This window comes from Curtobacterium sp. AB451 (assembly GCF_050585845.1).
Classification (GTDB): domain Bacteria; phylum Actinomycetota; class Actinomycetes; order Actinomycetales; family Microbacteriaceae; genus Curtobacterium.
On sequence record NZ_JBOBQG010000002.1, the window covers coordinates 110,279 to 221,014 of the forward strand.

117 protein-coding genes, 3 tRNA genes and 1 pseudogene (2 of these 121 only partly in view) are annotated in these 110,736 nt (G+C 70.5%); 56 read left to right on the top strand and 65 right to left on the bottom strand.

Annotated elements, in window-relative coordinates:
- The 3 genes from ACQXVK_RS04250 to ACQXVK_RS04260 form a co-directional block, all read left to right on the top strand.
- On the top strand, positions 1-1,081 hold the 3' portion of the coding sequence (locus ACQXVK_RS04250; protein ID WP_430852831.1) for an NAD-dependent succinate-semialdehyde dehydrogenase. It extends 305 nt beyond the left edge of the window; only the last 1,081 of its 1,386 coding nucleotides appear in the window; its start codon lies beyond the left edge, outside the window; its stop codon occupies positions 1,079-1,081.
- Positions 1,082-1,184: 103 nt separating this feature from the next.
- On the top strand, positions 1,185-1,415 hold the full coding sequence (locus tag ACQXVK_RS04255; protein WP_430852832.1) for a type II toxin-antitoxin system VapB family antitoxin: 231 nt from the start codon (positions 1,185-1,187) through the stop codon (positions 1,413-1,415).
- The gene (locus ACQXVK_RS04260; protein ID WP_430852833.1) at positions 1,412-1,816 is read left to right on the top strand and encodes a PIN domain-containing protein; all 405 of its coding nucleotides are present in this window, start codon (positions 1,412-1,414) and stop codon (positions 1,814-1,816) included. The genes ACQXVK_RS04255 and ACQXVK_RS04260 overlap by 4 nt, the downstream gene beginning before the upstream one ends.
- A gap of 145 nt (positions 1,817-1,961) precedes the next feature.
- Here the strand turns inward: ACQXVK_RS04260 and glgX are convergent, their stop codons facing one another.
- Both glgX and ACQXVK_RS04270 read right to left on the bottom strand, forming a co-directional pair.
- Entirely contained in the window at positions 1,962-3,980 is a 2,019-nt protein-coding gene (gene glgX / locus ACQXVK_RS04265) for a glycogen debranching protein GlgX (protein ID WP_430852834.1), read from the bottom strand.
- Positions 3,981-4,128: 148 nt separating this feature from the next.
- Positions 4,129-4,863: an SDR family NAD(P)-dependent oxidoreductase gene (locus ACQXVK_RS04270; RefSeq protein ID WP_402266005.1), complete on the bottom strand. Its 735-nt coding sequence runs from the start codon at positions 4,861-4,863 to the stop codon at positions 4,129-4,131.
- Between the two features lie 77 nt (positions 4,864-4,940).
- On the opposite strand from ACQXVK_RS04270, the gene ACQXVK_RS04275 reads away from it, so the two are divergent.
- Both ACQXVK_RS04275 and ACQXVK_RS04280 read left to right on the top strand, forming a co-directional pair.
- Positions 4,941-5,519, top strand: a complete 579-nt coding sequence (locus ACQXVK_RS04275; RefSeq protein ID WP_430852835.1) for a TetR/AcrR family transcriptional regulator — start codon at positions 4,941-4,943, stop codon at positions 5,517-5,519.
- A 68-nt stretch (positions 5,520-5,587) separates the two neighbouring features.
- Positions 5,588-6,040, top strand: coding sequence for a hypothetical protein (locus ACQXVK_RS04280; RefSeq protein WP_430852836.1), 453 nt, complete (start codon positions 5,588-5,590; stop codon positions 6,038-6,040).
- Positions 6,041-6,062: 22 nt separating this feature from the next.
- On the opposite strand, the gene ACQXVK_RS04285 is transcribed toward ACQXVK_RS04280, so the two are convergent.
- The 5 genes from ACQXVK_RS04285 to gabT form a co-directional block, all read right to left on the bottom strand.
- Positions 6,063-6,215, bottom strand: a complete 153-nt coding sequence (locus ACQXVK_RS04285) for a hypothetical protein (protein ID WP_430852837.1) — start codon at positions 6,213-6,215, stop codon at positions 6,063-6,065.
- A 51-nt stretch (positions 6,216-6,266) separates the two neighbouring features.
- Complete coding sequence (locus ACQXVK_RS04290; RefSeq protein WP_430852838.1) at positions 6,267-6,761, bottom strand: GNAT family N-acetyltransferase; 495 nt, start codon at positions 6,759-6,761, stop codon at positions 6,267-6,269.
- Between the two features lie 151 nt (positions 6,762-6,912).
- A complete protein-coding gene (locus ACQXVK_RS04295) occupies positions 6,913-8,283 on the bottom strand; it encodes a flavin monoamine oxidase family protein (RefSeq protein ID WP_430852839.1) in 1,371 nt (456 codons plus the stop codon).
- Positions 8,280-9,824: an NAD-dependent succinate-semialdehyde dehydrogenase gene (locus tag ACQXVK_RS04300; RefSeq protein ID WP_430852840.1), complete on the bottom strand. Its 1,545-nt coding sequence runs from the start codon at positions 9,822-9,824 to the stop codon at positions 8,280-8,282. Before ACQXVK_RS04300 ends, ACQXVK_RS04295 begins: the two co-directional genes overlap by 4 nt.
- The gene (gene gabT, locus ACQXVK_RS04305; protein WP_430852841.1) at positions 9,821-11,185 is read right to left on the bottom strand and encodes a 4-aminobutyrate--2-oxoglutarate transaminase; all 1,365 of its coding nucleotides are present in this window, start codon (positions 11,183-11,185) and stop codon (positions 9,821-9,823) included. The genes ACQXVK_RS04300 and gabT overlap by 4 nt, the downstream gene beginning before the upstream one ends.
- A 92-nt stretch (positions 11,186-11,277) precedes the next feature.
- Between gabT and ACQXVK_RS04310 the strand changes: the two genes are divergently transcribed.
- Together ACQXVK_RS04310 and ACQXVK_RS04315 are read left to right on the top strand one after the other, a co-directional pair.
- On the top strand, positions 11,278-12,810 hold the full coding sequence (locus tag ACQXVK_RS04310; protein WP_416392944.1) for a PucR family transcriptional regulator: 1,533 nt from the start codon (positions 11,278-11,280) through the stop codon (positions 12,808-12,810).
- A 20-nt stretch (positions 12,811-12,830) separates the two neighbouring features.
- Complete coding sequence (locus tag ACQXVK_RS04315; RefSeq protein WP_430852842.1) at positions 12,831-13,472, top strand: TetR family transcriptional regulator; 642 nt, start codon at positions 12,831-12,833, stop codon at positions 13,470-13,472.
- On the opposite strand, the gene ACQXVK_RS04320 is transcribed toward ACQXVK_RS04315, so the two are convergent.
- Positions 13,438-14,106: an NUDIX domain-containing protein gene (locus ACQXVK_RS04320; protein ID WP_430852843.1), complete on the bottom strand. Its 669-nt coding sequence runs from the start codon at positions 14,104-14,106 to the stop codon at positions 13,438-13,440. The two genes, ACQXVK_RS04315 and ACQXVK_RS04320, sit on opposite strands and share 35 nt — an antisense overlap.
- A gap of 86 nt (positions 14,107-14,192) precedes the next feature.
- Between ACQXVK_RS04320 and ACQXVK_RS04325 the strand changes: the two genes are divergently transcribed.
- A complete protein-coding gene (locus ACQXVK_RS04325) occupies positions 14,193-14,633 on the top strand; it encodes a hypothetical protein (protein ID WP_430852844.1) in 441 nt (146 codons plus the stop codon).
- Between the two features lie 56 nt (positions 14,634-14,689).
- Here ACQXVK_RS04325 and ACQXVK_RS04330 read toward each other — a convergent pair.
- Positions 14,690-14,776: transfer RNA gene (locus ACQXVK_RS04330), tRNA-Leu, on the bottom strand.
- Positions 14,777-14,862: 86 nt separating this feature from the next.
- On the opposite strand from ACQXVK_RS04330, the gene ACQXVK_RS04335 reads away from it, so the two are divergent.
- From ACQXVK_RS04335 to pknB, 7 genes are all read left to right on the top strand, one after another.
- Positions 14,863-15,543 (top strand): FhaA domain-containing protein, encoded by a 681-nt coding sequence (locus tag ACQXVK_RS04335; protein WP_022907895.1) that lies wholly within the window; start codon positions 14,863-14,865, stop codon positions 15,541-15,543.
- On the top strand, positions 15,540-16,091 hold the full coding sequence (locus ACQXVK_RS04340) for an FHA domain-containing protein FhaB/FipA (protein WP_022907894.1): 552 nt from the start codon (positions 15,540-15,542) through the stop codon (positions 16,089-16,091). The genes ACQXVK_RS04335 and ACQXVK_RS04340 overlap by 4 nt, the downstream gene beginning before the upstream one ends.
- 6 nt (positions 16,092-16,097) lie before the next feature.
- Positions 16,098-17,450, top strand: coding sequence for a Stp1/IreP family PP2C-type Ser/Thr phosphatase (locus ACQXVK_RS04345; RefSeq protein WP_022907893.1), 1,353 nt, complete (start codon positions 16,098-16,100; stop codon positions 17,448-17,450).
- Positions 17,447-18,883 carry an FtsW/RodA/SpoVE family cell cycle protein gene (locus ACQXVK_RS04350; RefSeq protein ID WP_402266034.1) on the top strand — a complete coding sequence of 479 codons (1,437 nt, stop codon included), beginning with the start codon at positions 17,447-17,449 and terminating at the stop codon, positions 18,881-18,883. Before ACQXVK_RS04345 ends, ACQXVK_RS04350 begins: the two co-directional genes overlap by 4 nt.
- A complete protein-coding gene (locus ACQXVK_RS04355) occupies positions 18,880-20,337 on the top strand; it encodes a peptidoglycan D,D-transpeptidase FtsI family protein (RefSeq protein WP_022906671.1) in 1,458 nt (485 codons plus the stop codon). The genes ACQXVK_RS04350 and ACQXVK_RS04355 overlap by 4 nt, the downstream gene beginning before the upstream one ends.
- On the top strand, positions 20,334-22,085 hold the full coding sequence (locus ACQXVK_RS04360) for a protein kinase domain-containing protein (protein WP_430852845.1): 1,752 nt from the start codon (positions 20,334-20,336) through the stop codon (positions 22,083-22,085). Before ACQXVK_RS04355 ends, ACQXVK_RS04360 begins: the two co-directional genes overlap by 4 nt.
- Before the next feature lie 121 nt (positions 22,086-22,206).
- Complete coding sequence (pknB, locus tag ACQXVK_RS04365) at positions 22,207-24,003, top strand: Stk1 family PASTA domain-containing Ser/Thr kinase (protein ID WP_430852846.1); 1,797 nt, start codon at positions 22,207-22,209, stop codon at positions 24,001-24,003.
- A 178-nt stretch (positions 24,004-24,181) separates the two neighbouring features.
- Here pknB and ACQXVK_RS04370 read toward each other — a convergent pair whose 3' ends face one another.
- Positions 24,182-24,826 (bottom strand): anthranilate synthase component II, encoded by a 645-nt coding sequence (locus tag ACQXVK_RS04370; RefSeq protein WP_022907009.1) that lies wholly within the window; start codon positions 24,824-24,826, stop codon positions 24,182-24,184.
- Positions 24,827-24,907: 81 nt separating this feature from the next.
- Here ACQXVK_RS04370 and ACQXVK_RS04375 point away from each other — a divergent pair, with 81 nt between their 5' ends.
- Positions 24,908-25,162, top strand: coding sequence for a cell division protein CrgA (locus tag ACQXVK_RS04375; RefSeq protein WP_022907010.1), 255 nt, complete (start codon positions 24,908-24,910; stop codon positions 25,160-25,162).
- A 344-nt stretch (positions 25,163-25,506) separates the two neighbouring features.
- Here the strand turns inward: ACQXVK_RS04375 and ACQXVK_RS04380 are convergent, their stop codons facing one another.
- Together ACQXVK_RS04380 and ACQXVK_RS04385 are read right to left on the bottom strand one after the other, a co-directional pair.
- Positions 25,507-26,373, bottom strand: coding sequence for a rhomboid family intramembrane serine protease (locus tag ACQXVK_RS04380; protein ID WP_022907011.1), 867 nt, complete (start codon positions 26,371-26,373; stop codon positions 25,507-25,509).
- Between the two features lie 8 nt (positions 26,374-26,381).
- Positions 26,382-26,921 carry a peptidylprolyl isomerase gene (locus ACQXVK_RS04385; RefSeq protein ID WP_402266050.1) on the bottom strand — a complete coding sequence of 180 codons (540 nt, stop codon included), beginning with the start codon at positions 26,919-26,921 and terminating at the stop codon, positions 26,382-26,384.
- Positions 26,922-27,038: 117 nt separating this feature from the next.
- Here ACQXVK_RS04385 and ACQXVK_RS04390 point away from each other — a divergent pair, with 117 nt between their 5' ends.
- Positions 27,039-27,611, top strand: coding sequence for a hypothetical protein (locus ACQXVK_RS04390; protein WP_022907013.1), 573 nt, complete (start codon positions 27,039-27,041; stop codon positions 27,609-27,611).
- 597 nt (positions 27,612-28,208) lie between these two features.
- On the opposite strand, the gene ACQXVK_RS04395 is transcribed toward ACQXVK_RS04390, so the two are convergent.
- The 10 genes from ACQXVK_RS04395 to dnaA form a co-directional block, all read right to left on the bottom strand.
- A tRNA-Ala gene (locus tag ACQXVK_RS04395) sits at positions 28,209-28,281 on the bottom strand.
- Between the two features lie 32 nt (positions 28,282-28,313).
- Positions 28,314-28,390, bottom strand: a tRNA-Ile gene (locus tag ACQXVK_RS04400).
- Between the two features lie 76 nt (positions 28,391-28,466).
- Entirely contained in the window at positions 28,467-28,874 is a 408-nt protein-coding gene (locus tag ACQXVK_RS04405; protein ID WP_022907014.1) for a DUF3566 domain-containing protein, read from the bottom strand.
- Complete coding sequence (gene gyrA / locus ACQXVK_RS04410) at positions 28,867-31,515, bottom strand: DNA gyrase subunit A (protein WP_022907015.1); 2,649 nt, start codon at positions 31,513-31,515, stop codon at positions 28,867-28,869. The genes ACQXVK_RS04405 and gyrA overlap by 8 nt, the downstream gene beginning before the upstream one ends.
- 114 nt (positions 31,516-31,629) lie before the next feature.
- Entirely contained in the window at positions 31,630-33,633 is a 2,004-nt protein-coding gene (gyrB, locus tag ACQXVK_RS04415) for a DNA topoisomerase (ATP-hydrolyzing) subunit B (RefSeq protein ID WP_402266054.1), read from the bottom strand.
- Positions 33,634-33,765: 132 nt separating this feature from the next.
- A complete protein-coding gene (locus ACQXVK_RS04420) occupies positions 33,766-34,230 on the bottom strand; it encodes a DUF721 domain-containing protein (protein WP_307159710.1) in 465 nt (154 codons plus the stop codon).
- A 35-nt stretch (positions 34,231-34,265) separates the two neighbouring features.
- Positions 34,266-35,501, bottom strand: coding sequence for a DNA replication/repair protein RecF (gene recF, locus ACQXVK_RS04425; protein WP_402266057.1), 1,236 nt, complete (start codon positions 35,499-35,501; stop codon positions 34,266-34,268).
- Positions 35,502-35,534: 33 nt separating this feature from the next.
- On the bottom strand, positions 35,535-36,422 hold the full coding sequence (gnd, locus tag ACQXVK_RS04430) for a phosphogluconate dehydrogenase (NAD(+)-dependent, decarboxylating) (protein ID WP_022908034.1): 888 nt from the start codon (positions 36,420-36,422) through the stop codon (positions 35,535-35,537).
- Positions 36,423-36,493: 71 nt separating this feature from the next.
- Positions 36,494-37,639, bottom strand: a complete 1,146-nt coding sequence (dnaN, locus tag ACQXVK_RS04435) for a DNA polymerase III subunit beta (protein WP_022908035.1) — start codon at positions 37,637-37,639, stop codon at positions 36,494-36,496.
- Between the two features lie 482 nt (positions 37,640-38,121).
- A complete protein-coding gene (dnaA, locus tag ACQXVK_RS04440; protein ID WP_402266061.1) occupies positions 38,122-39,588 on the bottom strand; it encodes a chromosomal replication initiator protein DnaA in 1,467 nt (488 codons plus the stop codon).
- Positions 39,589-40,096: 508 nt separating this feature from the next.
- On the opposite strand from dnaA, the gene rpmH reads away from it, so the two are divergent.
- From rpmH to ACQXVK_RS04480, 8 genes are all read left to right on the top strand, one after another.
- A complete protein-coding gene (rpmH, locus tag ACQXVK_RS04445) occupies positions 40,097-40,234 on the top strand; it encodes a 50S ribosomal protein L34 (protein WP_019181680.1) in 138 nt (45 codons plus the stop codon).
- A 39-nt stretch (positions 40,235-40,273) separates the two neighbouring features.
- On the top strand, positions 40,274-40,636 hold the full coding sequence (gene rnpA, locus ACQXVK_RS04450) for a ribonuclease P protein component (RefSeq protein ID WP_402266063.1): 363 nt from the start codon (positions 40,274-40,276) through the stop codon (positions 40,634-40,636).
- The gene (gene yidD, locus ACQXVK_RS04455) at positions 40,633-41,013 is read left to right on the top strand and encodes a membrane protein insertion efficiency factor YidD (RefSeq protein ID WP_402266065.1); all 381 of its coding nucleotides are present in this window, start codon (positions 40,633-40,635) and stop codon (positions 41,011-41,013) included. The genes rnpA and yidD overlap by 4 nt, the downstream gene beginning before the upstream one ends.
- Before the next feature lie 8 nt (positions 41,014-41,021).
- Positions 41,022-41,996: a membrane protein insertase YidC gene (gene yidC / locus ACQXVK_RS04460; protein ID WP_430852847.1), complete on the top strand. Its 975-nt coding sequence runs from the start codon at positions 41,022-41,024 to the stop codon at positions 41,994-41,996.
- On the top strand, positions 41,997-42,506 hold the full coding sequence (locus tag ACQXVK_RS04465) for a protein jag (RefSeq protein WP_430852848.1): 510 nt from the start codon (positions 41,997-41,999) through the stop codon (positions 42,504-42,506).
- The gene (gene rsmG / locus ACQXVK_RS04470; protein ID WP_430852849.1) at positions 42,503-43,147 is read left to right on the top strand and encodes a 16S rRNA (guanine(527)-N(7))-methyltransferase RsmG; all 645 of its coding nucleotides are present in this window, start codon (positions 42,503-42,505) and stop codon (positions 43,145-43,147) included. Before ACQXVK_RS04465 ends, rsmG begins: the two co-directional genes overlap by 4 nt.
- Before the next feature lie 81 nt (positions 43,148-43,228).
- Positions 43,229-44,122 (top strand): ParA family protein, encoded by an 894-nt coding sequence (locus ACQXVK_RS04475; RefSeq protein WP_022907096.1) that lies wholly within the window; start codon positions 43,229-43,231, stop codon positions 44,120-44,122.
- Positions 44,122-45,102, top strand: a complete 981-nt coding sequence (locus ACQXVK_RS04480) for a ParB/RepB/Spo0J family partition protein (RefSeq protein ID WP_430852850.1) — start codon at positions 44,122-44,124, stop codon at positions 45,100-45,102. The genes ACQXVK_RS04475 and ACQXVK_RS04480 overlap by 1 nt, the downstream gene beginning before the upstream one ends.
- 825 nt (positions 45,103-45,927) lie before the next feature.
- On the opposite strand, the gene ACQXVK_RS04485 is transcribed toward ACQXVK_RS04480, so the two are convergent.
- From ACQXVK_RS04485 to ACQXVK_RS04510, 6 genes are all read right to left on the bottom strand, one after another.
- The gene (locus ACQXVK_RS04485) at positions 45,928-46,413 is read right to left on the bottom strand and encodes an ElyC/SanA/YdcF family protein (protein ID WP_430852851.1); all 486 of its coding nucleotides are present in this window, start codon (positions 46,411-46,413) and stop codon (positions 45,928-45,930) included.
- A gap of 160 nt (positions 46,414-46,573) precedes the next feature.
- Positions 46,574-47,536 (bottom strand): D-alanine--D-alanine ligase family protein, encoded by a 963-nt coding sequence (locus ACQXVK_RS04490; RefSeq protein WP_430852852.1) that lies wholly within the window; start codon positions 47,534-47,536, stop codon positions 46,574-46,576.
- Positions 47,537-47,582: 46 nt separating this feature from the next.
- A complete protein-coding gene (locus tag ACQXVK_RS04495; protein ID WP_430852853.1) occupies positions 47,583-48,887 on the bottom strand; it encodes a PLP-dependent aminotransferase family protein in 1,305 nt (434 codons plus the stop codon).
- Positions 48,888-49,058: 171 nt separating this feature from the next.
- Positions 49,059-49,385, bottom strand: coding sequence for a thioredoxin (gene trxA, locus ACQXVK_RS04500; RefSeq protein WP_017887828.1), 327 nt, complete (start codon positions 49,383-49,385; stop codon positions 49,059-49,061).
- A gap of 62 nt (positions 49,386-49,447) precedes the next feature.
- Positions 49,448-50,446 carry a thioredoxin-disulfide reductase gene (trxB, locus tag ACQXVK_RS04505; RefSeq protein WP_430852854.1) on the bottom strand — a complete coding sequence of 333 codons (999 nt, stop codon included), beginning with the start codon at positions 50,444-50,446 and terminating at the stop codon, positions 49,448-49,450.
- Between the two features lie 79 nt (positions 50,447-50,525).
- On the bottom strand, positions 50,526-54,527 hold the full coding sequence (locus tag ACQXVK_RS04510; RefSeq protein WP_430852855.1) for a DUF6049 family protein: 4,002 nt from the start codon (positions 54,525-54,527) through the stop codon (positions 50,526-50,528).
- 124 nt (positions 54,528-54,651) lie between these two features.
- Between ACQXVK_RS04510 and ACQXVK_RS04515 the strand changes: the two genes are divergently transcribed.
- From ACQXVK_RS04515 to ACQXVK_RS04545, 7 genes are all read left to right on the top strand, one after another.
- A complete protein-coding gene (locus tag ACQXVK_RS04515) occupies positions 54,652-56,088 on the top strand; it encodes a CCA tRNA nucleotidyltransferase (RefSeq protein ID WP_430852856.1) in 1,437 nt (478 codons plus the stop codon).
- A 161-nt stretch (positions 56,089-56,249) separates the two neighbouring features.
- Complete coding sequence (gene rpsF, locus ACQXVK_RS04520; RefSeq protein ID WP_022907088.1) at positions 56,250-56,621, top strand: 30S ribosomal protein S6; 372 nt, start codon at positions 56,250-56,252, stop codon at positions 56,619-56,621.
- A gap of 3 nt (positions 56,622-56,624) precedes the next feature.
- Positions 56,625-57,191: a single-stranded DNA-binding protein gene (locus ACQXVK_RS04525; protein WP_022907087.1), complete on the top strand. Its 567-nt coding sequence runs from the start codon at positions 56,625-56,627 to the stop codon at positions 57,189-57,191.
- 47 nt (positions 57,192-57,238) lie between these two features.
- On the top strand, positions 57,239-57,496 hold the full coding sequence (gene rpsR, locus ACQXVK_RS04530; protein WP_017887834.1) for a 30S ribosomal protein S18: 258 nt from the start codon (positions 57,239-57,241) through the stop codon (positions 57,494-57,496).
- Positions 57,497-57,510: 14 nt separating this feature from the next.
- The gene (rplI, locus tag ACQXVK_RS04535) at positions 57,511-57,963 is read left to right on the top strand and encodes a 50S ribosomal protein L9 (protein ID WP_144711708.1); all 453 of its coding nucleotides are present in this window, start codon (positions 57,511-57,513) and stop codon (positions 57,961-57,963) included.
- Between the two features lie 588 nt (positions 57,964-58,551).
- Positions 58,552-59,919: a replicative DNA helicase gene (gene dnaB / locus ACQXVK_RS04540; RefSeq protein ID WP_402266088.1), complete on the top strand. Its 1,368-nt coding sequence runs from the start codon at positions 58,552-58,554 to the stop codon at positions 59,917-59,919.
- A gap of 110 nt (positions 59,920-60,029) precedes the next feature.
- A complete protein-coding gene (locus tag ACQXVK_RS04545) occupies positions 60,030-60,287 on the top strand; it encodes a hypothetical protein (protein ID WP_430852857.1) in 258 nt (85 codons plus the stop codon).
- Between the two features lie 34 nt (positions 60,288-60,321).
- On the opposite strand, the gene ACQXVK_RS04550 is transcribed toward ACQXVK_RS04545, so the two are convergent.
- Positions 60,322-60,822, bottom strand: coding sequence for a DUF4396 domain-containing protein (locus ACQXVK_RS04550; RefSeq protein ID WP_430852858.1), 501 nt, complete (start codon positions 60,820-60,822; stop codon positions 60,322-60,324).
- A 205-nt stretch (positions 60,823-61,027) separates the two neighbouring features.
- On the opposite strand from ACQXVK_RS04550, the gene ACQXVK_RS04555 reads away from it, so the two are divergent.
- From ACQXVK_RS04555 to ACQXVK_RS04580, 6 genes are all read left to right on the top strand, one after another.
- Positions 61,028-61,483, top strand: a complete 456-nt coding sequence (locus ACQXVK_RS04555; protein WP_430852859.1) for a hypothetical protein — start codon at positions 61,028-61,030, stop codon at positions 61,481-61,483.
- Between the two features lie 108 nt (positions 61,484-61,591).
- Entirely contained in the window at positions 61,592-62,188 is a 597-nt protein-coding gene (locus ACQXVK_RS04560; RefSeq protein WP_430852860.1) for a DUF305 domain-containing protein, read from the top strand.
- 380 nt (positions 62,189-62,568) lie between these two features.
- On the top strand, positions 62,569-63,282 hold the full coding sequence (locus tag ACQXVK_RS04565; RefSeq protein ID WP_430852861.1) for a M23 family metallopeptidase: 714 nt from the start codon (positions 62,569-62,571) through the stop codon (positions 63,280-63,282).
- Positions 63,283-63,799: 517 nt separating this feature from the next.
- Positions 63,800-64,804, top strand: coding sequence for a hypothetical protein (locus tag ACQXVK_RS04570; protein ID WP_430852862.1), 1,005 nt, complete (start codon positions 63,800-63,802; stop codon positions 64,802-64,804).
- A 116-nt stretch (positions 64,805-64,920) separates the two neighbouring features.
- Entirely contained in the window at positions 64,921-65,802 is an 882-nt protein-coding gene (locus tag ACQXVK_RS04575) for a hypothetical protein (RefSeq protein WP_430852863.1), read from the top strand.
- Between the two features lie 86 nt (positions 65,803-65,888).
- Entirely contained in the window at positions 65,889-66,515 is a 627-nt protein-coding gene (locus tag ACQXVK_RS04580) for a DUF4145 domain-containing protein (protein WP_430852864.1), read from the top strand.
- Positions 66,516-66,774: 259 nt separating this feature from the next.
- Here ACQXVK_RS04580 and ACQXVK_RS04585 read toward each other — a convergent pair whose 3' ends face one another.
- The 6 genes from ACQXVK_RS04585 to ACQXVK_RS04610 all read right to left on the bottom strand — a co-directional run bounded on the left by ACQXVK_RS04585 (position 66,775) and on the right by ACQXVK_RS04610 (position 72,353).
- Complete coding sequence (locus tag ACQXVK_RS04585; RefSeq protein WP_430852865.1) at positions 66,775-67,296, bottom strand: GNAT family N-acetyltransferase; 522 nt, start codon at positions 67,294-67,296, stop codon at positions 66,775-66,777.
- Complete coding sequence (locus ACQXVK_RS04590; protein ID WP_430852866.1) at positions 67,293-67,688, bottom strand: low molecular weight phosphatase family protein; 396 nt, start codon at positions 67,686-67,688, stop codon at positions 67,293-67,295. The genes ACQXVK_RS04585 and ACQXVK_RS04590 overlap by 4 nt, the downstream gene beginning before the upstream one ends.
- Before the next feature lie 12 nt (positions 67,689-67,700).
- Positions 67,701-69,098 carry an FAD-dependent oxidoreductase gene (locus ACQXVK_RS04595; protein WP_430852867.1) on the bottom strand — a complete coding sequence of 466 codons (1,398 nt, stop codon included), beginning with the start codon at positions 69,096-69,098 and terminating at the stop codon, positions 67,701-67,703.
- Between the two features lie 20 nt (positions 69,099-69,118).
- Positions 69,119-69,535, bottom strand: a complete 417-nt coding sequence (locus tag ACQXVK_RS04600) for an arsenate reductase ArsC (RefSeq protein WP_430853112.1) — start codon at positions 69,533-69,535, stop codon at positions 69,119-69,121.
- Between the two features lie 23 nt (positions 69,536-69,558).
- A complete protein-coding gene (locus tag ACQXVK_RS04605) occupies positions 69,559-70,965 on the bottom strand; it encodes an arsenic transporter (RefSeq protein ID WP_430852868.1) in 1,407 nt (468 codons plus the stop codon).
- Positions 70,966-71,096: 131 nt separating this feature from the next.
- On the bottom strand, positions 71,097-72,353 hold the full coding sequence (locus ACQXVK_RS04610; RefSeq protein ID WP_430852869.1) for an FAD-dependent oxidoreductase: 1,257 nt from the start codon (positions 72,351-72,353) through the stop codon (positions 71,097-71,099).
- Positions 72,354-72,461: 108 nt separating this feature from the next.
- On the opposite strand from ACQXVK_RS04610, the gene ACQXVK_RS04615 reads away from it, so the two are divergent.
- Positions 72,462-72,818 carry an ArsR/SmtB family transcription factor gene (locus tag ACQXVK_RS04615; protein WP_058724395.1) on the top strand — a complete coding sequence of 119 codons (357 nt, stop codon included), beginning with the start codon at positions 72,462-72,464 and terminating at the stop codon, positions 72,816-72,818.
- Positions 72,819-72,913: 95 nt separating this feature from the next.
- Here the strand turns inward: ACQXVK_RS04615 and ACQXVK_RS04620 are convergent.
- From ACQXVK_RS04620 to ACQXVK_RS04635, 4 genes and pseudogenes are all read right to left on the bottom strand, one after another.
- A pseudogene (locus tag ACQXVK_RS04620) lies at positions 72,914-73,152 on the bottom strand (IS3 family transposase); the annotation flags it as partial.
- A gap of 194 nt (positions 73,153-73,346) precedes the next feature.
- The gene (locus ACQXVK_RS04625) at positions 73,347-73,916 is read right to left on the bottom strand and encodes a hypothetical protein (RefSeq protein ID WP_430852870.1); all 570 of its coding nucleotides are present in this window, start codon (positions 73,914-73,916) and stop codon (positions 73,347-73,349) included.
- Positions 73,913-74,563: a hypothetical protein gene (locus ACQXVK_RS04630; protein ID WP_430852871.1), complete on the bottom strand. Its 651-nt coding sequence runs from the start codon at positions 74,561-74,563 to the stop codon at positions 73,913-73,915. Before ACQXVK_RS04630 ends, ACQXVK_RS04625 begins: the two co-directional genes overlap by 4 nt.
- Before the next feature lie 128 nt (positions 74,564-74,691).
- Positions 74,692-75,183 (bottom strand): hypothetical protein, encoded by a 492-nt coding sequence (locus ACQXVK_RS04635; RefSeq protein WP_430852872.1) that lies wholly within the window; start codon positions 75,181-75,183, stop codon positions 74,692-74,694.
- A gap of 448 nt (positions 75,184-75,631) precedes the next feature.
- Here ACQXVK_RS04635 and ACQXVK_RS04640 point away from each other — a divergent pair, with 448 nt between their 5' ends.
- Complete coding sequence (locus ACQXVK_RS04640) at positions 75,632-76,351, top strand: hypothetical protein (protein ID WP_430852873.1); 720 nt, start codon at positions 75,632-75,634, stop codon at positions 76,349-76,351.
- 410 nt (positions 76,352-76,761) lie between these two features.
- Here ACQXVK_RS04640 and ACQXVK_RS04645 read toward each other — a convergent pair whose 3' ends face one another.
- The 3 genes from ACQXVK_RS04645 to ACQXVK_RS04655 all read right to left on the bottom strand — a co-directional run bounded on the left by ACQXVK_RS04645 (position 76,762) and on the right by ACQXVK_RS04655 (position 80,378).
- A complete protein-coding gene (locus ACQXVK_RS04645) occupies positions 76,762-77,721 on the bottom strand; it encodes an NAD-dependent epimerase/dehydratase family protein (protein WP_430852874.1) in 960 nt (319 codons plus the stop codon).
- An 8-nt stretch (positions 77,722-77,729) separates the two neighbouring features.
- A complete protein-coding gene (locus tag ACQXVK_RS04650; protein ID WP_430852875.1) occupies positions 77,730-78,707 on the bottom strand; it encodes an alpha/beta hydrolase in 978 nt (325 codons plus the stop codon).
- A 120-nt stretch (positions 78,708-78,827) separates the two neighbouring features.
- Entirely contained in the window at positions 78,828-80,378 is a 1,551-nt protein-coding gene (locus ACQXVK_RS04655; protein WP_430852876.1) for an MFS transporter, read from the bottom strand.
- A 194-nt stretch (positions 80,379-80,572) separates the two neighbouring features.
- Between ACQXVK_RS04655 and ACQXVK_RS04660 the strand changes: the two genes are divergently transcribed.
- On the top strand, positions 80,573-81,004 hold the full coding sequence (locus ACQXVK_RS04660) for a bleomycin resistance protein (protein ID WP_430852877.1): 432 nt from the start codon (positions 80,573-80,575) through the stop codon (positions 81,002-81,004).
- Positions 81,005-81,013: 9 nt separating this feature from the next.
- Here the strand turns inward: ACQXVK_RS04660 and ACQXVK_RS04665 are convergent, their stop codons facing one another.
- Complete coding sequence (locus tag ACQXVK_RS04665) at positions 81,014-81,463, bottom strand: MarR family winged helix-turn-helix transcriptional regulator (RefSeq protein ID WP_402266315.1); 450 nt, start codon at positions 81,461-81,463, stop codon at positions 81,014-81,016.
- 61 nt (positions 81,464-81,524) lie between these two features.
- Between ACQXVK_RS04665 and ACQXVK_RS04670 the strand changes: the two genes are divergently transcribed.
- Both ACQXVK_RS04670 and ACQXVK_RS04675 read left to right on the top strand, forming a co-directional pair.
- Positions 81,525-81,893: a VOC family protein gene (locus tag ACQXVK_RS04670; protein WP_430852878.1), complete on the top strand. Its 369-nt coding sequence runs from the start codon at positions 81,525-81,527 to the stop codon at positions 81,891-81,893.
- A 51-nt stretch (positions 81,894-81,944) separates the two neighbouring features.
- Positions 81,945-82,181, top strand: a complete 237-nt coding sequence (locus ACQXVK_RS04675) for a hypothetical protein (RefSeq protein ID WP_402266321.1) — start codon at positions 81,945-81,947, stop codon at positions 82,179-82,181.
- 11 nt (positions 82,182-82,192) lie between these two features.
- Here the strand turns inward: ACQXVK_RS04675 and ACQXVK_RS04680 are convergent, their stop codons facing one another.
- Together ACQXVK_RS04680 and ACQXVK_RS04685 are read right to left on the bottom strand one after the other, a co-directional pair.
- Positions 82,193-82,795 (bottom strand): copper resistance CopC family protein, encoded by a 603-nt coding sequence (locus tag ACQXVK_RS04680; RefSeq protein ID WP_402266324.1) that lies wholly within the window; start codon positions 82,793-82,795, stop codon positions 82,193-82,195.
- Positions 82,796-82,825: 30 nt separating this feature from the next.
- On the bottom strand, positions 82,826-83,347 hold the full coding sequence (locus tag ACQXVK_RS04685; protein ID WP_430852879.1) for a MarR family winged helix-turn-helix transcriptional regulator: 522 nt from the start codon (positions 83,345-83,347) through the stop codon (positions 82,826-82,828).
- A 59-nt stretch (positions 83,348-83,406) separates the two neighbouring features.
- On the opposite strand from ACQXVK_RS04685, the gene ACQXVK_RS04690 reads away from it, so the two are divergent.
- The 3 genes from ACQXVK_RS04690 (at position 83,407) to ACQXVK_RS04700 (ending at position 86,226) form a co-directional block, all read left to right on the top strand.
- Positions 83,407-84,624 (top strand): FAD-dependent monooxygenase, encoded by a 1,218-nt coding sequence (locus ACQXVK_RS04690; RefSeq protein WP_402266330.1) that lies wholly within the window; start codon positions 83,407-83,409, stop codon positions 84,622-84,624.
- A 94-nt stretch (positions 84,625-84,718) separates the two neighbouring features.
- Positions 84,719-85,282 carry an AAA family ATPase gene (locus ACQXVK_RS04695; protein ID WP_430852880.1) on the top strand — a complete coding sequence of 188 codons (564 nt, stop codon included), beginning with the start codon at positions 84,719-84,721 and terminating at the stop codon, positions 85,280-85,282.
- On the top strand, positions 85,279-86,226 hold the full coding sequence (locus tag ACQXVK_RS04700) for a helix-turn-helix domain-containing protein (RefSeq protein WP_430852881.1): 948 nt from the start codon (positions 85,279-85,281) through the stop codon (positions 86,224-86,226). Before ACQXVK_RS04695 ends, ACQXVK_RS04700 begins: the two co-directional genes overlap by 4 nt.
- Here ACQXVK_RS04700 and ACQXVK_RS04705 read toward each other — a convergent pair whose 3' ends face one another.
- Positions 86,227-86,616, bottom strand: coding sequence for a MerR family transcriptional regulator (locus ACQXVK_RS04705; RefSeq protein WP_031262038.1), 390 nt, complete (start codon positions 86,614-86,616; stop codon positions 86,227-86,229). It abuts the gene before it with no gap.
- 86 nt (positions 86,617-86,702) lie between these two features.
- On the opposite strand from ACQXVK_RS04705, the gene ACQXVK_RS04710 reads away from it, so the two are divergent.
- The 3 genes from ACQXVK_RS04710 to ACQXVK_RS04720 all read left to right on the top strand — a co-directional run bounded on the left by ACQXVK_RS04710 (position 86,703) and on the right by ACQXVK_RS04720 (position 88,710).
- On the top strand, positions 86,703-87,404 hold the full coding sequence (locus tag ACQXVK_RS04710; protein WP_402266339.1) for an SDR family oxidoreductase: 702 nt from the start codon (positions 86,703-86,705) through the stop codon (positions 87,402-87,404).
- Positions 87,405-87,619: 215 nt separating this feature from the next.
- Positions 87,620-88,150 carry a hypothetical protein gene (locus tag ACQXVK_RS04715; protein WP_430852882.1) on the top strand — a complete coding sequence of 177 codons (531 nt, stop codon included), beginning with the start codon at positions 87,620-87,622 and terminating at the stop codon, positions 88,148-88,150.
- Positions 88,147-88,710, top strand: a complete 564-nt coding sequence (locus ACQXVK_RS04720) for a DUF6611 family protein (RefSeq protein ID WP_022906781.1) — start codon at positions 88,147-88,149, stop codon at positions 88,708-88,710. The genes ACQXVK_RS04715 and ACQXVK_RS04720 overlap by 4 nt, the downstream gene beginning before the upstream one ends.
- Before the next feature lie 24 nt (positions 88,711-88,734).
- Here ACQXVK_RS04720 and ACQXVK_RS04725 read toward each other — a convergent pair whose 3' ends face one another.
- The gene (locus ACQXVK_RS04725) at positions 88,735-89,478 is read right to left on the bottom strand and encodes an SDR family NAD(P)-dependent oxidoreductase (protein ID WP_430852883.1); all 744 of its coding nucleotides are present in this window, start codon (positions 89,476-89,478) and stop codon (positions 88,735-88,737) included.
- A gap of 45 nt (positions 89,479-89,523) precedes the next feature.
- Positions 89,524-90,171 carry an SDR family oxidoreductase gene (locus ACQXVK_RS04730; protein ID WP_430852884.1) on the bottom strand — a complete coding sequence of 216 codons (648 nt, stop codon included), beginning with the start codon at positions 90,169-90,171 and terminating at the stop codon, positions 89,524-89,526.
- Between the two features lie 69 nt (positions 90,172-90,240).
- Between ACQXVK_RS04730 and ACQXVK_RS04735 the strand changes: the two genes are divergently transcribed.
- The 4 genes from ACQXVK_RS04735 (at position 90,241) to ACQXVK_RS04750 (ending at position 92,596) form a co-directional block, all read left to right on the top strand.
- Positions 90,241-90,729, top strand: a complete 489-nt coding sequence (locus ACQXVK_RS04735) for a DUF4126 family protein (protein WP_430852885.1) — start codon at positions 90,241-90,243, stop codon at positions 90,727-90,729.
- 119 nt (positions 90,730-90,848) lie between these two features.
- On the top strand, positions 90,849-91,820 hold the full coding sequence (locus ACQXVK_RS04740) for an NAD-dependent epimerase/dehydratase family protein (protein WP_430852886.1): 972 nt from the start codon (positions 90,849-90,851) through the stop codon (positions 91,818-91,820).
- 60 nt (positions 91,821-91,880) lie between these two features.
- Positions 91,881-92,264 carry a hypothetical protein gene (locus ACQXVK_RS04745; protein WP_022905212.1) on the top strand — a complete coding sequence of 128 codons (384 nt, stop codon included), beginning with the start codon at positions 91,881-91,883 and terminating at the stop codon, positions 92,262-92,264.
- The gene (locus ACQXVK_RS04750) at positions 92,261-92,596 is read left to right on the top strand and encodes a helix-turn-helix domain-containing protein (RefSeq protein ID WP_031261729.1); all 336 of its coding nucleotides are present in this window, start codon (positions 92,261-92,263) and stop codon (positions 92,594-92,596) included. Before ACQXVK_RS04745 ends, ACQXVK_RS04750 begins: the two co-directional genes overlap by 4 nt.
- Positions 92,597-92,598: 2 nt before the next feature.
- On the opposite strand, the gene ACQXVK_RS04755 is transcribed toward ACQXVK_RS04750, so the two are convergent.
- The 4 genes from ACQXVK_RS04755 to ACQXVK_RS04770 form a co-directional block, all read right to left on the bottom strand.
- Entirely contained in the window at positions 92,599-93,789 is a 1,191-nt protein-coding gene (locus ACQXVK_RS04755; protein ID WP_022906252.1) for an MFS transporter, read from the bottom strand.
- Positions 93,786-93,992, bottom strand: a complete 207-nt coding sequence (locus ACQXVK_RS04760) for a hypothetical protein (RefSeq protein WP_022906253.1) — start codon at positions 93,990-93,992, stop codon at positions 93,786-93,788. Before ACQXVK_RS04760 ends, ACQXVK_RS04755 begins: the two co-directional genes overlap by 4 nt.
- Positions 93,989-94,864 carry a helix-turn-helix domain-containing protein gene (locus tag ACQXVK_RS04765; protein WP_031261730.1) on the bottom strand — a complete coding sequence of 292 codons (876 nt, stop codon included), beginning with the start codon at positions 94,862-94,864 and terminating at the stop codon, positions 93,989-93,991. The genes ACQXVK_RS04760 and ACQXVK_RS04765 overlap by 4 nt, the downstream gene beginning before the upstream one ends.
- 63 nt (positions 94,865-94,927) lie before the next feature.
- The gene (locus ACQXVK_RS04770) at positions 94,928-96,088 is read right to left on the bottom strand and encodes a PQQ-dependent sugar dehydrogenase (RefSeq protein WP_430852887.1); all 1,161 of its coding nucleotides are present in this window, start codon (positions 96,086-96,088) and stop codon (positions 94,928-94,930) included.
- A gap of 170 nt (positions 96,089-96,258) precedes the next feature.
- Here ACQXVK_RS04770 and ACQXVK_RS04775 point away from each other — a divergent pair, with 170 nt between their 5' ends.
- A complete protein-coding gene (locus tag ACQXVK_RS04775; protein ID WP_402266371.1) occupies positions 96,259-96,924 on the top strand; it encodes an SDR family NAD(P)-dependent oxidoreductase in 666 nt (221 codons plus the stop codon).
- An 89-nt stretch (positions 96,925-97,013) separates the two neighbouring features.
- Here ACQXVK_RS04775 and ACQXVK_RS04780 read toward each other — a convergent pair whose 3' ends face one another.
- The 9 genes from ACQXVK_RS04780 to ACQXVK_RS04820 form a co-directional block, all read right to left on the bottom strand.
- Positions 97,014-97,808 carry an SGNH/GDSL hydrolase family protein gene (locus tag ACQXVK_RS04780; protein WP_430852888.1) on the bottom strand — a complete coding sequence of 265 codons (795 nt, stop codon included), beginning with the start codon at positions 97,806-97,808 and terminating at the stop codon, positions 97,014-97,016.
- 131 nt (positions 97,809-97,939) lie between these two features.
- Entirely contained in the window at positions 97,940-100,768 is a 2,829-nt protein-coding gene (locus ACQXVK_RS04785; RefSeq protein ID WP_430852889.1) for a hypothetical protein, read from the bottom strand.
- Entirely contained in the window at positions 100,765-101,496 is a 732-nt protein-coding gene (locus ACQXVK_RS04790) for an ABC transporter ATP-binding protein (RefSeq protein WP_402266380.1), read from the bottom strand. The genes ACQXVK_RS04785 and ACQXVK_RS04790 overlap by 4 nt, the downstream gene beginning before the upstream one ends.
- Positions 101,493-102,059: a PadR family transcriptional regulator gene (locus ACQXVK_RS04795; RefSeq protein ID WP_430852890.1), complete on the bottom strand. Its 567-nt coding sequence runs from the start codon at positions 102,057-102,059 to the stop codon at positions 101,493-101,495. The genes ACQXVK_RS04790 and ACQXVK_RS04795 overlap by 4 nt, the downstream gene beginning before the upstream one ends.
- A gap of 178 nt (positions 102,060-102,237) precedes the next feature.
- Positions 102,238-103,119, bottom strand: a complete 882-nt coding sequence (locus ACQXVK_RS04800) for an aldo/keto reductase (RefSeq protein ID WP_416393006.1) — start codon at positions 103,117-103,119, stop codon at positions 102,238-102,240.
- 109 nt (positions 103,120-103,228) lie between these two features.
- Positions 103,229-103,810 (bottom strand): YdeI/OmpD-associated family protein, encoded by a 582-nt coding sequence (locus ACQXVK_RS04805; RefSeq protein ID WP_031262217.1) that lies wholly within the window; start codon positions 103,808-103,810, stop codon positions 103,229-103,231.
- 38 nt (positions 103,811-103,848) lie between these two features.
- On the bottom strand, positions 103,849-105,387 hold the full coding sequence (locus ACQXVK_RS04810; protein ID WP_430852891.1) for an FAD-binding oxidoreductase: 1,539 nt from the start codon (positions 105,385-105,387) through the stop codon (positions 103,849-103,851).
- Positions 105,384-105,620: a hypothetical protein gene (locus ACQXVK_RS04815; protein WP_022907020.1), complete on the bottom strand. Its 237-nt coding sequence runs from the start codon at positions 105,618-105,620 to the stop codon at positions 105,384-105,386. The genes ACQXVK_RS04810 and ACQXVK_RS04815 overlap by 4 nt, the downstream gene beginning before the upstream one ends.
- Complete coding sequence (locus ACQXVK_RS04820; protein ID WP_430852892.1) at positions 105,617-106,204, bottom strand: acyl-CoA thioesterase; 588 nt, start codon at positions 106,202-106,204, stop codon at positions 105,617-105,619. Before ACQXVK_RS04820 ends, ACQXVK_RS04815 begins: the two co-directional genes overlap by 4 nt.
- Positions 106,205-106,334: 130 nt before the next feature.
- Between ACQXVK_RS04820 and ACQXVK_RS04825 the strand changes: the two genes are divergently transcribed.
- Positions 106,335-107,321, top strand: a complete 987-nt coding sequence (locus tag ACQXVK_RS04825) for an aldo/keto reductase (RefSeq protein WP_402266398.1) — start codon at positions 106,335-106,337, stop codon at positions 107,319-107,321.
- A 76-nt stretch (positions 107,322-107,397) separates the two neighbouring features.
- Here the strand turns inward: ACQXVK_RS04825 and ACQXVK_RS04830 are convergent, their stop codons facing one another.
- On the bottom strand, positions 107,398-107,880 hold the full coding sequence (locus tag ACQXVK_RS04830) for an FBP domain-containing protein (protein ID WP_022907023.1): 483 nt from the start codon (positions 107,878-107,880) through the stop codon (positions 107,398-107,400).
- Positions 107,881-108,061: 181 nt separating this feature from the next.
- Positions 108,062-108,865, bottom strand: coding sequence for a class I SAM-dependent methyltransferase (locus ACQXVK_RS04835; protein WP_430852893.1), 804 nt, complete (start codon positions 108,863-108,865; stop codon positions 108,062-108,064).
- A gap of 38 nt (positions 108,866-108,903) precedes the next feature.
- Here ACQXVK_RS04835 and ACQXVK_RS04840 point away from each other — a divergent pair, with 38 nt between their 5' ends.
- Positions 108,904-109,170: a hypothetical protein gene (locus ACQXVK_RS04840; protein WP_430852894.1), complete on the top strand. Its 267-nt coding sequence runs from the start codon at positions 108,904-108,906 to the stop codon at positions 109,168-109,170.
- Between the two features lie 206 nt (positions 109,171-109,376).
- On the opposite strand, the gene ACQXVK_RS04845 is transcribed toward ACQXVK_RS04840, so the two are convergent.
- Both ACQXVK_RS04845 and ACQXVK_RS04850 read right to left on the bottom strand, forming a co-directional pair.
- A complete protein-coding gene (locus ACQXVK_RS04845; RefSeq protein ID WP_402266408.1) occupies positions 109,377-110,282 on the bottom strand; it encodes a helix-turn-helix transcriptional regulator in 906 nt (301 codons plus the stop codon).
- Positions 110,283-110,360: 78 nt separating this feature from the next.
- Positions 110,361-110,736, bottom strand: the 3' portion of a protein-coding gene (locus tag ACQXVK_RS04850) for a hemolysin family protein (RefSeq protein WP_430852895.1). Its footprint extends 899 nt past the window's final position; only the last 376 of its 1,275 coding nucleotides appear in the window; the start codon falls outside the window, past its right edge; its stop codon occupies positions 110,361-110,363.

Sequence of the window (110,736 nt, forward strand, 5' to 3'; positions counted from 1 at the left end):
CCACGCCGAGGAGTTCCTCGCCGACCAGCCGATCGTGCTGGCGGACGGCAGCGAGGGCAGCGCGTTCATCCGGAAGTCCTCGATCGGTGTCCTGCTCGGCATCATGCCGTGGAACTTCCCCGCGTACCAGATCGCCCGGTTCGCCGGCCCGAACCTCGTCATCGGCAACACCGTGCTGCTGAAGCACGCCCCGCAGTGTCCCGAGTCCGCCCTGGCGATCGAGGCGATCTTCCACGACGCCGGCTTCCCCGTCGGCGCGTACACCAACGTCTTCGCGACGAACGACCAGGTCGCCGACGTCATCGCCGACCCGCGCGTGCAGGGCGTCTCGCTGACCGGATCCGCCCGCGCCGGAGCCGCGGTCGCCGAGATCGCCGGCCGCAACCTCACCAAGGTCGTGCTGGAGCTCGGTGGGTCGGACCCGTTCATCCTGCTCTCGACCGACGACCTCGACGCCGTGGTCGAGTCCGCCGTCGCCACCCGCCTCGAGGGCAACGGTCAGGTCTGCAACGCCGCGAAGCGCTTCCTGGTCGCCGACCACCTGTACGACGACTTCCTGGCGAAGTTCACCGCCGCGATGGCCGCGGTCGCCCCCACCGACCCGACCACGCCCGGCGCCGAGCTCGGTCCGCTGTCCTCGCCGGCAGCCGCCGACCGACTCGCCGCGCAGCTCGACAGCGCGCGCGAGCAGGGCGCGACGGTCGTGACCGGTGGTGAGCGACAGGGCAACGCCTTCACCCCCACCGTGCTCACCGGGGTCACGCCGGACAACGACGCCTACCGCGAGGAGTTCTTCGGCCCCGTCGCCGCCGTGTACCGGGTCGAGGACGAGGACGCCGCCATCACGATCGCGAACGACACCCCGTACGGCCTCGGCTCGTACCTGTTCACCACCGATGCGCAGCAGGCGCTGCGCGTGGCCGATCGCATCGAGGCGGGGATGGTCTACGTGAACATCGTCGGCGCGGACAGCCCGGAGCTCCCCTTCGGCGGGGTCAAGGCGAGCGGTTTCGGTCGCGAGCTCGGCCCGCTCGGGGCCGACGAGTTCGTCAACAAGAAGCTGATCCGCATCGGCGGCTGACGACGACCCGGGAGCGCCGGGGGCGGCAAACAGGTCCGCTGTGGCCGCTCTTATATAAGCGGGTGTATAGTCACATCTCCAGGGACGAAGAGCGGAGGACACGATGACCGTCACGACGATCGATCTCGACCAGGCAGTGCTCGACACCGCCAAGGAACTCACGGGTGCGCGCACGAACCGCGATGTCGTGAACCGCGCACTCCAGACGCTCATCGCTGTCCGACGACAGCCTGCCGCTGTCGAGCGGGTCATCGGCCGGACCTTCACAGAGGAGCAGACGGAAGCTCCCGTCGTGCACTACGCCGCGCCGGGAGTCCCCTCGGACGAGGCGTGAGCGCCTACATCGTCGACAACTCTGTGTGGTGGAAGGCCGCACGCAGACCGGCCATCGCGGCGCGACTCCGCGTGGTGTCGACGCAAGACCTCATCCTCACCTGCCCACCACAGGTGCTCGAGTACTGCTTCTCCGCGCGCGATGCCGACGAGCATGCAGCGTTCCGGCGCGACATGGAGGTGTTCTTCCCTGCTGAGGAACATCCGAGCGAGGTCGACGTGCTGGACCTCCAGGCTGCGCTGTGGAACGGAGGGTACGTCCGAGGTGCAGGAGCAGTGGATGTGCTGATCGCCGCCTACGCGATCGCGAACGAGGCCATCGTGCTGACTGCGGACCACGACTACGACCACATCGCGGAAGTGGTGCCCGATTTCCGGCACGAGTACCTGCCGGAGCAGTGAAACCGGCCTCGAGTCGACGATGGACGGGAGGCGCGGTGCCAGCCGGCACTCCTCCCTCGCAGGCTCGGTCGGCGCGCCCCGCGCAACGCTTCGCGTTGCCGCTGAGCGGGGCGCGCTCCCGTCCGTCAGATGGTCGCGCGAGCGATCAGACCAACGCCGTGAACGACGCGTCGCGGAGCAGCACCGTCGTGGCGTCGTCACCGACCGCCTGGTCCGGGTCGCTCGACAGCCCGAGGGACCAGCGCCCACCGCCCGGCTTCTCCGGCAGGGTGAACTCGACGGTGGTCTCCGACGCGTTCAGCAACACCGCCACCGTGTCCTCACCGTGCCGCAGCACGAGCATGACCGCGCGGTTGCCGCCGTCCGCCCAGTCGGCGTCCTCGAACCCCCGCGCGTCGGCGCGGAGGACGTCGACCGTCGAGTCGGAGTCACCCGGTGCCGTGCGGTACCACTCGGGACGGAGCGACGGGTGGTCGCGTCGGAACGCGATCGCCGCCGTCGAGAAGGCGAGCAGGTCCCGGTCGGCCGCCGCCCAGTCGAACCACGAGATCTCGTCGTCCTGGCAGTAGGCGTTGTTGTTGCCGCCCTGCGACCGGGCGATCTCGTCGCCACCGAGGATCATCGGCACGCCGGCCGAGAGCAGCAGCGTGCCGAGGAAGTTCCGACGCTGCCGGTCGCGGTAGTCGTTCACCACGCCGTCGTCGGTCGGTCCCTCGACGCCACCGTTGAACGACGTGTTGTCGCTCTCCCCGTCGTTGTTGTCCTCGCCGTTGGCCTCGTTGTGCTTCTCGGCGTACATCGTGAGGTCGGCGAGCGTGAAACCGTCGTGGGCGGTCACGAAGTCGACCGAGCACAGCGGGGATCGCCGGGAGCCCTCGTAGACGTCCGGGCTGCCGAGGACCCGCTGGACGGCGTCGCCCAGGGTGCCCGCGTCGCCGCGCCAGAACGCGCGCAGGTCGTCGCGGTACTTGCCGTTCCACTCCGACCAGTCGGCCGGGAAGCCACCGACCTGGTAGCCCGCGGTGTCCCACGGCTCGGCGATCATCTTCACCTCACGGAGCACCGGGTCCTGGTGGATGATGTCGAGGAACGCCGAGTGCTTCTCCGCCTCGCCGTCCTGGCGGGTCAGCGTCGTGGCGAGGTCGAAGCGGAAGCCGTCGACGTGCATCTCCTCGACCCAGTAGCGGAGCGAGTCGGTGATGAGCCCGAGCGCCGCCGGGTGCGACACGTTCAGGCTGTTGCCGGTGCCGGTCGTGTCGAAGTAGTTCGCCTCGTCACCCTCGACCAGCCGGTAGTACGACTCGTTGTCGATGCCCTTGAACGACAGCGTCGGGCCCATGTGGTTGCCCTCGGCGGTGTGGTTGTAGACGACGTCCATGATGACCTCGAGGCCCGCGGCGTGCAGGGCCTTGACCATCGCCTTGAACTCGGCGACCTGCTGCCCCGCGGTGCCCGAGGACGAGTACTCGTCGTGCGGCGCGAAGAACCCGATGCTGTTGTAGCCCCAGTAGTTCCGCAGGCCCTTGTCCTCGAGCGTGGAGTCCTGCACGAACTGGTGCGTCGGGAGGAGCTCGACCGCGGTGATGCCGAGGTCCGTCAGGTGCTGGATCGCCGCCGGGTGCGCGAGTCCGGCGTAGGTGCCGCGGATCTCCTCGGGCACGTCCGGGTGCTGCTTCGTGAAGCCCTTGACGTGGACCTCGTAGAAGACCGTGTCGGCCAGCGTCGTGCCGGGTCGCGTGTCGTCGCCCCAGTCGAAGTCGCGGTCGGCGACCACGGACTTCGGCATCGCGGGGGCCGAGTCGGTCTCGTCGATCCGCTCCGGGTCGTCCATGTCGTGACCGAAGAGCGCCTGGCCCCACTCGTAGGTGCCGTCGACGGCGGTGGCGTACGGGTCGAGCAGGAGCTTCGCCGGGTTGTGGCGGAGGCCCTTCGCCGGGTCCCAGGCACCGTGCACGCGGAAGCCGTAACGGGTGCCGACGGTGACGTCCGGGACGACGTCGTGGAAGGTGTAGCCCGTGCGGTGACGGAGTTCGGTGCGGTGCTCGGTGCCGTCCTCGTCGAACCGGCAGAACTCGACGCGCTCGGCGCTGCTGGAGAAGAGCGCGACGTTCGCGCCGCCGTCGACGAGCGTCACGCCGAGCGGCGTGCGGGAGGAAGTGGTCATGTCGTCCTTCTACAGAACGGCAACTGTGACCCCGGCGTCCCGACGTACCCCGACGGGCGGGCCGCGGGCGATCCGTGACGCGGCTGCGTGCAGGACGGGAGGCGCGGTACCAGCTGGAACCGCGCCTCCCGTCCGTCAGCGGGTCGCGTCAGACCGCGATCCGGCCACCGTCCACCGGCAGGACCGCGCCGTGCACGAAGGACGCTGCATCCGTCGCGAGGAACACGATCGCCTCGGCGATCTCGCCGGCGGTGCCCGGACGGCCGGCGGGACCGGCCGCGGCGAGCTGATCGAGGCTCTCCCCCATCGCCGCCGTGCCCTCGGTCCGGGTCGGGCCGGGGCTCACGGCGTTCACGCGGACACCGGCGGGGCCGAACTCGGCCGCCCACGACTTCGTCAGCAGGACGAGCGCGGCCTTCGTCGAGCCGTACAGGCCCATGCCCGCCGCACCGAACTCCGCGACCATCGTCGTGACGTTCACGATCGCGCCCGCGCCTCGCTCGGCCATCCCCGGCGCCAGGGCGGCGACCAGGAAGTAGGGCGCCTTCACGTTGATGTCGTACACCTCGTCGAAACCGTCCGAGGTGGTGTCAGCCGTGGCACCGAAGGGGAAGATGCCCGCGCTGTTGACGAGCACGTCGACCCGCCCGTCACCGATCGCGAGGGCCGCCTCGGCGAGCTCCTTCGCGCTGGTGGCGTCGCGCAGGTCCGCTCGGACGAAGTCGGCCGCGCCGCCGGCAGCCCGGATCCCCCGCACGACCTCGTCACCCCGCTCGGCGTTCCGGCCGGAGACGACGACGTGCATCCCCTGGGCGGCGAGGCGTTCGGCGGTGGCGCGGCCGATGCCGCTGGTGGATCCGGTGACGAGGGCGGTGGTGGTCATGGTCGATGTCCTAACTGAACAGATCGGTTTGGTTACGGTGCTGGTAACTGTACAGATCAGTGCAGTAAAGTCAAACCATGTCCGACACCACGACCGGCCGCACGCGCCGCCGCCCCGCGTACGAGCGTGCGGTCGCCACCGCCGACCGGCTCTTCTACGAGCAGGGGATCCACGCGGTCGGGGTCGACCAGGTCGCTGCCGAGGCGGACATCTCGAAGGCGAGCCTCTACACGCACTTCCGGACGAAGGACGACCTCGTGCTCGGCTACCTCCAGGGTCGGAGCCGGTCGTGGCAGGAGCACGTCGCGGTCGAGCTCCCCGAGCGTGGCAGCACGCCGCGCGACCACGTCCTGGCGGTGTTCGACCTGCTCGGGGAGTGGTTCGAAGCGCCGGGGTACCGCGGCTGCCCGTTCATCAACGTCGAGGCGGAGTACGGCGCCGGGCACCCGACGCACGACGTGACACTCGAGCACCGTGCGTGGGTCCGGACCCTCTTCACGTCGCTGCTCACCGATGCCGGCACGGCGGACCCCGACGGCACGGCACTGCAGCTCTGCCTGCTCTACGACGGCGCGATGGCGAGCGCGCAGGCCGACCCGTCCAGGCCCTGGGCGGCGGCCGCGCGTGCGGCGGCCGAGCGGCTCGTCGAAGTCTGAGGTCCGGCCGCCCGACCAGCGGAACCACTCCGTGGTGCGCAGCGCAACTCCAGCTCTAGGATCACCACGTGACCACCGGTTCCCCGACTTCCCGCCCCGTCCTCGTGACCGCTGCCGTCGTGCTCTGGCTCGTGCTGTTCGCGTGCGACCTGGTCGCACGGCTCGTGGACCTGCCCGGGACGGTGTCGTCCGGTGGCCCCTGGACCCTGGTGCCGTTCGTCGTCGGGCTGGCGCTCCTCGCCTGGTTCGTGTTCGGTGCACTCCGCGTCGGTCGTGGCTCCGGACGCGCGCGGTTCTGGATGGCCGTGCTCGGTGTGGTCGGAGCCATCGGCGCGCTCCTGCCGCCGTACGGACTCGCCACCGTGAACGGCGCACTGGGCGCCGTCGCCGCGCTCGTGCCGTACCTGCCCGCTGCTCGCGGGTACTTCCCGCCGCGACCACGCCGTGCACCGAAGGTCCCGCAGCCCCGGGTCGTCGGTTGGGATCCTGACACCGGCGAACCCATCCGCGCCGCCGACTGACGAGGGCGCGGACCAGACCGCGCTACTCGGGGTCTGCGGGCTCGCCGCCGGAGTCGTGGTCGCTGTCCTGCTCCGGGTCCGTCGTGGCATCGCCCGAGGGCGAGCCGTCCGCCAGGTCCTCGGTGTACTGCCGCTCGGCATCGGTGGGGTCGCTGGTTCCGCTGGTGTCCGTCATGTCCCGGACCGTACGCGCGCTGCGTCCGGTGTCCGTCCAGCGGCGGGGCGCTCAGCGGACGAGCCGCACCGTCGTGTCGATCGGGCCGAAGCTCGACGTCGCGCCGTCGGCGACGAAGCCGTTCCGTCGGTAGAAGGCGCGCGCCCGCGGGTTGTCCTCGGCGACCCACAGCGATGCCGGACGCGCACCGAGCACGGCGTCGAGGAGGCCCTGACCGGCTCCGCCCCCGTGGGCACGCTCGAGCACGTAGAGCATGGTGAGCTCCTCCGGCCGCACGGCGTCGGGTTCCGACGTCGGCTGGACCGCGGCGAAGCCGACGATCCCCGTGGCGTCCTCGGCGACGACGGCGTCGAACGCCCCCTGGGCGAGGTTCCCGCGCCACATCTCGAGTCGCCGTCCCAGGTCGAACCACGGGCTGCTGTCCGGATCGTCCACGAACCGGCTGTAGGTCTCGCGCCACGACGTGGTGTGCACGCGCGCGATCCCCTCGGCGTCGTCGGCGGTCGCCGGGCGGATCGCCACGGCCTCGTCGTGCTGGTCTCCCATGGGACGACCGTACCGAGCGGACCCACACCGATGACGGACGGGAGGAGGGCCCCACCCGCCGGTTCCGTCGTGACGCGCCAGCGGCACGACGGCCGTGACGGGAGGGACGATGCGGGCTGGCACCGCGCCTCCCGTCCGTCTCGCCGTGGGTCTACTGCACCGCCGGCTGCGGCAGGGCCGCGAGGATCTCGGCCGCCGCTTCGCGGCCCATCCGCACCGCCCCGTCCACGTGCTGGTACCCGTGTCCGGCGAGGTCGCTCGACGCGAAGCGGATCGGTCCGACCGCCGCGCGCTGGTCGGCGCCGTAGCGGACGAGTCCACCGAGGTCGAAGCTCGCCGCGTACGCGCCACGGGTCCACTCCTCGGTGCCCCAGTCGCTCTCGTAGTAGACGACCGGACGACGTGCCTCGTCGCCGTAGTAGTGCGCGAGGGAGTCGAGCACCCGGGCCTTGCGGTCCGCCGTCGACAGCGCGAAGACGTCGTCGGCGTGCTGGTCGGAGACGAACCCGACGAGCGTTCCCTGCTCCGAGCCGTGCATGGAGTTGTCGTACGCCTCGTGCACGAGCTCGTACGGGCTGAACGCGGTCCCGGACAGCCCGGCGCCCCGCCAGAACGGCCGGTCGTAGACGGCGTGCACCTTGATGACGAAGCCCATCGACAGGTGCTGGTGGAGCTGGTGCTGCCGTCGGGGCAGCGGCGGCTCGTAGGAGATGCGCGAGTACAGGGGCGGTGGGACGGCCACGAGCGCCTGGCGGGCACGGACCTCGATGCCGCCGTCGGCGAGCGCGACGACCCCCTCGTCGTCCCAGCGCAGCGTGCGGACCGGGGCGTTCAGGTGGACGTCGGCGCCGAGCCGCTCGGCGAGCCGCTCGGAGACCTGCTGCATCCCGCCGACGACGCGCTTGTCGAGGATGAAGTCGGCGTCGACGAGGTTCGAGAAGCTCCCCGCGGAGGCCGCCATGAGCAGCGCCTGCAGCGCCGAGAACGTGTGCGCGGGCTTCGTCAGCATGGCGCCGGCGATGAACAGCTCGACGTTCTCGGTCGCGACCCGGTCGTCGCTCAGCCGGCGGAGCCACTCGCGGAAGGAGACCTCGTCGAGCGCCGCGGCGTCCGGGGTCTCCCACGGACGGTCGGGATCGACCTTCGCGACGTACCCGTCGACGACGGCCACGAGCCGCTCGATCTCGACGGCGGTGGCCTCGGGCAGCGGGAAGATGTCGCCGGTGTACTCGGTGCGGGTGCCGTGCTCGTCGACGTAGACGCTGGAGCCCTCGCGGTAGCGGTCGTAGGTGTCGAGTCCGAGCTCGTCGAGGGTCTCGAGGAGCGCGGTCTGGTCCGGGGACACCCACTGGCCGCCGATCTCGAGGGTGACGCCCTCGATGTCGTTCGTCCACGTGCGGCCGCCGACGCGGTCGCGGGCCTCGAGCACCGCCACGGTCTTCCCCTCGGCGACGAGCCGGTTCGCGGCGATGAGGCCGGTGACCCCGGCGCCGATGACGACGACGTCCTTCTCGATGGTCATCGCTGCGCTCCCTTCGTGCGCCCGAACGGGTCGGGCGTCAGCGTGTACATGGTCTCGAGGTACTCGGCGATGCCCTCGCCGCCGCCCTCGCGGCCGAGGCCGGACTGCTTCACCCCGCCGAACGGCGCCGACGCGTTCGAGACGACGCCGGTGTTGAGCCCCAGCATGCCCGTCTCGAGCTGCTCCATGAGCCGCTGCCCGCGGGCCGGGTCCTCGGTGAAGGCGTAGCCGACGAGGCCGTACTCGGTGTCGTTCGCCGCGTCGATCGCCTCGTCCTCGGTCGAGAACGTGCGGATCGCGAGGACGGGTCCGAAGATCTCGTCGTGGAGCAGGTCGCTGCCGGGCTGCACGTCGGTGACGACGGTCGGCGCGTAGAACGTGCCGGGGCCGTCGACGGGGTGGCCACCGGTCCGGAGGCTGGCGCCGCGGTCGAGCGCGTCGGTGACGAGCCGGTGCGCCTTGTCGACGGCGCGCTCGTCGATGAGCGGTCCGATGGCGACGCCCTCCTCGGTGCCGCGACCGACGGCCATGGCCTCGACGCGTGCCGTGAGCCGCCGGGCGAACTCCTCGGCGATGTCCTCGTGCACGAGGAACCGGTTGGCCGCGGTGCACGCCTGCCCGGTGTTCCGGAACTTCGCGGCGAGCGCACCGTCGACGGCGAGGTCGAGGTCCGCGTCGGCGAACACGAGGAACGGGGCGTTGCCGCCGAGTTCCATGCTCGTCCGGAGCACGTTCTGCGCCGCCTGCGCGAGGAGGGTCCGGCCAACCGGCGTCGACCCGGTGAAGGACAGCTTCCGGAGTCTGGGGTCGGCGATGATCGGCTCGGAGAGCGCACCGGCGTGGGTGGTCGCCACGACGTTGACGACCCCGGCCGGCACACCGGCCTCGAGCAGCAGGTCGGCGAACAGCAGGGTGGTGAGCGGGGTGAGCTCGGCGGGCTTCACGACGACCGTGCACCCGGCGGCGAGCGCGGGGGCGACCTTGCGGGTGGCCATCGCGAGCGGGAAGTTCCAGGGGGTGATGAGGAACGCCGGACCGACCGGCTTGTGGCTGACGATCGCGCGGCCGGTGCCCTCGGGGTTCGTGCCGTAGGAGCCGCCGATGCGGACGGCCTCCTCGGAGAACCAGCGGAGGAACTCGCCGCCGTAGGTGACCTCGCCGTTCGCCTCGGCGAGGGGCTTGCCCATCTCCAGGGTCATGAGGAGAGCGAAGTCGGCACGACGTTCCTGGAGCAGGTCGAAGGCGCGGCGGAGGACCTCGGCACGCTGGCGCGGCGGGGTCGTCGCCCAGCCGCGCTTGGCCGCTTCGGCGGCGTCCAGGGCGGCGACACCGTCCTCGGGGGTTGCATCGGCGATCTCGAGGAGCGTCTCGCCGGTCGACGGGTCGACCACCGGGAACGTCGCACCGTCGGACGCCGCTCGCCAGGTGCCGTCGATCAGGAGGCCCGTGGGAACCGTCGCGAGGAGCTCGCGTTCGGCGTCGGTGCGGACGGCCGCGCTGCGGTCGGTGTGGGTGCTGTGGTCGGTCTGGGTGTCGGTCATGCTGCGGCGAGTCCTTCCAGGACGACGTCCAGGCCTTCGCCGAGGAGGGCGTCGTCGATCGCGAGCGGGGGGAGGAAGCGGAGGACGTTGCCGTACGTCCCCGCGGTGAGCACGATCACGCCGTGCTCGTACGCGTACTTGACCACACGGCCGGTGAGCGCGGCGTCGGGTTCGCCGGTGGCCGGGTCGACGAGCTCGATCGCGACCATGGCACCGCGGCCACGGACGTCGCCGATGCGGGGGTCGGTCGACTGTGCGGCGCGGAGCCGTCCGAGCAGCACGTCGCCGATCGCCGCCGCGCGCTCGACCAGCCCGTCGTGCTCGAAGGCGTGGATCGCGGCGAGCGCTGCGGCGCACGCGACCGGGTTGCCGCCGTAGGTGCCGCCGAGCCCGCCGACGTGGGCGGAGTCCATGATCTCCGCACGGCCGGTGACGGCGGACAGCGGCATCCCGCCGGCCATGCCCTTCGCGGTCGTCACGACGTCGGGGACGATGCCCTCGTGCTCGCTCGCGAACATCGCGCCGGTGCGGGCGAAGCCGGTCTGCACCTCGTCGGCGATGAACACGACGCCGTTCGCGGTGGTCCACTCCGACAGCGCGGCGAGGAAGCCGGGGGCCGGCACGACGAAGCCGCCCTCGCCCTGGATCGGCTCGACGAGCACCGCGGCGGTGTTCTCGGCGCCGACCTGCTTCTCGATCTGCGTGATCGCGCGCTTCGCGGCCTCGACGCCGGACAGCCCGCCGTCGCGGAACGGGTACGACATCGGGACGCGGTAGACCTCGGGGGCGAACGGACCGAAGCCGTTCTTGTAGGGCTGGTTCTTCGCGGTGAGCGCCATCGTCAGGTTCGTCCGGCCGTGGTAGGCGTGGTCGAACACCACGATCGCCTGCCTGCCGGTGTGCTTGCGAGCGATCTTCACCGCGTTCTCGACCGCCTCGGCGCCGGAGTTGAACAGGGCGGTCTTCTTGGCGTGGTCACCGGGGGTGAGCCGGTTGAGCGCCTCGGCGACCTCGACGTACCCGTCGTAGGCGGCGATGGTGAAGCACGTGTGGGTGAACGCCTGGACCTGCTCCTGCACGGCGGCGACGACGCCGGGGTGCGCGTTGCCGACGCTCGTCACGGCGATCCCGGAGCCGAGGTCCACGAGCGAGTTGCCGTCCGCGTCGACGACCACGCCGCCACCGGCCGCGACGACCGCGATCGGCACCGCGACCCCGACACCGGAGGCGACGGCGGCGGCCTTCCGTTCGAGGAGCGCTCGGGAGCGGGGACCCGGCACCTCGGTGACGAGCCGCCGTTCCTGCGGCAGCGAGGGGCCACCCGTGGCGGCGCTGGTCGAGGGTGCAGCGGTGGAGGACATGCGGCGATCGTAGGAGCCACCCGCCCACGGCGGGGCTATCCATCGTGTACACCGACGGCCACCTCGATCGCCGCGAGGGATAGGGTGCACCCATGCCCGCGACCCTGCGCTCCCTGCTGCACCGCGCCGACCTGCGGCTCCGGCTCCTCACGGCGACCGACGCGGCCCTCGACGCGCCACTGTCCTGGCTGCACAGCTCGGACCTCGAGGACCCGACGCCGTTCCTCGCGGACGGGCAGGGACTGCTCACCACGGGCACCCAGTTCGGCGTGGACACGGAGGTCACGGCTGAGGTCGCCGACGCCTACGTCGCCCGACTGGTGCGCCGGGGCGTGGTCGCGCTCGGGTTCGGCGACGAGGTCGTGCGCACCGGCACCCCGCCCCAGCTGGTCGACGCCTGCACCGAGCAGGGGCTCGCGCTCTTCGAGGTGCCGTACGCGACCTCGTTCATCGCCGTCGCGCAGGCGAACGCGGACGCCGTCGCCCGTGACGCCAACGCCCGGAACGCCTGGGCCCTCGCCGCGCAGCGCGCCATCTCGCTCGCCGCCATGCGTCCGGACGGCCTCGGGGCGACCATCGCCGAGCTGTCCCGGCAGCTCGACGGGTGGGTCGGACTGTTCGACCTCTCCGGGCGGCTCGACCGTGGACACCCGGCAGCGGGCGTCACGACCGAGGACCTCGAGGTGCTCCGGGCCGAATCGCTCCGGCTGCTCCGTGCCGGTGCGCGTGCGAGCCTGCCGGTGACGACCGAGCACCGCACCGGGTTCACGCTGCAGACGCTCGGCAGCGGCGGACACCTCAGCGGCGTCCTCGCGATCGCGAACGGCGGGACGCTCGACCGGGCCGGCCGCGAGGTCGTGACCGCGGTGATCGCGCTGGCCGGTCTCGCACTGCAGCAGAACCGCGAGCTCGCCCGTGCGCGAGGGCTCCTCCGCACCGGACTCCTGACGATGCTGTCGGTGGGCGACCCCGCCGTGGTGGACTCGACCTCGCGCGAGGTGTGGGGACCGTTGCCCCCGGAGCCCGTCCGGATCGCCGCCGTGGACGTCCCCGACCAGGACCTCGACACCGTGGTGGACCTGCTCGAGCTCTGGGTGCAGGACCGCCCCGGGCAGCTCTTCTTCGCGACGGACGACGAGCTCTTCCTGTGCGTCGGCGCCGAGGACACCGGGATCGTCGAGGAGCTCGTGGACCGCTTCGACCTGCACGCCGGGCTCTCGGACGGCGCCTCCTACCGGTACTTCGGCCGCGCCCGGACCGAGGCCGTGCAGGCGCTCGACCGACGCCGTCAGGGACGCCCGGGCACCACCGAGTTCGGCGACCTCGCCCGCGAGGGGGTGCTCGCCCACCTCGCCCACGTGGACGTCGACGCCGGTGCCGTGGCCCGCGCGTTCCTCGCACCGCTCGTCGACCACGACCGGACGGCCGGGACCGAGCTCACCCGCACCGTGCGGGCCTGGCTCGAGCAGAACTGCGAGTACGACCGCACCGCACAGGCCCTCGGCATCCACCGGCACACCGCACGCGCCCGGGTCGAGCACGCCGGACGGCTCCTCGACCGGGACCTGTCGGTGTTCGCGACCCGCGCCGACCTCTGGGCGGCGTTCGTCGTCGAGGGCGCGTGAGCCGCGCCTAGGCTGGCGACGTGCCGACCACACCGACCCGCCGGCGCCTGAGCCCGGCCGAGCGGGACGCCCAGATCGCCGAGGCAGCCGTCGCCGTCGCCCGTGCCGAGGGCCTCGCCGCCGTGACCCTGCGCGGGGTCGCCGCGGCCATCGGTGTGGCGCCGTCCCTCGTGGCGCACTACCGCCCGGCGATGGAGGACCTCGTCGGCGACACCTTCCGCACCGTCGCGAGCACCGAGGTGGCCGAGGTCGCCCGGATCGTGCACGAGGGAGCCGACCCGGTCGGACGACTGGCGACCCTGCTCGCGTGCATCGCCGACCCGGCCCGCGACGACGTCGCCGCGCTGTGGGCCGACGCGTGGAGCCTCGGCCGGACGAACGCGGCGCTCGCGACCGCCGCCCGCGAGGTCATGGACGACTGGCAGGCCCTCGCCACCGGCGTGGTCCGCGACGGCGTGCGCGCCGGGGTCATGCGCACGGACGACCCGGACGCGGTCGGACGCCTGCTGTTCGCGCTCGTGGACGCCACGAACGGGTACGCCCTCGTGGACTACCTCGACCGACCCGCGCGCGAGGGCCTCGTCCGTACGACCATCGCCCGCGCCGTCGGGCTCGACGACGCAGCCCTCAGCGCCGCAGCGCCACCCACTGCAGGAGCATGATCGTCTTCCCGTCGGCGATCCGACCGTCCGCGACCATCGCCAGCGCCTCGTCCAGCGGGACCTCGAGCACCTCGATGTCCTCGCCCTCGTCCTCCAGCCCACCGCCCGCGTCGACGAGGTCGGCGGGTGAGTAGGCGCCGACGTACCCGTGCACGCGCTCGGTCACGGACCCCGGACTCATGAACGCGTCGAAGGCCTTCGTGAGGACGCCGAGCCGGATCCCGAGTTCCTCCGTCGCCTCGCGTCGCACGGCCGTCTCCGGGTCGTCCTCGTCGAGGAGCCCCGCCGCCGCCTCGACGAGCATCCCGTCCGGGTGCCCGTTGACGTACGCGGGCCAGCGGAACTGGCGGGTGAGCAGCACGGTGTCGCGCTCGGGGTCGTGCGGCAGCACGGCGGCACCGTTGCCCCTGTCGTACGTCTCGCGCTGCTGCCGGTCCCAGCGACCGTCACGGCGCCGGACGTCGAGCGTGGTGCGGCGGAGCACGTGCCAGCCGTCGGACACGACCTCGACGTCGCGGACGACCACGTCCGGGTTGCGGTCGAGACCACGTCCGACGGCGTCGAGGCCGGTGCGGCCGCGGGCGTCCGGGACGGAGGTGCCGGGTCGGGGGTCGGTCGTGCGCGCGTCGTCCACGCCGCCACGCTAGCGTCCCGCCCCGGCGCCGAGGCCGCCGGTACGATCGTCACGCCGCACCAGGGAGCGGCGGGGACGGGGCGACCATGACGACGACGGACGACCTCAGGCGATCACGCCGGACCCCACCCCCGGTCGTCCGGACCGCCACGATCCTCTGGGCCGTCTGGCTGGTCGTCGGCGTCGTCTCCACCGTCGTCGTCTCGGTGTCCGGGTCGGGACTGACCGGGTTCGGCGGCGTCCTCGCGATCGTGCTGTCGTTCGTCGTCTGGGCCCTGGTGGCCGCCGCGACGTTCCTGGTCCTCCGCGGATCGGCCGTCGCCCGCATCGTCCTCGTCGCGATCGCCGCGCTCCGCGCGGTCCTGAGCATCAGCGACGGCGGCCTGTCCACCGCGCTGATCCTGCTCTCGGTCGTCGCCGCGGTGCTGCTGTTCCTGCCCAGCGCGCGCCCCTTCTTCCGGCGCGCCGACGGTGCCGAGCCGAGCCGCGCCTCCAGGCCGACGGATCCCGACCACCCGCGGGACTGACGCCGCCACGAACACGAGAAGGCCCCCGGATCACTCCGGGGGCCTTCTCCGTTGCCTGGTGCGCGAGGGGGGACTTGAACCCCCACGCCGTTTCCAGCACACGGACCTGAACCGTGCGCGTCTACCAATTCCGCCACTCGCGCCAGCCCGAGAACACTACCACGCACAGACGCTGCCAGACGCCAACCACTACCATGCAGAGGTCGACGACCGAGAACACTGGAGACCCATGGGCCTGTTGGACAGCTTCGAGCGAGGGCTGGAGCGCGCCGTGAACGGCGCGTTCGCGAAGACCTTCCGCTCCGGCGTGCAGCCCGTCGAGATCTCGAGCGCACTCCGCCGCGAGCTCGACACCAAGGCTGCCGTCGTCTCACGCGAACGCATCCTCGTGCCGAACGAGTTCACCGTGCGACTCGCGCCGCCGGACTACACGCGGATGAACGACATCGGTCGACCGCTCGTCGACGAGCTCTCGCAGATGGTGCAGCAGCACGCCGTCGCGCAGAACTACTCCTTCTCCGGTCCGGTCACGATCCGCCTGCAGCAGGACGGCACGCTCTCCACCGGGATCCTGCAGATCGACTCGACGACCGTGCAGCGCGACGTCGCGTGGGTCGCGGTGCTCGACATCGGTTCACAGCGGCACAAGCTGCAGCGCGGGCGCACCGTGATCGGCCGCGGGACGGACGCCGACATCACCGTCGCCGACACCGGGACGAGCCGGAAGCACGTCGAGGTCATCTGGGACGGCAAGCACGCCCAGGCCAACGACCTCGGATCGACGAACGGGTCGAAGCTGAACGGCGAGCGCTTCCAGCAGGCGATCGTGGAGCCGGATTCCACGATCGAGATCGGTCGTACCCGTATGGTGTTCCGGGTGATACCCGAGAACGACGGAGGTGCCAGGTGACCACAGGGCTGACCCTGCTCGTCCTGCGCTTCGCGTTCCTCGCGGTGCTCTGGCTGTTCGTGTTCGTGATCGTCTTCGCCCTGCGGAGCGATCTGTTCGGCCAGCGCGTGCGCACGATCCCCACCGATCCGAAGGCCGGTGCGTCCGGTCCGACGACCCCGGTCGTCCCCGCGGCAGCGGCTCCGGCCGCCGCGTCCGCAGGGGCCTTCACCGACCTCATCGGTCAGCCAGGAGGCGCGCAGCAGCCCGCCACGCCGGCTGCGACCCGCCTCGTGATCACCGAGGGATCGCGCGAGGGCATGGAGATGCCGCTCGGCGGCGGACCGATCACGATCGGCCGCTCGAGCGAGTCCAACGTCGTCATCCGGGACGACTACACGTCCACCAACCACGCCCGCCTCGACCTCCGGGCCGACGGCTGGGTGCTCACCGACCTCGAGTCCACGAACGGCACGTTCGTCAACGGTCAGAAGGTGACCGCTCCCGTGACCGTGGCCGAGCGGACGCCGATCACGATCGGGACGACGACGTTCGAGCTGCGGCGGTAACCCGGGATGACCGCTCGCACGCTGAGCGCCGCTGTGTCCCACGTCGGACGCATCCGCGCGAACAACCAGGACTCCGGCTACGCCGGGCAGCACCTGTTCGCGGTGGCCGACGGCATGGGCGGGCACGCCGGGGGCGACGTCGCCTCGGCGATCGCGATCCGGCGCATCAGGGAGGTCGACCGCGAGTTCCCGTCGGCGCACGACGCCGAGTTCGCGCTGCAGTCGGCGCTCATCGCCGCGAACCAGCTCATCACCGAGACGGTGTTCGAGCACCAGGAGCTCACGGGCATGGGCACGACGGTGTCCGCGATGATCCGCGTCGGCGAACAGGTCGCCATCGCGCACATCGGCGACTCGCGCATCTACCGGCACCGCGACGGCGAGCTGCAGCAGATCACCTCCGACCACACCTTCGTGCAGCGTCTCGTGGACAGCGGCCGGATCACCCCGGAGGAAGCCGCGGTCCACCCCCGTCGCTCCGTCCTCATGCGCGTGCTCGGCGACGTCGACGCCGCGCCGGAGGTCGACACCGCGATCATGGACATCCAGCCGGGCGACCGCTGGCTGCTCTGCTCCGACGGGCTGTCCTCGTACCTGGCGGAAGAGCGCATCCGGCACGCGCTCGCGTCGAACATGGACGCGAACCAGGTCACGCAGCGCCTCGTGAAGGAGACGCTCGACCACGGCGCGCCCGACAACGTCACCGTCGTCGTCATGGACGTCACGGACACCGAGCCCGAGGACGACGACGACGCGGCCACGACCGTGGGCTCCGCCGCGGCCCCGCTCACCTTCGAGGCGTCGACCGGACGCAAGCCGATCCGCCTCCCCACGATCCTGCTCCACCCGCTCAAGGTCACGACGGCCCCCGAGGACTCGCACTTCGAACCGGAGTCCGACCAGTTCTTCGCCGAACTCATCGCCGAGGACCGCCGTCGGCGCATCCGTCGCCGGGTCTCGTGGACGATCGCGCTCGTCGTGGCGGTCGCCGTCCTCGTCGGTGCCGTGTTCCTCGGCTGGCGGATCATCCAGGACCACTACTACGTCGGGACCGACCGCGGCTCGGTCGCGATCTACAAGGGCGTCCAGCAGTCGATCGGTCCGATCGCCCTGTCCGACGTGTACGAGGACACCGACATCTCGGTGTCCGGACTGCCGGACTACACCCGCGAGAACGTCCGCTCGACCATCAACGCGCAGTCGCTCGACGACGCGCGGGAGATCGTCGAGCGACTGCGCAAGGCCGCGGCGACCGGACAGGACCAGGCCGGCACCGGCGGTGACGGCAGTTCGCCGTCGCCGACGCCCTCGTCGTCCTCGACCGGGTCGCCGTCACCGTCTCCCGGGGCGAAGCGATGAGCAGCGCCACCGCCCAGTCCTTCACGCAGGCGATCACGATCAAGCTGCGGGAGCCCGCGCGCGCCCGCAACCTCGAGCTCGTGCTGCTCGTGATCGCGTGCGGCATCTGCGCCGGCGCCATGGTGCTCGTGCAGCTCGGCACGAAGGGCAGGCTCTTCGACACCTCGGTGCTGTGGACCGGCGCGGGCATCCTCGGCCTCGCGCTGGTCATGCACGTCGTGCTGCGGGTCGTCGCGAAGAACGCCGACCCGTTCATCCTGCCGGTCGCCCTCGTGCTGAACGGCATCGGGATCGCCGAGATCTACCGCATCGACGTGCACAACGGCCTGACCGGCTGGGGTGCGATCGGCGTGAAGCAGATCGTCTGGACCATGCTCGCCATGGTGCTGGCGATCATCACGGTCTCGGTCGTCCGGAACCACCGGTTCCTGCAGCGGTACCGGTACATCTTCATGTTCCTGACCATCGCGCTGCTCCTGCTGCCGATGCTGCCCGGGATCGGGCTCAACGTGAACGGCGCGCGGGTCTGGATCAAGGTCGGATCGTTCACCTTCCAGCCGGGTGAGCTCGCCAAGATCACGATGGCGCTGTTCTTCGCCGGCTACCTCGTGACCGCGCGGGACTCGCTGTCGATCGTCGGCCGGAAGTTCCTCGGCATGACGTTCCCGCGTGCCCGCGATCTCGGCCCGATCCTCGTGATGTGGGCCGCGGCGATGGGCGTCCTGGTGTTCCAGCGCGACCTCGGCACCGCGCTGCTCTACTTCGGCCTGTTCCTCGTGATGATCTACGTCGCGACGGCGCGACTGAGCTGGGTCGTCATCGGCCTCGCGCTGTTCGTCGGCGGTGCGCTCGTCGCCCAGTCCGTCCTGGTCTACGTGCACGGCCGGTTCGAGCAGTGGCTCGACCCGTTCAACCAGGAGATCTTCACCCGGCAGACGCAGGGCAGCTACCAGCTCGTCCAGGGCCTGTTCGGCTTCGCGAACGGCGGGATCACCGGCACCGGGCTCGGCCAGGGTCGGCCGTACATCACGCCGGTCGCCAACGCGGACTACATCATCGCGTCGCTCGGCGAGGAGCTCGGGCTCATCGGCGTCTTCGCCATCCTCGCCCTCTTCATCATCCTGGCGTCACGGGGCCTGCGGGTCGGGTTCATGGCGCAGGACGACTTCGGCAAGCTGCTCGGCGTGGGCTTCGGCTTCATCATCGCCCTGCAGGTGTTCGTCGTCGTCGGCGGCATCACCCGCGTGATCCCGGTCACCGGCCTGACGACGCCGTTCATGGCCGCGGGTGGTTCGTCCCTCGTCGCCAACTGGATCATCGCCGCGATGTTGCTGCGCCTGACCGATGCAATCCCCGCCGAACAGCGTGTGCAGCAGGGTGCGATCCCGGCTGCCCGTGGCCGCGGGGCGACCAGGAAGGAGCGCAGCCGGTGAACCGACAGCTCCGCGGTGTCTCGACCGTCATCGTGCTCATGTTCGTCGCACTCTTCGTGTCGACGACGTCCATCCAGTTCTTCTCGGCGGACTCGCTCCGCGCGGACTCCCGGAACTCGAGGACCATCCTCGCCAGCTACTCGACGAAGCGCGGCGCGATCCTCGTCAACGGCAGTCCGATCGCCGAGTCGACCCCGGTGGACGACCAGTACCAGTACCAGCGGAAGTACACGAACGGCGACCTCTACTCCGCCGTCACCGGGTACTTCACGATCGGGCAGGGGAACGCCGGCATCGAGAGCGCCGAGAACACCGTGCTCTCCGGCAACTCCGACGCCTCGTTCTTCCAGAACCTCAACGCGATCCTGACCGGGCAGGACGTCCAGGGCGACAACGTCAACCTGACGATCGACCCCGACGTCCAGCAGGCGGCGTACGACGCGCTCGGCGACAACACCGGCGCGGTCGTGGCGATCCAGCCGAAGACCGGCAAGATCCTCGCGATGGTGTCGAAGCAGAGCTACGACCCGAACACGCTGACGTCGCACGACACGCAGAACGTCATCGACCAGTACAAGGCGCTCGAGACGAACGCGGCGAAGCCCCTGCAGAACCGGGCGATCGGCGGCGACCTCTACACGCCCGGGTCCGTCTTCAAGCTCGTCGTGGCGTCGGCCGCGCTCGAGGGCGGGAAGTACACCCTCGACTCCGAGTTCCCGAACCCCTCGCGCCTGCAGCTGCCCGGTACGAGCACCTACATCAACAACGCCGAGGGCGGCTCGTGCGGCGGCGGCGACAAGGTCAAGCTGCGCACGGCGATCCAGTACTCGTGCAACATCCCGTTCGCGGAGCTCGGGCAGAAGCTCGGCTACGACGCGATCAAGAGCATGGCCGACAAGTACGGGTTCGGCGACGCGATCGAGGTCCCGATGCGCGCCACCGCCAGCCAGTACCCCGACGTCAGCGACGACACCGCGCAGCTGATGCTGAGCTCGTTCGGGCAGGCCAGCGTCCGGGTGTCGCCCCTGCAGATGGCGATGGTCTCCGCCGGGATCGCGAACGGCGGCAAGGTCATGCAGCCCTCGCTCGTCGACTCGATCACCACGAGCGACCTGAAGACCGTCGAGTCGTTCTCCCCGAAGCAGTACAGCGACCCGCTCTCGTCCTCCGAGGCGAGTGACCTCACCGAGGCCATGCAGAGCGTCGTCAGCTCCGGGACCGGCACCAATGCCAAGATCAACGGTGTCGACGTCGCAGGGAAGACGGGCACGGCCGAGAACGGCACGGGCGATCCGTACACACTCTGGTTCACGGGCTTCGCCCCGGCGAAGGACCCCGAGGTGGCCGTCGCGGTCGTCGTCGGGAACGGCGGCGGGCTCGGGCAGTCCGGAGTCGGCAACACGGTCGCGGCCCCGGTCGCGAAGAAAGTCATGGAGGCGGTGCTGAACAAATGAGACCCACCAGCGGACTCACCTTCGGTGGGCGGTACCAACTCTCGTCCCGCGTCGCCATCGGCGGCATGGGAGAGGTGTGGCAGGCCACCGACCTCGTCATCGGCCGGACCGTGGCACTCAAGATCCTCAAGGACGAGTACCTCGGCGACCCGGGCTTCCTCGAGCGCTTCCGCGCCGAGGCCCGCCACGCCGCGCTCGTCAACCACGAGGGCATCGCCAACGTCTTCGACTACGGCGAGGAGGACGGCAGCGCCTACCTCGTGATGGAGCTCGTCCCCGGCGAGGCGCTCTCGACCATGATCGAGCGGGAGCACACGCTGCCGGTCGACAAGGTCCTCGACATCGTCGCGCAGACCGCGAACGCCCTGCAGGCCGCACACGCCGTCGGGCTCGTGCACCGCGACATCAAGCCGGGCAACCTGCTCATCACGCCGGACGGCCGCGTCAAGATCACCGACTTCGGCATCGCCCGCATCGCCGACCAGGTGCCGCTCACCGCGACCGGTCAGGTCATGGGCACCGTGCAGTACCTCTCGCCGGAGCAGGCGAGCGGGCACCCGGCATCGCCGTCGACCGACATCTACTCGCTCGGCATCGTCGCGTACGAGTGCCTGGCCGGACGTCGACCGTTCACGGGCGAGTCGCAGGTCGCCATCGCGATGGCGCACATCAACGAGCAGCCGCCGGCGCTCCCGGGGGACATCCCGGAGCCGGTGTCGGCCCTCGTGATGTCCTGCATCGCGAAGAAGCCCGCCGACCGTCCCGCGACCGCGGCGAACCTGGCCCGTGCGGCACAGGCGCTCCGCCGTGGCGACGTCGCGGCCGCCACCGTCGCCGTCCCGGCCATCGCCGCCGGCGGCACCGTCGCGTTCAACCCGCCCCAGGCGCAGGGCAACGACGCGGCGACCGCCCTCATCGGCACGCAGGGCGGTGCCGTCACCGGTGGTCCACGCACCCCGGGCTCGCCGGTCGACGGCGAGGACGAGGAGCCGAAGAAGAAGCGCGCGTGGATCTGGTGGCTCGCGGGGGTCCTCGCGGTCCTCGTCATCGGCGGGGTGATCGCAGCGGTCGCACTGACCGGCGACAGCCAGCCGGAGCCGACCCCGACGAAGTCCTCGGCCCGGTCGACGCCGTCCCAGACGCCGACCCCGAGCGACACCCCGACCGTGAGCCGCGTGACCGTGGACTCGGCGGACTTCGTCGGGCTGTCGGTCGCCGACGCCCAGGCGAAGCTCGAGGGTCTCGGGCTGACCTCGCGCGTCGAGGACGGCGACCCCGCACCGAAGGCCGAGCAGGCGAACACGGTCCAGTCGATCAGCCCCACGGGCAACCTGGCGGTCGGCTCGCTCGTCGTGCTCCAGCAGTACACGGCGCAGCCGACGGTCAACCAGCCGAACTCGGCGTCGCCCGGAGCAGTGTCCGCCGACGGCCAGGTCACCTTCAGCTGGGCGGCGGCCACGTGCCCGACCGGGTACACCGTGTCGTCGTACGCGTACACGATCACCGGCGGCAAGGACTCCTCGAGCCAGACCTCGGGCACGCTCGACGCCGACCACCGATCGGTCACCGTGCAGATCGACGCGGTCGACACCTCGGCCTCGCTGAGCTACACCGTGACGTGCGGCAACCTCGCTGCGTCGGCTGCGTCCGAGGCCGCGTCCAGCGACACCTGGCAGGCGACCGACGAGCCGACGGTCGACCCGACGGACGGCAACAACCCCAGCCAGGGCCCGCAGGACGGCAACTGACCGACCCCCGGACGGGGGCTCGCGACACCGTTGCGTAACGGTTCGTGCGGGCCCCCGGTCACCAGCGTCTCACCAGCGAACCCTGCCGTACACTTGCCCGGACGGACATTCGGAGGAGTACGTGCCAGAAGGTGTGACCGCGGGGATCACCCTCCTCGCCAACCGCTACGAGATCGGTGAAGTCATCGGTCGGGGCGGCATGGCCACTGTGCATCTGGGCAACGACACCCGGCTCGGACGCAAGGTGGCCGTCAAGCTGCTGAAGCCCAGCCTCGCCAACGACCCGGCGTTCCGCACCCGTTTCCGCCAGGAAGCGCAGGCGGCCGCCCGCATGGCGCACCCGACGATCGTCCGCGTCTACGACGCCGGCGAGGAGACCGTCACCGAGACCTCCGGCGCCGAGGTGCAGGTGCCCTTCATCGTCATGGAGTACGTCGAGGGCCGACCGCTCTCCGACATCATCGGCGAGGGCCCGGTCGCCCCGGACGAGGCCGTGCGGATCACCGAGGGCATCCTGACCGCGCTCGAGTACTCGCACCGAGCGGGTGTCGTGCACCGCGACATCAAGCCGGCCAACGTCATGGTGACGCACGCCGGCCAGGTCAAGGTGATGGACTTCGGCATCGCCCGGGCCATCACGGACACGTCCGCGACCGTCGCCCAGACCACGTCGATCCTCGGCACCGCGTCGTACTTCTCCCCGGAACAGGCACGCGGCGAGACCGTCGACGCCCGCACCGACGTCTACTCCACCGGCGTCGTGCTCTTCGAGCTGCTCACCGGGCGCCCGCCGTTCCTCGGGGACACCCCGGTGGCCGTCGCCTACCAGCACGTCAGCGAGCAGCCCGTCGCGCCGTCGTCCCTCACGCCCGATGTCTCGCCGGCGCTCGACGCGGTCACGCTGCACGCCCTGGTGAAGGACCGCACACGCCGGTACCAGAACGCCGCCGAGTTCCGCTCCGAACTCCAGCAGGCCGCAGCGGGCAAGGTGCCCGCGTCGACCCGCAAGCTCCAGCAGCAGGCCGCGCACGACGCGTCCACGGTGCTGTTCGGCGTCAACCCCCGCACGACCTCGAACCCGGCGGTGGCCTTCCGCGAGCTCGACGACGACACCGCCGAGCACCGCCCCCAGCGCACGCAGAACCGTCCGCCGGTGGCGTGGATCTGGGTCGGCATCATCCTGACCGCAGCAGTCATCGTCGCGGTCGTGTTCTTCGTCGCGAACCTCGGTCCGGGCAAGCCGCCGGTGACGTCGTCGGTGAGCGTGCCGAACGTCGCCGGTGCCACCTACGACTCGGCGGCCGCCGCACTCGACAAGAAGGACCTCGTCCCGGTCAAGGTCGAGGAGAACTCCGACGACGTCGACCGGGGATCGGTCATCCGCACCGAACCCGGGTCCGGCACGAACGTCGCGCGCAAGCAGAACATCCGCGTCATCGTCTCGCTCGGCCCCGAACAGCTCGCCGTCCCCGACCTCGCGGGGCAGACGCAGGACGCCGCGCAGAAGGCGCTCGTGCAGGCGGGCTTCGCCGTCGGCGCGGTCAGCTCCGACTACTCGCCGACGGTGCCCGAGGGGACGGTCATGAGCACCGACCCCGCGGCCTCGTCGACGCACACCAAGGGGACGGTGGTGAACCTCACCGTCTCGAACGGCAAGGTCGAGCTGCCGAACGTGACGCAGCAGCCGTTCCAGAACGCGAGCGACACCCTCACCGGGCTCGGCCTCAAGGTGACGCCGAACGCGATCATGTCCTGCACCAGCGGTCTGGTCACGCAGCAGAGCGCACCGGCTGGGGACATCGCGCAGGGCAGCACGGTCGTGCTCACGTACTGCGCCGGGACGGTCCAGCCCTCCCAGCCGCCGGCGACGCAGGCACCGGCGGACGGTGGGAACGACGGCGGTGGCGACGGTCAGTGACCTGACCACGTCCTGACGGACGGTCCGGGGCGGGCGTGACCCGCGCCTCCCGTCCGTGGCCACCATCCGACGGCCGTCAGGTCAGCCTGGAGGCGCGACTCATCTCCGCCACGTCCACGCCGGATCCGGCGTGGGGTCGTCCCACGCGGCGGGCAGCTCGGTGTGCGCGGCGCCGTCGTCAGGCGCGGTGCGCCGCGATGAGCGGGTTCAGGCCGGCCGCGCGCTCCGCAGCGCCCTCGAGACCGGTCGTCTCGAGCCAGTTGCCGACCATCCGGTAGCCGCCCTCCGTGAGGACCGACTCCGGGTGGAACTGCACGCCGTACACGGGGTGCTCGCGGTGCTGCACGCCCATGATCACGCCACCGCCCGTCCGCGCGGTGACCGTGAGCTCGTCGGGGACCGTGCCGTCGACGATCGCGAGCGAGTGGTAGCGCGTGGCCGTGAAGGGGTGCGGGACGCCGGCGAACAGCGGGCTGTCGTCGTGGTCGACCTGCGAGGTCTTGCCGTGCATGAGCTCCTCGGCGTGGGTGACCGTCGCGCCGAGCGCCTCGGCGATGGCCTGGTGCCCGAGGCACACACCGAGCAGGGGCTTGTCCGCCGCGATCGCTGCGTGCACGGTCTCGACGGAGACACCGGCGTCCGCGGGGGTGCCGGGTCCCGGGGACAGCAGCACGCCGTCGTAGTCCGCGATGCGGTCGGCGATCTCGGACGCCGGGAAGGCGTCGTTGCGGACCACGTCGGTCTCCGCCCCGAGCTGCTGGACGTAGCCGTTCAGCGTGTAGACGAAGCTGTCGTAGTTGTCGACGACGAGGATCTTGGTCATGGCGGTTCACCGTACTCGTGGGGGATGTGTGCAGCGGGCTGAGAGTCTTCCCACACCCGTGGTCACGGTAGGATACCGGCCATGGCCAAGGACAAGGACCGCACCAAGCCCGCCCGGAGGACCCGAGCCGACTCGGTCGACACCGCGGGGGACCAGCCGAACCCCGTGTGGTTCAAGCCGGTCATGTTCGGCTTCATGCTCATCGGGCTCGCCTGGGTGATCGTCTTCTACATCTCGAACACGACGCTGCCGGTGCCGTCGCTCGGATCGTGGAACATCCTGATCGGCTTCGGCATCATGTTCATCGGCTTCCTCATGACCACCCGCTGGCGGTAGCAGCCCGGCCACACACGCCTCGACGCCCGTCGCACCTGCTGGTGCGGCGGGCGTTCTCGTGTGTGCGGGCACTCCGGGCCGTTCTCCACAACGCCGACGCGCGGCCCACCGACCACCGTTCCCCAGAACGCCTGTTCTCCACAGTTCTCCACACTCTCCACACACTCATCCACATCCCCTTCCCGGAGTTATCCACAGCTGAGTCCACAGTGGGGATAATCACACCCGTGTAACTCACCGTGTTCTCCACAGCTGTGGACAACTCCGGGCCGGTCTGTGGAAACGACGAACGCCCCGTTGCAAGCGCAACGGGGCGTTCGGGTGGCGATGGTCGCCGAGACGTGTCAGATGCCGACACCGATCGACAGGCCCGCGTACGCGGCGTAGATCAGCCCGACGAGCACGACGGCCTCGGCGACCAGGAGTCCGATCTGCAGACGACGCTGCCGGATGTTCCGGGTGCGCGCGAAGACGAACCCGGTGATGAACCCGAGGACGATCCCGCCCACGTGCGCCTGCCACGAGATCGCGGTACCGGGCAGGAAGCCGACCACGAGGTTGAGACCCATGATGACCAGGAGCTGCACGGCGTTGTAACCGAGGCTCCGCTGGATGACGAAGAACGCCGCGAACAACCCGAAGATCGCACCGGAGGCACCGACCACCGGCGTCGCGGGGCTGAGCAACGAGACGGCGAGGTCACCACCGAGGCCAGCCAGGAAGTACAGCGCGACGAACCGCCACGTGCCGAGGATGTTCTCGAGCATCCGCCCGAAGATCCACACCGCCCACATGTTGAACAGGATGTGGAAGAAGGAGGAGTGGACGAACAGCCCGGTCACGAGCCGCCAGGGCTGCGAGCCGATCGCGGGCGTGTAGTAGCTCAGCCAGGCGTTGACGTACCCGCCGGTCACCTGGTTGAGCAACCAGAGCACGGCGGACACGACGACGATCACGACCGTCGCCTTCTGGTCGAGCATGGCGAATCGCCGCCGGGCGACAGTCAGCCCGCTGGGGCCTCCGGACGCCCGACGGTTCGCCTGGAACTGCGCACGCTGCTCGCGCACGCACTCAGGGCAGTGCACCCCGACCGCGGCCGGCGTCTGGCACTCCGGGCAGATCGTCCGCCCGCAGCGCTGGCAGAGCACGAAGCTCTGCCGGTCCGGATGCCGGTAGCAGGTGTTGTTCGGGTTGTACGCCTGGTCGGTCACGTGGTGGCTCAGACGTCCTCGACGTCGATGCTCTGGATGACGACGTCCTCGAGCGGCTTGTCACGGCCGTCGGTCGGCACGCCCTCGATCGCGTCGACGACCGCACGGGACTCGTCGTCCGCGACCTCGCCGAAGATGGTGTGCTTGCCCTGCAGCCACGGCGTCGCCACCGTGGTGATGAAGAACTGCGAGCCGTTCGTGCCACGGCCGCCCTGGATGCCGGCGTTCGCCATGGCGAAGATGTACGGGTTCTGGAAGGTGAGCTCCGGGTGGATCTCGTCGTCGAAGCGGTAACCCGGACCGCCGATGCCCTGACCGAGCGGGTCGCCGCCCTGGATCATGAAGTCCTTGATGATGCGGTGGAAGACGACCCCGTCGTAGAGCTTGTCGGTCGAGACCTTGCCGGTGCCGGGGTGCGTCCACTCCTGCTTGCCCGTCGCGAGGTCGACGAAGTTCTTGACGGTCTTGGGAGCGTGGTTGCCGAACAGGTTGACGCGGATGTCGCCCTTGTTCGTGTGGATCGTTGCGACAGCGGTGTGCAGAGACATGTTCCGATTCTCGCATGTACTGCTGACGGTCAGACGGATCACACAGGTGAGGCTCCGTGACCTGTCAGGCACTGCGGTGGCAGGATGGTGGTCACGCCGTTCCGATGGAGGTACCAGATGACGACGATTGAGATCCCGCGCAAGCGCCGGAAGCAGATCAAGAAGCTCAAGGGCCAGACCGCCTCGCTCCTCGGCGAGCAGCGCAAGGTCCTCGAGCACGCGAACGCGATCCTTGCAGAGGCCCGGTCCCACGCCGCGGACGCTGCTCGCAAGGACATCGCGCCGCGAGTGCAGAACGCGATCGACAACGGCATCCGCCCGGCTGTTGCCACGGGGGTGCACGCTGCCACGAGCGCAGCGCAGAACGCTTCACACCGATTCCAGTCCGAGGTCGTCCCCGGCCTGGTCGCGACCGCGGGCTCGGTCCTCAGCGTGGGCGACCTCGCGAAGGACCCCCGGGTCAAGAAGATCGTGAAGAACGCCCAGAAGAAGGGCAAGAAGGCCAAGAAGGCTGCGGAGAAGTACGTGCCGCACCAGAAGAAGGGCATCGGCTTCGGCGGTGTCGCGCTTATCGTGGTGGGTGTCGTGGCCGTGGCCGGTGCCGCCTACGCCGCGTACCAGACGCTCCGTGCGGACGACGACCTCTGGGTCGCGGACGACGCCGACACTGCGGGCAAGCCCGCAGCCTGACCTCCCGGTTCGTACGAAGGGCCCCGGCACACGCCGGGGCCCTTCGTCGTCCCCGGCGCGAACGAGCCGGCCCGGCCGAGCCGGCCCGGCCAGGCCGGGCCACCGCGAGTCGAGCGGGCGAAATACGTCCCGCTCGGGCCGTCATGCCGACGGATTCTGCCCGCTCGACGCACACCCACGGCGTGTTCCGCCCGCTCGGCACACCACCAGCCACACATCCTACGCACCCGGCGCACTCGGCGCCCGCCGGTCGCCTCCGCTGCCCCGCACCGGACTGGAGGCGCGGAGCGACCTGGTCCCGCGCCTCCCGTCCGCCACGCGGTGCGTCCGATCACCAGCGCGCACACGTGACCGCACGACCGGCCGTCCGTGGTCGCGCGACCCGCCGCTCACATCCGCCGAGGTCCCACGGACGGCCGTCGCCCCTGGGCGAGACCCGACGATCCCGAGACCTCGAGCCGGGGCCGACCGATCGTCGGGCGCAAGCTGGCCTCGCGGAGCGGCCATCGCGGAGCGGAGCGCCGCAGGCGCAGACGAGCACGACGACCGAGCGAGGCGAAGCGAGGAACGAGCGGAGCAAGGCTCACGCCGAGGGAGTGGAGCCTGGGAGAATCGAACTCCCGACATCCTGCTTGCAAAGCAGGCGCTCTACCAACTGAGCTAAGGCCCCGTGACACCCATGGTACGGAGTGTCGGAGGAAGTGGTGGGGCTACAAGGACTTGAACCTTGGACCTCTTCGTTATCAGCGAAGCGCTCTAACCGCCTGAGCTATAGCCCCTCAGACCGGATGAAAGCCTACCGTACCGATGCCGCAGAACGAAATCGAGGCGGTCGGCCCATCCGAGCCGGGTGTGTCAGTTGTTCGTGAAGCCGACGAGCAGGCCGCCGGTGATCCGGACACTGAGGTTGTAGAGGACACTCACGATCGCGCCGAGCACGGTGCCGACCACCACGTTGAGGATGCCCACGACGACGGAGAACCCGAGCACCTGGCCCAGCGAGAACTGGTCCATGATCGAGTAGTTGTTCTGCCCGGTGACGTCCTTCAGCAGAGCGTCGATCTGGGTGAAGACACCGGTCTGGTTGAGGATGACCCACACCAGGGCGGTGGCGACGACGATCACGATCGAGCCGGCCAGGGCGATGAGGAAGCTGAGCTTCACCATCGACCAGAAGTCGACGTACACGAGCCGCAGTCGCACCTGACGGGTGCCGACGGGCCGCTTCGCCTTCTTCTGGAGCTTCTCGGCGACACTACTCATTGCTTGACTGGTCCTCTCCGGCCACGGTGTCCGTGGGCACTGTGTCGGCGGGGTCGGCGGCCGCTTCGTCCGGGCTGACCGTCTCCACCGGGCCCGCAGGCTCGATCTCGGCGTCGTCCTGGTCGTCCAGGTTCCGCTCTGTGTTCCGGGCCACCGCGATGATCCGGTCGTTCTCCGCGAACCTCGCGAAGACCACACCCATCGTGTCGCGACCCTTGGCGGGCACCTCGGCCACGGCAGACCTTACCACCTTGCCCGATTGGAGCACGACGAGGACCTCGTCGTCCTCACCGACGATGAGAGCACCCACAAGGTCCCCTCGATCGGCGGCCAGCTTGGCGACCTTGATGCCGAGACCGCCACGACCCTGCACGCGGTACTGGTCGACGGAGGTGCGCTTGGCGTAGCCACCCTCGGTCATGACCCAGACGTAGCCGTCGTCCGAGACGACCCGGGCCGCGAGCAGCGAGTCGTCGTCGCGGAAGGACATGCCCTTCACGCCGGAGGTCGAGCGACCCATCGGGCGCAGCGTGTCGTTCGTCGCGGTGAACCGCAGCGACATGCCGTGCTTCGAGACGAGCAGGAGGTCGTCGTGCTCGTCGACGAGGAGCGCCTGCACCAGGGTGTCGCCGTCGCGCAGGTTGATCGCGATGATGCCGCCGGTGCGGTTCGTGTCGTACTCGGTGAGCGCGGTCTTCTTGACGAGACCGTGCGCCGTGGCTAGCACGAGGTACTGCGCCGCCTCGTAGTCGCGGATGTCGAGGACCTGCTGGATCTGCTCGTCCGGCTGCATGGCGAGCAGGTTCGCGACGTGCTGACCCTTGGCGTCACGGCTGGCTTCCTGCAGCTCGTACGCCTTGGCGCGGTAGACGCGGCCCTTGTCCGTCAGGAACAGCAGCCAGTGGTGCGTCGTCGTCACGAAGAAGTGCTCGACGACGTCGTCGGCGCGCAGCTGCGCACCCTTGACCCCGCGGCCACCGCGGTGCTGCGACCGGTAGTTGTCGCTCCGCGTGCGCTTGACGTACCCGCCGCGGGTGATGGTGACGACCATCTCCTCCTCGGGGATGAGGTCCTCGATCGACATGTCGCCGTCGAAGCCGAGCAGGATCTCGCTGCGGCGGTCGTCGCCGAACCGCTCGACGATCTCCTCGAGCTCGTCACCGATGATCGAGCGCTGACGGGTCTCCGACGCCAGGATGTCCTGGAAGTCGGCGATCTTGCGCTCGAGCTCCTCGGCCTCGTCGTGGATCTTCTGCCGCTCGAGGGCGGCGAGACGACGGAGCTGCAGCTCGAGGATGGCGCGCGCCTGGATCTCGTCGACGGACAGCAGGTCCATCAGACCGGTGCGGGCCTCTTCGACGTCGGGCGACCGGCGGATGAGCGCGATGACCTCGTCGAGCGCGTCGAGCGCGGCCAGGTAGCCACGGAGGATGTGGGCGCGCTTCTCTGCCTCGCGCAGCCGGAACTGCGTGCGGCGGACGATGACGTCGATCTGGTGGTCGACCCACGCCGAGATGAACCCGTCGAGCGCGAGGGTGCGGGGCACGCCGTCGACGATCGCGAGCATGTTCGCGCCGAAGTTCTCCTGCAGCTGCGTGTGCTTGTACAGGTTGTTGAGGACGACCTTGGCGACGGCGTCGCGCTTGAGCACGATGACGAGGCGCTGGCCGGTGCGACCCGAGGTCTCGTCACGGATGTCCGCGATGCCGGCGAGCTTGCCGTCCTTGACACCCTCGGCGATGCGGATCGCGAGGTTGTCGGGGTTCACCTGGTAGGGGAGCTCGGTGACGACGAGGCAGGTGCGGCCCTGGATCTCCTCGACGTTGACGACCGCACGCATCGTGATCGAGCCACGACCGGTGCGGTAGGCGTCCTGGATGCCCTTCGTGCCGAGGATCTGCGCCCCGGTCGGGAAGTCCGGGCCCTTGATGCGCTGCATGAGCGCACCGAGCAGCTCTTCACGGGTGGCGTCGGGGTGCTCGAGCGCCCACTTCGCGCCGGCGGCGACCTCGCGCAGGTTGTGCGGCGGGATGTTCGTGGCCATGCCGACCGCGATGCCGACGGAACCGTTGACGAGCAGGTTCGGGAACCGCGCCGGCAGGATGGCGGGTTCCTGCGTCCGACCGTCGTAGTTGTCCTGGAAGTCGACGGTGTCCTCGTCGATGTCCCGGACCATCTCCATGGCGAGCGGCGCCATCTTGGTCTCGGTGTACCGCGGCGCGGCGGCGCCGTCGTTGCCCGGGGACCCGAAGTTGCCCTGGCCGAGCGCGAGCGGGTAGCGGAGCGACCACGGCTGCACGAGGCGGACGAGGGCGTCGTAGATCGCGCTGTCACCGTGCGGGTGGAACTGCCCCATCACGTCGCCGACGACACGGGAACACTTCGAGAAGGCCCGGTCGGGGCGGTAGCCGCCGTCGAACATCGCGTAGATCACGCGGCGGTGCACGGGCTTCAGTCCGTCACGGACCTCGGGCAGCGCACGGCCGACGATGACGGACATCGCGTAGTCGAGGTACGACCGCTGCATCTCGAGCTGCAGGTCGACCTGCGAGATGCGGTCACCGGAGACGACGATGTCCCCGCTGTCGCCGTGGACGATCTCGGGCTGCTCGTCGGCGCCGTTCTCGTTGTCGTCAGCCATGTGGCTTCGTTCCCTTTCTGGACAGCCCGGAGGCTGTGGTTCCGTCGGCCGCGCCGGGCGCGACCACAGGTGGTCGGGACTGGTCGACGCGGCTCACACCGCGCCTCCCGGCCCTCAGATGTCGAGGAACCGGACGTCCTTCGCGTTCTGCTGGATGAACTGGCGACGGGACTCGACGTCCTCGCCCATCAGCGTCGCGAAGACGCTGTCCACCGCGGCGGCGTCCTCGAGCGTGACCTGCAGGAGCGTCCGGGTGTCCGGGTTCATCGTGGTGTCCCACAGCTCCTTGTAGTCCATCTCGCCGAGACCCTTGTAGCGCTGGATCCCGTTGTCCTTCGGGATGCGCTTGCCGGCGGCGAGGCCGGACTGCATCAGGGCGTCGCGCTCACGGTCGCTGAACACGTACTCGTGCGCCGAGTTCGACCACTTCAGGCGGTACAGCGGCGGCTGCGCGAGGTACACGTACCCGCGCTCGATGAGCGGACGCATGTAGCGGAACAGCAGGGTGAGCAGCAGCGTCGTGATGTGCTGGCCGTCCACGTCGGCATCGGCCATCAGCACGATCTTGTGGTACCGGGCCTTGTCCGGGTCGAAGTCCTCGCCGATGCCGGCGCCGAACGCCGTGATCATCGACTGGATCTCCTGGTTGGCCAGGGCACGGTCGAGACGAGCCTTCTCGACGTTCAGGATCTTGCCGCGCAGCGGCAGGATCGCCTGCGTCATCGGGTTGCGACCCTGCACGGCGGAACCGCCGGCGGAGTCACCCTCGACCATGAAGATCTCGGAGACCGTCGGGTCCTTCGACTGGCAGTCCTTGAGCTTGCCGGGCATGCCGCCCGACTCGAGGAGCCCCTTGCGACGGGTGGTCTCGCGTGCCTTGCGTGCGGCGAGACGGGCCTGCGAGGCCTGGATCGCCTTGCGCACGACGTCGCGGGCCTGCGTCGGGTTGCTCTCGAACCAGTGCGTGAGCTCGGTGCCGACGACGCGCTGGACGAAGCCCTTGGCCTCGGTGTTGCCGAGCTTGGTCTTCGTCTGCCCCTCGAACTGCGGCTCGCCGAGCTTCACGGAGATGACGGCCGTCAGCCCTTCGCGGATGTCGTCACCCGTGAGGTTGTCGTCCTTCTCCTTGATGATCTTCGCCTCGCGCGCGTACTTGTTGACCAGGTACGTCAGCGCCGCGCGGAAGCCCTCTTCGTGGGTGCCGCCCTCGTGCGTGTTGATCGTGTTCGCGAAGGTGTGGACGCTCTCCTGGTAGGAGGTGTTCCACTGCATCGCGACCTCGAGCGCGATCTTGCGCTCCGGGTCCTCGGCCTCGAAGCCGATGACGTCCGGGTGCACGAGGTCGGCCTTCTTCTGCGCGTTGAGGTACTCGACGTAGTCGGCGAGCCCGCGCTCGTACAGGAAGGAGTCGTGGCGGGACTCTTCACCGTCGGCCGGGGTGCGCTCGTCGGTCAGGGTGATGCGCAGGCCCTTGTTGAGGAAGGCCATCTGCTGGAACCGCGTGCGCAGGGTCTCGTAGTCGAAGACGACCGTCTCGAAGATCTCGGCGTTCGGCCAGAACGTGATCGTGGTGCCGTGCCCGTCGTCTTCCTCGTCCTTCGACAGGGGCGCGACCGGGACGCCGTCGGTGTAGCTCTGGCGCCACACGTGGCCCTGCTGGCGGACCTCGACGTCGAGCTCGGAGCTCAGCGCGTTGACGACCGACGACCCGACGCCGTGCAGACCGCCGGACACCGCGTACGCGCCGCCGCCGAACTTGCCGCCGGCGTGCAGGACGGTGAGCACGACCTGGACGGTCGAGACGCCCTCGGCAGCGTGGATCCCGACGGGGATGCCACGGCCGTTGTCGACCACGCGGACGCCACCGTCTTCGCGGATCGTGACGTTGATCGTGTCGCAGTAGCCCGCGAGCGCCTCGTCGACGGAGTTGTCGACGATCTCCTGCACGAGGTGGTGCAGACCGCGGGGACCGGTGGACCCGATGTACATGCCCGGACGCTTCCGGACGGCTTCGAGTCCCTCGAGCACCTGGATCTGGTCTGCGCCGTACTGGGGTTCGCTCTGCGGGGTCGCCTCGCCGGACGAGTTCTCTCGGTCGTCGTCAGATCCGGATGTCATTCGAAGGTGCTCCTGCCTGCGCGCGGAACACCCGCGCACTGCACCCCCCAGTCTACCGCAGGACCCCCTCCTCCGAGGGCGGAATCGGGCCGTGGACGGCCTTTTTTCGTCCTCCCGGACGATTTCGTCGGCTCACCCGTAAGTGTCGCGAGGACCGCGCCCCTGGACCGTCCTGGGACCGCGTTTCCAGGTGGGGGCGTCGGGGCCCGAAACCCGGATCGACTGGACGCCGGCTTCCGGGTGCCGTTCGGCGATGGTCGTCGTGATGGTGCTCCGCATCAACCGGAGCTGCGTCGCCCAGGCCGTCGAGTCGCACCGGATCACGAGGGCGCCGTCGTCGATGGTCATCGGCCGGGAGTGCTTCGCGAGCTCCTCGCCGACGACCGCGGGCCAGTCCACGAAGAGCTCCGAGCGGGCGAGGGGCTCGGTCCAGCCGAGCTCGGCGGCGAGCGAGCCGACCACGTCACCGAGCCCGGCGGGCTCTCGGCCGCGGCCGTACGGCACGGAATCGGGGTCGAGTCCCTTCATCCGGCGCCGACGCGCGTCGACACCGCGCTTCGAGGGGTCGCCGAAGACGGCGCGCAGGTGTCGGTACACCCGCGAGGGTTCGGTGGGTCGCGACGGCCTCGGCATCAGACGCCGGCCTCCGTCGCGTGGTCGTCCGTCTCCACGGTCGGACTGGAGGCGCGGCTCGGCTCCGCCTCGTCGCGCACGATCGTGCCGGCCTCGATCCGGACGGTGTGCGCCGCGAGCTGCGCGGGGACGTCGCCGAAGACCGCCGCCGTGATGAGCACCTGCTCGTAGTCGGCGACCGCGGCGGCCAGCCGTTCGCGGCGCGACTCGTCGAGCTCGGCGAACACGTCGTCGAGGATGATGATCGGGTCGCCGAGGCTCGACTCGGCGCGCAGGATCGAGGCACTCGCGAGCTGGACCGCGAGCGCGAACGACCAGGATTCGCCATGACTGGCGTACCCACGGGCAGGTAACCCGTTGAGCTGGAAGAGCACGTCGTCCCGGTGCGGGCCGACGAGCGTCAGACCGCGGTCGAGCTCGTCCCGTCGTCGACGGTCGAGCGCCGCGCGGAAGGCCTCGCCGGCGGCGGCCACGGTGACCGGCTCGTCGGGTGTCCCGAGGACCGGGTCCGTCGCGGCCGCGTCCTCCGGGTCGCCGCCCCGGACGCTGAGGACACCGGTGATCGACGCCTCGTGCCGTTCACCGGCGACGGTCGCGTACGCCTCGGCGACGAAGGGGGCGAGGCGACGGGTGAGGTGGTCACGTGCGGCGATGATCTCGGCACCGAACGCCACGAGCCGCTCGTCCCAGACGTCGAGCGTCGCGAGCGATCCCGACTTGGCGCCGGTCGCGCGCGCGGACTTCAACAGGGTGTTGCGCTGCCGGAGCGTCCGGTCGTAGTCGGCGAGGACACCCTGCATGCGCGGGGCGATCTGACCGAGCAGCTCGTCGAGCATCCGGCGCCGGCCGGCCGGTTCACCGCGGACGAGCGCGAGGTCCTCGGGCGCGAACAGCACGCTCGTGCAGTACCGCGGGAGTTCCCGCGGCTTGATCGCCGACCGGTTGACCTGCGCGCGGTTCGATCCGGTGCGGTTGATCTGGACCTCGGCGAGGATGCTGCGGTCCTCGTGCGCGAGCCGGGCGCGGACGACCGCGGCGTCACAGCCCTGGCGCACGAGCGCGGCGTCGGTCGGGACCCGGTGCGACCCGAGGGTGGAGAGGTAGCCGATCGCCTCGACGAGGTTCGTCTTGCCCTGTCCGTTCCGGCCGACGAACAGGTTCGGCCCGCGTGCGAGGTCGACCTCGGCCTCCCGGTAGTTCCGGAAGTCCGTGAGTTGCAGGTGGTCGACGTGCACGCGGGCCGAGACGAGCTCAGGTGGTTACCTGAGCTACGCCTTCTTGACGGCGTGGCCGCCGAACTGGTTGCGGAGCGCCGCGACGGCCTTCATCGTCGGGGAATCGCTGCCCTGACGCGAGACGAAGCGGGCGAACATGGCTGCCGAGAGCGCGGGCATCGGGACCGCGAGCTCGATCGCCTCTTCGAGGGTCCAGCGCCCCTCGCCCGAGTCGTCGACGTAGCCCTCGAGCTCGTCGAGCTTCGGGTCCTCGTTGATCGCGAGGACGAGGAGGTCGAGGAGCCAGGAACGGACGACCGTGCCACGCTGCCAGCCGGCGAAGACCGCCGGGACGTCGTGGACGATGTCCTTCGCCTCGAGGAGCTCGTAGCCCTCGCCGTACGCCTGCATGATCGCGTACTCGATGCCGTTGTGGACCATCTTCGCGTAGTGGCCCGCGCCGACGCCGCCGGCGTGCGAGAAGCCCTCTTCGCGCGGGCCCTCGGGACGGAGCGCGTCGAAGACGGGCATGGCGAACTCGACGTCCTCGGGGGCGCCGCCCACCATGAGGCCGTAGCCGTTCTCCTTGCCCCAGACGCCGCCCGAGACGCCGGCGTCCATGTAGCGGATGCCCTTGGCGTCGAGCTGCTTGGCGTGCACCTCGTCGTCGAGCCACTTCGAGTTGCCACCGTCGATCACGAGGTCACCCGCGCTCAGGACGTTCGACAGGTCGGTGATCACGTCGTCGGTGATCTTGCCGTGCGGGACCATGACCCACACGAGCTTCTTGCCCTCGGGCAGTGCGGCGGCGAGTGCGCCGAGGTCGGCGACGTCGGACACGGCGGGGTTCGCGTCGTAGCCGGTGACCTCGATGCCTGCGTTGCGGAGACGGGCACGCATGTTGTTGCCCATGCGACCGAGGCCGACAAGACCGATGTGCATGATTTCCTCTTCTGTTCGTCGTCGCGCTGATGCTGCTGGGAGCGCGTCAGCGCAGTGTTCGGCTGTTGCGCTTACCGCAGCAGGAGATTGGGCTGCAGCAGGTACCGGTATCCGTCCGCCGCCGGGGCCTCCTGCGAGGTCTGGCCGGTGATGAGCACCGGTCCCGGCTTGTTGGGGTTCTCCGTCTTGGTGAAGGAGATCCGGACGAACTCGGAGTGCACCGCGTTCAACCCGTCCAGGAGGAAGGCGGGCTTCAGCGAGACCACCGTTTCCTCACCGGTCAGCAACGCACTGATCGACTCTGACGCCTGCGCTTGTTCGGAACCGATCGCTTCGAGCGTGAGCCCGTCGACCGTGAAGGAGAACCGGAGGGCTGCTTCGCGCTCCAGGACGAGGGAGACCCGTCGGACCGCCTCGACCAGTTCCGCGGTGTTGATCACCGCGTGGTCCTGGACGGTCTCGGGGAAGAGCCGGCGGACCGGCGGGTAGTTGCCCTTGATGAGCAGCGACGTGACGGTCTTGTCGTCCGCGTGGAACGCGATGAGCTCGCGGTCGGACGAGCCGCTGATCGACACCGACACCGTCGAGGCCGAGCCGAAGGTGCGGCCCACCTCCTGCAGGGTGCGGGCTGGGACGAGTGCGTGCAGCGGGTCCGACCCGACGCGACCCGAGTCCCAGGCGATGGTGCGGACGGCCACGCGGTAGCGGTCCGTCGCGATGAGGGACAGGTCGTTGTCCCCGACCTCGAGTTGCACGCCGGTGATGACCGGGGTGACGTCGTCGCGGCTGGCGGCGACCGCGACCTGCGAGACCGCCTCGGAGAATGCGTCGCCGGGGATCACGCCGGTCTGCTCACCGATCTCCGGGAGCGTCGGGTACTCCTCGACCGGCATGGACAGCAGCGTGAAGTGCGCCGAGCCGCAGGTCACCGAGATCTTGGAGTCCTCGGTGGTGAAGGTGACCGGGGCGTTCGGCAGACGGCTCGCGATGTCGTTCAGGAGCCGGCCGGAGACGAGCACGGTGCCGGGTTCGTCGATCTGCGCCGCGATGGACGTCTGCGCCGAGACCTCGTAGTCGAACGACGAGAGCGTGAGTCGATCGCCGTCCGCGTGGATCAGGACGCCCGAGAGGATCGGGAGGGTCGTGCGCTGTGGGAGGAGCTTCACCGCGAAGGAGACGGCTTCGGAGAAGACGTCCCGGTTGACCTCGAACTTCACAGCTGGAACCCCTGTCGATCGGTTGGACTGTCCGGCCGCCCCATTGTGGCACAGCCCGACCGGGCCCGGATTTCTTGTCATCCCGCCGTCCACAAGGTTGGCCCGCTGAGATCAATCGTTAACCAGGAGTAATCGTGTTAACGCCTGTGCACACTGTGGACAACTCTGTTGAGACCGCTTGTCCACAGGGAACTACACACGTGTGAGTTGTGAGTGGTGTGTGGGGGACGTCTGGATGAATGAATCTCATCTATCCACTTCCATCCCCAGTCTCCACAGGTGACCCCTCCGCTGTGTACAACCGTCCGGCGTGTCCTCCACAGTTATCCACAGGCTTTCCACACTGTGTGAAGTCCGGCGCATGGAACCGTCTCAGATGGTGGATGCGCGCGGAGACAGGCCGATCTGACGGTCGTCAGCCGCGCCTCCAGGCCCGTACCAGATGTGCCGAGCGCGACGCGACGCGCGCGCGTCGAGGCACGTCAGCGGTAGCGGCGGTCCTGCTTGATCCGGCTGGTCAGCTCGGTGACCTGGTTGTAGATCGAGCGGCGCTCCTTCATGAGCTCCGTGATCTTCTTGTTCGCGTACATCACCGTCGTGTGGTCGCGGTTGCCGAACAGCTGGCCGATCTTCGGCAGCGACAGGCTCGTCATCTCACGGCAGAGGTACATCGCGATCTGGCGGGCGGTCGCGATCGCCTGCGAGCGGGAGGACCCGTAGAGGTCGTCGACCGAGAGCTTGAAGTACTCCGCGGTGTGGTTGATGATGTCCGTCGGCGCGATGACGTTGTCGTCGTCGAGCGTGATCAGGTCCTTGAGCACGGTCTGCACGAGCGCCATGTCGACGGCCGTCCGGTTGAGGCTCGCGAACGCGGTGACGCGGATGAGCGTCCCCTCGAGCTCCCGGATGTTGCTCGACACCTTCGAGGCCATGAACTCGAGGATGTCGTCCGGTACCTGCAGGTGGTCGGACTGCGCCTTCTTGCGGAGGATCGCGATGCGCGTCTCGAGGTCCGGCGCCTGCACGTCCGTGATGAGACCCCACTCGAAGCGGGAGCGCATCCGGTCCTCGAAGCCGGTCAGGTGCTTCGGCGCGACGTCGGAGGTGATGACCACCTGCTTGTTGTGGTCGTGCAGGGTGTTGAACGTGTGGAAGAACGCCTCTTGCGTGGAGTCCTTGCCCTGCAGGAACTGGATGTCGTCGATCAGCAGGATGTCGATGTCGCGGTACCGCTGCTGGAACTGGTTCGACCGGTTGTTCGCGATCGAGTTGATGAAGTCGTTGGTGAACTCCTCGCTCGACACGTACCGCACCCGGATGCCCGGGTAGAGGCTCTCGGCGTAGTGGCCGATCGCGTGCAGGAGGTGGGTCTTGCCGAGGCCGGAGTCGCCGTAGATGAACAGCGGGTTGTATGCCTTGGCCGGCGCCTCGGCGACCGCGACCGCAGCGGCGTGGGCGAACCGGTTCGACGAGCCGATGACGAAGTTGTCGAAGTTGTACTTGGGGTTGAGCCGGGACTCGGGGCGACCGCTGGTGCCCGGGGAGTCGATCTGACTGGGGACGAACGGTGCCTCGATGTACTGCCGTGGCGCCGCGCTCTGCTCGACCGCTCCCTGGACGGGCTCGGCGTACTCGGGCACGTTGGTCGCGACCGGGGCGTCCACCCGGGGTTCGGACGCCATGTCGGGGTTCACCGTGATGGCGAAGTTCGCGACGGCGTCGTCGCCGATCCGCGAGACGGCCTCGGTGATCGGGATCCGGATCCGTTGCTCGAGCATGCCGCGGGTCAGGTCGTTCGGCACCTCGAGGTAGAGCGTGCCGGCGAGGACGCCCTTCGGTTCGACGAGGTTGAGGAAGCCGTGCAGCTGCGGGGTGATGCGGTCGTCCTCCGAGAGGAGTCCGAGGACCGATGACCAGAGGTCCTCGACGGGGTCGGCCGGCATCGTCATGTCGCGCTCGTCTCCTGGTCTCGTGTCGTGCTCGTCGTCGGTGCTCGTCGCACCGGGGGTGGGTGGTCCGTTCCCGGGACGTGCCCGGGCGGCGTCGACCGTCGGATCGGTCCTGGCGGGTCGTCGTGTGCCCGGACGGCTGCTTCGACGGCCCGGACGCGTGTCGTCCCGCATGGTGGTCCACAGGGTTGTCCACAGTCTTGTCCACGACCGCCGCGAGCCGCACGGCGAAGAGACTCCCCCGTCGTACCGGGCCGCTGGCCGGTCGATCACCCCACTGTAAAGGACCGGAGCGCGTCGTACCGAACGCACGTTTTCCCCAATGTGGATAATGAACGTGCGCTGGGTGCCCGCTGCCGCGCCGCGGCGCCCGTTTGACCTGCTCGCCCCTGTCACGTACCGTTAACCAGTTGACTGCGGCCGTTCGGTCGCGCCCATCTGCGTCGTTCGGCACCGAGCGACGACACATACGTGACGGCTCGCCGCGAGCAGCCGTGTGGAGATCATCATGAGCAAGCGCACCTTCCAGCCGAACAACCGTCGCCGCGCCAAGAAGCACGGCTTCCGTGCCCGCATGCGCACCCGCGCGGGCCGCGCCATCCTGGCCGCCCGTCGCTCCAAGGGCCGTACCGAGCTCAGCGCCTGATCAGGCTCCCCGCCTGATCTCGTCCTCCGGTCCCGACTCGTGTTGGCCCGTGCCAACCGGATCGTCCGTGGTGACGACTACCGGTCCGTCGTGCGTCGTGGTCGCAGAAGCGCCACGGCGCACGCCGTCGTATCGGTGGTCCGTCGTCCGTCGGACGACCCATCGAGCGGTGCCGGTCCGACGCGGTTCGGGTTCATCGTCGCGAAGACGGTCGGCAACGCCGTGACCCGGAACCTGGTCCGGCGTCGCCTCAAGGCGATCGCGCACGGACTCCTCGTCGACATCCCCGACGGGTACGACGTGGTGGTCCGCGCACTGCCAGCCGCTGCGCAGGCCGGATGGCCTACCCTGCTCGAAGACGTCTCGCGCTCCTGTGCGCGTGGTGTGGAGAAGGCAGCATGAACCGCAACCTCTGGACCCGGCTCGCCTGGGCCGTCGCGTTGCTCCCGCGCAACGTGTGCGTCATCGTGCTGCGCGCGTACCGTGCCGTGATCTCACCGCTCTACGGCAACGTCTGTCGGTACCACCCCTCGTGCTCCCGGTACGCGCTCGAGGCGATCCAGCAGTACGGCGTCGTGCGCGGATCCGCCATGGGCGCATGGCGCATCGCACGCTGCAACCCCTGGGCAGCCGGGGGCATCGACGACGTCCGGGCACGACGTCGCCCCTACGACGTCAACCGGTTCGGGTTCGTGCTCGCACCGACCCAGCCGCAGCCGCAGCCCACGGGTGGTCCCACCCGCCCGGTCCTGCTCTCCCAGCGCACTCGAAAGGCGTGACAGTCCCCATGGACCTCGGATTCATCGGAACGATCCTCTGGCCGCTCAAGTGGGTGGTCTCGGCCATCCTCGTGGGCTTCCACTGGATCTTCGAGAGCATCGGCATGGACCCCGGAGCGGGCATCACCTGGGTGCTCTCCATCATCTTCCTGACCTTCGTGGTGCGTGCCGCGCTCATCCCGATCTTCGTGCGGCAGATCAAGTCGCAGCGACGCATGCTCGAGGTGGCGCCGCAGCTGAAGAAGATCCAGGAGAAGTACAAGGGCAAGAAGGACCAGTTCTCGCGTGAGGCCATGAGCCGCGAGACCATGGCCCTCTACAAGGAGACCGGGACGAACCCGCTGAGCTCCTGCCTGCCGCTGCTGATCCAGATGCCGATCTTCTTCTCGCTGTACTCGGTGCTGCACGAGGCGCAGATCAATAAGACCGGCATCGGCCTGCTGACGAACGACCTCGCCGCGTCGTTCGGCAACGCATCGCTCTTCGGTGCCCCCCTGCACGAGACGTTCACGAACGCCTCCGGCTGGGAGGTCCGGGTCATCGCCGGCTTCATGATCGTCGTGATGACCGCGTCGCAGTTCATCACCCAGCTGCAGCTCGTCGCGAAGAACATGTCCCCGGAGACCAAGGAGTCTCCGATGTACCGCCAGCAGAAGATGATGCTGTACATCCTCCCGCTGGTGTTCGTCATCTCCGGTCTGTCGTTCCCCCTCGGCGTCATGTTCTACTGGCTCGCCTCGAACGTCTGGACGATGGCGCAGCAGTTCTTCGTCATCCGCAGCATGCCGACGCCCGGCTCCGAGGCAGCACTCGCCCGTGAGGCCCGCCTCGCGAAGAAGGCGCAGCGCCGCGGTGCGGCCACGCCCGTCCTCGCCGAGGCCGGTGCGGGTGCCGGTGCCGCCGAGATCGAGGCCGTCCGCGTGACGACCCAGCGCCAGCAGCCGGTCGGGAAGAACCGTGCCAAGAAGAACGGGAAGAAGTAAGTGACCGAGCAGGACACCGCGGCCGCCGTGGACACCACCGTCGACACCGCGACCGTCGATGACGACGCCCGCGACGAGGCCGACATCGCGGCGGACTACATCGAGGAACTCCTCGACATCTGCGACCTCGACGGCGACATCGAGATCGAGGAGCGCGCGGGTCGTGTGTACCTCTCGGTCACGGACGAGGGCGACGCGCTCCGCGTGCTGTCGAAGCCGGACACGGTGTCGGCGCTGCAGGAGCTGACCCGGATCGCGGTGCAGGCCGAGACCGGTGAGTTCAGCCGACTGATCCTGGACGTCGGTGGCTCGCGCGACGCTCGTGCGTCGGAGCTGCAGCGGCTCGTCGACACCGCCATCGAGCGCATCGAGGCGGGTTCGACCTCGGCCGCGCTCCCCGCGATGTCGTCGTACGAGCGCAAGCTGGTCCACGACCTCGTCGCCGAGAAGGGCTTCCACTCGGAGTCCGAGGGTGAGGGTCGGGACCGCCACACGGTCGTCACCCGATGACGGAGACCGCGCCGCCCGTGCTCGAGGCGGAGCCGGCGGCTGCGGCGACCCTGTTCGGTGACCGCATCGACCTCGCGCGGTCGTTCACCGGTGAGCTCGCTCGACGCGGCGAAGAGCTCGGCCTCATCGGCCCGCTCGAGCTACCCCGCCTCTGGACGCGACACATCCTCAATTCTGCGGTCCTCGCGCCGCTCCTGGAGGAACGGGGCCGGGTTGCGGACGTCGGGTCCGGCGCGGGACTGCCCGGCCTGGTGCTGGCGATCGCTCGCCCGGACGTGCACCTCACGCTCATCGAGCCGATGGAGCGCCGGGTCGACTGGCTCACGACGGAAGCCGGACGCCTCGGGCTCGACAACGTGGAGGTCGTCCGTGCTCGCGCCGAGGACGTCGCGGACGAGATCGTCGTCGACCAGGTCACCGCGCGCGCGGTGAGCGCGCTGTCCAAGCTCATTCCGCTGACGGTCCCGCTGGTCCGGTCCGGTGGTCAGCTCATCCTCATGAAGGGTGCCCGCGTCGAGGACGAGATGGAGAAGGCCCGCAAGGTCATCCTCCGGAAGCGTCTGACCGATGTCGAGGTGCTCGAGCTCGGAGTCGGTGTGGTCGAGGAGACCACACGGGTCTTCCGGGCTACAGTTGACTGACGCTGCGGCTCGGGCCGGTTCCACCGGCCGCCAGTGGCTCCGCGTTCCACGTGAAACACTGAACCGGGGAAGAGGCACTCGTTGAGTTCATCGACCGATTACGACGCGTCGACACCGCTCGCTCGCGAGATCGCTGACCTGAACCGTCGCCGTCGGGCGATCGCGAAGCAGCAGTTCCCGCTGCCGGCGACGACCCGGGTGTTCACCGTGTCGAACCAGAAGGGCGGCGTCGGGAAGACCACGACGACGGTGAACCTCGCTGCCGCGCTGGCGCATGGAGGGGCCCGCGTCCTCGTGATCGACCTCGATCCGCAGGGGAACGCGTCCACGGCGCTCGGGGTGAACCACCAGGCCGAGGTCCCGAGCATCTACGACGTGATCGTCGACGAGGCACCGATCGCCGACACGGTGCAGCGCTCCCCCGAGTCGGACACGCTCTGGTGCGTGCCGGCGACCATCCACCTGGCCGGCGCCGAGATCGAACTCGTCTCGCTGGTCGCTCGCGAGCAGCGCCTGCGCACCGCGCTGGACCAGTACCTCGAGTCCCTCGACGAGCCGTACCACTACGTGTTCATCGACTGCCCGCCGTCCCTTGGACTGCTCACGATCAATGCCTTCGTCGCCGCGCGTGAGGTGCTCATCCCGATCCAGTGCGAGTACTACGCGCTCGAGGGCCTGAGCCAGCTGCTGCGGAACATCGAGCTCATCGAACGGCACCTCAACCCGAAGCTCGCGGTGTCGACGATCCTCCTGACGATGTACGACAGCCGAACGAACCTCTCGAACCAGGTCGCGGCGGATGTCCGGGAACACTTCGGGCAGCAGGTGCTGCAGGCGGTCATCCCCCGGTCGGTCCGCGTGAGCGAGGCGCCGAGCTACGGGCAGAGCGTGGTCGCGTACGACGTCAACTCCACCGGGTCGCTCTCCTACCTGGAAGCAGCAGCCGAGATCGCAGCACGAGGAGCACAGCACTGATGGCACCGAAGCGAACGGGACTCGGGCGGGGCATCGGAGCCCTCATCCCCACGACGTCCGAGCAGCAGGACCGGCCCGTCGATGTCTTCTTCCCGACGGGTGGGTCTCCGGCGTCCGCGCCGGTCGTGGACGGAGCCACTGCCGAGGAGCTCGTCGCCGTCCCCGGAGCGCGTCTCGCCAACCTGAACCCGCTCGACGTGGTGCCGAACGCACACCAGCCGCGCAAGGAGTTCCGCGAGGAGGAGCTCCAGGAGCTGGTGCACTCGATCCGTGAGATCGGTGTCCTGCAGCCCATCGTCGTGCGTCCGATCGCCGGCGCGACCGGTACGGAGCCGCAGTACGAGCTGATCATGGGTGAGCGCCGACTGCGGGCCACCAAGGAGCTCGGGCTCAGCACGATCCCGGCGATCGTCAAGGACACTCCGGACGACGCGATGCTCCGCGACGCGCTCCTGGAGAACCTGCACCGAGCGAACCTCAACCCGCTCGAGGAGGCATCGGCGTACCAGCAGCTCCTCGCGGACTTCGGGATCACCCAGGAGCAGCTCGCGCAGCGGATCGGTCGCTCGCGGCCGCAGATCACCAACACCATCCGTCTGCTGCGGCTCCCCTCCCCCGTGCAGCGCCGTGTGGCGGCCGGTGTCCTCTCGGCCGGCCACGCGCGGGCCATCCTCGCAGCGCCCGATGCCGAGGCGATGGAGTACCTCGCCGAGAAGATCGTGAACGAGGACCTGTCGGTGCGAGCGGCGGAGTCGATCGCCCAGCAGCTGTCCGCGAGGACGCCGGTGAAGCCGAAGGCCGAGCCGTCCAAGCGGCAGCTGCACTTCAATGACTTGGCGGATCGCCTGGGCGACCGGCTGAACACGCGGGTGAAGATCGCCGTGGGCGCGCGCAAGAGCTCGGTGACGATCGACTTCGCGAACGGTGAGGATCTGAACCGGATCCTGGCCGAACTCGGCATCGACGACATCGCAGGCTGATCCAGCGCCATCAACAGCGCGGGTGGTGAGCTGACTTGCTCTTGGAAGCCGTGTGCGGCTGTTTGACGGGAGTCTGCGGCACTTGCGGTGTCCGGCCTGGGTGGGGTGCTGTTGCTCGTGGAGACGGCCGCGTGTGGCTCCGCTCCGGGGCTGCAGCGGCGCGGAACGGCAAGCCTGGCACCTCTGCTGTCAGCGCGCCGTGCGCGTGACCGCCGACGTTTCACGTGGAACATCGACGACCGTCGGCGGGCCACGCGTCACTGGCAAGGCGGGATGGCCGACGAGGGCTCGTGGCTGGCGCATGCGAGTACGGGGGCGGTTGCCTCGAACCAAGGGTCATCGCGGGCGGGCACATCGGTAGACCCAGATCCGGGCGGATGAACCGAGACAGGGCATCGACCATGTTGCCCGGAAGTGGATCGCTGGATACGCACGCGGCGGCTGATCGCCGGACGGCGCGGGTGGAGTGGACCGAGATGGACTGTGCGACCGCGACCAATCGACGTTCGCCCCCCTTGGTTTCGGGCACCGAGTGGACCGCCCCGACTGACATGGTGATCCCTGGATGCCCGTAGCGTGGGACGTCGTGCTTCCTTCCGTCTCCGGAGGTTCTCTGCGCGCGATGTCCTAGGCCGATGCCGACAGTGCATGTGCTGGCTTGGTCCCGGGAGGAACATGCGGGGCTGGAACCGTGGTCTGGACGTTCAGTCTGGAGCGGGCGCAGTACAGGTCTGCCCTGAGCCGGCGCATCAGTCGAGGTTCGGAGTGTGTCCGCAGCGTTGGTGGCGTGGCACGGAGGCGGAGACGGACGCTCTGCGCGAGACCCTATCGGCGGTGTTCCACGTGAAACACTGCGCGGAGCTTCCACAGCCCGACGGCCGCGAAGATCGGCTTCACAAGGGCCATCTCCCCGAACCGATGGTCCTCGGCGGACACCAACGCCGCAGCACGGTCCGGATACTGGCGCCGGAAGTACGTGCGTGCCTTCTCGGCGTGCAACCCGTTCGAGGCGAATGCGATCTGATCCGCAGCGTCGATCCAGGGGCCGGTGTTCCGCACGTTCTCCCAGGTCGACGTACTGTCGACCTCGACCGACACATCGCCAACCCACCCGAGGGCAGCGGTGATGTGATCCCGGAGGAGCGTGGCCTCCGCGATGGGGCCTCGGACTGCTCCCCCGCTGCAGAGGATCCGCACGGACGCCCCCGCCGCGCGAGCGCGACGAGCCGTTCGGACCGCGATCCGAGCCCGCCACCGGTTGACCATGTTGATGCGGGTCCCGCGGTTCCCGAAGCCCAGGACGACCACCACGAGGCGCGATCCCGGTGCTGGAAGCGGGAGCTTCGCCGCTCGACGGGCAGCGCGAGCATGGACGACCTCCCCCCAGGCGATGACCGAGAGTCCGACCGCTGCAGCAAGCACCACCGTGGATGTTCCACGTGGAACATCGATCCTTCGGTGCGACAGACGCTTACGCCCTGTGGTCGCGGATCGCCTGCTCGGCCAGCTCGGCATAGGTCCATCCCAGATCGAAGCCGGATGCCGACAGGGCCTGCGGGACCAGGGATGTCTCGGTGAGACCCGGGAGCACGTTGGCCTCGAGGAACCACGGGGTCCCGGCCGCGTCGATGATCAGGTCGACACGCGAGATGTGGCGGAGGCCAAGGGCCTCGTGGGCGGCGATCGCTGCGGACGAGGCTGCGGCGGCGTACTCACCGGACAGTCGAGCCGGGGTGTAGAACGTCGTCTCGCCGGCGTTGTAGCGAGCCTCGAATCCGTAGATGCCACTACGCGGGACGATCTCGACGGCGGAGAGTGCCACGGGGCCGTCGCCGGTGTCGATGATGCCGACCGCGACCTCGGTCCCCCGGAGGAGCTGCTCGACCACGACGTCATCGCAGTAGGTGTACGCGGTCACCATGGCCCGCGGGAGGTCGTTGACGTCGTCGACGAGCGTGACGCCCTGCGCGCTGCCACCCCGAGCGGGCTTCACCGCGAGCGGCACCGGATGCTCGCCGGCGATGCTCTCGAGCACCCCGACGGCACCGAGTTCCCGGAAGACGTCGTGGGACAGCGTGACGGACCGCGGCGTGCGGACACCCGCGCGGGCGACCAGTGCCGACGCAGTCGGCTTGTCCCATGCCAGGCGGGCCGACGTCGAACGTGAGCCGACGAAGGGGATGTCGAGCGCCTCCAGGATGCCCCGCAGGGCACCGTCCTCACCCGAAGCGCCGTGCAGAGCCGGCCAGACGACGTCCGGGCGAGTCTCCCGCAACGTGGGGAGGAGCGACGCATCGGCGTCGCGCAGATCGACCTGCCAGCCGTACCCGGTGAGGGAATCCGCGACGCGGCGGCCGGAGCGCAGGGACACGTCACGCTCGTGCGAGATCCCTCCCGCGACGACGACGACGTGACGGCGGGTGAGCTCGGCCATGCGGATGGACCTCCGGTACTGCGGGTGGAACGTGGAAAAGTGCTGATCAGGAGATGTTCGGCGGCGGAGCGCTCACCGAGGAGGTCGGCCGGATGACACTGGTCGGCCGCGTCGCGGGCCCGAAGGTCTCGATCAGTTCCAGCTCGTCGTTCACCACGTTGGCGAGGCGCTTCACACCGACGCGGATCTGCTCCGGCGTCGGGTAGCAGAACGACAGACGGATGTGTCCGCCGCCGCGGCCGTCGGCGTAGAAGGCGGTCCCCGGGGTGTAGGCGACGAGCTCCTTCACCGCGCGCGGCAGCATGCCCTTCGAGTCGAGCGACTCCGGCAGGGTGAGCCAGACGAAGAACCCGCCGTTCGGCTTCGTCCACGAGAGGTCCGGCAGGAACTCCCCCAGGGCCGACAGCATCGCGTCACGACGTTCGGCGTAGAGCCCGCGGAACGTGTCCACCTGGCCTTTCCAGTCGGCGGCGTCGAGGTAGGCGTTGACCACGTACTGCCCGAAGGAGTTCGGGGCGAGGACGGCCGACTCGTTGGCGAGGACGAGCTTCTCGCGGATCGCGTGCGGAGCGAGGGCCCAGCCGACGCGGAAACCCGGCGCGAGGGTCTTCGAGAAGGAGCCGAGGTACACCACGCCCTCTTCGTCGATCGAGCGGATCGCCTGCGGCGCCGGCTCGTCGAACCAGAGGAGCCCGTACGGGTTGTCCTCGAGCACGAGGATGTTGTTCGACCGGCAGATGTCGAGGATCTCGATGCGACGCTCGCGGCTGAGGGTCACGCCGGCCGGGTTGTGGAAGTTCGGGATCGTGTAGAGGAACTTGATCCGCTTGCCCTGGGTGCGGAGGTTCGCGATCGCCTCGCGCAGCGCCTCGGGCACGAGGCCGTTCTCGTCGGTGGTGACGTGCACCGTCTCGGCCTGGTACGAGCGGAAGACGCCGATGGCACCGACGTAGGACGGCGACTCGGCGAGCACGACGTCGCCCGGGTCGATGAACAGCCGCGTGACGAGGTCCAGCGCGTGCTGCGAGCCCGTGGTCACGACGACGTCCTCGGCGCTGGCACCGATGCCTTCGAGGCTCATCACGTCGACGATGTGCTCGCGCAGCGACCGCAGCCCCTGCCCGCCGCCGTACTGCAGCGCCATGGCGGCGTCCTCGGCCATCACACGGTCCAGGGAGCCCGTGACGAGCTCTCTCGGCAGCGCGGAGACGTACGGCATGCCGCCGGCCAGCGAGACCACCTCGGGGCGGGAGGCGACGGCGAACAGGGCTCGGACCTCGGAGGCGCTCAGCCCGGCGGTGCGCTGGGCGTAGGAGTCGTACCAGGGGTCGAGGCTGTTGCCGTTCGTCATCTTGGCTCCGTTCCAGCGGGACGAGCCCGCCACTCACATTCCCGCCACACTACGACATCGACCCCGGGAACCCAGGCCCCGCGACGGGGCCGATCCTGAAGCAGTGGCCCGGAACGCCAGAACGGCCCCGCACCCGGTGGGGTGCAGGGCCGTTCGCGGTGGGTCGGACGACTACGCGAGGAACTCCGCCAGGTCGGCCTCGAGCGCCGGCTTCGGCTTCGCGCCGATGACGGTCTTGACGACCTCGCCGCCCTTGAAGACCTTCATCGCGGGGATCGAGGTGATCTGGTAGTTCATGGCCGACTGGGGGTTGTCGTCCACGTTGAGCTTCACGATCTCGATCTTGCCGGCGTGCTCCTCGGCGATCTGGTCGAGGATCGGCGAGACCGCGCGACACGGGCCGCACCACTCGGCCCAGAAGTCGACGAGGATCGTCTTGTCGGACTTGAGGACCTCGTCCGAGAAGGTGGCGTCGGTGACTGCCTTGGCGTTGGACATGTGTGCTCCTTCGAGAAGTCGATCAGTGGGTGCAACGCCTGAGGCGCTGCGGTATTCCGGGGTCAGGCGCGTGCGGCCTCGACGTCGACCGTGACGGGCGACTCCGGGGTGACGCCCTCGGCCGAGTCGGTCAGGGCGTCGTCGAGCTCGGCGAGGTACTTCTCGGCGTCGAGCGCAGCGACCGTGCCCGAACCGGCCGCGGTGATCGCCTGGCGGTAGGTGGGGTCGATGACGTCGCCGGCCGCGAACACACCGGGCAGGTTCGTCTTCGACGAGCGACCCTGGACCGCGATCGTGCCCTCGGGGGCGATGTCGATCTGGCCGTGGATGAGGTGCGTGCGCGGGTCGTTGCCGATCGCGATGAAGAGGCCGTCGAGAGCCAGTTCGCTCTCGGTACCGTCCACCGTGTCGCGCAGCGTGACGCCGGTCACCGCGGAGTCACCCGTGATGCCGGTGACCTCCTTGTTCCAGGCGAACTCGATCTTCGGGTCGTTCATCGCGCGGTCCTGCATGATCTTCGACGCGCGCAGGGTGTCCTTGCGGTGGATGACCGTGACCTTGTCGGCGAAGCGGGTGAGGAACGTCGCCTCTTCCATCGCGGAGTCGCCACCGCCGACGACGGCGATGTTCTTCTGGCGGAAGAAGAAGCCGTCGCAGGTCGCGCACCAGCTGACGCCGTGACCGGACAGGCGCTCTTCGTCGGCGAGGCCGAGGTGGCGGTACGCCGAACCGGTCGCGTAGATGACCGCGAGGGCCTCGTACGTCGTCCCGGAGCCGACGGTGACCTTCTTCACGTCGCCCGTGAGGTCGACCGACACGGCGTCGTCGTACAGGACCTCGGCGCCGAACTTCTCGGCCTGTTCCTGCATCTTGATCATGAGGTCCGGGCCCTGGATCCCCTCGGGGAAGCCCGGGAAGTTCTCGACCTCGGTCGTCTTCGTGAGCTCGCCGCCGGTCTCGACGCTCGAGGCGACGATCAGGGGCTTCAGCTCCGCGCGTGCAGCGTAGATGCCGGCGGTGAACCCGGCCGGGCCGGAACCGATGATGATGAGCTGGCGCATGCCTCGCTGCCCTTCCGTAGTTGTCTGACCGGGTCAACCAATGCTACCGGCGTGGCATTCCGTGCCACCCGGGAAGACGTCAGCGACCGAGGCGCTTGCGCAGGATGTCGACCGCGCCGCGGATCTCGCCGTTCTTCGCGACGACGAGCCCGCCGAAGTACACGGCCACCATCACGGCGCCGGTGAGGGCGATCGTGATGAGTGCGCCGGAGACGTCGGACATCGCGAACCCGTCGGCCGAGAAGCCGCCGAAGAAGTTCACGACGACGAGCCCCACGACACCGGCGATGAGGGCGGCGATGACGAACTGGACGTGCGACCGGGTCACGATCGGCCCCTCGATGCCGTCCAGGCGCTTCCGGACGAGCACGAGCGCGATGATCGTCTGCACGGTCCCGGCGACGGTCGTGCACACCGCGATCGAGACACCGATCACGTTGCCCGGGAAGGTCGCGACGGCGAGGGCCCCGATGACGAACAGCACGGACTGCACGCACTGCATCAGGAACGGCGTGCGGTGGTCGTGCAGGGCCCAGAACACCCGCTGGATGATGAAGAGCATGCTGAACAGCACGAGACCCGGCATGTAGGCCCACAGGACCTGGGCCATCGCCTGCGTGTGGTCGAACCGGTTCTCCCAGATCCGAGCGAAGGGCATCGCGAGGACGATGAGCGCGACGCTCGCGAACACGGTGAACAGGCCGACGATCCGCAGCGAGAGCGAGAGGTTCCGGCGCACCGCTGCCAGGTCGCCGCGCTCGGCGTCGTGGCTCATGCGCGTGAAGTACGCCGTCGCGATCGAGACCGCGATGATCGAGTGCGGGAGCATGAACAGCAGCCACGTCGTGCCGAGGGTGGCGATGCCGGCACCACCGGCGAGCGATGCCACGCGCGACTGCACGATGCCGGCGAGCTGCGTCACGAGGATCATCGCGAAGAGCCACCCGGCGGCCGTCCCGGTGGAGCGGAGCCCCACCCCGCGCCAGCGGAAGTCCGGTCGGAAGGTCAGTCCGGCACGCCGCCAGAAGAACGGCAGGAACGCGGCCTGCGCGAACACGCCGAGCGACGCGCTGCCGGCGAGGACGGCGATCTTGACGGCCGTCCATCCCTCGGTCGAGGAGTTGACGTCGCGTCCGCCGAACAGCGCGATGAAGACGATCAGGCCCGCGATCGCGATGACGTTGTTGATGAGCGGCGCCCAGGTGAAGGGTCCGAACACCTGCTTGGCGTTCAGGACCTCGCCGAGGAGCGAGTACATCGCGTAGAAGAGGATCTGCGGCAGGCACCAGAACGCGAAGGCGACGGCGAGGTCTGTCTGCGCGGGCGTGAAGCCCTTGCTGTCGCCAGACGCCTGCTGGCTGTAGACCCACACGAGGAACGGTGCGAGGAGCGTCGCGACGATCGTGATCACGACGAACACCGACCCGCCGAGCGTCACGATCTTGTTGACGTAGGCCACCCCGCCGTCCGTGTGCTGCTTCATCGATCGGACGATCTGCGGGATCAGGACGGCCGACAGCAGGCCGCCCGCGATGAGCGCGTAGATGTTGTTCGGCAGCTGGTTCGAGATGCCGAAGGCGTTCGCCGCGTCGGAACCGGTGTTGCCGATCGCGAAGGCGAGGACGAAGGTCTTCGCGAAGCCGAGGACGCGCGACAGCATGGTTCCAGCCGCGAGCATCGCGCTCGCGCGGCCGAGACTGCGCTCGGCCACCGGCTCGGCGTCGACCGCGGGCTGGGGCTGGGTGGTGCTGATGATCGGCTCCTCGGGGTCGGCTGACGGTGCGTCGCGCACCGCGGTGTCGGACTGGAGGAACGGTGCACGTCCGTCTCGCGACGACGCGGCCGGCAGGGCCTCGCCACCGACCACCGGCTGGACCTCGAGCGGACGGTTCGGGTCCTCGTCGTCAGCGTCCACGTCGCCGTTCCGGCGACGACGGCGCTTCCGGATGCTCCGGACGATGCCGAACCCGAAGATCGCGACGAGGGCCACCGCCGCGGCTGCGGTGATGACCGTCTCCCACTGGGCCTGGACGTTGAGCTCGACCGTGGCGGGGGTGGCGATCTTCACGCCGGTCGGGCTCGTGAGCGACAGGGTCAGGTTCACCTTGCCGTTCGCGACCGACTGGACCGGCACGGTGGTCCGGGTCGAGGAGTCTGGCTGGATCTTGACCTCGATGTCGTTCCGCACGATCCGCAACGCCGAGTTCGACGGCTGCACGGACAGCAGCACCGTGACCGGGTAGTCGGAGCGGTTCCGGATCGAGATCGGGAGCGACGACCGGTCACCGAGCAGGGTCAGGCTGCTCGAGTCCGGGATGCTGATCTGCGCGGTCTTCCCCGCCCAGTTCGCGAGCTGGGCGTCGATCGCGGTCGCGAGGCCGGATGCGTCGTCCCGCCAGGCGTTCGACGCCAGGGCGAGCAGTCGGAGCCGTGCCGGTGCGGTCAGGTCGGTCGGAGTGTCGAGCGCGGACGCGAACCCGGCGAGGTCCTGCTCGCCGTCGACCAGGCGGTCCAGCTGGTCGGTGCGGGCGTCGCCGTTCGTCCCGGCCGCGAGCGTGAGGGACCCGGCGGTGGCGGAGGCCGTCGTGGACAGGTCCGCCGGCGCGACCCAGGCGGTGTCCTCGAGCGCGTCGAGGGCCTGGCTGAGTCGCGTGGAGTTCGTCGGCCAGTCGCGCCCGAGGGTCAGCAGGATCGGCGCCTCGGCCGTCCCCGCCCGCGCCGAGGTCGCGAGCGTCGCGGTGAGCTCCGACATCGCCGTCGACCACTCCTGCTGGTTCGACGCGGTGGCGGCGGTCCGGAGGAGAGCGGACATCGACTGGTCGGACACCAGGACGTGCTCGCTGCCGATCCGCTCGGAGGCGGCGATGGTCGTGTCGGCGCCGGCGGAGGTGTTGCCGCTCGACACGATCGTGGTCGTGGAGCCGGCCTTGGCCAGTGCCGGCAGGTCCGCCGCGGCGACGGTGCCGTCGGACGGCCACGCGATGCCGTCCATCGAGTACGGGAAGTCGAGCAGCGAGGCGGTCGTGGGCAGCGTCGCCGGTGTCCCGTCGTCGGTGCCGGGGTCGGCCGTGGGCTCGTCGCTCGGCGTGCTCGTCGCGGACGGGTCGGCCGTCGGGCTCGTGGCGTCCGCCGTCGGGGTCGGGGTCGGTGTGGACGCCCCGGGGAAGTTCTGCTCCTTGATCTCCTGGTCGAGGGAGATCGGTGCGAGGATCCCGTCCGACCCCGCCTGTCGGAGCCCGGTGACGTCGGCGTCGGCGTACGGCAGGGCGAAGGTCTCGTTGCGGAGCGACTCGAGCCGGCTCAGCCACGCGATCGCCGAGGACGGCGCGTTCTCGCCGAGGATGCGGATGGAGGCGATGATCCGCGGGTCGATGGCGACCGCGACGTTGTGGTTCTCGGCGGCGTCGAGCTGCTGGGTGAGCGTGCCGTCGACGGCGGTCGTGGCCGCCAGGGTGCCCGCGGACAGCAGCCCCTGGTTGGTCTCCGGGACGGTGATCGGCATCGCCACCGAGACGCTGACCGGGGTCTGGTCGGACTCGGGGTACCAGGTGATCGCGGACCGGGCCACGGCGTAGGTGTCGCCGGCCGTGTACTCGGCCGCGATGCGCCGCGCACCGAACGAGGAGTACCCGCCGAGCGCGACGTTGCCCGCGACGATCTTGACCGAGCCGAGCGTGACCGAACGGTGCGCGGGGACCGCCGGGACGTCCACGGAGTCCATGGGGGCTCCGAGGTAACCGGTCGTGCTGGTGTCGGCGAGCCAGTCCGAGAGAACGTCGCGCGTGCTCACGGAGCGGAAGATGTCGAGCTCCGCGGTGCCGGCGGGGACGTCGGCGTCGGTGTCGTTCGTGACCGTCACCGAGAGCTCGAGCTCCTCGTCCCGCTGGACGATCCCCCGGTTCGCCGGAGCGATCGAGATGGTGGTCTTGCCCGCCGCGGCGGCCGCGGGGTGCGCCGTCCGGGTCGTGGTCGACGAGACCGTCGTGGCGTGGGCGCCGTCGACCGCGGCGGGCGCGACGACGAGGCCGAGCGCGACGAGGGCCGACGCGGCGGCGGCGAGCGTGGTGCGGAAGATCTGCATGCGAAGGGGCCCACTGGGTCGGTCCGGGCCGTCCACGAGTGTATGAGGCCAGACCATGAACGCTCCCGTGCGCGCGGACGTTGTGGAGAACTCGGGCCTTCGATCTGGGAGGATGAGGACCGTCATGCAGTCCGTTGCCCAGGCCGTCGAGCGACTCGACGCACTCGCCGCCACCGAGCCCGTCGCCCTCCTCGCTCGGGCCTTCGCCGACGCCGGACACGAACTGGCGCTCGTCGGGGGACCCGTCCGCGACGCCTTCCTCGGTCGTGCGGTCACCGACCTCGACTTCACCACCGACGCCCGCCCGGACGACATCCTGCGGATCGTCGAGCCGATCGCGAACAAGACCTGGGACGTCGGTCGGCAGTTCGGCACCATCGCCGCGCGGGTGGCCGGCGAGCAGGTCGAGATCACCACGTACCGCAGCGACGTCTACGACGGCGAGACCCGCAAGCCCGAGGTGGCGTTCGGCGACACCATCGAGGACGACCTGCTCCGCCGGGACTTCACCGTCAACGCGATGGCGCTCCGCCTGCCCGCCCGGGAGCTCGTCGACGTGCACGGCGGCGTCGAGGACCTGCTCGCCGGACGGCTGCACACGCCGCAGGCCGCGCGGGTGTCCTTCCGCGACGACCCGCTGCGGATGATGCGCGCGGCCCGGTTCACGGCGCAGCTCGGCTTCACCGTCTCGGACGAGGTGCGTGAGGCCATGACGGACCTGGCCGGGTCGATCGACATCGTGTCCGCCGAACGCGTCCGTGACGAGCTGGTGAAGCTGCTGGGCACCGACGCGCCGGTCGACGGCATCCGACTCCTCGTCGACACGGGTCTGGCCGAGCGGTTCCTGCCGGAGCTCCCCGCGATGCGGCTCGAGATCGACGAGCACCACCACCACAAGGACGTCTACGAGCACTCGCTGACCGTGCTCGAGCAGGCCATCGGGTACGAGGCCGAGCGGCACGCGGGCGAGGCGCCGGACACCGTGCTCCGGCTCGCCGCCCTGCTGCACGACATCGGGAAGCCGGCGACCCGCAAGCTCGAGCCCGGCGGCGCCGTGAGCTTCCACCACCACGACCTGGTCGGCTCGAAGCTCGCGAAGAAGCGGCTCCGTGCCCTGCGGTTCGACAACGACACCCTCGCCGCCGTGTCGCGCCTGATCGAGCTGCACCTGCGGTTCTTCGGCTACACCGAGGGTGCCTGGACCGACTCCGCCGTCCGACGCTACGTCCGGGACGCGGGCGACCAGCTCGAGCGGCTGCACGAGCTGACGCGCTCCGACGTGACCACCCGCAACCGCCGGAAGGCCGACCGGCTCGCCTTCGCGTACGACGACCTCGAGGACCGCATCGCGGAACTCTCCGAGCAGGAGAAGCTCGACTCGATCCGGCCCGACCTCTCCGGCGACGACATCATGCGCATCCTCGACATCCCGCCGGGCCGTGCCGTCGGCGAGGCGTACCGCTTCCTCCTCGAGGTGCGGATGGACGAGGGGCCCCTCGGTCCCGACGACGCCGAAGCGCGCCTGCGCGACTGGTGGGCTGCCCGCGACGCGACCGCCTGACGGGCGCGAGCGGTTCTCCACAGGCGGTGGCGCGCCTCCAGGCCGTCCGCTAAGCTTGCCGGGTTGTCCGCGCACGCACTCTGCGCTGCCGGGCACATGCATCAACCCTCCTGCCCCGAGAACTGCTCGGGGCCGCTGAGACCAGAGGAGGTGGGTTCCGCATGCACCAGTACGAACTGATGGCGATCCTCGACCCCGAGATCGACGAGCGCACCGTCGCTCCCAGCCTGGACAAGTTCCTCGCTGTGATCCGCAACGACGGTGGCACCGTCGACAACGTGGACGTCTGGGGCCGTCGTCGTCTCGCCTACGAGATCGCGAAGAAGTCCGAGGGCATCTACGCCGTCGTGGACTTCACGTCCACCCCCGAGGCCGCCAAGGAGCTGGACCGTCAGCTCGGGCTCTCCGAGGCCGTGCTCCGCACGAAGGTCCTCCGCGCTGAAGAGGGCATCGCGCAGGTCGCCGCCCAGAAGCAGCGCGACGAGGCCCGCGCGGCCCGCAAGGCCGCCAACGCGACCGCGAGCGCCGAGTAACCCGTGGCCGGCGAAACCGTCATCACGGTGGTGGGCAACCTCACCGCGGACCCGGAGCTGCGCTACACGCAGAACGGGCTCGCCGTGGCGAACTTCACCATCGCGTCGACTCCTCGCACGTTCGACCGTCAGGCGAACGAGTGGAAGGACGGCGACGCGCTGTTCCTCCGTGCGAGTGTCTGGCGCGAGTTCGCCGAGCACGTGGCGGGCTCGCTGACGAAGGGCTCGCGCGTCATCGCGCAGGGTCGCCTCCGTCAGCGCTCGTACCAGGACCGTGAAGGCCAGCAGCGCACGAGCATCGAGCTCGAGGTCGACGAGATCGGCCCCTCGCTCCGCTACGCGACCGCGCAGATCACCCGTGCTGCGGGTGGCTCCGGCGGCGGTCGTGGCCAGGTCGGCGGCGGCAACGCCCCGGCGGGCAACGGCGGCAACGGCGGCGGCTGGAACAACGGTGGCGGTCAGTCGGACGCGCCCTGGTCCCCCCAGGGCGGCCAGCAGGGCGGCAACGCACAGTCGAACGACGTGTGGAGCACCCCGGGCGGCACGTACGACGACGAGACCCCGTTCTGATCCTCCGCGGTTCAACGGACACAACTTCCACTTCTTAAGGACAAACAATGGCTGGAAAGAGCACCGGCGACCGCCGGAAGCCTCGCGGTAAGGGCGGCAAGAACGCCGCTCCCGCGAAGTCGATCAAGGTCGGCGTCATCGACTACAAGGACGTCGCGACCCTTCGCAAGTTCATCTCGGAGCGTGGCAAGATCCGCGCCCGTCGCATCACCGGCGTCTCCGTCCAGGAGCAGCGCCTCATCGCCCGTGCCGTGAAGAACGCCCGTGAGATGGCGCTCCTCCCCTACGCCGGCTCCGGCCGCTGATCGGAGGTCGACACATGTCGAAGCTCATCCTCACCCACGAGGTCTCCGGCCTCGGTTCCGCCGGTGACGTCGTCGACGTCAAGAACGGCTACGCCCGCAACTACCTCATCCCCCAGGGCTTCGCTGTCGCGTGGTCCAAGGGCGGCGAGAAGCAGGTCGAGTCGATCCGGGCCGCGCGTACCGCGCGCGAGCTCGCCACCATCGAAGAGGCTCAGGACCTCAAGATGAAGCTCGAGAACGCGACCATCAAGCTGACCGTCAAGGCCGGCAAGGACGGTCGTCTGTTCGGCTCCGTCCGTCCGGGCGACGTCGCTGACGCCGTCCAGGCGCAGGGCGTCGGCTCGCTCGACAAGCGCAAGGTCGAGGTCCCCGCGACCATCAAGACCGTCGGTGACCACGAGGCCACCGTGCGTCTGCGCGAGGACATCACTGCCGTGATCTCGCTCCAGGTCGTCGCCGCCAAGTAACACTGGCTGCGGTCTTCCGCTCACGACGGGCGGGTCTCCTCCGGGAGGCCCGCCCGTTGTCATGTCCGCGGGCTGTCCCCGCCGCGGTGGGCTGCTTCCGCCGTTTCGGTGGGCTGCGCCAGGCCGGGAGGCGCGGGTCGTCCCGCGCTGAGCGGTTACCTCACAGACGGGGTCGCGCTTGCTGGGAACCGGTTGGGAACGTTCTCCTCAGGTTCCCGTTTGTCAACCGTTTTTACACAGCCGAAACGATCGAAATCGCAACCTTCAATGCGTACTTGAACCCCACTTCTCCACACATGGTGTGGAACGGGAAATCCCAGGTCAAGTGGTCGAAAGTGTGTTCCCCATGCCGGTTGTCCACATACCTCTCCACAGTTGTCCACACAGCACCCCGGCGTGTTCCGCAAGCTCTCCACAGAGTTATCCACAGGGCCGTTTGCTGGGGATAACTCTGTCCCCGTAGCTTGGCCCAGCGACTCGGCGATGTCGGTCGCCCGGGGTAGAACAGGGGCGGTCGGTTCGTCCGCGCCGCCCGCCACGACGGTCGGTCGGTTCGTCCGTGTCCGCCGCCAACCAAGAGGAGCAAGTGTGTCGATCGCGCATCTCGAGCCCGCGCCGCAGGACTACGCGGAGCGTGGTGGCGCAGAGCGGACTCCCCCGCACGACATGCTCGCCGAACAGTCGACCATCGGCGGCATGCTCCTGTCGAAGGACGCCGTCGCCGACGTCATCGAGACCGCTCGCGGCGTCGACTTCTACATCCCCAAGCACGAGGTCATCTTCGACGCGATCCTCTCGCTCTACTCGCACGGCGAACCGACCGACGTCATCGCGGTCACCGACGAGCTGACCAAGACCGGTCTGCTGTCCCGCGCCGGCGGCGCCGAGTACCTGCACAGCGTCACGAGCATGGTGCCCACCGCCGCGAATGCCGGCTACTACGCCGCGATCGTGGCCGAGAAGGCCGTGCTCCGTCGGCTCGTCGACGCCGGCACGCGCATCGTGCAGATGGGCTACGCGTCCGAGGGTGAGGTCACCGACCTCGTCAACAGCGCCCAGGCCGAGGTGTACAACGTCGCCGGCGGTGTGCAGACCGAGGACTACGTCCCCCTGACCGACGCCATCTCCGCCGCGCTCGACGAGATCGAGGCCGCCAAGGGTCGTGACGGGCAGATGACCGGTGTCCCGACCGGCTTCGCGCAGCTCGACGGCCTCACCAACGGCTTCCACCCCGGGCAGCTCATCATCATCGCCGCCCGCCCGGCCCTCGGGAAGTCGACGCTCGCGCTCGACCTCTGCCGCGCGGCCGCGATCAAGCACAACGAGACCGCCGCGTTCTTCTCCCTCGAGATGGGCCGCGCCGAGATCGCGATGCGTCTGCTCTCCGCCGAGTCCAGCGTGCCGCTGCAGAACATGCGCAAGGGCACCGTCGACTCCCGCGACTGGACGACGATCGCGCAGACCCGCGGCCGCATCAACGACGCCCCGTTCTTCATCGACGACTCCCCCAACATGACGCTCGTCGAGATCCGAGCGAAGTGCCGTCGCCTCAAGCAGCAGCACAACCTCCGCATGGTCGTCATCGACTACCTGCAGCTCATGACCTCGGGCAAGAAGGTCGAGAGCCGCCAGCAAGAGGTCTCCGAGTTCTCGCGTGCGCTGAAGCTCATGGCGAAGGAGCTCCAGGTTCCGGTCGTCGCGCTGTCGCAGCTGAACCGTGGTCCCGAGCAGCGCGCCGACAAGAAGCCCCAGATCTCCGACCTGCGTGAGTCCGGGTCGATCGAGCAGGACGCCGACATGGTCATCCTGCTGCACCGTGAGTCGGCCTACGAGAAGGACAACCCGCGTCAGGGTGAGGCGGACCTCATCGTGGCGAAGCACCGTAACGGGCCGACGGACACCATCACGGTGGCGTTCCACGGGATGTTCTCGCGGTTCGTGGACATGCCGCAGTAGGCAGTCGTGTTGTCGTCCGCCAGCTAACTTGTCCTACTGCCACGTAGCGTGTCCTGAAATACGGAGTTGGACAGGGTGTTTGGCAGCGCGGACAGCCACGTCGACTAGTGATGGTCCTCGCCGGCTATGCCGTCGAACTGCTGTTCACCCCGCTGGGCCTCGTCCCTACGAATCGGCATCTGAGCATCGTGGCGACCTCTATCAGCTGGAACTACACCACCTGGCTCAACATCGTGTTCCTGCTGATCGCGGCGTTCCTGCTGGCCGTGTTCATCCGCAGCGGCTCCTGGTCGATGCTGCGGATGATGAAGGGCGCACCCGACAACGGCGGCCACGACCACCCCGCACACGAACACTCACACGCCTGACCGCGCGCCGCGATCGAGTTGACTAGCGGACCAGTCAGTGGTGTCCGTGGACGACGGCGTGCCCGAGGCCGCGGCTGATCATCCACCGGTTCACGGGCGTGGTGATCACGAACGCGATCGCGAGGGAGAACAGCAGCGCCGTCCAGAACAGCCAGTCGCTGAGCTGCGCGTCCATCGCGCCGGGGATCGCAACGATGACGCTGTTGTCGATCAGCTCCATGACCGCGATCGACACGGTGTCCGCGGCGAGAGCGACCTTGAACGCAGCGCCGAGGCTCAGACCCGACTTGATGACGCCGCGCATGGTGAGGGCGTAGCCGAAGATGAACGCGAGGACGATTGACAGGACGATCGTGCCGGCGTTGTGGAAGCCGGCAGCGGTGCCGATGATCATGCCGAGGACTTCACCGATCGCGCAGCCGGTGAGGCAGTGCAGCGTCGCTTGCGCCGCCATCGACCACGTCGTCGCCCCGTGCCCCCCGCTGTGGCCGGCGTGCTCGTCTCCGCTCATCTGATGGTGCTCGTGCGTGTCCATGCTGCTCCGATCCGACGCGGCTGACGCCAACAGTCCACATATACCCCCAGGGGGTACTATGCGCTGTAACGCTGAAACTCCGCGCGATGTTCCCGGTTCGGCCGGTCGCGGCGGGTTCGGTGTGAATCCGGGCAATGAGTTGCCGTCGCTCGTCGGGGTACCGCACCATAGAAGCGCTCACTCCACCCGTCTGCTCGAAAGACTGATGCTCACCACCACCACCTCACCGCGTCGCCGGCTGCTGTTGCAGGCAACGGCGACCCTGGCGTTGCTGCTGCTGGTCGGGTTCACGGTCCTGATGCACACGATGGCCGGGCACACCGCCGGCCACGAGCACTCGATGGCGACTCCCGCGATCACCGCCGAGCACGGCCACGTCGCGGCCGCCGGCCACGGCGAGCACGTAGCTCCTGCGACTGCGGTGCTGACGGTCCTCACCGACGCGGGCTGCGACAGTGGCCTGTGTGCGCTGATGTGCTCGTTGATGGGGATGGCGTGCGCGCTGACGATCGCGCTGTTCACCTGGGCGCTGCTGCGTGCACGGACCGTCGGCATCCTCTACCTGCTCGCGCGGCTGCTCGCGCTGGCTGACCGGCTGCCGCGCCGCATCGCGGCACCGAAACCGCCATCACTGACGGCGTTGCAGATCATCCGCATCTGATCCGCCCCCAGCGGGATCCCACCCCCGATGGGTGGCCTCCGCATGCCCAGATCCGGGAGGCGTCCGCCTGGCCGGAACACCTGACGCATTCACGGGAACGGAAAGATCATGCACACCACCACCACGCGTACGCTCGCGATCGCTGCCGCACTGACCCTCGGCCTCACCCTCGCCGGCTGCTCCACCAGCAATAGCGGCTCCGACACGGGCTCCTCGTCCTCGTCGACGGCGGCTGCGTCGGCGCACAACGACCAGGACGTGATGTTCGCGCAGATGATGCTGCCGCACCACAAGCAAGCGGTCGAGATGAGCGACATGCTCCTGGCCAAGGGCTCCGGCGTCGACATCGACGTCGCCACCCTCGCGAAGCAGATCAAGGCCGAGCAGTCCCCGGAGATTAAGCAGCTCACCAGCTGGCTCAAGGGTTGGGGCGAGCCGGTCGAGTCGGAGCACTCCGGGATGGGGCACTCCATGTCCGGGATGATGTCCGACTCCGACATGAGCGACCTCGACCAGGCGTCCGCGAAGGACGCCGGGAAGCTCTACCTCGAGCAGATGGTCCAGCACCACAAGGGCGCCGTCGACATGGCCAAGACCGAAGTCGACAAGGGCAAGAACACCGACGCCGTCGCGATGGCGAAGTCGATCGTGTCCAGCCAGACCGAGCAGATCACCCAGATGCAGGACATGCTCGCGTCCCTCTAAAACCCCGGCGTGGGTCGCGGCAGGCTCCCCCCCTTCCCGCCGCGGCCCACGACCGGCCCCACCTTCTCCTCCTGCTCGACTCGCGTTCGGGCACCCCACGTTTCGGCCCGACGGCCCACCCCTCCTGGAGCCTGCCCGTGCCTCAGCAGCACCCCCAGACCCCCACGATTCCCGCACCTCGGACGCGCCGCGAAGCCCTCGCCGCCGAACGCGCCGCCGCAGTCCCGACCGCCAGCCGCACCCGAACCACGACGACCACTGCCGCTGCCCGGCTGGCGCTGCGGCCACTGCCGACCGTCGCGGCTGTACCCGTAACACCGGCCCGCTCACTGCGGTCGCGCGTTCTCGCCGCGGTCCCAATCACTGGTGCCGCGGCCGCGATGGCGCTGTTCACCGCTGCCGCAGCGCTGCCCGCGCAGGCCACGACCGGCCCCGCAGCAGTCGTGCCCGGCGTCGCTCCTGCCACCACCGGGCAGAGCTTCACCGCGTCCGGGCTGGCTCTCGCGGTCGACCGCGACGGGTACACGATCACCAAGCCGACCCCGAAGCCCGTCATCACCAAGACAGCAGCCGCCTCACGGGCCGCGTCAACCGGGGGCGCACCGGCCTCGACGAAACAGAGCGTTCCCACGACCACGGGCGGCACGATCGTGAACACCGGAACCGGCGACATTCGCTGGCCCATCGCCGGAACCATCACCGTCAGCTCACCGTTCGGTCCGCGAAGCGCCCCGTGCGCGACCTGCTCGTCCATCCACCAGGGCGCGGACCTCACCCCCGGCGCCGGCACCCCCATCGGAGCTGTCGCTGCCGGCACTGTCCGAGTGTCGACAACGCACCCCGAGTACGGGCAGTACGTCATCATCGACCACCAGATCGACGGTCGCCTCGTGTCCACCCTGTACGCGCACATGATCTTCGGCTCCTCGCCGCTCCGACCAGGCGACACCGTCGCCGTCGGGCAGCTCGTCGGCCTCGTCGGCAACACCGGAGCGAGCACCGGCGCGCACCTGCACCTGCAGGTCATGCCCGGCGGCACCACACCCATCGACCCGATCCCGTGGCTCACCGCCAACGCCGGACGAACGCTGTAGCATCTGGCCCCAGTGATGTCCGGCCAACCATCGGTTATCGGACACCTAGTCGTGCCAAGGCAGCGTAGCTTCGGCTCATGTTCGCAGCAGGAGCAGAGGGTTGGTGGTGGGGCCTGCTCATCCTGCCGGTCGTCGTAGCAATCGGCTTCTACCGGGATCGCCGCAGCCGGCGGAAGTGACCGCTGGCCGATCGTCCATCGAGACTCGGCTTACATCAGGACAAGCAATCTGGCAGTAGCACCGGACACCGACCCCGTGGCGGGAGCGTCGCCGCGCCAGCCCCGGACAGGCTGGCCGGCGGCCGACACGTGTCGGCCGCCACCTGAGATCTCCGCACGCCACTTCAAATCTCCACAGGGGTTGTTGCGGAGGTTCGAAGTGGCGGTCCGACGGCTAGTTGTGAGGAGCGCGCGTGGTGTTGTCGAGTAACAGCAAGCCTCTGCCCTCGTTCCCGGCTTCGGTTCCGATCGGCTCGGCGGATGCAGACGAGCCGGGCGTGGCCGCTCTGGAGTCGCGAGTGAGCGAGCGCACCCGCTCCCAGTACGAGTCGCACGTGAGGAGGTTTCGCCAGTGGCAGGGCACCCTGCGAACTGATGTCGACGAGGGCGCTGGCGAAGGGCCCATCAGCGTCGCTGATCTCGTCGACTATCTGCAGCACGAAGCTGCACGGATCAATCGGAACGGCGATTGGGCCGTCTCTGCCAGCACGGCGCGTGGCTGGGTCGACGCGATCGACCACCTACACAGGACACGAGGTTGGCCGCCACCCGGCACATCGGAAGTGGTGCAACGAATCCTCCGTGGGCTCGCCGCCGAACGAGAGCCGCGAGAACAGCTCCGGCATCCCGTGATGCTCGAGGACCTTCGCACGATTCTTCGAACGTGCCTCGCTGATGGAGATCGGGCGCAGCTTCGTGACTGGCGCGACGCAGCCATCCTCTCGTCCGCGTGGTTGTCCGGGCTATCGGCCAAGAATCTCGGCGAACTGCGTTGTGCGGATGTGATCACTACTGGCGAAGGAATGGCCCTAAGGGTTCCCTCCCGGGAGGGGTCCACGAAGGGTGCTCGGGTCGTCGCTCTTCTACCGCGCAGCGTCAGCAGCGCGTCGTGTGCGGCGTGTTTGATCAGTCGCTGGATACATCTCCTCCAGCCAAGAGAGCCGATATGTCATCAGCTCGAGGCTCGCGTACCCCTGACCGAGGGACACTTTTGCAATGGCGCGGCGCTGCAGTCAGAAGTCGACTTCGGAGCGCTGTTCCGCGTGATTCGCGGGAATCGAATAACGGCTCACGCACTGTCGGACGATGCAATCAGGAAGGTGTTCTCGCATCGAGCGCACCAAGCAACCTTGTCGGAGGCTGGGCTTGCGTTCGGATCCCTTCGCCTCGGGTTCATCGCGGAGGCGGTCAAGGCTGGGACAACTCGGGCGGAGATCATCGCTCAGATTGGTGACTCCCCCTCGGCGGTTTACACGCGCTTTCATCGAGAGTTCAAGCTCCCCGCCTTCAAATTGGACCTCTGAGCGGGGCGCGAAATGACGGCCCGGCGCAACTCGCTTGGCGCCCTACGCCCGGTGCGACGAGTCCTACAACCGCCTCCGAAAGCGAGTCGCGAACTGCCGCACCCTAGAGTGACCCTGTGGAGACTTCCTCGTGGACAGATCCCGCCGTTGTGGTACAGATCGGCGCGGGCTTCGTCGCAATAGTCGCTGCGGTCGTCGTGATCGTGCAGGCCATCTACACGAGGAGGGCTCTGGAGGAGGCCGGCCGAAGTCGGAGGGTAGCGGAACAAGCGCTCGCAGTGGCCCAGGCCGAGCATCAGAACAGTACGTTCCTGTCGACGGAGGCGATACGCGCCCGAATCAGTGTGAGCGCACCCTCTGCCGAGTTGCATGTCGAAGCTGTTGATGATCGGCTGTTCTCGCCGAGCATTAGTGGATCGGGCTATCCGGAGGCTTGGCCCGCCGGGTACGTGTGCCACGTCCGGGAGGCAGAGCGAATCCTCATGGTGCGCGCTGAGGTCACGCTACTCAACACAGGGTTGAAGTCGACACGATTCGTCTTGAACAGAGCGCTACGGACGGCGGTGACTCGAACCGACGAGCACGGAGTGCCGATTCTGATTGGTACGGAGCCGGGACCCGAAGGTGTGCTCCTCAAGCCGGGTGAGCAGTTTGCTGGGTATTTCGAGGTGTCACGCCCACTTCGAGAGTGGATCGAGGTGTTTGATACCCGTGCTGCCGGCGATTCGGGCCCCGAAACCGCGCTTGAGGCCTACGTCGATGACGGCCTCGACACAGGTGCGACCTACGTTTTCGCGGTCGTGCTCTCCGGCGCTGCCGTTATCCCGGAGCGCCCAGGTCTGAGAGAGACGTGGGTGTTCGCCGGGCTCTACGACCCGCGCACCGGTCGGGACACCGGAATAGGCACCGGAACCCGGCAGGTTGTCGCTCGCGCTTGGCTTTCTAAGACGAAGGGTATTGAGCTTCCCGACGAGCCGCCTACCGTGGGCAGGCTTTAACGCGTGGGCTCCGCGACCAGTTCGGTGGCATGGCCCTCTGTTCTGCGCCGTACCGTCGAGTCGGCGGCCACTGCCACAATCGGACCATGACAGCTCACCGATGCGCCTACTGCGGCGTCCTCGCCAACATGGAGGTTGTGTACTCCTCGTCCACGCGGCAGATCTTCTCGCAGAAGAACCGCAGCCGGGTGGCGCTGGCCTGCGACAACTGCGAGGAGCTCATGGTCGTCGTCGGTGAAACGGACGCAGACCTCGGAAGTACCTACTCGCTGGACGACGAGATCGAGATCCTCAGCCGCTATGGGCTGTGGCTTCCGCACAGCTCGATTTCGTACGACTTCGAGCACGTGCCGCCACGCATCGCCCGAGCCGCAGAAGAAGCGCACCAAGCCGCAGACGCCAAGGCGAATATGGCGGCCGTTCTCATGGCACGCACCACTGTCGAAGCCACTGCGAAAGACAAGGGCATCATCAGGGGGACCCTGTTCGAGAAGATCGACCGGCTCCGCGACGACGGACACATCAGGCGCACCATCGCGCAAGCCGCCCATCAGATTCGCCACCTCGGCAACGACATGGCTCACGGCGACCTCGAAGACGGGCCCTCCGAGGAAGACACCCGCGACGTCCTCACACTGATGGACACGCTCCTTCGCGAGGTCTACGAAGCCGCGGCGATCACCTCGAAGATCATCGAGCGTCGCAACGGATAGGGGCGCCCACATCGTCAGACACTCGGCCGCCGGAGCACCCTGTAAGCGCAGTAGGCCGGCACGCCGCAGGGCACGGACCGTGACGATCCACCGGTAGTCCGCGCGTGCGGGTCCCGGAGGTGATCAACGATGCGATGCCAGTCGACTTGTCGTCCGCCAGCTAACTTGTCCGACTGCCACTCAACGTCGACTACTGCCTGGCTCAGCCCTCGAGCGTCGGGAGACGTGCGTGAACTCAGCTAGTTTCGCCGCTCCCTGCTCAGAAGCCGGCGTGCGGGCTTCGGCGTTCGACGAGAACGTTGTCGCGCCACTGACCGGTCCACCGACCGAACGTCATGTGTCCGATGCGCTTTCGGACGCCGAGCTCGCGGAAGCCGTGCGCGGCGTGGAGGGCGCGGGAGGCGGTGTTCTCGGGGAAGATCCCGGACTGGATGGTCCAGATGCCGGCGGCCTCGGTCGATGCGATCAGCGCGTCGAGGAGTAGATGTCCGACGCCGCGGCCACGCGCTGCGGCGGCGACGTAGACGGAGTGCTCGACGACGCCCCGGTACACCGGCCGGGCGGAGGTCGGAGAGACCGCCACCCAGCCGAGGACCTCGTCACCGTCGACGGCGACGAACCGGTGCTCGGGCAGCTTCCCGCCGTCGAATGCTTCCCAGGTCGGCGGTTCCGCTTCGAACGTCGCGTTCCCGGTGGCGATGCCCTCCCGGTAGATTGCCTCCACGGCGGGCCAGTCGGCGGCGGTCATCGGCCGCACGGTGACCGTGGTGCTGTCCGTCATGGGTGCAGGAGCTCGTCCTGGATACGGGCGGCGACGGCGTCGCGCATGAAGCGGACGTCGTCGGGGGACCAGGAGTCCGGGTCCGGGAACGACCACTGCAACACCGTCCCGCGGGGCGTCGCGGGCAGGTCGAGGCCGGGCTTCATCAGCACGACGACGTCGGCCTGATCCAGCAGCTCGGGCGTGACCTTCCGCGGGGTGCGATCGCTGATGTCGAGGCCGAGTTCCGCGACGGTCGCGGCGATCGACGGGTTCACCTCGGCCGCGGGCGCGATTCCTGCGGAGGCGGCGGTGGAGCGGTCGTCGGCGGCGAGTTCGAGAAGGGCTGCGCCGAGTTGGGAGCGGCCGGCATTGTGCTTGCAGATGAACAGCACGGTGGGCTTGTCGGTCATGCGGGGTCCGGTTCAGTTCGTGCAGCAGGAGCTGCTGGCGGGCGCAGCGGCCGGCGCGGGCGCGGCGCAGCACGACGACCCCTCGGCCGCTTCGGTCGTAGCGGGAACACCGCAGGAGGATGAGCCGCCGACATCGGTGGTGCAGACGCCGGTCTCGGGGAGCACGAGCTGCACATCGCGGGCGGCCTGGTGGTCGCCGGCAAGTTCCGCGGCGATGGAGCGGACCTGCTCGTAGCCGGTGAGGAGCAGGAACGTGGGGGCGCGGCCGTAGGACTTCATCCCGGCGATGAAGAAGTTCGGCTCCGGATGCGCCAGCTCGGCGACACCGTGCGGAGGGACGGAGCCGCAGGAGTGCAGATTCGGGTCGATCAGCGGCGCCAGCGCCCGTGGCGCTTCGACGATGTCGTCGAGGCCCAGGCGGATCTCGCGGAGCATGTCGAGGTCGGGACGGAACCCGGTCGCATTCACCACAACGTCCACCGTCACCGCGAACGGATCCCCGGCACGGCGGCCGGTCACGGTGACCTGGTCGCCGTCGGGACGGACGTCGTCGATCTCGAACGAGGCAAGCTGCTCGATGTGCCCAGACTCGACGAGGCCGTGCACGTTGGAGCCGAGCTGCCCACGGGCAGCGAGCCCGTCGGCAGCGTCCGCGCCGAGACGGGCGGTGCCGGCGTTCCGGATCGCCCACAACAGCGCTGTGCCGGGTTCGTCCTTGGCGAGGGCGGCGAGCTTGATGAGCGTGTTCGCGGCCGAGTGCCCGGCACCGACGACGAGGACCCGCTTCCCGGCGAACCGGCCACTGTCCGCGCCGAGCACGTCCGGGAGAGCGTGCACGATCCGGTTCCCGAGGTCCGCAGCGGGTGCGAGGCCGGCGGCGGTGAGCGGGTTCGGGGACGTGTACGTGCCGGACGTGTCGACGACGGCGCGGGCGGTGACGTCCTCGACGCCGTCCGCGGTGTGGAGGCGGAGGAGGAACGGGGTGTCGGCGCGGCCGGCGGAGCGGGTGCGGTCCATGCCCTGCCGGGACACCGCGTCAACGTGGACGCCGTACCGGATCACCGGTGCCAGCTTGGGCGTCTGGGCGAGGGGTTCGAGGTACTGGGCGACGAGGTCGTTCCCGGTCGGCAGCGACGACCGGCGTGGCTCGGTCCAGCCGGTGGGTTCGAGGAGCCGGCGCGCGGCGTCGTCGATGGCGTACCGCCACGGGGAGAACAGCCTGGTGTGCCCCCACGCCCGGACGGATGTGCCGACCTGGTCGCCGGCTTCGTAGACGACGACGGATAGGCCCTGCTCGAGCAGGTGCGCGGCCGCTGCGAGCCCGACGGGGCCGGCGCCGATGACAGCGACGGGCAGCCCGGTCAGGCGGTCCGCGTCAGCACGGGGTTGGACGGTGAGAGTGAGCGTCATGGTCGTGGTCCTTCCGGTGGTCAGGCGGATGCTTCGGTGGGCAGCAGCTCGGCCAGGAGCGCCTGCACGCGGGTCTTGATCTCGTCGCGGATCGGCCGGACATCGTCGATGCCCTTCCCGGCGGGGTCGGTCAGCTCCCAGTCCTCGTACCGCTTGCCGGGGAAGATCGGGCACGCGTCACCGCAGCCCATCGTGATCACCGCGTCCGACTCGCGGACAGCGTCCGTGGTCAAGATCTTCGGCTGGTTCGAGGCGATGTCGATGCCGTCCTCCGCCATCGCCTGGATCGCGATCGGGTTGATCTGGTCCTTCGGCGCGGAGCCTGCGGAGAGGACCTGGACGCGGTCGCCGCCGAGGGCCTTCGCGTAGCCGGCGCCCATCTGGGAGCGGCCGGCGTTGTGGACGCAGACGAACAGGATCGTGGGGGTCGCGGTCATGGTGGTGCTTTCGATTGGGATGGTCATCGGATGAGGGTCAGCCAGCCGCCGAGAGCGGCGAGTGTGATGGCGAGCACGGGGACGGTCAGCACGACGCCGGTGCGGAAGTACTGCCCCCAGCCGATGTGGATGCCCTTCCGGTCGAGCACGTGCAACCACAGCAGCGTTGCCAGCGACCCGATCGGGGTGATCTTCGGGCCGAGGTCGGAGCCGATGACGTTGGCGTAGATCATCACCTCGTGCGTCAGCCCGGTCGCGCCGGCGCCGCCGATCGCGAGGGCAGCAATCAGCACCGTCGGCATGTTGTTCATCAGCGACGCCAGGATCGCGATCACGAACCCGACTCCGAGCGCGGTGACGAGGACCCCCTGGTCCCCGAACACGTCGAACAGCTCCGCGAGGTAGTCGGTGAGGCCCTGGTTCTGCAGCCCGTACACGACGAGGTACATGCCGATCGAGAACAGCACGATCTGCCACGGCGCCTCCCGGATCGTCTTCCACACCGGAATCACCCGCCCCGACCCGCCACCCGCAGCGCCACCACTGCCGGCTGTGACGGTGGCGGTGCCGCCGGTCGTGACGAGGACCGGGGACGCGGTCTGGCGGGCGAAGAGGAACGCAGGTTGCCGGGCGGCAACGAGAACGATCACGACCGCGCCGACACCCGCGACCGCGGCGAGGGGAACCCCGAGCGGGTCGGCGGCGAAGTAGCCGACCAGCAGCACGGCAAGGACCACCCAGCCGGCGCGGAACGTCGCCCGGTCCTTCACAGCGGCGGCAGGCCGGGGCAGGGCGAGGACGTCGTACCGCTTCGGGATGCTCCGGCCGAAGTACGCCAGCAGCATCCCGAGGGACGCCAGCACGGACACGATGCCAACGGGCACCATGACGGCGGCGTACTCGGCGAACCCGAGGCCGAAGTAGTCGGCGGAGACGATGTTGACCAGGTTCGACACCACCAGCGGCAGGCTGCCGGTGTCGGCGATGAACCCGGTGGCGAGGATGAACCCCAGCGCCGCCTTCTGCGGCATGTTCAAGGCGCGGAGCATCCCGACGACGATCGGGGTGAGGATCAGCGCGGCCCCGTCGTTGGCGAACACGGCCGCGATGACCGCGCCGAGGCCAACGATCAGCACGAACAGCAGCCGACCGTTCCCGCGACCCCAGCGGGCCACGTAGAGCGCAGCCCACTCGAAGAACCCGGCCTCATCGAGGATCAACGAGATCAGCACCACCGCGACGAACGTCAGCGTCGCGTTCCACACGATCCCAACCACCGTCGGCACGTCCCCAAGCCCAACAACCGTGGTCACGAGAGCGACGACCGCGCCGATAAGCGCGGTGTAGCCGATCGGGAAGCCCTTCGGCTGCCAGATCACCACCACGAGCGTCGCGACGAAGATCACCGCGGCGACGACCGCCAGCACCATCAGCCGCTCACCCCGGCCGGGGTTGCTGCCGCGGCGGCGCGCCCCCAGCCCTGCGCGGCGACCTGCACGGCATCCCACGGGGACCCGAGCGGCGGCGTGTAGGAGAGGTCCAAGTCGATGACGTCATCGACCTACAGGCCCGCGTGCAGGGCGGTGGCGAACGTGTCGATGCGCTTGCTGATCTCCGCGGACCGTTCACCGATGATCTGCGCCCCGAGGAGCCGGCCGCTGCTCTGGTCGCCGGTGACGCTGATCGTCAGCGGCACCGCACCCGGGTAGTACCGCTTGTGGTCGTCCGCGACCGTCACCCGGGTTAGCGGCGACACGTTCAACGGCGCGGTTTCGTGGTGGCGGAGGCCGGTGCGGGCGGCGACGAGGTCGAATACCTTCACCACCTGCGTCCCCACCGATCCGGCGAAGACCTTGCTGCCGCCGAGCATGTTCTCCCCGGCGACGCGGCCCTGCTTGTGCGCGGTTGTCCCGAGCGGCAGCCAGGTCGTGCCGAGGAGCCGGTGGTGTGTCACGACGCAGTCACCCGCTGCCCACACGTGCGGTACCCCGGTGCGCATCTGCTCGTCGACGATGATCGCGCCGGCCTGCCCGAGTCGCGCGCCTGCCGCGGCCGCGAGGTCTGTCACGGGCCGTACCCCGACACAGACCACCACGAGCGCGAACGTTCGTGCGGCCTCACCAGATGCGGAGCTGGTCGCGACGCTCCACTGCCCGCCGCCCGCCGGGGTGATTCCGGTGACGGTCGCACCGGTCAGCACCGTCGCGCCATGCCGACGGACCTCCGCGGTGACCAGGGACCCGAGTTCCGGGTCGAGGGTGGAGAGCACTTCCGGGCCGCGCTGGATCAGCGTCGTGTCGAACCCGCGGGCGACGAGCCCCTCGGTCATCTCGAGACCGATGTAGCCGGCGCCGACGACCGCGACGCGGCTGCCGGCAGGCAGGAGCTCCAGGGCGGCGACAACTTGCTCGGCGTCGGTCATCGAGTGCAGCAGGTGGATGCCGGGCTTACCGAACGGGATCCCGGCCGGGCGGACCGGCTCCGCGCCGGTCCCGATCAGCAGCTCGTCGTAGGCGATCTGCTCCTCACCGGCCGGGCCGGTGACGGAGAGCAACTGGCGGTCGACGTCGACGGCGGAAGCCCAGGTGGAGGAGCGGACGGTCATCCCGGCGGCTTCGAGGTCTCCGCGGGTGCGGTGCGCGAGAGACGCTTCCGTGGCGACGTCGCCGGAGACCCAGTAGGGGATGCCGCAGATGGAGAAGTTCGGGAACTCGTCGGCGAGGACCACCGTCACGTCGGTCGACGGGTCCAGCTCACGGGCGCGGAGCGCTGCGGCGATGCCGGCGTCGCCGCCCCCAACGGCAACAAGGTGAGTCATCGGGTCGGTCCTTTAGATCGATCGGAAGTCGAGCAGGAACATCGAAGCACGTCGATATCGATGAACGCAAATATAGACCTGCATCGAAGGGCGTGGGATGATGGTGCGATGACGACGATCGAGCTGCTTCCCATCCAGGACGTCACCGCATGCTGCTCGCCTGTCACGACGGAAGCGATGACGCAGGAGTCCGCCGAAGTCCTCGCGAAGTCGTTGAAGGCGATCGCTGACCCTGCGCGGCTCCGGCTGATCTCGATGGTTGCCGCGCACGAGGGTGCAGAAGCGTGCGTCTGCGACCTGCAGGAACCGCTCGGCCTGTCCCAGCCGACCGTGTCGCACCACCTCAAGGTGCTCGTTGACGCGGGCATCCTGCACCGCGAAAAGCGCGGTACCTGGGCTTACTTCTCCCTCGTTCCCGGCGCACTCGAGTCCGTCGCGGCGCTGCTGACCTCTCCTACCCGGTGAGCAAGTCCGGCGTCCGGTAGTCGATCGCCTATCGGACACACAAACCAGCGCTCGGCGTAGTGGACTGCAGCAGGTTCGGTTGACTCGTTCGTTGACGCCGCGGGTGCGACTTGTGGCTGGAGAATCGTTTCGAACTCGACCGGGGTCAGCTCCCCGAGACCGCGTTGGCGCGTTTCCGGTGGTGGATCGATCCACGTGATGATCGCCAGCCATAACTCGTCCTGGGTTAACTTCCTCGTCTGTTGACGAAGTCCTTCTGCGGGAGCGCGAAGAACGATTCCACCGCCGCGCGGTCCACGCAGGCGCCGACGCGACCCATTGATCCGAGCAGGCCGGCATCAGGTGGCCGTTCAGCTCGCCGCGGCTGGTTGAAGTTCGTTACCAGGCCGGCGGACTGTTCGATGTCGCAATGAACCATCTGGCGATGCCCGGTCCCGTTCTCCCATCAGAGGGTGCATCGCCAGGCCTGGGCAGCTCGCCAACTTGCTGAAACGGGGATGAGCGGGCGGTAGGCCGAGTCGTCGAGGGTCAGCGGATCTCGGCGCTGTCCCACAGGCGGTGGATGCGAGCTCCCAACCGTCGCCAACCGGATCCGACGACCAGGCCGAGCAACGTTGTGATGGTGAGGATCTGAGTGGTGAGGAAGAGTCCCAATGGGATCGGCGCGAGGGCTCCGATTGCCCAAACGGTCGAGAGCAGGAGCATCCCGAGCGAACCGAACCGCGCACTCGTGCCGTGAGCTCGTCGCCAGGTGAGCCAAGCGACGAGACTGAAGCCGAAGGGCTCCACGGTCTGGATGACGGTGATGAGGACAGCTGACAGTTGCAACGGGACACCGGACGGCCCAGCAATGACGAAGCCGATCAGCTGCGCCCCGATCACCAGCGCGAGCACCTCCCGAGAACGCATTGCGTGGATCACCGCGGCGAGGCCGATCAGGATGCAGAGGACGGTGGACGCCCGCACGATGGTGCCCGGCAGGAGGTCGACGCCCTCGAAACCCAGAGCGTTGTCAGCGGCGAGCAGGAGCGCCGTGAGCGCCTCGATGGTGACCAACGCCCTCGCGGTTCGACCGCGGATGATGAGCGCATCGGTCACGGTTCGTCTCCGACCGAGGCGACTGTGTCGTGCACCTTGTCGTACGCCGCATCGCACCTCGCTTTCATGTTGGGTCCGATGGGTGTCAGCGCGGCCAGCCATCGCTCTTGATCCGGAATCGCTCGCACGTGTGTGATTCCGAGCCTGTCGATCGCTTCGTGCAACTTCTCGGTCACACCGGGGAAGAGGGTTGCGTACTGATCAGCGGACCCGCTGCGACGCCCTGGATGTCGCACGTAGCGCTCGCCCTCGCTGGCGATGTAGCGCGCGCAGGTCGTGAGGTACTCCTGCCGAGGGGACAACGCTGCGGGCCGCGGGAGGGCACCGGGGATCTCTCGGTCCGATCGCGGGGCGCGAACGGCCGCGACGCTGGAGGGCGGTCCGATCACGTACCAGTGTGCGCCCCGCACGTAGGCACGATCCGTGTTGAAGGTGTCACGCCATTCGTCCAGGGTCTGCAAGACGGATGCGGGATGTGCGTAGACGCGGATGAACGTCGGGCCAGTCGGGGAGAAGCAGTCGTAGCCGCGCATGGCATCCCAGAACGCGAGGTCGTCGAGTATTGCGTCGTTGTCAGAACACGACACCGACATCCGCAAGAGATCGGCCACCTCCTGCATCCGGTCTGCCGAGATGCCCGGCTCCATCGAGGGCTCCGGGGCACTACTTGCCACGGGCACCAACTCGGGCTGAGCGGCACAGCCTGAGACGATGGCTGCGACGACGCAGCCGAGAGCGATCGCTCGGCCGGCGCGTCGCCGCAACCGGCGGCCTGCTAGTGCCACTGCACGCCCGCCCACCCGACGGCAGTCAGGCCCTTGACCTTCTTGGTCGCGGCCACATTGCCCCACGGCACGCTCTTCGACCGACCGGTCCCGCAGTCCAGCGCCGTCCAGGTGGGTGCATGGCGGGAGTTGAACGACTTGCCCCAGATGCACGGGTTCGCATTGCCCTGATGTTTGAACCAGCCGTACCCGACCTTCGTCGACGCCGTGGTGCCGATGACGCTGCACCCGTTCAGCGACTCGCTCATGACCACAACCGCGGTGAACGCGCGATCCTTGCAGTCGCCGGAGCGCACGGCGGGTCCATCACCGACCGTCACCACTTCCCCGGACGGATTGAAGCTGGGATTCACGAACACGCTCGTGGGCACGGTGACAGTCGTTCCTGGTACCGGCTGCGCCGACGCGGGCGTTGCGATGAGCAGCGCAGATGCGGACAGGGCCACAGCCCCGGAGAGCGCGAGAAGAGCGCGTGTGTTCATGGGGTCCCCTATCATTTGTTCGCTGATGTTTCAGCGAACAGACACATAGTGTCGGTTGCGGGCAGCGTCGTCAACTCCGGCATCGACGCCGATCGGTCATCGTGACTCGGCGCACCGGCGGTCCATGATCCGATCGCCGGTGCGACGAAGCCGCACCTCCTGGATGATGGAGCGGTCGCGATCGACCTCGACCGCACCTCCGAGGAGGTCACGGCACTCGAGGCGCACGACCAGATGCGTCCCACCACCGGCTGCTGACGATCCGGCTGCGCCCGACGGCTCCGCCGGTCTACCGTGACCCCATGGGGCTGATCGCGGACGTGGGTCGTGGGGACTGATTGCTCGAACGCGCCGGAGGATGGGCGACGGCGGGCGGTGTCGCCGGGACCGGTTTCGCGGCCTACGCGCGATCCTGCACCCGCTGCCCGCACATCGGTGGGACGCGAGCGTGACCGACCAGTGGGGTGTGCCGCTCCTCGTGGACGGGCGACCGTGGCGGTGGTCCGACATCGCCGAACGGAACGGCAAGCGGGTGCATCCGCTGGTGCAGTGGGTGCACCTGTCCGGCCGGATGCCGCCCGTCGCCGTCGAGACCGACGACGGCTGGACCGTCGGGCCACCCGCGGAGGGCCAGCTCGACACCGATCTGCTCGCGGCCCTGACCGTGCACCTCGCTGGGTCCACGACCACGCCGACCGACCTCGTCGCCGCCGTGTGGGAGGGATGGGGCGACCTCGGAGCGGGCTCGAGCGCGGCATCCTTCGGCTTCGGGGAGCCCACTGCGGCGGACATCGCGGCGCAGCAGCGGGCGCTCGTCGAGCTGCGACACCGCAGACGGATGATCGCCGACGCGCTGGAGGGTCCGCGCTTCGCCTGGCCGGGGCGCGGCTTCCACCTGATGACGGCCTCGCTCGACACCTTCGCCCGCCCCGACTGGCTCGACACCGTCAGCATCGAGGACCACCCCGCGCCGGGCCACACGCCGCAGATGCTCTGGCCCGAGGACCACGCCTGGGTGCTCGCCACCGAGATCGACTGGGACGCGACGATCGTCGCTGGGAGCCGGACCCTGGTGGCGGACATCCTCGGGGACCCGCGGTTCGAGGCGTTCGAGGTCGACCCCGACGACGACCTGTCCTGGGCTGCCGACACCGCGAACCAGGGCTGAGCCCGCTGCGGCGACCCGCCGCCGGACGGGAGGCGCGGTGCCAGCCGGCACCGCGCCTCCCGTCATGGCCGTCGCACCGCTGGCGCGGTGCGCCGGAACCGGCTGGTGGGGCCGTCTTCCGTCCGTCACTCGGCACGGCCACGCGATGGTGCGGCAGACTCGGGAGCCAGCACCGACGATCGGGGGGACCATGCAGCAGCGGTGTGACCAGTGCCGACGACCCATCCAGGGCGAGCCGGTCCGGACGGCGACGCGGACGCTGTGCGACGCCTGCGGTGCGACGTTCCTGGGCCTCGCCGCGGGCACGATGGCCGGGAGCGGTGACGTGGGTCAGGGGATCGCGACGGCCGGGTGGTTCGAACGGCTCCGTCGCCGGCGGCGCGGCTGAGCGTCGATCCGGGCGCGAGGCGTCAGCGGACGGCGGCGAGGACCGCTGCCTCCTCGGCGGCCGTGAGCCCGGAACGCCGCGGCCGGTCCACGCCGCGTGCCTGCTCGTCCTCGAGCACCTCGGCGAGGGTCTCCTCGAGCGGACGGGTGCGGCCGCCGGCGTTGCGGAACGCCCGCGCCGACCGGTCCATCAGCGCCGTGTCGGTGCGCGGCAGCCAGAGCGGCAGGGACCGCGGCCCCGCCCAGTACGCGACGTCGTGGGCGAGCAGGACGTCGTCCTCGACCTCGACGAGCTCGCCGTCGAAGCCCGTGGCCTCGACGGCGAGCTGGAGGAAGTCCTGCATCGGCACGACGTCCCCGACGGCGTTGACGACCCCGGTGCGACCGGCCCGTCCGGCATCGCCGACCCAGCGGGCCAGGTCCTCGACGTGGACCACCTGGACCGTGCGACCGGCCGTCGTGGGGACGAGCGCGGGCCCGGGACGGCTGAGTCGGCCGGGCCAGTACCCGAACCGGTCGCTCGGGTCGCCGGCGCCGACGATCAGGCCGGGTCGGGCGACCAGCAGCCTCGACCCGAGGCGGTCGACGCTCCGCCGCTCGGCGGCGACCTTGGCGTCCGCGTACTGCGTCAGGTCGGCGGGTTCGACGACCGCGGCGTTCTCGTCCGCGCCCGGTTCGTCGTTGCGGGCGTAGACCGAGGTGCTCGACACGAGGGTCCAGTGCGCGGCGTCGTCCGCGAGGGCGTCGAGCGCGGGGCCGACGAGGTCGGGATCCCACGAGAGCTCGACCACCTCGTCCCAGGCGCCGCGCACGTCGTCGTACGCGCCGGGTGCCCGGCGGTCGGCCCGGACGAGCCGGGCGCCGTCCGGGACCGTCCCCGTCTCGCCGCGCGCCAGGCACGTGACGTCCGCCCCCGTTGCGAGGAGCGCACGGACGATCGCCCGTCCCAGCCACCCCGTCCCGCCCAGCACCAGTACCCGCACGGGTCCATTCAATCCTGGACGTCACCGAGCGTCCGGCTCGTCCACCGGGCGAGTGCTGCGGTGGCGGTCCTCGCGACGGTGGAGTCGGGCACCATGCTCGTGAAGCCGTGGAAGGCTCCGGGCCACACGTGCAGCTCGGCGTCGACGCCCGCTGCCCACAGCCCGCTCGCGAAGGCGACGGTCTCGTCGCGGAACACCTCGGCGCTGCCGCAGTCGATGTAGGTGCGCGGGAGTCCGGCGAGGTCGCTCGCCCGTGCGGGAGCGGCGTACACGGACACGTCCTCGGTCCCGCGACGGTCCCCGAGGTAGGCGTCCCATCCGAACCGGGTCAGCTGCCGGTCGGCGACCCCGACGCCGTCGATCTGCCGCGTCGAGACCGTGGCGTCGCGGTCGTCGACCATCGGCGACACGAGGATCTGCGCCAGCAGCGACGGTCCGCGTCGATCGCGGGCGAGCAGGGCGGTGCCCGCCGCGAGCCCGCCGCCGGCGCTCTGTCCGGCGACGACGATGCGGTCGGGGTCGATGCCGAGCTCCTCGGCGTGCTCGGCCACCCACACGAGGCCGGCGTAGCAGTCCTCGACCGGGTACGGGTCCGGGTGCTCCGGAGCCAGGCGGTAGTCGACGCTGATGAGCACGACGTCGTGGACCAGCAGCCACTCGTCGTAGGAGTCGAGGTTCCCGAGGTGGTGGCCGAACACCATGCCGCCGCCGTGGATCGTGTAGACCCCCGTGGTCGCGCCCGTTCGACCGGCGCGCTGGATCACGGCGAGGTCGATCGGGTCGCCGCGGTGGCCGGGCACGGTGATGCGCCGACGCTCGTACCCGCGGGCGTGCAGCCGTGCGTCGAGTTCGGCCTCGGTGACGTCGAGCTGCCGCATGTGCGGGAGCATCTCTGGCGTGACGGTGAAGGGACCGCGTGCCGCCAGTGCGTCGAGGAACGGCACGAGTTCGGGGTCGAACGGCGGGCGAGCGAGGACTTCGGACACGGGGCACTCCTTCGGTGACGAAGTGGCGACCCCCGTGAGCCGCGTGTGAGTACCCGGCAGCCGATGGGGCGCGGGCCTTTTCCCTCTGGTCCTGACGATAGCGCATCGTCAGGACCCGGATCACACCGTCGCCTCGGTCCCCCGCACCCGTCCGACCACGACGTCGACGATGCCGGCGACGAGGGCGGCCGCCACGAACGCGAGCGCGACGCCGAGCCCCAGCGGCAGCCCCTGCGAGTAGTCGCCCTTCGAGCTCGCGAGCGCCGAGTAGAACACGCTGCCGACGGCGGCGATGCCGATCGCGGAGCCGACACGGGCGCCGACCTGGATGAGGCCACCGGCCGACCCGCCCTGCTCCACCGGCACCTCGGACAGGGTGAGGGTCTGGTTCGGCGAGATCGTCAGCCCGGAGCCGACCCCGGCGACGAGGAGCGGCACGACGAGCCACCACCCGAGGTCGGACCGGTAGTGGTTCGCGACGACCCAGATCACGGCACCGAGCCCGACGAGCACGAGGATCGTCCCGACGACGATGAGCTGCCGGCCGAACCGCGAGACGACGCGACCGCCGATGGTCGACGCCACCCCGGAGCCGATCGCGAAGGGCAGCGAGGCCAGGCCTGCCATCAGCGCCGAGTAGTGCAGGCCGGACTGCAGGGCCAGCGTCAGGACGAAGAACAGCGGCGTGAACCCGGCGAAGTACAGCGTCGCGAGCCCGACGCCGAGCGAGAACGACCGGCGGCGGAACAGCGCGAGGTCGATGACGGGCTCCTTCGACCGGGCGTACCGCCGCTCCCACAGGACGAACAGCACTACGAGCACGACGGCGGCGACCACGAGCCACCACTTCGCCGTGCCCTTCCACTCCTGCGACTGCACGAACGGCAGCAGCAGGGCGACCACGGCGGCGCCGAGCAGGGCGATCCCGAGGGGGTCGAAGTCGTGCTTCCGGCCGCGTTCCGCTCGGCTCGCCCCCGGCAGGTAGCGGAAGGCCAGGAGGATCGTGACGAGTCCGACGGGCAGGTTCACGAAGAAGACGAACCGCCAGCCGTTCTCGGTGCCGAAGGCGGTGATGAGGAGGCCGCCGACGAGCGGGCCGATCGCGGTGGCGATGCCGACCGTGGCGCCGAAGAGCCCGAACGCGGTGCCGCGTTCCTTGCCGCGGAACAGCTGCTGGATGAGGGCGGTCACCTGGGGGGTCAGCAGGCCACCGGCGAGGCCCTGCACCAGGCGCGCGACGACCAGCACGATCCCGTTCGGCGCGAAGCCGCAGAGGGCGCTCGCGAGGGTGAAGAGCCCGACGCCGATGACGAACATGCGGCGTCGACCGGAGGCGTCGCCGAGCCGACCGCCCGGGACGAGCAGGAGCCCGAAGGACAGCGCGTAGCCCGACAGGATCCACTGCACGGCCTCCGGGGTCGCCCCGGGGAGGCCCGACGAGATCGACTGCAGCGCGACGTTGACGATCGACACGTCGAGCAGGACGATGCCGCCGCCGAGCAGGCAGATGACGAGGGCCTTCCACCGGTTCGGGTCCGGCTGGTCGCCTGAGCCGCCATCGGAGTGCTCGGTGCGCTCGGGTGGCGCGGCGGTGGCAGCGTGGTGCGCCTCGTGGTGCGCGACGGTGGGAGCCGCATCGGGCTCAGCAGGGAGTCGGTGTTCGGGTGCCATGACGCCCTCACGCTAGGCCGCCGACGCGTCGCCGGTCCGGCGAGCACGGATCTTGTCCACACGTTCAGGAGGCGCGGTGCGCGTCCGCCACGCACCGTGCGCCCGACCGCAGCGCGTCCACCTCGGCCGCACCGCGCCTCCTGGACCGCGCTCCGCGGATCGCCGTGGGGCGCCACGACTGGCACCATGGCCTCGTGACACCCGACCCGGATCCCGCGCTCGTGCCCGAGCTCCTCGTCGCCGACGTGGACGTCAGCACCGCCTTCTGGGTGGGCCTGTGCGGCTTCACCGTGCACTACGCGCGCCCGGAGGAGCGCTTCGCGTACCTGGTCCTCGGGTCGGCGCACGTGATGCTGGAGCAGGCCGGGGTCGGTCGCAACTGGGTCACCGGGCCGCTCGAGCGACCCCTCGGCCGTGGGATCAACCTGCAGATCGGGGTGCCGGACGCCGACGTCGTCGCGGCGTCGCTCCGTGCCGGGGGTGTCGAGCTCTTCATGCCGCCGGAGACGCGCTGGTACCGCGTGGGCGACGAGGAGGCCGGCGTGCGGCAGTTCCTCGTCACCGATCCGGACGGCTACCTGCTGCGGTTCCAGTCGTCCACGGGGCGCCGACCGGTCGCACCGTAGCGGGACCGTTCACGCGTCGTCGCGGAGCGCCCGGACCATGCTCCGCAGGGCACGGAGCGCTGCCTCCTGCTCGTCGGCCGACATCCCCCCGAGCATCCGGAGCTCGACGCCGCGGACCGCTGCCGAGGCCTCGGCGAGACGCTCCCGCCCGAGCGGGGTGAGCTGGACCGGCAGCGCCTTGCCCACCGGTGCCTCCGACGCACGCGACACGGAGCCGTCCCGTTCGAGTGCCTGCAGCAGGACGTTCATCGACTGGCGCGTCACGAAGGCCCCGCGGGCGAGGTCGGAGTTCGACGACCCCGGGCGCTGCGCGAGCAGTTCGAGGCACGAGTAGTGCGTGATGGTCATGCCGAGCGGGCGCAGCACGGCCTCCATCGCGGTGCGGAGCGCGCTCGACGCCTCCTTGAGCAGGTAGCCGAGGGACGTGTCGAGGTCGATGCCGTTCCCGTCTTGACGCATGTCAGTAGTCTGACATACATTGATGCGTGTCAGATAACTGACACCAACGAAGGAGCACCCCATGCCCGTCACCGGCCCCGACTTCATCTCGCTGCAGACCCGCGACCTCGACGCGTCGCAGGCGTTCTACGAGCGGTACCTCGGCCTCGTCCGCTCGCAGGCGGGTCCGCCGCACGCGGTGGTCTTCGCGACCACGCCGATCGCGTTCGCCCTGCGCGACCTCGTGCCCGGCACCGACCTGGACGCCGTGGCCCAGCCGGGCATCGGCGCGGCGATCTGGCTGCACGCGACCGACGTCCAGGCGATCCACGACGCGTTGGTCGCCGACGGGCACACGATCGTGTCCGCGCCGATCGACGGTCCGTTCGGTCGGACGTTCACCTTCGCCGACCCGGACGGGTACCAGGTGACGCTGCACGATCGCGCCTGACGATCTGCTCAGTTCCTCGCCGGGGCGGACCGGACGGTCTACGGTGTGGCCATGAGCGACGACGCCGGGGACGAGCAGCTGTGGCGGTCGATCGTCGGGCGGCCGGCCCTCTGGATGGCCGTGGCGTGGACCGCCCTGGGCGTGGTCTGGCTCGTCGTCGCCGGGGTCGAGGGCGGTGACGCGTGGCGGTGGATCGTCGGTGGGGCCTGGATCGCACTCGGCGTCGGCCGGATCGCCGTCGCCGTGTGGGACCGGCGGCACCGCCGCGGGCGCTACGCGGGGCGCTGATCCGGGCGGGGTCAGTCGTCGGCGACCGTCCGGCGGCGGACGGCCACCAGCGCGGTGACGAGGGCGGCGGCCACGAGCGCCGCGATCCCGCCGAGGACCCACGGCGTCGCTCCCGGACCGGACGGATCGGCCAGGGCGCTCGCGGGACCACTCGACGCCGTCGCGCTCGCGCTGGGTGCGGCCGCTGCCGCCGACGGGCTCGCGGACGTGCCCGTCGTCGGGCTCGCGGCGGGCACCCCGGACGACGTGAACCGGTAGCTCCCCGAGATCGGGTGGCCGTCGACCGAGACGCTCCGCCACGTCACCGTGTAGGTACCGGCGGTCGTGAGGTCGGCCGCCGTGCGGAGCGTGCTGCCGTCGACGTCGACGTCCCCGCTGCCGACCTCGGTGCCGTCCGGATCGGTGACGCTGATGACGATGCCCGACTCGAGTCCCGCCAGCGGGGGCTCCGAGAACGTCAGGGTGACCTGATCGAGGTCACCCCGGACCGTGGTGTCCGCGGCGGGTGCGGACCCGGCGAGCACGTCGTGGGCGGAGGCGGGCGTCGCGGTGGCGAGGACGATCGCGAGGGCGAACGCCGAGGCGGCGGTGGTGAGGAGGGCGCGGAAGGGCACGGCCCATTGTCGCCGATCCTGTCCGGGTGTTCAGCCCATCGCGTCGTCGTAGACGCCGATCAGTCGGTCGAGGAAGGCCTGCACGGTCGCGCGCTCGTCGGGCCCGAGGTCGTCGACGATCGCCTCCATGCCGTCGATCAGCGGCAGGACCAGGTCGTACGCGCGGTCCGACGACCGCTCGGCGGCGGTGACGACGAGTTTGCGGCCGTCGCTCGGGTGGCGCTCGCGGCGGACGTGTCCGGCGGCCTCGAGCCGGTTCAGCACGAGGGTCATCGCCGCCGTCGAGATCTCGAGGCGTCGCGCGAGCTCGGTCGGGGTCGCCGGACCGGTCGCGATGAGGTGGTCCATCGCCTCGAGTCCGGCCGCGTCCACCTCGAGCGCCCGGGCGAGGTGCCGCTCGAACCGCTGCTGGCGGACGGCGACCTGCTGGACGCGTGCGCGGATGTCGTCGTCGGGGAGCACGCGTCCGTCGTGACGCGCTGCCGCGCGGTCGTGACGGTCCGTGCGGTCGTCGGCGCGTACGCCCCGGATCTGCTGCTCCTCGTTCGACACGTGTCCATGGTAGTCGTGTACATTGCCAATCTCATTGGTAATCAACGACATGAGGAAACATGACCCACCACCCTCGCGGACGCGTGCTCGTCTCGGGTGCGAGCATCGCCGGACCCGCGCTCGCGTACTGGCTGCACCGCTTCTCGTTCGAGACCGTCGTCGTGGAGCGGGCACCGTCCCTCCGCACCGGCGGACAGAACGTCGACGTGCGCGGCGCCGGGCGCGAGGTCGCTCGTCGGATGGGCGTCGAGGACGACATCCGTGCCGCCACGACCGGCGAGGTCGGCACCCGGTTCGTCCGCGCCGACGGCAGGACCATCGCCGCGTTCGCCGCGGGGACCTCCGACTCCGACGGGGCCACCGCCGAGCTCGAGGTCCTGCGGGGCGACCTCGCGCGACTGCTCGTCGAGCGGACGGTCGACGACACCGAGTACCGCTACGGCGACCGGATCACCCGCATCGACCAGGACGACGACGGCGTGACCGTGGGCTTCGAGCACGGCCCGGACGACCGGTTCGACCTGGTCGTGGCGGCGGACGGCATCGGGTCGAGCACCCGCCGACTGGTGTTCGGCGACGAGCCCGAGATCCGGTCGCTCGGCCTCGAGACGACCTACGGCACGATCCCCCGGACGGCGTCGGACGACGACTGGTGGCGCTGGTACAACGCCCCGGGCGGCCGGTCGATCACGCTCCGCCCCGACCAGCACGGGACGATCCGTGCGGCCGTGTCGGTCGTGACGGACCGCCGGCGGGAGCGAGCCGGCTCCGACCGCGGGGACCTCGACGCCGTGCGCCGCCGCCTGCACGCCGTGTTCGGGGACGCCGGGTGGGAGGCCCAACGGATCCTCGACGGGTTCGACCACGCCGACGACCTCTACTCCGAGGCCATCGGGCAGGTGCACGCCCCGCGGTGGTCCGACGGTCGGGTGGTCCTCGTCGGGGACGCCGCGTACTGCGCGTCGCCGGTGAGCGGCATGGGGACGAGCCTCTCGCTCACCGGCGCCTACGTCCTCGCCGGGGAGCTCGCCGCCCACGTCCACCACCGTGACGCCCTCCGCGCGTACGAGCGGATCATGCGGCCGTACGTCACCCGCGCCCAGCGGCTCCCGCCCGGCACCCCGCGGCTCGCGAACCCGACGTCCCGCCTCGGGGTCGCGGCCTTCGGCGCCGCCGTCCGCGTGGCGGCGCTGCCCGTCGTGGGGCGCCTCGGGGCGCGCTTCGCCACGCCGCCGGCCGAGGCGATCGACCTGCCGGACTACGCGCACCTGGGGTGACCTGCGACCGACGCCGGGCGCCGTGCGACCCCGCCACGCGCCCGGCGTCCGCCCGCTCCCCCGGTCCGGCAGCCGGATGCGCTACGGTCCGGTCATGATCGTCTGGATCAACGGGACGCACGGAGTGGGCAAGACGACCACCAGCAGGTTGCTAGCACCGCTCCTGCCGGACGCACGCGTGCTCGACCCCGAGAAGGTCGGCGAGACCCTGATGGACATCCACCCGCAGCTGTGGCCGGCCGACGACTTCCAGCACTGGGACCCGTGGCGACCGCTCGTCGTCGAGACCGCGAGGCAGGTCCTCGGATCCGTGGGTGGCACGCTCGTCATGCCGCAGACGGTCCTGGTCGAGCGCTACTGGCGGGAGATCGCCGACGGACTGGCCGGGCACGGGATCCCGGTCCGGCACTTCGTCCTGCACGCCGACGAGCCCACCCTGCGCGACCGGATCGAGCACGACCAGGTCATGGGGCCGTCCACGTTCCGGTCCAGCCGCGTCGGACCGTACGCCGAGGCCGCGCGCACCTGGCTGCACGCCACCGCCGAGGTCGTCGACACGACGCACACCCCGCCCGAGCAGGTGGCCCGACACATCGCGGAGGCGGTGCTCGGCGCCCCGGACGCCTCCGCACCGTCGCCCGGGCAGGTCCGACCGTGACCGCCCTCGTGCAGCGCGCGCAGTGGTCGGTCGTGACGTCCGACCCGGCGGACGCGGCCGAGCTCGTCACGCGGATCCCCGACGTCCGGCGCGCGACGGTCGACGGTGCCGAGTCCGGGTTCTCGTTCGCGGAACGGCGTCGCGGCTCCGACCTGCTGTCCCTGGTCTCGATGGCGAGCACGGGTGTCGTCGAGGGGACGGTCGAGGCCGACACCGCGATGGTCCTCTTCTGGCTGAAGTCCGGCGGCGGTGCAGTCGACGGCGACCCGGTCCCGACCGGCCGACCCGTGCTGTTCCGCCACGATCCCCAGCACGTCCGGTGGGACGGGTTCCAGCTCGATCTCATCCGCATCGACCGGACGACGGTCGAGCAGGTGGCTGCCGAACGCGGTGCGTGGCACCCCGGACCGATCGAGTTCCAGCCGCACCACGTCCCCGAGGGACCGACCCTCGCGGCCTGGTGGCTGATGGTGCGCGCGGTGGCCGCGGACGTCCTGCGGGGACCGGAGGAGGTCACCGAGGAGCACGAACGGGAGCTGACCCGCTTCGCGGCGGGCGGCCTGCTGACCGCCATCCCGCACTGGCCGGTCGGTCAGGACCAGCCCCGCACGGCAGCGGCGGCCCGGTTCGCCCGGGCCGAGGCGTTCCTGCTCGAGCACGCGACCGAGCAGATCACCGTCGAGGACGTCGCCGCGGCGGCCGGCCTGAGCATCCGCGGCCTGCAGGACGCGTTCCGTCGACACCACGGCATCACGCCGACGACCTACCTCCGGCGCATCCGGCTGCTGCTCGCCCGCGAAGGCCTGGAGTCCGGCGACGACCGGAGCGTCGGCGACGTTGCCCGCGCCTCCGGTTTCGCGCACCTCGGCCGCTTCGCGGGCAGCTACCGCGACGAGTTCGGGGTGCTGCCGCGCGAGACCTGGCAGGCTGCGCGCCGGCGCTGATCAGGCGGCCTGCGCCGGTCGGTCCCGCAGTGCCGGGCAGTGCTCGGGCGTCGGGTGCTCGGTGATCGCGATGACCTCGTCGAGCCGGTCGCGCGCCGCCTCGAGCTCGGCGAGCTGCGTCGTGATCCGGTCGCGTTCGGCGACGAGGAGCGCGAACGTCTCGTCGGTGGCCACGCCGGCGTCCACGCACGGCAGCAGCTGCACCACGGTGCGACTCGGCAGTCCCGCGGCGAAGAGCTGCTGGATGAGCCGCACCCGGTCGATCGCCGGGGTGGCGTAGGCGCGCTGGCCGCTCGGTGTGCGGTCCGCGCGGAGCAGTCCCTGCTCCTCGTAGTACCGGAGTGACCGGACGCTCACGCCGGTCGCCGCGGCGAGGTCTCCGATGCGCACGATCTCCTCCTTGCACCTCACATGAATGTGAGGTCTTAGCGTAGCCGAGCCGCTGCGGGAGGTGCCCGCTCGGCAGGAGGGACACCATGGACATCGCTGGATCGGTCGCACTCGTCACGGGCTCGAACCGGGGCATCGGACGACGGTTCGTGCAGCAGCTGCTCGAGCGTGGCGCCGCCAAGGTCTACGCCACGGCGCGGCGGCCCGAGCTGGTGGACGTCGACGGGGTGGAGGTGCTCCCCCTCGACATCACCGACCAGGCCTCGGTCGAGGCCGCTGCCGCCCGGTCGTCCGACGTGACGCTGCTGGTCAACAACGCCGGGATCACGACCCAGGGATCGCTCCTCACGGACGACCTGACCGACGTCCGGCGTGAGCTGGACACGCACCTCTGGGGCAACCTCGCCATGGTCCGGTCCTTCGCGCCGGTGATCGAGCGCAACGGCGGGGGCGCGATCGTGAACGTCCTGTCGGCGCTGTCCTGGTTCGCGTACCCGGGGTCCGGCGGGTACGCCGTCGCGAAGGCCGCCGAGTGGAACATGACCAACGCCGTCCGCCTCGAACTGGCCGGTCGGGGCGTCGCCGTGCAGGGGCTGCACCTCGGGGCCGCGGACACGGACATGATGGCCGGGTACGAGGGGCCGAAGGTCGACCCGGCCGAGGTCGCCCGGCGCTCGCTCGACGGGGTGGAGCGGGGCGCGGCCGAGGTCGTCGTGGACGACTGGAGCGCCGGGGTCAAGGCCTCGCTCGCCGAGGCGCCCGAGCGGTTCTACGCGCAGTTCGCGTGACGCGACGAGCGTGATGCGGCCGGCGTGACCCAGGGACGGACGGGAGGGACGGTGCCAGCCCGCACCGCGCCTCCCGTCCGCCGCCCCGCGCGTTCCGCGCCCTCGTCGCGTCCTCCGCGCTCGCCGCGTCAGGACCGCGCACGGGATCCGGCGCCCGCCGTCAGCGATCCGTCAGGACGCTGTCCGCCCGGCCGCCCCCGCCGGATCGTGGAGTGGTGACCCTGACCGCGATCCTCCCGACGCTCCGCGCGTCCCTCCCCGACCCCGTGGACCCGACCCTCTGGCCCGCCCACACCGAGCCCACGACCGGCGACGTCCTGGTCGCCGCCGTCTCGATGGTCCGGCTCGCCGAACTCGCCGGCACCCCGTGCGTGCACACCGCCGAGCAGGCGCCGCCCCGGTACCGCCCGCGCTCGTGGACGCCGGGCGAGGTGAGCGTCGCCGTGGCCTCGGTCGTGCGGGTCCGACGACCCCGCACCGGTGTCGTCCTGCTCGAACTCGACGCCGTGCTGCCCCGCTTCGCGGTGCTCGACGAGGTGCGGCTCATCGGCCGCGTGAGCACCGCCGCACCGACGCGGACGTACGTCCTGACGCCGTGCGTCGGCGCGGACGACGGTCCGTTCCACCGCCTCCCGGCGCCGCTGCCGTCGGACGTCCAGGAGGGCGATCTGCTCTGCTTCCCCTGCGTCACCGCCATCCGGCACCGGGACGTGGTGGCGCCGGTCCGTGCCGAGGTCGTCCGGTGAGCGTCGTCTCCGACGTCCGGTCCCGCGTGGTGGACGGTCCGCACGTGTGGGGTCGGTACGCGGTGCGGCCCGTCGACCGGACGATGTGGAGCACCAGGACGCTCGTCGTCTACCCGCCGGGCACGACGCGTGGCGAACGTGCGGTGCTCCGCGCGTGGTCCGCCTGGCCGGCACTCGGCGCCCTCGTGGCGATCGGCGTGATGGCCGCGCTCGCCCCCCACGCCGCCCTCGGGACCGGTGCCGCCGTGGGGCTGTACGCCGCGGGGTTCCTGGTGCTCGGGCGCGCCGCCCGCCGACTCCGACCCGGCGTGCGGACCCTGACCGTGACGACGTTCCACGGCAACGGACGCCCCGAGGTGCACGGCGACGTCCGGCTGCTCGGCGCCTCGCTCGACGCGCTGACCGTGCCGGAACGGGCGCTCCGGCAGGGCGCGATCCGACCGGTCGACTTCGAGGCGATCTGGGCCGACGTGTGGAACGACCTGCCGCGCGACCGACGTGCCCGGTTCAGCCGCCCGACGCCGCCGGCCGCGGGACGACGAGGTCCGCTCGGGCGCTGACCGGACGGCGTCCCGTCCGGCCCGTCACTCCATCACCATCGCGGACATCCGTGTCATGAGGCCCCGGGGGACGAACCGGTGCGCGCTCGCCAGCACCGCGTTGCGGAGTCCCGACACCACGGTCGGGCCGCCGGCGCGGGAGAACGCCTGCAGACCGACGCGTGCGACCTCGTCCGCCGTCTGCCGGCCGCCCTCGAGGAACGAGCCACCACCGGCGGCGTCGAAGAAGCCCGTCGCGGTCGGTCCGGGACAGAGGGCGAGCACCCGGACGCCCCGGCCGCGGGTCTCCCACCAGAGCGCTTCGGTGAACGAGAGGACGAACGCCTTCGTCGCGCCGTACAGCGCCATGTGCGGGGTGGGCTGGAACGCCGCGGTCGACGCGACGGTCATGACGCCGCCGACACCGCGGGCGAGCATCCCGGGCAGGAAGGCCCGCGTGAGCCGCACCAGCGCCGTCTCGTTCAGCGCGATCTGCTGGACGATGCCGTCGTCGGGCTGCTCCGCGAAGGTGCCGTGCCACCCGACACCGGCGTTCGCGATCAGGACGTCGACCCGCGTGCCGTCCAGTGCGGAGAGGACCTCGTCGACCCCGGCGGTCGTCGCCAGGTCGGTGGGGAGCACCCGCACCCGGACACCGTGGCGGGCGCGGATCCCCGAGGCGACGGCGTCGAGCTTGCCGGCGGACCGGGCGACCAGGACGAGGTCCGAGCCACCCGCGGCGAGGCCCTCGGCCAGTGACTCGCCGATGCCGCCGCTCGCGCCGGTCACCAGGGCCAGGCGGCCCCGGAACGGTTCGGGGTTCCGCGCCACCGCTCAGCCCGCCGTACGCAGGAAGTCGGCGATCGGCGTCGACCCGGTGTTGAAGCGGATCGTCTTCCCGACCGTGCCGTCACCCTCGACCGCGTCGGCCACCACGTGCGCCACGTCACCGCGGGGCACCTCGGTCGACGAGCCGTCCCAGTCGACGGAGCCGGTGGGCTCGTCGTCGGTGAGGGTGCTCGGTGCGACGACCGTCCAGCGGAGTCCGGAGTCGCGGAGCACCGCGTCCGCGATCATCTTCGACTGGGCGTACGCGAAGAAGTCGTTGTCCTGCGGGACCCCGTGGTCGAGGAGCGAACCGGACCAGGAGACCATGACGTACCGGTCCACGCCGGCCTTCGCGGCACCCTGCACGGACAGGATCGCCGCGTCGCGGTCGATCGCCCACGTGCGGTCCGCCGAGCCGCCGCCGGCCCCGGCCGACCAGACCACGGCGTCGTGTCCGTGGATGAGCTCGGCGAAGTCGGTGAGGGTCTGCTGCTGGATGTCGGCGACGTGCGGCTGCCCGCCGTGGGCCCGGATCTCGTCGGCCTGGTCGGGGTCGCGGATGACCGAGGTGACGGTGTGACCGCGATCGGTGAGGATGCGGGTGGCGAGGAGTGCGACCTTGCCGTGGCCGCCGAAGAGGATGACGTTGCTCATGCCGCGGACGCTACTCGCGGCGGCTCAGTGCTCGGGAGTAGCGTCCGGACCGACACGACAGGAGCACCGATGAGCACGAAGCACGAGCAGCACACCCTGGTCCGCACCCTGGCACTGGGCATCCTCTCCGGCGGCCGCAGCGCCACCCCGCTGGCCGTCATGGCCCTGAACCACGACCGGTCCTCGCTGAAGGGGTCGTGGCAGGACTGGAAGGTCTTCAGCACGCCCCTCGGCCGCGGCGTCCTGGTCGCCTCGGCCATCGGCGAGCTGATCGGGGACAAGCTGCCGCAGGCCCCGAACCGCATCTCCCCCGCCGGCCTCGTCGGGCGCGTGGCGTCCGGCGCGCTCGTCGGTGCCGCGCTCGGCACGACGGGTCGTCGCGACCTGCGCATCGAGGGCGCGATCCTCGGTGGCGTCGGCGCGATCGTCGGCAGCTTCGTCGGCTGGGGTGCCCGGAAGCTGGTCGGTGCGACCACGCACCTGCCGGACCCGGTGGTCGGGCTCGCCGAGGACGCCGCGACCATCGCGGGGTCCGTCAAGGTGATCACCGCCGACTGACGGTCCGGACCGCCTGCGGGACGGGAGGGACGGTGCCAGCCGGCACCGTCCCTCCCGTCCGTCACAGGGGTTCCGTCCGGGCCTGCCACGCCCGGCCGCGTGCGCCTACCGTGACGGGCATGCGCATCGTCGTCATCGGGGCCACCGGCCACATCGGCACCTTCCTCGTCCCCCGTCTCGTCCGTTCCGGTCACGAGGTCGTGACCGTCACCCGCGGGACCAGCACGCCCTACGCCGACTCCCCCGAGTGGCAGCAGGTCGAGCAGGTCACCGCCGACCGCGAGCAGGAGGACCGCGACGGCACCTTCGGCCAACGGATCGCCGGGCTCCGTGCCGACGCCGTCGTCGACCTCGTCTGCTTCACGATGTCATCCGCCGAAGCCCTCGTCTCGGCCCTCCGCGGGACCGGCACCCACCTCGTGCACTGCGGGTCGATCTGGCGCGCCGGTGTGTCGCACGTCCTGCCGATCACCGAGGAGAAAGCGACCGAGCCCTTCGGCGACTACGGCGTGCAGAAGGACGCGATCGCCCGGATGCTCAGGCGTGAAACTGCCGACGGGGGTTTGCTGACGACCTCGTTGCACCCCGGCCACATCAGCGGGCCGGGGTGGATGCCGATCGGACCGCTCGGCAACCTCGACCCGACGGTGTGGACGAAGCTGTCCGCCGGCGAGCCCGTCGAGGTGCCCGGCCTCGGTGCCGAGGCGATGGCGCACGTGCACGCCGACGACGTCGCCCAGGCCTTCCAGCTGGCCGTCGAGCACCGCGACGAGGCGGCCGGTGAGGACTTCTTCGTCACGGCGTCGACGGCGTTGACCGCCCGTGGGTACGCACACCTCGTCGCCTCGTGGTTCGGCCAGGAGGCGCGGCTCGAGTCCGTCTCGTGGGACCGGTTCCGCGAGACCACGGACCCGGAGCACGCGGGTGCCAGTTGGGAGCACCTGTCGCGCAGCCAGGTGTTCAGCACCGAGAAGGCCCGGCGGCTGCTCGGCTACGAACCGGCGTACACAGCCGAGGCGACGGTGCTCGACGCGTTCCGGTGGCTCGTGGAGCACGACCGGGTCGACCTCGCGTGCCCCCTCGCGATCTGAGGTTGTGCTTGCGCGTGTGATCAGTTGCGGCTAATATCAGTCGTGGCTGATGTGCGATGCATGCAGATCGACTGGCCTCGAGAGTTCAACGCGCAGCTCGACCGGCTCGACGCCGACACCACCGAACGGGGTCGGCGGCGGCTCGAGTTGCTCACGTTCATGCTCAAGCGGCTGCGGGACCTGGATGCAGCGCCGACGGAGGACACCGCTGTGATCAAGCGAGTCCGACAGTCGAGGGAACACGTCGTCTGGCGGGTGTCGCACCCGTACGTCCAGGGGATCGCGCTCCGGTTGATCTGCTGGTTCCCGCCGGGTACGGACCGTGTCGTCGTCGCGCTGTTCTCCGGCGACAAGGCCGCGATGGGTGACGTGTTCTCCGAAACGGTCGGCGTCCGTGCCGACCGACTGATCGACCGGTGGGTCGACGAGACGAAGGAAGCATGATGGGCGAGAAGGACTTCGTGCACGGCAACGACCGCCTCGAGCGGATGCTCGAGCGGCCTGGCATGGCCGACGCCGTGGCGGCGCTCGAGACGGAGGCGGACGAGCTCGACCGGATCCACGCCATGAGCCTCGCGATGGTGCGGGAAGCCGGCAAACGGACCCAGGTCGAGATCGCCCACGAGCTGGGGATCAGCCAGGGAGCGGTGTCCCAGATGGAGCGTCGTGAGGACATGCTGCTGTCCACGCTCCGGAGCTACATCACCGCGGCCGGCGCGGAGAACCCCCGGATCATCGTGACCGTCAACGGACGTGACGTCGAACTCGCGATCTGAGGTCAGGCGCTGGCGGTGACCACGAGCCCGCGGCGGCGGTGGACCGCCCAGACCGTCAGGGCGAACCCGACCAGGACCGCGCCGCCCACGGTGACCGCTGTCCAGCCGCCGGTGTTCCAGAGCACCGAGGCGAGCGCCGAGCCGATCGCGCCGCCGACGAAGTTGCCGGTGACGAAGGCCGTGTTGAGCCGGCTGCGCGCCGCGGGGTCGATCGCGAAGAGCCGCGTCTGGTTGAGGACGTTCGTCGCCTGCACGCCGACGTCCAGCAGGACCACCGCGACGAGGACGACGACGATCGACGTCGACCCGATCCCGGCGACCACGAGCGAGACGAGCACGAGGGCGATCGCCGCCCCGGTCACAGGCACCGAGTGGCCGCGGTCGTGCAACCGACCGACCCGCTGCGCGGCGACCGCCCCGGCGAGCCCGGCCAGGCCCACGAGCCCGATCGCGCTCGTGGAGTACCCGAACGGCTCCGCGCTGAGCAGGAACGTCAGCGCGGTCCAGAACATCGTGAAGACGGCGAACATCGCCGAGCTGATGACGAGGGTCACGCGCACGGCCCGGTGCGCCGCGACGGCACGGAACACCGAGGCGATGAGCGTCGGGTACCGCACTCGGTCCCGTCGGTCGAGCTCGGGGATCGCCCGCCGGAGCAGCACGGCGAACAGCAGGGCAGCGGCGGCGGCGACCACGTAGATCGCGCGCCAGCCGAACGCGTCCGCGACGAGCCCGCTGACCGTGCGGGACACGAGGATGCCGGTGAGGACACCGGAGGCGATCGTGCCCACCACCCGGCCACGCGCGGCGGGATCGGCGAGGTCCCCGGCCAGCGGGATGAGCAGCTGTCCGGCGACGGTGGTGAGGCCCACGAGCGCGAGCGCGACCAGGAGCACGGCGAACGACGGGGCCACGGCGGCGAACAGGAGCGCGATTGCAGACGCCACGAGCACCCCGGGGACCAGACGTCGGCGGTCGAGCACGTCCCCGAGCGGCACCACGAGGAGGATGCCGAGCGCGTAGCCGACCTGGGTGAGCGTGACGAGCAGCCCGGCCACCGCGGCGGACGTCCCGAGCGAGGACGCGATCTCGTCGAGCAGCGGCTGCGCCCAGTAGAGGTTGCCGACGGCGGCACCCCCGGCGACCGCGAACAGCAGGGTGCGGGCGGGCGTCATCCCCGCACGGGTGGTCACGGACGCCGCCGGAAGAGCTCCGCGAGGTGCCATGGCCCCGGTGCGAGTCGGACGGCCGCCTCGGCGCGGATGCGTTCCTCCCGGGCTCGGTCGCGGACGAGTTCCTCGATCTCGCGCTCGGCACGCAGGCGGAACCGGACCCGCTCGAGGAACGTCAGCGGCCCCGCGGTGCGGGTGGTCGGGATCGAGTCGGTCTCGCTCATGCGTCCTCCGTCTCCGGGACGGCGGCGACCGTGGTCGCCGCGAGGTTGGCGAGGAGCTGCAGTCGCTCCTCGGACGGGGAGCCGGGCTCGGTGCTGTAGACGACGAGCGTGAGTCCGGCGTCCGCGACGAGCTCCATCGCCTCGTAGGTGAGGTCGAGGTCGCCGACCGTGGGGTGGTGCACCCGCTTCACGCCGGTGCGGTGCCGCATGACGTCGTGCGCGGCCCAGCGCTGCCGGAACGCCGCGCTGCGCGTCGAGAGCTCCCCGACGAGGTCGGTCAGCCCCCGGTCGTACGGGGTCCGGACGGCCTCGGCACGGAGCACCGCCACCATGTCGCCCGCGACGGCGTCCCAGTCGCGCCAGAACTCGCGGCCGCGGGGGTCGAGGAACGCGAAGCGGGCGGCGTTCGGGGTGCCGGACGGCTCGGAGAACAGCGGCGAGTACAGCGCACGGGCGAGGGCGTTGCCGGCGAGGAAGTCCGACCGACCGTTGCGCACCCAGGCCGGGGCGGTGATCGAGTCGAGGACGCGCTGCACGTTCGGCCGCACCGTGGCGCTCGGGGTCCGCCGGCGGGTGGTGGCCGAGGCGTTCTGCGCGCGGGCGAGGTCGAACAGGTGCGCGTGCTCGGCGTCGTCGAGACCCAGTGCCCGGGACAGCGACTCGAGGATGCCCTCGGACACCCCGGCGAGGTTTCCGCGTTCGAGCCGGACGTAGTAGTCGACGCTCATGCCCGCGACGAGGGCGAGCTCCTCGCGCCGCAGCCCCTGGACGCGGCGGGCGCCGCCGCCGAAGTCGGGCAGCCCGACCTGCTGCGGCGTCACGCGCGCACGGCGGCTGCGGAGGAAGTCGCGGACTTCGGCCTTCGTGTCCATGTCCTCCACGGTAGGTCCGATCGACGGGTCGGAGCAGGGGCTGCTGGTACCCGTCAGGGCCGGTCAGCTCGTGGCGAGCGGCACCGAGACGATCCGGTCGTCGCCGTCCGTCGGGTCCCCGCGCCCGTCGGTGTTGTTCGTGACGAACCAGAGCGCGCCCTCGGGCCCCTCGAGCACGGTGCGGATCCGCCCGAAGTCCCCGGCGAAGTACTCGGTCGAGGTCGAGGGGTCGTCGGCGGGGACGGCCCGGACGACCTCGCCCTGCAGGTTCGCGATGAACACGGTGTCGTCGATCACCGTCAGGTTGCTCGGCGAGGCGTCGTCGGTCGCCCACTGCTGCACCGGGTCGACGAACCCCTGGTCGGTGCCGCCGGTGCCCTCGACCTCGGGCCAGCCGTAGTCCTTCCCCGGCTCGATCACGTTCAACTCGTCCCAGGTGTCCTGCCCGAACTCGGACGCGAACATCGTGCCGTCGGCCGTCCATCCCATGCCCTGGACGTTCCGGTGGCCGAGGCTCCACACCGGCGAGCCGGGGAACGGGTTGCCGCCGGGCACCTCGCCGTCCGGGGTGAGCCGCAGGATCTTGCCGGCGAGCGAGTCCCTGTCCTGCGCGTCCGAGCCGGTGCCGGCGTCCCCGACGCTCGCGTAGAGCATGCCGTCCGGGCCGAACGCGATCCGGCCGCCGTTGTGGAAGCTGTTCGACGGCAGCCCGTCGATCACCGTCGTGGCGTCACCGAGCGCGAAGGACCCGGCGCTCCCGGTCAGCTCGTAGCGCTGGATGCGGTTGCCGTCGTCGCCCGTGGAGTACACGAAGAGGTCGCCCTCGTGCAGCGCGAGCCCGAGCAGGCCGCCCTCGCCACCCTGCCGGACGCCCCGGACCGTGCCGACCTCGCGCGTGCTCCCGGCGTCGGTCAGTTCGAGCACCTTCGCGGAGTCGCGTTCGCTGATCAGCGCGTCGTCGCCCTCGCCGGTGCGGACCACCGACCACGGGGCGTCCAGTCCCGTCACGACGTCGGTCGTCTCGCCGCCCGGCGCGAGCTGGCCGGTGGCGCTCGCCGCGGACGGCGCCGCGCTGGCCGAGGGGCCGCTCGTCGCGGACGCACGGCCCTCGAGGGTGCGGGCGTCGTCGTCCGTGCAGGCGGCGAGGACGAGGGTCGCGGCGGCGACGGCCCCGAGCGCGGCCAGGGTGCGGCGGGTGCGGTGGCGGCGAGCGGTGGTGTGCACGGTGGTCCTCCCGGGTCGTGGGTCGATTGCACTCGTGGCGGTCGGGAAACCCCTGGGTGGCACTGGCACCACCCCCCTCGGGTGCGCGGAGCGGCCTACGGTCGGGGACGTGCAGTGCCGCGCGGCCCGAAACCGGCGGCACACGACCCGACCACCGGAAGGACCACCGCATGACCACCATCGCCATCGTCGGAGCCGGCAAGGGCCTCGGCCTCGCCGTCGCCGAACGCTTCGCACGGGAGGGCTTCTCGATCGCCCTGGTCTCCCGCAACCAGGACCGCCTGGACTCCCTCGCCGCCGAACTCCGCGAGCACGGCCACACCGCCGCCGGGTTCGCCGCGAACGTCCGCGACGGGGACTCGCTGCGCGCCGCCCTCGAGCGTGCGACCGAGCAGCTCGGCCCGATCGAGGTGCTGCAGTACAGCCCCCTGCCCGCCAAGGAGTACATGCGACCGGTGCTCGAGACCACGGCTGAGGACCTCGTCGGCCCGATCGAGTTCTCGGTCTACGGCTCGGTGAACGCCGTCCGCCAAGTCCTGCCCGGCATGCGCGCGATCGGCCACGGCACGATCCTGTTCGTCAACGGCGGGAGCGCGGTGCGCCCGGGCGCGCGGGTGACCGGCACGTCGGTCGCCTTCGCGGGCGAGAGCGCCTACGCGCAGCTGCTGCACGACGCCGTCCGGGACGAGGACGTCCACGTCGGTCAGCTCATCATCCCGTTCGGCATCGACGACGGGCAGCCGGAGCACTCCGGTGCGGCGATCGCGGACCGCCTGTGGGCGATCCACACCGAGCGCGGTGCGTTCCGGACGTACGCCGAGCCGCTGCCCGAGTGACCGACTGACGGACGGGAGCGCGCCCCGCTCAGCGGCAACGCGAAGCGTTGCGCGGGGCGCGCTCCCGTCCGCCCTCGGTCGCGTCGCGGTCAGCGTGCGGCGCGCGTGATCGCGGTCGCCATCACGCGAGCGACGACGACGCTCGTCGCCGCGTTCCCGTGGATGCCGTCCGCCGAGGCGCCCCGGACCCACGCGCCGTCCGTCTGCCGGAACCGGGCGAACGGGTCGACGTACGACCAGCCGTGGTCCGCCGCGTCCCGCTCCAGCGCCAGGCTGAGCACGAGCTGTCCCGACCGACGGTCGGCGCCCCACTGGCTCCATGTCCAGTCCGACGGTGGCCCGGAGACGACCAGCACGTGCTGCGCGCCGACCTTCCGGACGACGGCGTCCACGTTCGCGATCGTCGTCGCGGTCGGGATCGCCTGGTTCACGTCGTTCGTGCCGAGTTCGACGACGAGGACGTCCGCGTCCGGCACCGGGCCGATCTCGTGGAGGACCTGGTCGGAGCGGTAGCCGCTGTGCGCGTAGCCGCCGACGGCGTGGAACCGGGTGTCCGGCACGAGGTCGTGCAACCACGAGTCCGGCCGTGCCGTGATCGAGTCGCCCGCGTACGCGAAGGTGGTCGCGCCGGACCGGTCGCCGGTGCCGAGTGCACCGGTAACGGCGTCGCCCGGCGTCGCGGCACGGAGCCGGGTCCCGCCGGTGGTCGTGGTGTCCGCGCGTTCGACCGGGGCCGCCGTGACGTGGCTCGTGGACGGAGCGCGCTCGGCTGCGGCGGTACTCGCCGACACGACGGCCGTGCCGACGACGAGGGACCCACCGGCGACGAGGCCGGCGGCGGTGACGATGCTCGCGACGAGGGCGAGACGACGGGTGCGGGACACGACATCAGGTATCCCCCGGATCGGCCTGCCGTACCAGTCCCCAGACCTGGGGAACCGCGCCGCTGGCTGTGGGTCTTCGCGGCCGTTCCCAGCCGGCCGCCACCGTCGGGTCCGGGACCCGCCGCGTCTGGTCACGGCGTTCGCCGGAGGGCCACGCGGTGGCGGCGACCCGCGAAGAGCCAGGTCCCCGCGGTCACGAGCACCGGCAGCCCGATCGCGAGGAGCGCGAGCACGGGCCAGTCCGCCACGAACGGCAGGTGCGTGGTGCCCGTCGGCCCGGCCGTGAACCGGAGGGTGAGCGCCCGGATGGGCAGCAGCCCGAGCAGCGTGCCGATCACCGCACCGACGGTCGTCAGGATCGCTGCCTGCCACGCCGACACCCGTCGCCGGAGCACCGGTGCCGCACCGACCGCGTCGAGGACCTCGTCGTCGCGTCGACCGTCCGAGCGGGCCAGCCCGATGGCGACGGCGGTCGCGCCGATCGTCACCGCCGCGGCGAGTGCGAGGACGATCGCCTTGACGATGCCCTGCGCGTCGACCGGACCGGTCTCGTACTGGAAGTACGGGCCGCCCCAGCGCTGTCGGTCCGCGCCGCCGAGGCTCTGCCACGCCGAGGTCAGCTCGTCGGACTGCGCGGGGGTGATCGGCTCGGTCTGCTCCGTCACGAGCATGCCGTCCACCGCCGGGACCCGGTACCGCTCGGCGGTCTCCGGGGTCATGAAGACGCCGACCTGGATGCGGGGGGTCTGCACATCGAGCACGGCGGGGATCGTCGTCGTCGCGTCCGGACGGGTCTTGGCCGTGATCGCGGGGCTGTTCGACGTCTGGTCGCGGAACGCGTCGATCCGGACCTGGCCGTCGTGCGCGTACTCCGGCCACAGGGCGACGGCGCGGCCCGAGGTGAGTGCGTCGCGGACCTCGGCGGACGGACGGTGTCCGGTGAGGACGGCGTAGTCGTCGACCGTGCCGGTCCAGATGTGCGGCGCCGAGGTGTCCTGCGACTCCAGGTACCGCGAGCAGGACGTGGTGTCGTTCGTCGGGCAGTCCGTCCGGCCCCAGGAGTGCAGGAGCGAGATCGTCGACGGTCGGTCGCCGGCGATGTCGGGCACGACACCGAGCACGCGGACCCGGTCGTGGTCGAGGACGCCGGAGACGATCGTCGCCGCCTTCGCCGTGACGGAGGCGTCGTACCCGCTGTCGCTGCCGTCCTCGTTCGAGAGCGAGACGTCGGCCGTCGCGACGCCCACGGCGGTGCGGTACTCGTAGTCGCGGACGAACTGGGCGTGCTGCGACGCGCTCCACGTGATCACCACCGAGGCCACGAACACGACGCTCATGACGCTCGCGAGCACCGGCACGGTGCGCACGGGGTTGCGCCGGGCGTCCCGCGCGGCGAGGCGGGCGGAGAGCCCGAGCCGCGTCGCGGTCCTGGACACGAGGGCGAGGAGCCACGGTGACGACATCGCGACCCCGAGCTGCATGAGGCACGGGCCGATCGCGACACCGGCGCCGACGATCCAGGCGAGGTGGTCCTGCTGCACCGGCCGGTCGTTGAGCAGCAGCACGCCGGCACCGCACGCCAGGGTCATCACGCTGCCTGCGACGACGAGCACGGGCGCCCAGATCCGTCGGCGGCGTTCGGCGCGGGGGTTCACCGCGGCAGGCCGGAGCGAACCGCGGAGCGCCGCGAGGACGTTCACCCGGGTCGCCGCACGGGCCGCGACGAGCGCCGACACGAGACCCGCGAGGACGGCGGCGGCACCGATCGACAGGACCAGGCCGGCCGGGATGTGCAGCCCCGGCCACGTGCCGACGTTGCCGTTGTCCGCGAGACGGAACGCGAGCACACCGACACCGGTGCCGAGCGCGACACCGAGGACGGCGCCGGTGAGCCCGAGCACCAGCCCGGACCCGGCCACGATCGACCGGACGAAGCGACGGTCCCCACCGACGCTCGTGACGATGGCGTACGAGCGGGTGTCCGCCCGGGTGCCGACCAGGAACGCGGCGCCGGCGAGGAGGGCGACCTCGAACATCGCGAAGACGCCGAGCAGCGCCATCGCGCCGAGGAACCAGCCGATCGGGCTGCTGAGGCCGGCACCGTGCAACCGCTCGTCCGGCGGGTCGAGCACGACGGGACGCGACTGCACCGTGATGCCGTGCGCGTTGAGTGCGCGGATCTCCGACCACGTCGGGGCGTCCGAGGCCAGGTACACGGTGACGTCGTACGGTGCCGGGCCCGCGTCCGTCGTCGACGGCGTGGTGGTGCCCCACGGCAGGAAGACGCCCTGGGCGCCCGGGTCGGACGCGGCGTCGCGCATCGTGCCCGTGATCGTGAAGCGCTTCGTCACCGGGTCGGTCAGGTCCACCGTGTCGCCGATCGACGCGCCGAGCCGCTGGAGCGTGGCGGGTGTGACCATGAGTTCGTCGCGGCTGGTCGGTGCCGCACCGTCGAGGACGTGCCAGTGGCCGTCGAGGACCCGTGACCAGACCGAACCCTCGACCGCCTGGATGCCGATGGGGCCCTTCGGACCGGTCAGCACGATCTGCGCCGAGGTGACCGGGATCGACACGGCACCGGCGGGGACGTGGTCGAGGAGGTCGGCGAACCGAGCCTCGCCGTCGGACTCGGCGACCGGGCTGCCCTTCGCCGACTCGGTGTACTGCCACTGGACCGGGTCCTGCCGCATGCCGGGCAGGTCCGGGCCGACGACCTGCATCTGCGCGACCGCGTGCCCGAGGTCGTAGCGCAGTGCCTCGGCCTGGGTGGGCTGGGTGGACTGCACCACGACGGACACCGCGGCGAACCCCGCGGTGGGGATGCCGATGAGCGCGACGATGAGCGCCGCCCGCCCGGCCTTCGCGAACGCCAGCCGTCGACCCAGCCGGAGCGCCGGACGCAGCGCGAACGGTGTGCGGCGGGCCGGGCGGGCGTCGGCACGGCGCCGACGCGCACTCACGACGCGGCTCGGTCCGTGAGCGCCATCTCGACGCCCGAGTACACGGTCTCGTCGACGACCCGTCCGTCGCGGAGGAACACGATCCGGTCCGCCCACGCGGCGTGCCGGGCGTCGTGGGTGACGAGGAGCGCACCGGCCCCGGCGTCCACGTGGCGACGGAGCATGCGGAGCACGACCTCGCCGGTCTGCGAGTCGAGGGCGCCGGTCGGCTCGTCGGCGAGGACGAGTCGACGGTCGCCGACGACCCCTCGGGCGATCGCGACGCGCTGCTGCTGGCCGCCGGACAGGTCGTCCGGGAAGGCGTCGGTCCGGTGCCCGAGCTCGACGTTCTCGAGTGCGAGCTCGGCCGCGCGCCGGGCCCGGCTCGCCTTCCACCCGTCGAGCTCGAGCGGCAGCGCCACGTTCTCGACCGCGGTCAGCGAGGGGATGAGGTTGAAGTCCTGGAACACGAACCCGACGAGTCGACGACGCAGGGCGGCGAGGTCCTTGGCCGGCCGGTCGGACACGAAGGCGCCGTCGATGACGACCTCGCCGCTGGTCGGCGGCAGGAGCGTGCCCGCACAGGCGAGCAGCGTCGACTTGCCGGAGCCCGAGGTGCCCATCACGGCCACCATCTCGCCGCGGGCGATCCGCAGGTCGATGCCGGCGAGGGCGGTGACGGCCTTCGCGCCGGAGCCGTACTGGACGCTCACGGCGTCGAGCTCGAGGAGCGGCGTGGCGGCGTTCACCGGGCGCTCCGCACGGCTGCGTCGGACGGCTCGGCGACGTCGGTCGACCCGGGTGTCGGGGACGGTCGGAACCGGGCGACGCTCGCCTCGACGTGGTCGAGCCAGCGGACGTCGGCCTCGGCCTGGAACAGCATCGACTCGAGCACGAGCGACCAGGCGAGGTCGTCCGCCGGGTCCGAGGAGCGCTTCAGCCGGGTCAGGTCCTGCAGGTTCCGCACGGCGGCGGCGCGCTGGACCTGGACCAGTCGCGGGACGTCGACCCCGGGCACGGTGACGGCGAGGGCGAACTTGATCGCGAGCTCGTCGCGACCGCGCTTCGGCGGGACGGGCTCGCTGAACCAGCGTGCGACCTCCTCGCGACCCGCGTCCGTCGCCGTGTAGACGACGTGTCCGTCGTCGTCGGCGTCGCCGCGGGCCACGAGACCGTCGCGCTCGAGGCGGTCGAGCGTCGTGTAGACCTGGCCGATGTTCAGCGGCCAGCTGCCCCCGGTCCGGTGCTCGAACTCCCCCCGGAGCTGGTACCCGTACCCGGGTCCGGCCACCAGCAGTGCGAGTACGCCCATCCGTACGCTCATGTCGTCTTCCCCCTCGATCCGTCCGCCTTGGACATACCGAGTATGCCCATACTCGGTATGCATGCGCAAGGGGGCGCTCCTGACGGGGCAGCAGACGGACGGGAGGCGCGGTGCCAGCTGGCACCGCGCCTCCCGTCCGGTGGGTGGTCGCGTCCGCGACCCGGGGTCAGGACCCCAGCTTCGACAGCTCCTCGAACTCGTCGTCGGTCAGCTCGACGGTCGCGCCCGCGAGGTTGTCCTCGAGGTGGGCGACGCTCGACGTGCCGGGGATGGGGAGCATGACGGGCGAGCGCTTCAGCAGCCAGGCCAGGGCGAGCTGGGCCGGGGTGGCGCCCTTGCGCTCGGCGATCTCGGTCAGCGGCGAGTCGCTGCCGGTGAGACCGCCGGTCGCGAGCGGGAACCACGGGATGAAGCCGATGCCCTGCTCGGTCGACCAGTCGAGGAGCTCCTCGGCGTCGCGCTTCTGCAGGTTGTAGAGGTTCTGGACGGAGACGATCGTCGCGATCTCCTGCGCCGCCTTGACCTCGTCGACCGACACCTCGGACAGGCCGATGTGCCGGATCTTGCCCTCGTCCTGCAGCTTCTTCAGCTCGCCGACCTGGTCCTCGAGCGGGACCTTCGGGTCGATGCGGTGGAGCTGGAACAGGTCGATGCGCTCGAGGCCGAGTCGGCGGAGGCTCATCTCGGCTTCCTGCCGCAGGTACTCCGGGCGGCCGACCGGCGGCCACTCGTTCGGCCCGGTGCGGGTGAGGCCGGCCTTCGTCGCGATGACGATGTCGTCGCCGTAGGGGTGCAGTGCCTCGCGGAGCAGGTCCTCGGCGACGTAGGGGCCGTACGAGTCGGCGGTGTCGAAGAAGTCGACGCCCAGTTCGACCGCGCGCTTGAGGACGCGGATCGCCTCGTCGTGGTCCTTCGGGGGTCCCCAGACGCCGGGGCCGGTGAGCTGCATGGTGCCGTAGCCGAGGCGGTGGACCTCGACGTCGCCCCCGATGCGGAAGGTGCCGGAGGCGGCGGCCGGACGGTTCGTGGTGTCGGTGCCAGTGGTCATGTCCCCGGTCTACGCCGCGTTCGTCGCAGCGCGCTGAGTCGGTGTCCCCCGGGATCGGTCGGAACCGGTTCGGCTCGCTCTCGCCGTGGCTCGTGCCGGTGTCGGCGCGTCAGGGCTTCCGTGGGTACGGGGTCTCGCCCCGCTCGAGCCCACCGACCAGCTTCGCGAGCCGGTTCGCCCGGGACGTCGCACTCGGCGCGGTCGCGATCCGGTGGAGCACCGCGTACCGGTTCGTGGCGTCGAGTCCGGCGAACAGGGCGGCCGCGGCCGGTGCGGCGTCGAGCGCTGCCCGCAGGTCGTCCGGCACCGTGGCCGTCGCGGCACCGGCGTACGCACGGTCCCACCGGCCGTCGCCCTTGGCACGGTCGACCTCGGCCTGGCCCCGGACGCGCATCCGCCCGTCGGCGACGAGCGTGGCGACGAGGCCGATGTTCCGCTCGGACCAGAGCGACGCCTTCCGCCGCGGGGTGAACCGCTGCCGGAAGGTGGCCGCGTCGCGCCCGCGCTTCTGCCCGTCGATCCACCCGGAGCAGAGGGCCTCGTCGAGCGCCTGGTCGTAGGTCAGCGTCGTCGGCTCGGTCGTGCCCTTCTTCGCGAGGACGAGCCACACGCCGTCGGGTTCGTCCTCGTGCGCGTCGAGCCAGGCACGCCAGGCGGCGGCGTCCGGCAGGACCAGGTCGTCGGCGTCCATGCGGTCATCGTAGGGCGACCCACCGTCGACGGGTCGGTTCACACCCAGTGCGGTTGCGAGAGCACCCCGTCCGGGTCCGCCTGCTCGGCGATGCGGTGCAGGCGCGAGGTGTTGTCGCCGAAGTACGCCGAGGGGTCCGTGATGGCCGCGTCGCAGTAGTTCGCGTAGGCGGCGTCGCCCCAGGCCGGCCGCATCGCCTTCCGGAAGCCCCGGACGTAGGCGTCGAAGGGCGCCGGGTCCGATCCGTCGGCGAAGACCGCGGTGTACTGCACGGTCATGAGCGCGGACCGCCACGGGACGGCCGAGTCCGTCCGGCCGATGTCGGCCACGACGCCGCCGAGGGCATCGAGGGAGACACCGCCCTCGAGGTTCCCCGGCACGTCGCCGGCCGCGTCCGCTCGGGCGACGAGCACGTCGATCTGCGCGTCGGTCAGCTTGACCGATCCGATCGAGGAGGTCGCCGCCTCGGACACCCGCTGCGGCTTGCCGGCCAGCGCGGCCATCGCGGACCCGTACGTGTGCTGCGTTGCGGTGTGGGCCAGCGGCTTCGCCCCGGTGGCGGCGATGAAACCGTCCACGGAGGTGTCGGCACCGGTCTTCGAACCCGTCCACACACCGGTCACGGTGACGGTCGGCGCGGTGTGGCGGGTGCCGTTCAGCAGCTTGAGCGTCGACCACAGCTGCGGGTCGGCGGTCGGCGCCCAGTCCTGCCAGGCGCGCACCACGGCAGCGGCGGCGGACCACGCGAAGGTGATGGTGAAGAGCAGGACGGGAGGCGCGGCCTGGGTCCGGTAGGTCAGTGCGGTCACGACGCCGACGGTCCCGCCGCCCCCACCGCGGCAGGCCCAGAAGAGGTCCGGTTCGGCCGAGGTCGAGACGTCGTGCACGGCGCCGTCCGGGGTGACGAGCGTGACGCCGGTGAGCTGGTCACAGGTCAGACCGAAGGAGCGGACGAGCACGCCGACCCCGCCGCCCAGGGTGAGCCCGCCGATGCCGACGGTCGGGCAGGAGCCGGCGCCGATGGCCCGACCGGCCTTCGCGAGTGTGGCGTAGACGTCCCCGAGCTGCGCGCCGGGGCCGATCGTCACGGTGTCGTCGTCGTGCAGTTCGATGCCGTCGAGGTCCTGCGTGCTGATGACGAGCGACCGTGGGACGTCGGTGCCGGGTGCGCCGCCGGCCGACCACCCCGTGTACGAGTGCCCGCCGGCGCGGAGCGCGACCGGGGTGTGCGTGTTCCGGGCGAAGGCCAGCCCGGCCTGCACGTCGGCGACCCCGGCTGCGCGCAGGATGCCCTGCGGATCGGCGTCGTCGTAGCGTGGGTTCTCGACCAGGCGAGCAGTGTTCCACCCGTCCGACCCGGAACGCAGCAGCCGTCCGGCGACCGCGGCGGCCAGGGCGTCCCACGAGTCGGGGCCGCCCGGTGTCGGTGACGCGGTCGGGGTCCTCGTGGGTCCGGGTGTGCCCGTGGCCGACGGGGACGGGGACGGTGCCGGTCGGCTGCACGCGGCGAGCACCCCGGCGATCCCGAGTCCGACTCCCCCGGCGAGCACCGTCCGCCTGGTGGCGGGCCGGGTCACGGGCCGGAGACCCCGCCGCCGGCGCCGGAGACGCCCGGGTGCGCGGACTTCGACAGCCCCTCGGTCACCGAGTGCGCGGCATCGGCGTCCGCTCTCGCCTGTGCCCCGAGCCGCGGGTCGGCCGGTCCGAGGTGCGCGAGGCGCTTCGCGCGTCGGTGGTTCTGCACCTCGAGCACGGTGATGACGGCGGCGATCAGCACCGCGATGCCGATCACGATCCACACGATGGTCATGACGTCCCCTCTCGTCCCGGGGCATCCGCCCTCCTGCCCGCGAGCGTACCCGAGCTGCTGATGCGGGTGGCACCGGCCCAGTCGTGCACCCACTCCGGTACCGACAGGTCCCGGTCGGTGGCCCCCGCGGCGTCCAGCAGCTCCGCCGGGGACACCGTCCCACCGGCCCGCAGCAGGAACCGCGCCTGCACCACGGCTCGTGCCACCACGGTGCCGCGCCGGACGAACGTCTGCTCCAGGTAGGCCGCGCGGTCGTCCATCCCGAGCACGCGCGTCACGAGCTCGAACCGCTGCCCGAGCGTCAGGGACCGCTTGTACGTGATGGTCTGCGCGGAGACCACGGGGTACCAGCCGCGCTCGGCGATCGCACCCCAGAACCCGGAGCGCAGCATGAGGTCGAGTCGCCCGAGGTCGAGCATCGACAGGTACTTCCCGTTGTTCACGTGGCGCAGCGGGTCGAGGTCGGTCAGGGTCACCCGGAACGGCGTGCGGACCTCGTCCCAGAGCGTCGGTCGACGTCCACCGACCGCGGGGCGGAGCCGGACGCGCAACCGGAGCAGGAACAGCCGGAAGTACAGGTTCACGCTCCGATCACACCAGGGTCGGGTCGGGAACGCGCGGAACCTTGGAGGAACCGCACGAACGGGCATTCCTGGCTGACGGGTCCGGTCAGTGCCTCCCTCCAACCGAGGGACCCGGAGTAGACCTGCACCCATGCAGACACGCACGCTCCGAGACCTCGAGGTCGGCCCCGTCGGCCTCGGCACCATGGGCATGAGCGCCTTCTACACGGGCGCCGGCACCGACGACGACGAGTCGATCCGCACGATCCACCGCGCGATCGACCTCGGCGTCACCCTGTTCGACACCGCCGAGGCCTACGGCCCGTACACGAACGAGGACCTGCTCCGCCGAGCCCTCGGGGACCGTCGGGACGACGTCGTCATCGCGACGAAGTTCGGCCTGATCACCCACACCCCCGGCGAGACCGAGCCGAGCACCCAGCGCGGGATCTCGAGTGCGCCCGAGTCGGTGCGCGAGGCGCTCGAGGGCTCCCTGCGACGGCTCGGCACCGACCACATCGACCTGTACTACCAGCACCGCGTCGACCCCGCCGTCCCGATCGAGGACGTGATCGGGCAGCTCGCCGGCTTCGTCGAGGAGGGCAAGATCCGGCACATCGGGCTCTCCGAGGCGAGCGCCGCGACGATCCGGAAGGCCCACGCCGTCCACCCGATCACGGCCCTGCAGAGCGAGTACTCGCTGTGGACCCGGGACCCGGAGGGCGAGGTGCTCGACACCCTCCGTGAGCTCGGCATCGGTCTGGTGCCGTACTCGCCGCTCGGCCGCGGGTTCCTGACCGGCGCGATCACGAAGCCGTCCGACCTCGACTCGGACGACTTCCGCCGTGCGAACCCGCGGTTCGCCGAGGCAGCGTTCGCCGAGAACATGCGGATCGTCGACGCCGTCAAGGACATCGCGTCCGAGGCGGGCGGCACCCCGGCGCAGGTGGCCCTGGCCTGGCTGCTCGCGCAGGGTGACGACGTCGTGCCGATCCCCGGCACGAAGCGGGTCACGCGGCTCGAGGAGAACGTCGGCGCCACCGACCTCACCCTCACCGCCGACCAGGTCGCGCGCCTGTCGGCGCTGCCGGTCCCCACGGGCGACCGCTACCCGGACATGTCGTCCATCGGTCGCTGACCGCACGACCAGACGGCCTGGAGGCGCGGTGCCGGCCCGCACCGCGCCTCCGGGCCGTCTGCTGGTCGCGCCGGTCCTAGACCTCCGCGGCGAACGACGCCGCGCGCAGCTGCAGGTCCTCGATCCGCTGCCGGCGGGCGGCCTCGACGTCGAAGCCCTCGTAGGCCAGGGGCGGCGTCCGCCGCACGTTCCGGGAGCACTGGAAGTCCTGGCAGACGAGCGTGCCGACGGTGTTGCCGTTGCGCCCGGCCGGCCCGGACCGCTTCGCGCTGTAGAACACGACGTCGTTCGGCAGCTTGACGTCCTGGCACCACGAGCACTGGGCCCGGGCGCGGGGCGACGCCTCGGCCTGCCGGAACAGGATGCCGACGAGTTCGCCCTCGAGCGTCGGCACGACGGCGTACGCGCGGCGGGCGAGCTTCGGGTCGCGCCACCCGAGGTAGTCGAGCGCGTCCCAGTCGAGGGTGTCGAGGTCCCCGGGCAGGGTGAGGTCGCCGGTCTCCTTGCGGGAGGCGTTGACGAAGGACGTGCGGATGGTCTTCTCGCTGATGGGCAGCATGGTGGTTCGCTCTCGGGAGGGCCCGGGGCACGCGGACGCGCGCCGCACCGGGCGGAGGGTCTCAGGGTTCGATGACGGCGGCCGCACCGCACGGTGCGACCGGGGGCGTCACGCCCTGATGTCGGCGAAACGGGCGCCGACCACCTCCTGGAAGCTCACGGGACCAGCCTACGTCGACGTGTCAAGCGCGCGGCGGCACCGCGGTGACGAGGACGAGGGCGCCCACACGTGACGGCTGCGTCCGGAGGGCGCCGTGCGCACGGTCCCAGTCCCCGGAGTCCAGCGCGTTCCGGAGCGCCGCGACCGAGCGGCGTGCGGTCAGCTCGTCCACGAGGCCCCAGGCGGGGTCGGCCCGACGCGCCGCCGCGTCGAGGAGCCGCTCCGGTCGGGCGTAGTACGCCTCGGAGAACCCGTCGACGCACGTGAACGGGATCGGCAGCGGGGTGGTCGTGACGGTGTCCCCGGCGAGGGCCTCGGTGATGCGGCCCACCGGCGGGTACCGCCCGGCCTCGGCCGCGGTGACCTCGGGGGCGTACTCGGCGAGCCAGAAGTCCGGGACGCGGTCGGGGTCGGACGTCAGGACCACGATCGGACCCCGAGTCACCCGGCGCACCTCGGCGAGTCCCCGCTCGGGGTCGACCCACCCCTCGACGGGGAACGTCACGACCGCAGCGTCGAAGCGGTCGTCCGGGAACGGGAGCGCCCAGGTGCCGGATCCGTCGGTGGCGTCGGCGTCGGTGGTGACGTCGGTGTCGCTGGCGGCGTCGGTGTCGATCGCGTTCGTCGACGTCGCCGCGGTGACCGCGCGGTCGGCGGGCACGGAGGACACCGCGCCGTCACCCACCTCGAGGACCGTCCGGGCGTCGCCGAGGGCGGTCGCGACCGCCCGGACGAAGGACGGCTCCGGCCGGCGGTACTTCCGGTGGTCCTGCTCCGCGCGAACGGCTCCGGGCTCCCCCGCTGGGCCGTCCGCCGTCCTCGTCACGGCCCCAGCCTACGGACGGTGCCTGCTACCGTCGCCCCATGATCTCCGGGGGATTCGCCGTCGTCAGCCTGCTGTACGTCGCCTTCGTCGTGGCGCTCGCCGTCCTGACGGTCGCGCTCATCGTGCTCGTCTTCGCGGCGATCCGCGTGCTGCGTCTCTCCGCGACGGAGCGGGTGCTGCGCATCGAGCGGCTGCGGTACCGGGCGATCGTCGACGGCATCGCCGGCACCGACGACGGCAGTGCCGCGACCGACGACGGTGGCGCGGGCCCGGACGCGACCGGTCCTGCGGCTCCCACCACCTGACACCGCCCCTGGCGATCCGCCGTGACCGTTCTGGTTCGGGGATCCCGGGGATCGCGAACCGGAACGGTCAACGACGCGACGGCACGGGTCGCCGAGCGGCCTCACCGGACCGATCCACCGTGACCGGACCGATCCACCGTGACCGGACCGATCCACCGTGACCGGACCGATCCACCGTGACCGTTCGGGTCCACGGGGGCTCCGGGTCAGTCGACCGACTCGGTCTCCGACGCGCGCAGTGCCGCGTAGTGCTCGGCGCGTTCCGTGGCGGCCCACGACCCGAGGAGTGCCAGGGAGCGCTCGGACTCGCTGCCGGGTTCGGCCGAGTACGAGAACATCACGAGCCCGGGGTCCGCGACGAGCTCGAGGGCCTCGTAGTCGAGCCGGAGTTCGCCGACGATGGGGTGCACGATCCGCTTCTTGCCGGTGCGGTGCATCCGGACGTCGTGCGCGGCCCACCAGGTGCGGAACTCCTCGCTCCGGGTGGACAGTTCGCCGACGAGGGTCACGAGCCCGGGCTCGCACGGGTTCGACACCGCGGCCGCGCGGAGGATCGCCACCGCGTCCCGGGCGGTCTGCGCCCAGTCCGCGAAGAACTCCTTCGCCGCCGGGTCGAGGAACGTGAAGCGGGCGGTGTTCACCGGGCGCCCGGGTCCGGCGAACATCGGCGCGTACAGGGCACGACCGAGGTCGTTCGTCGCGACGACGTCGCCGCGCTCGTTCCGCACCCACGCGGGCGCTCCGGTGATCGAGTCGAGCAACCGCTGCACCCCGGGCCGGACGCGGGTCGGGACGTTCCGGTGCATCACCTTCACGCCGGAGTTCGCCAGGCGCGCGAGGTCCCACAGGTGGACGCGCTCGTCCTCGTCGAGCTGGAGTGCGGCGGCGAGCCCTTCGAGCACGCTGTCCGACACGCCCTTGAGCGAGCCCCGCTCGAGGCGCGTGTAGTAGTCGACGCTCACCCCGGCGAGCATGGCGACCTCGTGGCGTCGCAGCCCCGGCACCCGCCGGACGCCGCCGCCGAACGAGGGCATGCCGACCTGCTCGGGGGTGAGCCGCGCCCGCCTCGAGGACAGGAAGTCGCGGATCTCGTTGCGCACGTCGATACCCATGCGACGAGCGTACGTCCCGTGCCTGGTACCCCGGCAGGCCCTGCCCGTACCCGGGAGGCCCTGCCCGGGACCGCGACCTCAGGCGGCGACGTCCGCCGTGATGCGCACCCGGGCCACGCGGTGCCCGTCCATCGCGGTGACCTCGAGCCGGTACCCGTCGACCTCGACCACGTCGCCGACCTCGGGCACGCGGTCGAGCGCCACCTGCACCAGGCCGCCCACCGTCTCGTAGTCACCGTCCGGCAGCGTCGGGCCGCCGTCGGCGGCGAGGTCCTCGAGCACGGTCGCCCCGTCGACGCCGTCGTGACGGGCCGCCTGCTCGTCGAACTCGGCGGCGTCCCACTCGTCCCGGATGCGTCCGACGAGGTCCTCGAGCAGCGCCTCGAGCGTGACCATCCCGGCGCTCCCGCCGTACTCGTCGACGACCAGGGCGATCTGGTGGCCCTCGGTGCGC

Bases quoted from the DNA above. Each gene is read 5' to 3' on its own strand.
- ACQXVK_RS04255 (WP_430852832.1), top strand. From the start codon at position 1,185: ATGACCGTCACGACGATCGATCTCGACCAGGCAGTGCTCGACACCGCC.
- glgX (WP_430852834.1), bottom strand. From the start codon at position 3,980: ATGACCACTTCCTCCCGCACGCCGCTCGGCGTGACGCTCGTCGACGGC.
- ACQXVK_RS04270 (WP_402266005.1), bottom strand. From the start codon at position 4,863: ATGACCACCACCGCCCTCGTCACCGGATCCACCAGCGGCATCGGCCGC.
- ACQXVK_RS04275 (WP_430852835.1), top strand. From the start codon at position 4,941: ATGTCCGACACCACGACCGGCCGCACGCGCCGCCGCCCCGCGTACGAG.
- ACQXVK_RS04285 (WP_430852837.1), bottom strand. From the start codon at position 6,215: ATGACGGACACCAGCGGAACCAGCGACCCCACCGATGCCGAGCGGCAG.
- ACQXVK_RS04290 (WP_430852838.1), bottom strand. From the start codon at position 6,761: ATGGGAGACCAGCACGACGAGGCCGTGGCGATCCGCCCGGCGACCGCC.
- ACQXVK_RS04295 (WP_430852839.1), bottom strand. From the start codon at position 8,283: ATGACCATCGAGAAGGACGTCGTCGTCATCGGCGCCGGGGTCACCGGC.
- ACQXVK_RS04300 (WP_430852840.1), bottom strand. From the start codon at position 9,824: ATGACCGACACCCAGACCGACCACAGCACCCACACCGACCGCAGCGCG.
- gabT (WP_430852841.1), bottom strand. From the start codon at position 11,185: ATGTCCTCCACCGCTGCACCCTCGACCAGCGCCGCCACGGGTGGCCCC.
- ACQXVK_RS04310 (WP_416392944.1), top strand. From the start codon at position 11,278: ATGCCCGCGACCCTGCGCTCCCTGCTGCACCGCGCCGACCTGCGGCTC.
- ACQXVK_RS04325 (WP_430852844.1), top strand. From the start codon at position 14,193: ATGACGACGACGGACGACCTCAGGCGATCACGCCGGACCCCACCCCCG.
- ACQXVK_RS04335 (WP_022907895.1), top strand. From the start codon at position 14,863: ATGGGCCTGTTGGACAGCTTCGAGCGAGGGCTGGAGCGCGCCGTGAAC.
- ACQXVK_RS04345 (WP_022907893.1), top strand. From the start codon at position 16,098: ATGACCGCTCGCACGCTGAGCGCCGCTGTGTCCCACGTCGGACGCATC.
- ACQXVK_RS04350 (WP_402266034.1), top strand. From the start codon at position 17,447: ATGAGCAGCGCCACCGCCCAGTCCTTCACGCAGGCGATCACGATCAAG.
- ACQXVK_RS04360 (WP_430852845.1), top strand. From the start codon at position 20,334: ATGAGACCCACCAGCGGACTCACCTTCGGTGGGCGGTACCAACTCTCG.
- ACQXVK_RS04370 (WP_022907009.1), bottom strand. From the start codon at position 24,826: ATGACCAAGATCCTCGTCGTCGACAACTACGACAGCTTCGTCTACACG.
- ACQXVK_RS04375 (WP_022907010.1), top strand. From the start codon at position 24,908: ATGGCCAAGGACAAGGACCGCACCAAGCCCGCCCGGAGGACCCGAGCC.
- ACQXVK_RS04385 (WP_402266050.1), bottom strand. From the start codon at position 26,921: ATGTCTCTGCACACCGCTGTCGCAACGATCCACACGAACAAGGGCGAC.
- ACQXVK_RS04390 (WP_022907013.1), top strand. From the start codon at position 27,039: ATGACGACGATTGAGATCCCGCGCAAGCGCCGGAAGCAGATCAAGAAG.
- ACQXVK_RS04405 (WP_022907014.1), bottom strand. From the start codon at position 28,874: ATGAGTAGTGTCGCCGAGAAGCTCCAGAAGAAGGCGAAGCGGCCCGTC.
- gyrA (WP_022907015.1), bottom strand. From the start codon at position 31,515: ATGGCTGACGACAACGAGAACGGCGCCGACGAGCAGCCCGAGATCGTC.
- gyrB (WP_402266054.1), bottom strand. From the start codon at position 33,633: ATGACATCCGGATCTGACGACGACCGAGAGAACTCGTCCGGCGAGGCG.
- gnd (WP_022908034.1), bottom strand. From the start codon at position 36,422: ATGCACATCGGTCTTGTCGGCCTCGGTCGCATGGGCAACAACATGCGT.
- dnaA (WP_402266061.1), bottom strand. From the start codon at position 39,588: ATGACGATGCCGGCCGACCCCGTCGAGGACCTCTGGTCATCGGTCCTC.
- rpmH (WP_019181680.1), top strand. From the start codon at position 40,097: ATGAGCAAGCGCACCTTCCAGCCGAACAACCGTCGCCGCGCCAAGAAG.
- yidD (WP_402266065.1), top strand. From the start codon at position 40,633: ATGAACCGCAACCTCTGGACCCGGCTCGCCTGGGCCGTCGCGTTGCTC.
- yidC (WP_430852847.1), top strand. From the start codon at position 41,022: ATGGACCTCGGATTCATCGGAACGATCCTCTGGCCGCTCAAGTGGGTG.
- rsmG (WP_430852849.1), top strand. From the start codon at position 42,503: ATGACGGAGACCGCGCCGCCCGTGCTCGAGGCGGAGCCGGCGGCTGCG.
- ACQXVK_RS04480 (WP_430852850.1), top strand. From the start codon at position 44,122: ATGGCACCGAAGCGAACGGGACTCGGGCGGGGCATCGGAGCCCTCATC.
- ACQXVK_RS04490 (WP_430852852.1), bottom strand. From the start codon at position 47,536: ATGGCCGAGCTCACCCGCCGTCACGTCGTCGTCGTCGCGGGAGGGATC.
- ACQXVK_RS04495 (WP_430852853.1), bottom strand. From the start codon at position 48,887: ATGACGAACGGCAACAGCCTCGACCCCTGGTACGACTCCTACGCCCAG.
- trxA (WP_017887828.1), bottom strand. From the start codon at position 49,385: ATGTCCAACGCCAAGGCAGTCACCGACGCCACCTTCTCGGACGAGGTC.
- trxB (WP_430852854.1), bottom strand. From the start codon at position 50,446: ATGCGCCAGCTCATCATCATCGGTTCCGGCCCGGCCGGGTTCACCGCC.
- ACQXVK_RS04510 (WP_430852855.1), bottom strand. From the start codon at position 54,527: ATGCAGATCTTCCGCACCACGCTCGCCGCCGCCGCGTCGGCCCTCGTC.
- ACQXVK_RS04515 (WP_430852856.1), top strand. From the start codon at position 54,652: ATGCAGTCCGTTGCCCAGGCCGTCGAGCGACTCGACGCACTCGCCGCC.
- rpsF (WP_022907088.1), top strand. From the start codon at position 56,250: ATGCACCAGTACGAACTGATGGCGATCCTCGACCCCGAGATCGACGAG.
- rpsR (WP_017887834.1), top strand. From the start codon at position 57,239: ATGGCTGGAAAGAGCACCGGCGACCGCCGGAAGCCTCGCGGTAAGGGC.
- rplI (WP_144711708.1), top strand. From the start codon at position 57,511: ATGTCGAAGCTCATCCTCACCCACGAGGTCTCCGGCCTCGGTTCCGCC.
- ACQXVK_RS04545 (WP_430852857.1), top strand. From the start codon at position 60,030: ATGGTCCTCGCCGGCTATGCCGTCGAACTGCTGTTCACCCCGCTGGGC.
- ACQXVK_RS04550 (WP_430852858.1), bottom strand. From the start codon at position 60,822: ATGGACACGCACGAGCACCATCAGATGAGCGGAGACGAGCACGCCGGC.
- ACQXVK_RS04555 (WP_430852859.1), top strand. From the start codon at position 61,028: ATGCTCACCACCACCACCTCACCGCGTCGCCGGCTGCTGTTGCAGGCA.
- ACQXVK_RS04560 (WP_430852860.1), top strand. From the start codon at position 61,592: ATGCACACCACCACCACGCGTACGCTCGCGATCGCTGCCGCACTGACC.
- ACQXVK_RS04565 (WP_430852861.1), top strand. From the start codon at position 62,569: ATGGCGCTGTTCACCGCTGCCGCAGCGCTGCCCGCGCAGGCCACGACC.
- ACQXVK_RS04580 (WP_430852864.1), top strand. From the start codon at position 65,889: ATGACAGCTCACCGATGCGCCTACTGCGGCGTCCTCGCCAACATGGAG.
- ACQXVK_RS04585 (WP_430852865.1), bottom strand. From the start codon at position 67,296: ATGACGGACAGCACCACGGTCACCGTGCGGCCGATGACCGCCGCCGAC.
- ACQXVK_RS04590 (WP_430852866.1), bottom strand. From the start codon at position 67,688: ATGACCGACAAGCCCACCGTGCTGTTCATCTGCAAGCACAATGCCGGC.
- ACQXVK_RS04595 (WP_430852867.1), bottom strand. From the start codon at position 69,098: ATGACGCTCACTCTCACCGTCCAACCCCGTGCTGACGCGGACCGCCTG.
- ACQXVK_RS04600 (WP_430853112.1), bottom strand. From the start codon at position 69,535: ATGACCGCGACCCCCACGATCCTGTTCGTCTGCGTCCACAACGCCGGC.
- ACQXVK_RS04605 (WP_430852868.1), bottom strand. From the start codon at position 70,965: ATGGTGCTGGCGGTCGTCGCCGCGGTGATCTTCGTCGCGACGCTCGTG.
- ACQXVK_RS04610 (WP_430852869.1), bottom strand. From the start codon at position 72,353: ATGACTCACCTTGTTGCCGTTGGGGGCGGCGACGCCGGCATCGCCGCA.
- ACQXVK_RS04615 (WP_058724395.1), top strand. From the start codon at position 72,462: ATGACGACGATCGAGCTGCTTCCCATCCAGGACGTCACCGCATGCTGC.
- ACQXVK_RS04630 (WP_430852871.1), bottom strand. From the start codon at position 74,563: ATGGAGCCGGGCATCTCGGCAGACCGGATGCAGGAGGTGGCCGATCTC.
- ACQXVK_RS04635 (WP_430852872.1), bottom strand. From the start codon at position 75,183: ATGAACACACGCGCTCTTCTCGCGCTCTCCGGGGCTGTGGCCCTGTCC.
- ACQXVK_RS04655 (WP_430852876.1), bottom strand. From the start codon at position 80,378: ATGGCACCCGAACACCGACTCCCTGCTGAGCCCGATGCGGCTCCCACC.
- ACQXVK_RS04665 (WP_402266315.1), bottom strand. From the start codon at position 81,463: ATGCGTCAAGACGGGAACGGCATCGACCTCGACACGTCCCTCGGCTAC.
- ACQXVK_RS04670 (WP_430852878.1), top strand. From the start codon at position 81,525: ATGCCCGTCACCGGCCCCGACTTCATCTCGCTGCAGACCCGCGACCTC.
- ACQXVK_RS04675 (WP_402266321.1), top strand. From the start codon at position 81,945: ATGAGCGACGACGCCGGGGACGAGCAGCTGTGGCGGTCGATCGTCGGG.
- ACQXVK_RS04690 (WP_402266330.1), top strand. From the start codon at position 83,407: ATGACCCACCACCCTCGCGGACGCGTGCTCGTCTCGGGTGCGAGCATC.
- ACQXVK_RS04695 (WP_430852880.1), top strand. From the start codon at position 84,719: ATGATCGTCTGGATCAACGGGACGCACGGAGTGGGCAAGACGACCACC.
- ACQXVK_RS04710 (WP_402266339.1), top strand. From the start codon at position 86,703: ATGGACATCGCTGGATCGGTCGCACTCGTCACGGGCTCGAACCGGGGC.
- ACQXVK_RS04730 (WP_430852884.1), bottom strand. From the start codon at position 90,171: ATGAGCAACGTCATCCTCTTCGGCGGCCACGGCAAGGTCGCACTCCTC.
- ACQXVK_RS04735 (WP_430852885.1), top strand. From the start codon at position 90,241: ATGAGCACGAAGCACGAGCAGCACACCCTGGTCCGCACCCTGGCACTG.
- ACQXVK_RS04740 (WP_430852886.1), top strand. From the start codon at position 90,849: ATGCGCATCGTCGTCATCGGGGCCACCGGCCACATCGGCACCTTCCTC.
- ACQXVK_RS04745 (WP_022905212.1), top strand. From the start codon at position 91,881: ATGCAGATCGACTGGCCTCGAGAGTTCAACGCGCAGCTCGACCGGCTC.
- ACQXVK_RS04750 (WP_031261729.1), top strand. From the start codon at position 92,261: ATGATGGGCGAGAAGGACTTCGTGCACGGCAACGACCGCCTCGAGCGG.
- ACQXVK_RS04760 (WP_022906253.1), bottom strand. From the start codon at position 93,992: ATGAGCGAGACCGACTCGATCCCGACCACCCGCACCGCGGGGCCGCTG.
- ACQXVK_RS04765 (WP_031261730.1), bottom strand. From the start codon at position 94,864: ATGGACACGAAGGCCGAAGTCCGCGACTTCCTCCGCAGCCGCCGTGCG.
- ACQXVK_RS04775 (WP_402266371.1), top strand. From the start codon at position 96,259: ATGACCACCATCGCCATCGTCGGAGCCGGCAAGGGCCTCGGCCTCGCC.
- ACQXVK_RS04795 (WP_430852890.1), bottom strand. From the start codon at position 102,059: ATGGGCGTACTCGCACTGCTGGTGGCCGGACCCGGGTACGGGTACCAG.
- ACQXVK_RS04800 (WP_416393006.1), bottom strand. From the start codon at position 103,119: ATGACCACTGGCACCGACACCACGAACCGTCCGGCCGCCGCCTCCGGC.
- ACQXVK_RS04805 (WP_031262217.1), bottom strand. From the start codon at position 103,810: ATGGACGCCGACGACCTGGTCCTGCCGGACGCCGCCGCCTGGCGTGCC.
- ACQXVK_RS04815 (WP_022907020.1), bottom strand. From the start codon at position 105,620: ATGACCATCGTGTGGATCGTGATCGGCATCGCGGTGCTGATCGCCGCC.
- ACQXVK_RS04825 (WP_402266398.1), top strand. From the start codon at position 106,335: ATGCAGACACGCACGCTCCGAGACCTCGAGGTCGGCCCCGTCGGCCTC.
- ACQXVK_RS04830 (WP_022907023.1), bottom strand. From the start codon at position 107,880: ATGCTGCCCATCAGCGAGAAGACCATCCGCACGTCCTTCGTCAACGCC.
- ACQXVK_RS04840 (WP_430852894.1), top strand. From the start codon at position 108,904: ATGATCTCCGGGGGATTCGCCGTCGTCAGCCTGCTGTACGTCGCCTTC.
- ACQXVK_RS04845 (WP_402266408.1), bottom strand. From the start codon at position 110,282: ATGGGTATCGACGTGCGCAACGAGATCCGCGACTTCCTGTCCTCGAGG.